Raw genomic sequence first — 113,155 nt, forward strand, 5'->3', positions numbered from 1 at the left:
ACGCGCTTGCGGGCGGGCTGGTAGCCTTTGCGGCGCGGGCCGGGGCGATCGTCTTCGGCTGGACGCTGCCCGCCTATCGCGCCCGCGCCGGACGCCCGACCGATCCGCGCTGAGCCCCGGCCAGTCGTGATACGAAAAGCCCGCCCCGATCACTCGGGACGGGCGCTGCGCGGGAAGGGACAGTCTCAGCGCAGCGTGGCTTCGGTCAGCGCCACCCAATAGGCGGCGCCGATCGGCAGGATCTCGGGGTCGAGCACATATTCGGGGTGATGCACGAATTTCGTGTCGCCATTGCCCAGGAAGCAATAGGTGCCCTTGCACTTTTGCAGCATGAAGGCGAAATCCTCGGAGCCGAGATAGGTCGGGCCTTTGTCGATCACATTGTCCGTGCCAAAGGCGGCGCGGGCGATGGCAGCGGCCTTGCGGGTTTCCTCGGGGTCGTTGGTCAGCACTGCCCCCGGCACGCCCTCGCGAATTTCGGCGCTGCAGCCGAAGGACTCGCACTGGCGCGCCACCAGACGCCGGACATTTCCCAAAACGACGGCCCGATCCTGCGGCGTGGTGGTGCGGATCGAGAGCCGCAGCACTGCGCTTTGCGCGATGACATTGCCCGCTTGCCCCGCCTGAAACGCCCCCACCGTGACGACAGCACTATGGGAGGGCGCCACATTGCGCGCCACCACCGTCTGCAACGCCATCACCAGCGACGCCCCCGCCACGACCGGATCGATCGCCAGTTCGGGAAAGGCGCCGTGGCCGCCCTTGCCGGTGATCTCCACCTCCCAGTTGTCGACCGCAGCCATCGTGTCGCCTTCGGTGAAGTAGAGCTTGCCCTTTTCGAGCCCCGGCATGTTGTGCATCCCGAAGACCGCATCGACCGGGAAGCGCTCGAACAGACCATCGGCGATCATCGCCGGGCCGCCCTGCATCGTCTCCTCGCCGGGTTGGAAGATCATCCGCACCGTGCCGTTGAAATTGCGCGTCTCGGACAGGTATTGCGCTGCGCCCAAGAGCATCGCGGTATGGCCGTCATGGCCGCACAGATGCGCCCGGCCGGGGATCTGCGATTTCCAGGGCAGGTCGTTCACCTCCTGGATCGGCAGGGCGTCGAAATCGGCGCGCAGCCCGATGGCCTTGCCGCCCTTGCCCGAGGTGATCGAGGCGACGATGCCGTGCCCGCCGACGCCGGTGACGACCTCGACGCCGGGAAAGCTGTGCAAGGTGTCGGCGATGAAGGCGGCGGTGCGCTCTTCCTGCATCGAGAGTTCGGGGGTGCGGTGCAGATGGGCGAACCAGGTTTCCATCAAGGATTTGTCCTGTTCGAGCCGGGTGATGATGGCGTTCATGTCACGCTCCTGTAAGGCGGTTTCGGGGTGCTCCCGCCAGCCGTCCGGCGGGGGCAAAGGCGGTCAGGCGGTTGCTTTCTTGCCCGCCGGGATCGTCAGCAGGATGCTGAGGATGGCGACGAGGACCAGCATCAGGTTGAACCCGAGCGCGACCAGCGCGGCTTCGCGGATGGCGACGTTGTCCTGCCGCCCGACGAAGGTGATCACGCCCTGCATCCACTGCACCGAGGCGTCATTGGCGCTGAGTGCGGTGAAGATCGCCGCCGAGATCGCCACACCGAAGGAGCCACCGAGCGACGAGGCCATCTTGTAGATGCCCGCCCCGGCCGCCGCCTGATCATCGGGCAGGTTCGACAGCGCCGCATCGGTCGAGGGGGTGGCGTAGAAGGCAAGACCAAGGCCAAGCAGGATGTAGGAAATCACGGCGAGGATGCGGTATTGGTCGAGCATCAGGTTCGTCGGCAGCAGCAGCGCGATCGACAGGCCCGAGATCAGGCAGGCCCAGAGCATCGGCTTGCGCGAACCGAAGCGTTGCAGAAGCTTTTCGCCGACCCGGATGAAGGCGACGATGGTGATCGCATAGCCGAGCGTCAGCATGCCCGCCGCCTGCGCCGTCAGCCCGCCACCGAGTTGCAGGAGCATCATCGAGACGATGATCATGCCCGCGATGCCATTGAGCAGGAAGTTGGAGATCGTCGCCCCGGTATAGATCCGGTTGGAAAACAGCTTGAAGTTGACGAAAGGCGCGTTCGAGCGGGTTTCCAGCAGGAAGAAGATCACGCCAAACACCACCGCGACAACAGCGAGGCCAAGCGTCAGCGGATCGGTCCAGCCGATTTTCGAGCCCTGCGTCGCGACGATCTGCAACGCGACCATGCTGATCAGGAAGGTGACCAAGCCCTTGAAGTCGAACTTGTAGCTGCCCTTGGCCTCGGCCTTGCACTCGGGGGTGCCGCGCACCATCAGCATGCCGACGAGCGAGACGACGGCCGAGATGATGAAGATCCAGCGCCAGCCGACGTTCGAGGCCATCAGCCCGCCAAAGAGCGCGGCAAAGCCTGATCCGCCCCAAGACCCCATCGACCACAGGCTGATCGCCCGCTGCCGCGCCGCGCCCTCCCAATAGGTTTTCACCAGCGCGAGGCTTGAAGACATGATGAAGGCCGCCGACAGCCCTTGGGCGATGCGGCCGAACATCAGGAAGGTGCTGCCCGAGGCGCCCGTGGGGGCAAAACCCACGAGGAGCGAGCCGAGGATCGACAGCACGAAGCCCCACATCACCATGCGGACGCGGCCGACCCGGTCGGCGAGGCCGCCGACGACGACGATGAAGATGCCGGAAAACAGCGCCGTGATCGACACGGCGATGTTCATCAGGCTTTGTTCGATCTGCAGATCGGCCGCCATCTGCGGCGCGATGTTGAGCGTGGTCTGGGCAAACAGCCAGAAGGCCAGAACGCCCATGATGATCCCGAACAGGAGCCTGTCGGTCCCCTGATAGGAGGATTTGGATGTGTCAGACATCTCGGTGGTCCTTTGGAAAGCGCGAGGGGCGCATGAACAAGGCGAGGTCTCGCGGCAGGGGCGGGAGGAACGACTCGGGTCACCTGCTTGCCTCTGCGCGCAATATACAATAGTTGCTTCTTGCAACAAGTGAAAAATGCAAGCGAAACTCGAGACCGTTGACCCGGGCAATGGTTGCAATTTCCGCCCTCCTCGCCCACCTTGAGGCCATCGGCACGACCTGCCCGGCGCCGCAGAAGGATCACGGACCATGGAAAAACCCTTTTCGCGCGAACGGCTGACGTTCCGGCTCGACATGCTGGCGAAGGAGTCGATCGATGCGAACGACGGGATCTTTCAGCATCAGCTGGGGCTGAGCATCCGCGAGGTCCGGGCGCTGCGGATCATTCACGACCACGCCGGGCTGACCTTCGTCGATCTGGTGCAGATGGCGGATCTGGAACGGACGCTGACCTCGCGGATCATCCAGAGCCTGATCAAGCAGGGGCTGGTGCGGCGCGAGAACGACGAAAACGATGCGCGCAAGTTCCGGCTCTATCCGACCGAGGCAGGCAGCCGCAAACGCGAGGCGGCCGGGCGACTGTCTGAGGCGCTCGAAAAGCTGCTGGTGGCGCCGCTGAGCCCCGAGGAACTGGTGCAGCTTGACGATCTTCTGGCGCGTCTGGCGGTCTGGGTCCGCGCCAGGGACTACCACGACCAGCTTGCCACGTTCAGCGAAACCGAAAGCTGACCCGACGCGCGCGCCGACCTGCCCGCCAGCCGACGCTGCGCGGTTGCCCCTGCGGCTGCGGCGGTTTCACGCGCGCAAACCGAGATAACCCTCTGCGCAGAAACACCCTCCGTCTCGGATCAGGCCTCCGCCAGCCGCGCCGGAGGGTGTGGTGAAACGCCGGGTTGAACTTCGATCTGCTGCGGACTTACGAGGGGGGGCGAACACAGCACAAGATCCCGGCAACGCGACCCGCGCTGCACACCCGCGCGTCTTTTCGTCGAAGACGCTGGTGCGAGGGACAGAGAGGAGACTGGCGTTTGGAACTGATTCATAACTTCTTCGAGTGGCTGAACGGGATCGTCTGGGGCGTTCCGATGATCGTCCTGATCATCGGCACAGGCTTTTACCTGCAGATCCGTCTGGGCTTCATGCCGATCCGCAAGCTGATCTACGGCTTCCGGATGATCTGGAAAAGCCGCACCCCCGGCGCGGAGTCGGAAGGGGAAATCACCCCCTATGCGGCGCTGATGACCGCGCTTTCGGCCACCATCGGCACCGGCAATATCGCGGGCGTCGCCACCGCCATTGCGGTCGGCGGCCCGGGGGCGCTCTTTTGGATGTGGGTCACCGCCTTTGTCGGCATGGCAACGAAATATGCCGAGGTCGTCGTCGCGGTGAAATACCGCGAGGTGGACGACAAGGGCGAGCACATCGGCGGTCCGATGTTCGCGATCAAGAACGGGCTGGGCAAGAACTGGGCCTGGCTCGCCACGGCCTTCGCCTTCTTCGGCGGGCTTGCGGGCTTTGGCATCGGCAACATGGTGCAGGCGAACGGCATCGCGAGCGCGGTGCAGAACTCCTTCGGCATTGCGCCCTGGATCTCGGGCATCGTGATGATGGCCCTCACCGGTCTCGTCGTTCTGGGCGGGATCAAGCGCATCGGCGCGGTGGCCGAAAAGGTCGTGCCCTTCATGGCGATCGTCTATCTGGTTTGCGTGGGCGTCGTGCTGGTGGTCTTTGCCGAAAATATCCCCTCGGCCTTTGCCACCGTGATCTCCGATGCCTTCACCGGCACGGCGGCGGCGGGCGGCTTCCTTGGCTCGACCATCCTGATGGCGATGCAAAAGGGTGTGGCGCGGGGCATCTTCTCGAACGAGGCGGGGCTGGGCACCGCGGGCATCGCGCAGGCCTCGGGCTCGACCTCGAACCCGGTGTTTTCGGGCGTGATCGGGATGATGGGAACCTTCATCGACACGATCATCATCTGCACGCTGACGGGTCTGGCGATCATGGTCACCGGCGTCTGGACGAATGGCGAGACCGGGGCGATGCTCTCCTCCTCGGCCTTCGAGGCGGCGATGCCGGGCTATGGCAAATATCTGCTGACGATCTGCCTTGCGCTCTTTGCCTTCACCACCATCCTTGGCTGGGCCTATTACGCCGAGAAATGCTGGGAATTCCTGCTCGGCACGATCAGCGAAAAGCCGTTCCGGGTGCTTTGGACCATCGCGGTCTTCTTCGGCGCGACGCTGAGCCTCGATTTCGCCTGGCTGGTCGCCGATACGCTCAACGCGCTGATGGCGATCCCGAACCTGATTGCGCTGCTTCTTCTCTCGCCGGTCATCGTCAAGCTGACGCGAGAGTACTTCGCCCCCGGCGGCGAAGGCGGGAACTGACACAACGTGCCGGGGCGTCCAGTCGGATGCCCCGGCCGACATTTCTGACGCGGCAGGCCCCACCTCGGGCAGGCGAGATCGCGCGGATGATGAGCCACACGGGCGGCTAGGCCAGCCTGCGCGCGGCGATCCAGCTTGCCGCCGCCATGGCGCCCGCGGTGGCAAGGCAAAGCGCCAGCCCGCCGATCTGGTAGCTCAGGCCCGACAAAAGCGTGCCGATGAGCCGCCCCGCCGCATTGGCCATGTAGTAAAAGCCGACATCGCGGGTGATCCGCCGCGCGTCGCCAAAGGCGAGGATCAGGTAGGAATGCACCGAGGAATTGATGGCGAAGACGAAGCCGAAGGCGAGAAGCCCGATGAGGATCGTTGCGGTCAACCACGGGGCGGGCGCGGGGGCGATCAGCACGGCGAGGGCAAGCACGAAGGGGATCGGAACGAGATAGCCCGCCCAAGCGATGGCTTTTGCGGTGATGGCGGGTTCTGGCTGGGATTTCGCGCCCAGAAGCCGGGGGGCAAAGGCCTGCACCGCGCCATAGGCGATGATCCAGAGCGCCATGATACCGCCGGTGAGAAAGAACGCCTCGCGTCGGCCCTCGGCCGTGCCATCGGACAGAACCGCTTGGAAATAGACCGGAAGGCCGACGACGAACCAGACATCGCGAGCGCCGAAGAGAAACATCCGGGCCAGCGAGAGCCGGTTCACCTGCGGGTTTTGCGATCGCCAGCCGCCCCAACTGTCTTCGGATTTCATCCGCCCCGGCAGGCCTGCGGGCAGAAAGGCCACGACCGCGATCAGGATCAGGGCCAGCAGAACCGCCATGCCCCAAATCGCCGGTTTGAAACCGACAAGCGCCAAGAGCGCGGCGCCCAGGAAGAATCCGAGCCCCTTCACCGCGTTCTTTGATCCGGTGAGCGCCGCGACCCAGCGGAACAACCCGCTCTCCCCCGTTGGCGCCAGCAGTTTCACCGCCGATTTTGACGACATCTTCGCCAGATCCTTGGCGACGCCCGAGACGCCCTGCACCGCCATCACGAACGTGACCGAGGCGGGGATCGACCAGCCCGGATCGAGTTGGGCAAGTGCCACGAGAGCCGCCACCTGCAGGCCGAGCCCGCCATACAGCGTCGCGGCAAGTCCGAAGCGCGCCGCCAGCCAGCCCGCACCAAGATTGGTGGCGATGCCCGCGACTTCATAGAGCAGGAAGAGCCAGGCAAGCTGCAAGGCGCTGAAGCCCAGCCCGTTGAACTGCAGAAGCACCAGCATCCTGAGCGCGCCATCGCTGAGCATGAAGGCCCAATAGGCGGCGGTGACGGCGGCATAGGCGCGGATCGGATTGGCGCTCACAGTGACCCCGCCACCATCCGGGCGATATCGGCCAGACGGCAGACATAGCCCCATTCGTTGTCATACCAGGCGTAAAGCTTCAGTTGCGTGCCGTTCACCACCATCGTCGACGGCCCGTCGATCACGGCCGAGCGCGGATCGTTGGTGAAATCCGACGATACCAGCGGCCGGGTCTCGAAGCCGAGAATGCCGCTCAGCGGCCCCTCGGCGGCGGTTTTGAGCAGGCCGTTCACCTCCTCAACCGTGGTCGCACGCTCAAGCTCGAAGACGCAATCGGTGAGCGAGGCGTTGAGCAGCGGCACCCGGACAGCGTGACCATTCAGCCGCCCCGTGAGCTCGGGATAGATCAGCGTGATCGCCGTGGCCGAACCGGTGGTGGTCGGGATCAGGTTCATCAGCGCAGACCGGGCGCGGCGCAGATCCTTGGCGGGGCGATCGACGATCGTCTGCGTGTTCGTCACATCATGCAGCGTGGTGATGGATCCGTGCTTGATCCCAAGGGCTTCGTGGATCACCTTGACCACCGGGGCAAGGCAGTTCGTGGTGCAGGACGCCGCCGTGATCAGCCGCTGGCTGCCATCGTAAAGCGTGTGATTGACGCCATAGACAAGGTTCAGTGCGCCCTCGTCCTTCACCGGGGCCGAGACGACGACCTTGCGCACACCTGCATCGAAATAGGGTTCAAGCTTTGCCGCGGTTTTGAAATGGCCGGTGCAGTCGAGCACCAGATCGACGCCCATTTCGGCCAGCGGCAGGGCCTCGAGCCTCTTTTCCCGTGTCAGGGGGATGCGGTGTCCATCGATCATCAGCGCGCCTTCGGAGGCCGCAGTGGGGGCCGACCAGCGGCCATGCACTGTGTCGAACTCGAGAAGCAGCGCATGGGTTTCCGCATCGCCCACGGCGTCGTTCAAGAGCACGATCTCGGCCGCGTGGCCCAGATCGACCAGCCGCCGCAGCACGAGTTTTCCCATCCGGCCGAGGCCGTTGATCGCAATCCTCGCCATGGTCATTCCTTTTCAAGCGCGATGCCGATCGCATCGACGCGGGTTTGCAGCGCAAGGCGGTCGAGCGTGCCGAAGGGCAGCGCGACAAAGGCGGCGATCCGGCGGCGCAGCGCGCCATAGGTTTGCGCGAAGACGAGCGCCCTTTCCGCCTCGGTGCCCACGGCCTTCACCGGGTCGGGCAGGCCCCAATGGCCGGTGATCGGCTGGCCGGGCCAGGGCGGGCACTCTTCGGCGGCGGCAGTGTCACAGACGGTGAAGACGAAATCCATCTGCGGCGCGGCGGGGCCCTGAAACTCCGACAGATGTTTGGCGCGCAGGCCCCCGGTGTCATGGCCGTTGCGGGCCAGAACCTCGAGCGCGACGGGGTTGATCGAGGTTCCGGGCCTTGTGCCAGCCGAATGGGCGATGAACTTGCCCGCCCCCAGATCGCAGAGCAGCGCCTCGGCAAAGATCGAGCGGGCGGAGTTGCCCGAACAGATGAAAAGCACGTTGAAGGCAGTGTCGGACATGAGATTTGCCTTGTCAGGAAGGGCTTTGGGCATCAGGTCGGGACGAGCCCGGCCCAGATCGAGCGCGAGATAACCGATCAGGGATTCGGTTTTCTGAAGGTCGACGGCATAGAACAGCGACCGCCCCTCGCGGCGCACCTGCACCAGCCCGCAAGCCATCAGGTCCGCCAGATGATGCGAGAGGGTGTTTTGCTTGATCCCCAGCGCGGCGGAAATCTCCGTCGGGCGCACGCCTTGCGGCGCAAAGCGCATGAGTAGCCGGAACACGGCAAGACGGCCGGGATGGCCAAGGCAGGCGAAGGCGGGGGCGGCTGATCTTTCCATAATTTATGAATTATGGATTGAATGAAGGATGTCCAGTGAAGCTTTGATGACAGCCCCGACTTGCAAGACCGTGGCCAAGCCAGCCTATCGCACCATCGATGCAGGCAATGGCACGCGCACGCCATTGCGGCGGCGGTTGGGATCTGGCTCTCGTATAGGCGCCGTTGTCACGGCAACGCGCGGCCAACCGCGCCGGTGGCGGCGGGCCACACCGCAGCGGATCTGCTCAGGGAGCAGACCCGCTGATTTCTTCTTGGCCCAAATACGCCCTGTCGCGGCCGGTCACTCGGCCCAGTCCCAGGGCACGGTGAACTGCCCCAGCACCTGGCCCAGCTTCGCCGCGTCGTGATCGCCCGTGGTCGCCAGCTGCGCCACCAGACCGCGCTTCTTGTCCTCGACCACCGCGACCACATGCACCGGCACCGCAGCCTCGGCCAGCGCGGCATCCAGCACCCGGACAATCGCCCGCTTGCGCAGCTCGGGCTTGAAGATCTTGCCCACCGCGGTTTTCGGCAGTTCGTCCAGCACCTCGATGTGCTTCGGCACCGCCGCGCGTTCGTGGATGTGGCGCTTGGCATGGGCCATCAGCTCGTCCGGGGTGATCGTCGCATCCTTGACCAGCTCGACATAGGCGCAGGGCAGCTCGCCCGCAAAGGCGTCGGGCTGGCCGATCGCGCCCGCAAAGGCGATGGCCGGATGAGCGAGCAGCGCCTCCTCGATTTCCGCGGGGTCGATGTTGTGGCCGCCGCGGATGATCAGATCCTTGGCGCGGCCGGTGATCCAGAGATAGCCGTCCGGGTCGATCCGGCCCAGATCGCCGGTGCGCAGGAAGCGTTCCTCGGCGAACAGGTCGTGGTTCTTGTCCACCTCGGTATAGGTCGAGCCCTCGAACACGCCCGGGTTGGCGACGCAGATCTCGCCCACCTCGTCGGCCGCACATTCAAGGAAACCGGCCTCGGTCTTGCGCAGGATGCGGACGTGGCTGTAGGGCAGCGGAATGCCCACCGAGCCGACTTTCTTCGGCCCGTCGACCGGGTTGATCGAGACAAGGCAGGTGGCTTCGGTCAGCCCGTAGCCCTCGCAGATCTCGACCCCGGTGGCGTCCTTGAAGCGGTTGTAAAGCTCGACCGGCAGGGGCGCAGAGCCCGAAATCGCCGTGCGCAGCGAGGAAATGTCGGCATCGACCTTGCGCTGCATCAGCGCGGCAATGGCGGTGGGCACGGTGATCAGGAAGGTGACCTGCCAGCGCTCGATCAGCTTCCAGAAATTGTCGAAGACCCCCTCGCCGCGATAGCCCGCAGGGGTCGGGAACACGACATGGGCGCCGGAATGGATCGCGGACATCAGGATCGGATAGGCGGCAAAGACGTGGAAGAGCGGCAAGGGGCAGATCATCACGTCGGTATGGCGGAACAGAAGCGTGCCGCCGAGCCAGCCGTTGTAGACCATGCCCGAATATTTGTGCTGCGCCACTTTCGGCATGCCCGTCGTGCCGCCGGTGTGGAAATAGGCCGCCACGCGGTCGGTCTTCGCATCCTCGAACACCAGCTTGTCGGCGGGCTGGCCGTCGCAGGCGGTGTTGAAATCATAGACATCGGCGTGATGGCGGAAATGCGTCTTCGGCCGGAGGAAGGGCACGATCCACGATTTCGGCGCGGTCAGGTAGCGGTTCAGATCGACCTCGAGGATCGTCTTGACGTTCGGCGCGTGCTTGACCGCCTCGGCCGCCTTTTGCGCGATGTCGGATTTCGGGAAACTTTTCAGCGTGACCAGCACCTTGGCCTTGGTCTCGCGCAGGATCGCGGCGATCTGCTCGGGCTCCAGCAGCGGGTTGATCGGGTTGACGATCCCCGCCGTCGTGCCCGCCAGCAGCACCACCGCGGTTTCAAGGCTGTTCGGCAGCAGGTAAGCCACCGTGTCCTTTTCGCCCACGCCCATGCGGCGCAAAAGGTTCGCGGCCTGCGTCACCCGGGCCAGAACCTGCTCCCAGGTCATGGTGACCGAATGATCCTTGGGCCCCGAGGTGATCTGGAACGTCAGCGCCGGACGGGCCCCGTGTTTCGCCGTCACCCGGGACAGGAAGTCATACATCGTGATCGCGCGGTCGCGGTCTTCCCAGGGCATCTGCCCTTCGACGCGGTCGCGGTCGGCCACGGTCGCATAGGTCTCGGTCATGGTGTCCTCCCCCGGCCCGTTCCTCCGCAGGCCTTGGGCGCAGAATGCGTCATAAAGCGGCACCCGGGCAAGGGCGGGATTGCCGCAAACGTCACGTCATGGCGGGCATGACGCAAGGACAAGCCGATTCAGGCGCTTGCGCCATCGGTGAATTGCAGCCGCGCCAGTTCGGCATAGAGCCCGCCTTCCGCGACCAGCGCCTCATGCGTGCCCTGCGCGACGATCTTGCCCTGATCGAAGACCACGATCCGGTCGGCTTTCTTCACCGTGGCAAGGCGATGCGCGACGATGATCGTGGTGCGGGTGGCGCGCAGATCATCGACCGCCGCCTGCACCGCGCGTTCCGAGGCCGCATCCAGCGCCGAGGTCGCCTCGTCCAGAAGCAGCACCGGCGCGTCGCGCAGGATCGCCCGGGCGATGGCGATGCGCTGCTTCTGCCCGCCCGAGAGCATGATGCCGCGCTCGCCCACATAGGTGTCGAAGCCCTGCGGCAGCGCCGACAGGAAGTCATGCGCGTAGGCTGCGCGGGCGGCGGCCTCGACCTCGGCATCGGTGGCTTCGGGGCGGCCAAAGCGGATGTTTTCCCGCGCCGTCGTCGCAAAGATCACCGGGTCTTGCGGCACCAGCGCCAGCGCGCGCCGGTAATCGGCCCGCGCGAGGTCACGCAGATCGACACCATCAAGGGTGATCCGCCCCGCTTCGGGGTCATAGAACCGCTCGATCAGCTGAATGATCGTGGTTTTTCCCGCGCCCGAGGGGCCGACCAGCGCCACGGTTTCCCCGGGCGCAATCGACAGGCTGACCGCGTTCAGGGCCGAGGTCTCGGGCCGCGAGGGGTAATGGAAGGTGACATTTTCAAAGGCAATCGCGCCTTTCACCGGGCTTGGCAGCGGCACCGGCCTGGCCGGATCGGTCACGGTGTCGCCCGCATGGAGCAGCTCCACCAGCCGCTCGGTCGCGCCCGCGGCCCGCTGCACCTCGCCCCAGATTTCCGTCAGCGCGCCGACAGCGGCCGAGACCATCACCGCATAGATGACGAATTGCACCAGCTGGCCGACCGTCATCAGCCCCTCGCGCACGTCGCGCGCACCGATCCAGAGCACGCCGACGATCCCGGCGAACACAAGGAAAATCACGATCATCGTCATGATGGCGCGGGTGGTGATGCGGGCATTGGCCGAGGCGAAGGCCTTTTCGGTGACCTCGGAAAAGGCGTTCCGGGTCAGCGCCTCATGGGTGAAGGCCTGCACCGTCTGCACCGAACTGAGCGCTTCCGACGCCGAACCCGAAGAAGAGGCGATCCAGTCCTGGTTCTCGCGGCTGAGCCGGCGCAGACGGCGCCCCATCACCACGATCGGCACGATGACCAAGGGGACGATCAACAGCACCAGCCCGGTCAGCTTCGCCGAGGTGAACAGCAGCATGGTGATGCCGCCGATCAGGATCAGGATGTTGCGCGCCGCGACCGAGATCGAGGAGCCGAGCAGCGACAGGATCAGCGTCGTGTCGGTGGTGATGCGCGAGATGATCTCGCCGGTCAGGATGCGCTCGTAGAAGGCGGGGGAAAGTTCGATCACCCTGCCGAAGACCGCCTTGCGGATATCGGCGACGACGCGCTCGCCAAAGCGGGTGACGAGCCAGTAGCGCAGCCCGGTGCCCACGGCCAGCAGCGCGGCGATGACATGGGCGGCCAGAAAATAGCTGTCGAGCAGCTCGCCGCCCTGCTGGAAGCCGTCGACCACGCGGCGTGCCGCGATGGGCAGGATCAGGGTCACCATCGCCGTCAGCACCAGCGCGCCCGAGGTGGCGAGGGCCAGACGGCGATAGGGGGTGATGAAGGGGGCAAGACCCCGGATCGCGCCCATGCGTTTCGGCTTCGGACGATCTTCCAGCGGGGTGGCAGGTCTGCGGGCCATCGGCTCTCCCTCTCGGTTTTGTCCGATCTATGGTTGCAAGGCCCTGACGGCAAGGTTCACGCCCAGAAAGAGGCTGGTACGGGCGACCGGACTCGAACCGGCATGGAGTTGCCTCCGAGGGAGTTTAAGTCCCATGCGTCTACCATTCCGCCACGCCCGCGGCCCGCCTTGGGTAGCGCGGGCGGGCGAGCGGGGCAAGGGCCTAGCGCCCGGTGAACTGCGGCGGGCGTTTTTCCAGAAAGGCCTGCACGCCCTCGCGGAAATCCGCGCTGCGGCCAAGCTCGCCCTGATAGCGGGCCTCGAGCGCGAGCTGCGCGCCAAGCGGGTTCGACAGCCCGATGTGGAAGGCCCGCTTCAGCGCCGCAAAGGCCGCCGTCGGCCCCTTCGCCAGATGCGTGGCCCGCGCCCGCCAGTGATGTTCGAAATCGACATCGGGCACGGCTTCCCAGATCAGCCCCATCCGCGCGGCCTCTTCGGCGCCGATCTTCTCGGCAAAAAGCGCCATGCCCATCGCGCGGGCCATGCCGACCTGCCGGGGCAGCCACCAGGTCCCGCCCGCATCCGGCATCAAGCCGATCCGGGTGAAGGCCTGCATGAACGCCGCCGACTGCGCCGCGATCACCACATCGGCCGCCAGCGCCAGATTGGCCCCCGCCCCCGCGGCCGCCCCGTTCACCGCCGCCAGAACCGGCAGCGGCGCACTGTAGATCGCCTGCAGCAGGGGTTCATATTCCTCGCGCAGCACGGTCTCGAGGTTCAGCCCCTCGGCTGCGCCATCGCCCAGATCCTGCCCCGAGCAGAAGGCCCGCCCCGATCCGGTCAAGACGATCGCCCGCGCCTCGCCGCGGGCGCGGTGCAGCGCCTCGGTCAGCTCGCGCCGCATCGCCGCATTCAGCGCATTCATCACTTCGGGCCGGTCGAGCGTGATCACCGCCAGCCCCTCGGAAATCTCGTAGCGGATCGTGTGATAGCTCATGGCCTGCCTCCTCTTTGCCCCAGCTTGCCGCGCGGGCAGCGAAAGGCAAAGCGAAACCGCACGTCACAAACAGCCCCCGGCCCCGGCTTTTCCTTGGCAAAATACGCAAAGCGGGGGCGCGGGGGGCGCAGCCCCCCGCGGGTCGCCTCGGGCTTGCCCGAGGCGAAAGCCCTCACTCCTTCAGCAACTCCGTCAGCCGCGCCTCTTCCTCGGCCGACAGCACAGTAGCCCCCGCCTCGTCCTCGCGCCGACGCCCGCGCAGCCACAGGAAGACCCCGCCCAAAGCCACCACCAGCACCGCAGGCCCGATCCAGTACAGGATCAGGTTCGCCCCCGTGCGTTCGGGCTCAAACAGCACATATTCGCCGAACCGCGACTTGACGTAGTCGATCACCTGCGCGTCGGTATCACCCGCCACCAGCCGCTCACGCACCGCAAGCCGCAGATCCCGCGAGACTTCGGCATTCGACTCGTCAATGTTTTCGCCCTGACAGACCGGGCAGCGCAGCACCTGCGAGATCTGGCGCGCCCGAGCCTCAAGCCCGGGATCGGACAGAACCTCGTCGGGCTGCACCGCATGGGCGGGCGTGGCGAGCAGCAACAACAGGGCAAGACGTTTCAGCATCACTCACTCCGCCGCGACAGCATTGGGGGCCACAGACCGGTGCGCGCCCGCCGCGCTGCGATAGCGCCGGTCGCTCAGGCTCAGGCCGCCGCCAAAGGCCATCATCAGACAACCCGCCCAGACCCAGTTCGCGAAGGGCTTGATATAGGTCCGCACCGCCCAGCCGCCGCCCTCCTGCGGGTCGCCGATCACCAGATAGACGTCGCGCCAGACCCCGTTGTCGATATCGGCCTCGGTCGTCGGCATCGCCTGCACCGGATAGATGCGCTTTTCGGGATGCAGCGTCGCGACGAGCTTGTCGCCTTGCCGCACCTCCATCGTCGCCGTCTTCGAGGTGAAGTTCGGCCCCGGCACCTCTTCGACGCCCTTGAGCGTGATCGTGTAGCCGCCGACGGTGAAACTTTCGCCCGCCTGCGCCACGCGGATATCCTCGATCTGACCGGCCATCAGCAGCCCGACACCGGCAAAGACGATGCCCAAGCCGCCATGCGCAAAGGCCTTGCCCCAATCGGCCCGCGGCAGCCGCAGGACGCGCCCCGGCGTCCGCCCAGCCCTCTGCCAGATCTCGGCCAAGGCGCCAAAGACGATCCAGGCGCCCAGCCCCGCCGCACCCAGCGCCAGCATCGGCCGCCCCGTCGCCATCACCCAGACGAGCGCCAGAACGGCCAGCGTCAGCGCGAGGGCGGGCAGAAGCGGGCGCGCCAGCGTGCCCAGGCGCGCGCGTTTCCACGGCATCATCGCACCGAGCGGCAGCAGCAGCGCCAGACCGATCATGAAGGGCGTGAAGGCCTTTTCGAAGAACGGCGCGCCGACCGAGAGCTTGCGCGCCCAGACCAGCTCCGCGACCAGCGGCCAGACCGTGCCGGTGAAGACGACAAGCGCCGCCACAGCCAAGAGCACGTTGTTCACGACGAGCGCCGATTCCCGGCTGACCATGGAGAACAGCCCCTTCGCCTGCATGTTCGAGGCCCGCGCCGCATAAAGCGTCAGCGCACCGCCGGTGAAGAAGGCGAGGATGAACAGGATGAACACGCCGCGTTTCGGGTCATTGGCAAAGCTGTGCACCGAGGAAATCACCCCCGAGCGCACCAGGAACGTCCCGATCAGCGAAAAGCCGAAGGCCATGATCGCCAAAAGGATCGTCCAGCTTTTCAGCGCCTCGCGCTTTTCCACGACGATCGCGGAATGCAGCAGCGCCGCCGCCAGCAACCAAGGCATCAGCGAGGCGTTTTCCACCGGGTCCCAGAACCAGAAGCCGCCCCAGCCGAGTTCGTAGTAAGCCCACCACGAGCCCAGCGCGATGCCGATGGTCAGGAAGATCCAGGCGGCAAGCGTCCAGGGCCGCACCCAGCGCGCCCAGGCGGCATCGACCCGCCCCTCGATCAGCGCGGCCACGGCGAAACTGAAGGCCATCGAAAGCCCGACATAGCCGAGATAGAGGAACGGCGGATGGAAGGCCAATCCGGGGTCCTGCAACAGCGGGTTCATGTCACGGCCGTTGAAGGGCACCTCTTCAAGCCGCAGGAACGGGTTCGAGGTGAAAAGCACGAAGACAAGGAAGGCGACGCCGATCGTCGCCTGCACCGACAGCACCCGCGCCCGCAGCCGCTCGGGCAAAGCGGCGCCAAAGGCTGCCGCCGCGGCGCCGAACATCGACAGGATCAGCACCCAGAGCAGCATCGAGCCCTCGTGGTTGCCCCAGACGCCGGTGACCTTGTACAGCATCGGCTTGTCGGTATGCGAGTTTTCGTAGACGAGCTTCAGCGAAAAGTCCGACACCACAAAGGCATAGGTCAGCGCGGCAAAGGCCGTGGCGATCAGCAGGAACTGCGCCAGCGCCGCGGGGGTGGCGACAGCCATCCAGCCCGACCAGCCCTTTTGCGCGCCCACCAGCGGGATGATCGCCTGCACCAGCGCCACGCAAAGGGCCAGGATCAGGGCGAAGTGACCGGTCTCGACGATCATGCGGGGTCCTCCTCAAGTCGCGGGCATCATAGAGACGCAGCCCCCCGGGGCCAAGGCAGATGCGCATCTGTCCCGCATCTTTCGCAAAAGCGTGAAGCAGTCATTTCCTTTGACTTTGCGTCAGCCCGCCGCTAAGCGAAGGGCATGATCACCCGGACCACCCTCTTTGCCCGTCCCCGACGTCGCGCGCCCCGCGCCTGACGTCTGATCTCCCGTGGCCTCTCGCCACACCCTTTCCACAAAACCGTCCCTGAAGGCCCCAGACCGTTGACAGCCGCCCCGCGCCTGTTGCACGCCTTGGCCTTCCATTTTCAGGAGCAGAAAATGATCGCTTCCGTGCTGCCGACCTACACCCGTGCCCCCCTCGCCTTCGTGCGCGGCGAGGGCTCCTGGCTCTGGACGGAGGATGGCAGCCGATACCTCGACCTTGGCGCGGGGATTGCGGTCAATGCGCTCGGCCATGCCGCGCCGGAACTGGTCGCGACGCTGACCGAACAGGCGGGCAAGCTCTGGCATGTCTCGAACCTCTACCGGATCCCGGAGCAGGAACGGCTCGCCGACATGCTGGTGGCCAACACCTTCGCCGACACCGTCTTCTTCACCAATTCGGGGACCGAGGCCTGCGAGTTGGCCGTGAAGATGGTGCGCAAGTATTTCTACGAAAAGGGCCAGCCCGAGCGCAGCGACATCCTGACCTTCTCGGGCGCCTTCCACGGCCGGTCCTCTGCCGCCATCGCCGCGGCGGGAACCGAGAAGATGGTCAAAGGCTTCGGCCCGCTGCTGCCCGGGTTCAAACACCTGCCGTGGGGCGATCTGGAGGCCGTCAAGGCCGCCGTCACCGACACCACCGCCGCGATCCTGATCGAACCCATTCAGGGTGAAGGCGGCATCCGCCCCGCGCCCGAGGGCTTCCTGAAAGCCTTGCGCGAGATCTGCGACGCCACCGGCACGCTTCTCGTCTTTGACGAGGTGCAATGCGGCGTCGCCCGCACCGGCCGGCTGTTCGCGCATGAATGGGCGGGCGTCACCCCCGATGTGATGATGGTCGCGAAGGGCATCGGCGGCGGCTTCCCGCTCGGCGCCGTGCTTGCCACCGCAAACGCCGCCTCGGGGATGACCGCGGGCACGCATGGCTCGACCTATGGCGGCAATCCGCTGGGCTGCGCGATCGGCGCGAAGATGATCGAGATCGTCACCGCCCCCGGTTTCCTGGAAGAGGTCAGCCGCAAGGCGGGCTTCCTGCGCCAACGGCTCGAAGGCCTCGTCGCCGCCCATCCCGACATCTTCGAGGAGGTGCGCGGTCAGGGCCTGATGCTCGGCCTGCGCTGCAAGCTGCCGCCCGGGGATGTGGTGAAGGCCGCTTATGCGCAGAACCTGCTGACCGTGCCGGCCGCCGACAACGTGCTGCGGCTCCTGCCGGCGCTGACCATCACCGAAGACGACATGGCCGAGGCCGTCCGCCGCCTTGAGGCCGCCGCCACCGCGCTCGAACAACAACCGGCCTGATTTATCTTGCCACAAATATCCCGGGGGGTCTGGGGGGCAGAGCCCCCCGGCCTTACGGAAAGGAAACCGGAATGACCCATTTTCTCGACATCCAATCCACCAGCCCCGCCGAATTGCGCGCGATGATCGACAGCGCCCGCGCGATGAAGACCGCGCGCATGGACCGCCCGAAAGGCGCGCCCGATGACGAGCAGCCGCTGGCGGGCTGCATGGTGGCGCTGATCTTCGAAAAACCCTCGACCCGGACCCGCGTCAGCTTCGATGTCGGCGTGCGGCAGATGGGCGGGCAGACGATGGTGCTGTCGGGCAAGGAGATGCAGCTCGGCCACGGCGAGACCATCGCCGACACCGCCCGGGTGCTCTCGCGCTATGTGGACCTGATCATGATCCGCACCTTCGAGGAAGCGACCCTGCTCGAAATGGCGGAATATGCCTCGGTTCCCGTGATCAACGGGCTGACGAACCGCACCCATCCCTGCCAGATCATGGCGGACATCATGACCTATGAAGAACACCGCGGCCCGATCGCCGGACGCAAGGTGGTCTGGTCGGGCGACGGCAACAACGTCTGCGCGTCCTTCCTGCAGGCGGCGGGGCAGTTCGGGTTCGATCTGACCTTCACCGGGCCGCAGACGCTCGACCCGGAACGCGAATGGATCGAATTTGCGCGGGCGAAAGGCGCGAATGTGGTGATCGAGCGCGACCCGGCCAAGGCGGTCGAAGGCGCCGATCTGGTCGTCACCGACACCTGGGTCAGCATGCACGATCCGGAATCGGCCAAGGAACGGCGGCACAACCAGCTGCGCGCCTATCAGGTGAACGAGGCGCTGATGGCCAAGGCGAAACCCGATGCCTTGTTCATGCATTGCCTGCCCGCGCATCGCAACGACGAGGCAACTTCGGCGGTGATGGACGGCCCGCATTCTGTTATCTTCGACGAGGCCGAGAACCGGCTGCATGCGCAAAAGGCGATCATGCGCTGGGCCTTGGGCAAGTGAAGGCAAGGCCGGGGGCGCTGCCCCCGGACCCCCGGGATATTTGTCGCAAGATAAAAGGAATTGCGATGGGCAAGACCGCGCTTCTGATCATCGACATGCAAAGGGAGATGCAGGCGCGGCTCGATGCGGGCCGCGCGGCGGTGAACCCCGAAGCCGGGGCGGCGATCGCGGCATTGGCTGCGGCCTGTCGGGAAAAAGGCGTGGCGGTGGTGCATGTGCGTCATCACGATGCAGATCCGGCTTCGCCCTTTCACCCGGATGCGCCGGGCGCGCAGCCGATGCCCTGTGCCGCGGCGCGGCCCGGTGAGGCGGTGTTTGTCAAATCCACCTCTTCGGTCTTTGCCTCGACCGATCTGGCGGCGCATCTGCGGGGCCAAGGGATCACCCGGCTGATCATCGTGGGCGCGGTGCTGGGCTTTTGCGTCACCTCGGCCGTGCGGGCGGCGGCGGATCTGGGCTTTGCGGTGATCTTGCCGCGCGATGCGGCCTTGGGCTTCGATCTGCCGATGATGGGGCTTTCGGCGGACGAGATCGCGAAAGTGACCTTTGGTCTGCTCGGCGCGGATTTCGCCACGCTCTCGACCAGCGCCGAAGTGATCGCCAGCCTTTAGGTGCCGCGCGGTTTTGCCCGCGTCGTCGGGTCGGCCTCGCGCGGGTTTTCCGGCCAAGGATGGCGCGGATAGCGGCCGCGCATGTCCTTGCGCACCTCGGCATAGGAACCGTCCCAAAAGCCGGGCAGGTCCATCGTCACCTGAATAGGCTTGCCTCCGGGCGAGAGAAGCTCGATCCGCAAGGGATGGCGCTTCGGCCCGACGCTCGGGTGAACAGTCACGCCATACATCTCGGGCAGTTTCACTTCGATCGTCGGCACCTCGGCGCCGTAATCGATCGGCACGCGGCGCCCTAAGGGCGTTTCGAAATGGCCGGGAACAAGCCGGTCCAGCTCGGCCATCTGCCCCCAATCGAGCTGCGCGCGGAACGCCTCGGTCAGGTCAAGATTGCGCAGATCGGCCTCGGTCCGGACTTTTTTCAACCACGGTAGCAGCAACTCCCCCGCCAGAAGCGCGGCATCCGAGAGGTCGGGCAGATCGACGCCATCGGCGCGCAGGATATTGACGCGGGCGCGAAACCGGGCGGCGCCGGGCGTCAGCGTCAGGCCGATCTGGCGCAGACCCTCAAGCGCGCCGCGCGCCATCGCCTCGGGCGGGGCCTCGGGCCAATGGCGGTCTTCCAACACCAACGCGCCGAAACGCTCCTGACGGCGGGCGACCACCCGGCCCTCGCGTTTCGACCATTCGCAGAGATCGACCCAAGTGATGCGGTCGCCATAAAGACGGCGCAGCTCGGCATCGGCGAGCGCCAGGCCCTGCCGGACGCGGGCCTCGCGCGGGTCGCCGTCAAGGTCCGAGGCCACCAGCAGCCGGTGCTTGCCCAGACCATCGGCCTCGTCGACCACCGCGCCCTTGCCGCCAGACAGCACATAGCGGGCGGCATCGCCCTTGCGGCGCAGACCGATGCGGTCGGGGTAGGCCAGCGCCAGCATCTCGGCCGAGGAATGGGCCGCCGCGACCGGCTCGACCATGCGGGCAAGGCGTTTGGCTTCGAGACGAATGCGCTCGATCGTGCCGCGGTGGAGTTGGCCGGGGTGGTCGGTCTCGTAGCGGCCCGGGTTGGCGATGGCCGCAAGGCGCAGGGTCAGATCGGCCGAGGCACCGCGGATCGGGTCACGTTCTTCCAGAAGCGCCGCCAAGGTCGCGGCCTCTGGCCCCGCGGTCACCAGCATATGGGCGAGGCGCGGATGCAGCGGCAGGGCGGCCAGCGCTTTACCGTGCGGGGTGATCCGGCCGCCCTCGAGCGCCCCCAACCCCTCCAGCAGCGCCCGAGCCTCGGCCAGCGCGGGCCCGGGCGGCGGGGTAAGAAAGGCAAGGTCCGCGCCGTCACTGCCCCATTGGGCGAGTTCGAGCGCAAGGCCCGACAGATCGGCCACAGCCATTTCCGGCGGGGCGAAGGCGGGCAGCGCGCCTTCCTCGCCCTTGGTCCAGAGCCGGTAGCAGATCCCCTCGGCCACCCGCCCGGCCCGGCCGCGGCGTTGCTCGGCCTCGGCCCGCGACACACGTTCGGTCACCAGACGCGCCATCCCCGAGGCGGGATCGAAGCGCAGCCGCCGCGCGCGGCCGGCATCGACCACCACGCGGATGTCCTGAATGGTGAGCGAGGTTTCCGCGATCGCGGTCGCAAGCACGACCTTGCGGCCGCTTTCGCAAGGCGCAATCGCGGCGCGTTGGGCGGCGAAGTCCATCGCGCCGAAGAGCGGGCGCAGATGGACGCCCGCGGGCAGACGGTCGCGCAGAAGCGATTCGGCGCGGCGGATCTCGGCCTCGCCGGGCAGGAAGACAAGGACACCGCCCGTGGTCTCGGCCACCGCCTCCTCGACCAGCCCGGCCACGGCGGGCTCAAGCCGCATGCCGGGCGCCAGCGAGCGGCCGAGCCAGCGGGTTTCAACCGGAAAGGCGCGGCCCTCCGAACGCAGGATCGGCGCATCATCGAGCAGCGCCGCCACCGGCTCGGCATCGAGCGTGGCCGACATCACCACAAGCCTCAGATCGGGGCGCAGGGCGGAGCGCGCCTCCCAGACCAGCGCGAGGCCCAGATCGGCATTCAGCGAGCGTTCGTGGAATTCGTCGAAGATCACGCAGCCGATGCCGGTCAGTTCCGGGTCGGACTGGATCATCCGGGTCAGGATGCCCTCGGTCACCACCTCGATCCGGGTCGCTTTCGAGAGCTTCGCCTCGCCGCGGATGCGGTAACCGACGCGCTGCCCCACGGCCTCGCCCAGCGTCTCCGCCATCCGCTCGGCCGCCGCGCGGGCGGCCAGACGGCGCGGCTCCAGCATCAGGATGCGGCCCGGCACCAGATCGAGCAGCGCCAGCGGCACGCGGGTGGTTTTCCCCGCGCCGGGCGGCGCCATCAGAACGGCGCGACCTGCGCGGCCAAGGGCGTCGCACAGGTCGGGAAGAATAGCGTCGATGGGAAGTGTCGCGGTCACTGCCGGATCAGGTGGCCTTGGCCGATGATCGTGTCGGTTGTGATGTCGACCACGCGCAACCGGGTGCCGTCGCCCGTGGGCGCATAGGTGAGGGTAAAGGGAAAGCGGGTCTTTTCCGCCATTTCCTTTTCCTTGAACCCGGCAATGCGGCGGTATTCGCCGGTGCAGGTCACGCCCTTTTCAGTCGGCTGCGGCGCCGACAGCGCCACTTGCGAGCGCCGGACGCCGTCGAACATCGTCACCTTGAGCGTGCAGGCCTCGTCCCGGTCGACATCGCGCAAGACCGCGTAAAGCGCGGTCAGGGGGTCGATCGTGCCACCCTGCTTGGCCGGATCGACATCGGTCGCACGCGGCGCGCGCGGCGGCTCGTGGCTGACCGAGGCGGGGGTGCCGTTCTTGTAGATCATCGTGTTCTTCGAGCTGTCATCGCCGCGCTGCGAGGCGACCTCGACCGCGCGGGGGGTGAAGCGGCCCTTCGCGAAGCTGCCCGAGGCGATGGCATCGTAACGGATCTTCTTGATCATGCCCGCCAGCCCCGTGGTCTTCACCACGCCATTGGCGGCATAGGAACCGCCTGCGATCTTGCCGTCGATCGCCAGCTCGCCCGCCTTGATCCCCTTGAGGACGACGTCGAAGACGATGCGATCGCTCTGATCGGCCAGTGCGGGCTGGGCCGCCAGCAGCGCAAGGCCGGTGGCGAAAGCGGAAAGGGTGCGGGTCGGTACTGCTGTCATGGGCCTGTCTCTGCGGATGCCTTCGGACTGGACATACACCGCCCGTTGAGGGCATGAAACCGAAACCGTTTCACGCTGGTTGACGTTTTCGTTCGATCGGCACCGTTTCGCACAGGCCCGCCATGACCGTTTCTTTCGACACTGCCGCCGATCTGGCCCCCCGTATCCTTGCCGGAGAACGCCGCGCGCTGGCGCGGGCGATCACGCTGGTGGAATCGGGCCGCGCCGATCACCGGGCGCAGGCGACGGCGCTGCTCGACCGGCTGGGCACCGAGAAAAAGGCGCTGCGGATCGGCCTTTCCGGCACGCCCGGGGTGGGCAAGTCGACCTTCATCGAAAGCTTCGGGATGATGCTGGTCGGGCTTGGGCTGCGGGTCGCGGTGCTGGCGGTCGATCCGTCCTCGGCGCGCTCGGGCGGCTCGATTCTCGGCGACAAGACCCGGATGGAGCGGCTCTCGCGCGAGCCTGCGGCCTTCATCCGCCCCTCGCCGTCGCAAGCGCAGCTCGGCGGCGTGGCAAGGCGCACCCGCGAGGCGGTGGCGCTGTGCGAGGCGGCGGGCTTCGATGTCGTGCTGATCGAGACCGTCGGCGTCGGCCAATCGGAAACGCTGGTGGCCGAGATGACCGATCTTTTCATCCTGCTGATGGCGCCCGCGGGCGGTGATGAGTTGCAGGGCGTCAAGCGCGGCATCATGGAAATGGCCGACATGATTCTGGTCAACAAGGCCGATGGCGATCTGAAACCGGCGGCTTTGCGCACGGTCTCGGATTACGCGGGCGCGCTGCGGCTGTTGCGCCGCCGCCCGCAAGACCCGGAGGGCTTCCCGAAAGCCGTGCCGGTCTCGGCGCTGGCCGAGGAAGGGCTGAAGCTGGCTTGGGAAGACATGCAGAGCCTCGCCGCCTGGCGGCGCGACAAGGGCCATTTCGACCGCCGCCGGGCCGAGCAGGCGCGGCACTGGTTCGAAACCGAAGTGCGCGAGGGGCTTCTGGCGCGGCTGACGCAGGACCCGGCGATTCGGGCGCGAATGCAGGCCTTGGGCACGGCCGTGGCCGAGGGCCAGGCCGCCCCGGCGGCCGCCGCGGCCGAGATGCTGGCGGAGTTGCAGCGCTGAAATGAAAAAACCCCGCCAAAGGCGGGGTTTTCTGATCCGGTGGATCAGCCGATCAAGCCGCGGCTTGCGCCTTGGCGATGGCTTTCTTGATTTTCAGCGCATTCGCCGAAAGTTCGTCATCCGAGGCTTTCGCAAGGAAAGCATCCAGACCACCGCGGTGATCGACGGTGCGCAGGCCAGCGGCCGACACGCGCAGCTGGAACGATTGCCCCAGCACGTCCGAGATCAGGGTGACTTCGTTCAGGTTCGGCAGAAAGCGGCGACGCGTCTTGTTGTTCGCGTGGCTGATGTTGTTGCCCGACATCGGGCCTTTGCCGGTCAGTTCGCAGACGCGCGACATGGCGTTGATCCTTCGTTTCCTCGGGCGACGCGGCCCACTTCCAATACTGCGGGACCCGCTGCACGCGGTGCCCGGAAATCCGTTCGCGGGGAATAAGGGCAATGCCGCCCCGCGTCAAGCGATTCATGCGGCGAGCATCTCGTCCACCCAGGCCGGAACCACCTGTGTCGCAGGACCATGCCGGGCCGCGTCGAACATCCGGGTGCCCTGCGACGGCTCGAGATTGAGTTCCAGCGTCGGCACGCCTGCATGCATCGCATCGGCTACGAAGCCCGCCGCCGGATAGACATTGCCCGAAGTGCCGATCGAAACGAAAAGATCCGCCGCCCGGAGCGCCGTCCAGATCTCCTCCATCCGATAGGGCATCTCGCCGAACCAGACGATATCGGGCCGCGTCGCGGGCTTGCCACAGGCCGGGCAGGACTGGGTCTTGCACATCTCGCTGGGCGCGGGCCAACGATGGCCGCAGGCGGCGCACAGCGCCCTGTTCAGCGTCCCGTGCATGTGGATCAGATTTTGCGACCCGGCGCGCTCGTGCAGATCATCGACGTTTTGCGTGACGATCAGCACCTGATGCGCCCCCGCGGCTTCAAGTCGCGCCAGCGCCCGATGCGCTGCATTGGGTTCGGCCGCCGCGGCCGCCGCCCGGCGCTCGTTGTAGAACCTGTGCACCAAGGCCGGATTGCGGGCAAAACCCTCGGGCGTTGCCACATCCTCGATCCGGTGCTCCTCCCACAGACCATCGCTGGCGCGGAAGGTGCGGATCCCGCTTTCGGCAGAAATTCCCGCACCTGTGAGAATCACGATTCTGGCCATCGGCGTTTCCCCTTGGTAAACACCCCTCATGCGTATCCTGTTTCTCTGCCTTGGCAACATCTGTCGCTCCCCCGCAGCTGAGGGGGTCTTCCGCACGCTCGCCGCGAACGAGGGCGTGCCCGTAACGCTCGACAGCGCCGGAACCGGTGGCTGGCATGCAGGCGAGCCGCCCTATGGCCCGATGCAGGCGGCGGCCAAGGCCCGCGGCCATGATCTGAGCAGCCTGCGGGCGCGACAGCTGAGCCCCGAGGATTTCCGCAGCTTCGATCTGATTCTGGCGATGGACCGGCAGAACTACCGCGATGCGCAGACGGTGCGGCCCGCGGATGCGACGGCGCGGCTGGAGATGTTCCTGCAAAGCGAACGCGGGGTCTCGGACGTGCCGGACCCCTATTACACGCGGGATTTCGAGGGCTGCCTCGACATCATCGAGGCTGGATCACGGGCCTTGCTGAAGCGGCTTCAGCGCGCGCAGTAAGTCTCGGCCGCTTGGGCAAAACCCTTGTAACGGGCCCAGAAGTCTTCGTCCGAAGCACGGTCGGACACGCGGGTTTCCTGCGCCTGATCGGGATCTTCGAAGAATTTCGCCGCGCGGCGCTGATCCGAGCGCGACAGGGTCTGGTCAGCCACCTGCTGGATGCAGCCACAGAGCGACGGATCGGCGGTACGGCCGGCGCGCATGCAGGCGTTGCCGATCGGACCCGCAAAGGCAGCCGATCCCACAAGAACAAATGCCGCAGAGAACGCGGCGGCGGTCAGGGTAAGTTTCATCATGCTCTGCTCTTCGGTTGCGGGTCGGGTTCGTGCCCAAATCCCATCAATTTGACGTTTCCTTTAGGGGATTCGGCAAGCAGGCACAATAGTTTCGGCAGCTTTCCGCCGATCAAAGGCCATCGCCGCCAGATTTGGCGGCAATGGCCTGATTTCTGCCGAAATCTTGGTCAGGCGATGACTTCGGCTTCGAAGCCCGCAGCCTTGAGCGCAGCCAGAACGGTTTCTTCGGGCAGGCCATTCACCTCGACCTCACGGTCTTCGAGGCTGACGAGGGCCTTTCCGCCCACTTCGGTGATGGCTGCTTCGACGCTGGCCTTGCAATGGCCGCAGGTCATGTTGGGGACGGACAGGATCATCGGGGGCCTCCGCAATTCGTCTTCATGATCTGGCGCGAACCGCAGGCGCCGTCAACCGGGATTGCACGGCGCATCGCCGATCCTGCCCCCCTGCCCCGGCTCAGAAAGCCAGCACCCCCTCGGCCAAAAGGATCCCGTCGCAGGTCACGCGATAGGGACGCTCGCCCGGCCGCAACTGGCCGAGCGAATATTCGACCGTGATCGGCTGCTCGACATTGGTGAAGATCCCCGGCCGCTGGCGCGTGCGCAACGACAGAAGCACGCCCGAGGTGGTCAGCGCCGCCTCGCCGACAATGCTCCAGCCCGCATCGGGCAGCACGCCCTTGAGCCGGATGAAGGTGACCAGACCGGCGCTGCGGGCGCTGACCGATTTGATCGTGAGCGGAGATTTCAGGGTGGCTTGCGTGTTCATGATCCGCCTCAGCCTCCGGTATCGTCATGCTGGGGCGCGGCAGTGCAATCGGGTCTCGACATCCTCTCTCTCCCTCCCTGGATGAGATTATCCGTTAGATCGTCTGCAAGGCGCCGGATCTCCGGCAAGATAACGCTACCATTCGCCTCAAGGTTGCGTCAACGGAATCGCTCTCTCGACTTTGGTGCAATTCGCCGTATCCCGGGGCGCGGCGCACTGCCCCCGCCGCGCCCCGCAATCCCCCTTCCCGCACCCTTGATTTGCTGTTATTTGCGCGCCCATGAAAAAGCTCGATCACATCCGCAACTTCTCCATCGTGGCGCATATCGACCACGGCAAATCCACCCTGGCCGACCGTCTGATCCAGATGACGGGCACGGTGGCCGCGCGCGACATGAAAGAGCAGATGCTCGACAGCATGGATATCGAGCGCGAGCGCGGCATCACCATCAAGGCGAACACCGTGCGGATCGAATATCCGGCACAGGATGGGCGGACCTACATCCTGAACCTGATCGACACCCCCGGCCACGTCGACTTCGCCTATGAGGTGAGCCGCTCGATGCGCGCCGTCGAGGGCTCGCTGCTCGTCGTCGACGCCTCGCAGGGCGTCGAGGCGCAGACGCTGGCGAACGTCTATCAGGCGATCGACGCGGGACACGACATCGTGCCGGTGCTGAACAAGATCGACCTGCCCGCCGCCGACCCGGATGCGGTGAAGAAGAACATCGAGGATGTGATCGGCCTCGATGCTTCCGACGCGATTCCGATTTCGGCGAAGACCGGCCTTGGCATTCCCGATGTGCTCGAAGCCATCGTGCACCGCCTGCCCGCGCCGGAGGGCGATGTGGATGCGCCCCTGAAAGCCATGCTCGTCGACAGCTGGTATGACCCCTACCTTGGCGTTGTGGTCATGATCCGCGTCATGGATGGCTTTGTCCGCAAGGGCGACCAGATCAAGATGATGCAGACGGGTGCGAGCTACCGCATCGACAAGCTCGCCGTGCTGAAGCCGCAGATGGTCGATATTGCGGAACTCGGGCCGGGCGAGATCGGCGTTCTGACCGCCTCGATCAAGCAGGTCCGCGACACCCGCGTGGGTGACACCATCACCCATGAACGCAAGCCCTGCGACGCCGCCTTGCCGGGCTTCAAACCGGCGCAACCGGTGGTGTTCTGCGGTCTGTTCCCGGTCGATGCGAACGACTTCGAGCCGCTGCGCGACGCAATCGAGAAACTGGCGCTGAACGACGCGAGCTTCACCTACGAGATGGAAACCTCGGCCGCGCTTGGCTTTGGCTTCCGCTGCGGTTTCCTCGGCCTTCTGCACCTTGAAGTCGTGCGCGACCGTCTGGAACGCGAATATGACCTCGATCTGATCACCACCGCGCCTTCGGTCGTGTTCAAGCTTTACATGAAGGACGGCGAAGTGCGCGACCTGCACAACCCCGCCGACCTGCCCGACCTGACCTATGTCGACCATATCGAGGAGCCGCGGATCAAGGCGACGATCATGGTTCCCGACGAATATCTGGGCGACGTGCTGAAGCTGTGCCAGGATCGCCGCGGCATCCAGATGGACCTGACCTACGCGGGCTCGCGCGCGATGGTGGTCTATGACCTGCCGCTGTCGGAAGTCGTCTTCGACTTCTACGACCGGCTGAAATCGGTGACGAAGGGCTACGCCAGCTTCGACTATCAGCTCGCCGAATACCGCGAGGATTTCCTGGTGAAGATGTCGATCCTCGTGAACGACGAGCCGGTGGATGCGCTCTCGATCATGGTGCACCGCGACCGCGCCGAAGGCCGCGGCCGGGCGATGGTGGAGAAGCTGAAGGAGCTGATCCCGCGGCACATGTTCAAGATCCCGATTCAGGCGGCGATCGGCGGCCGGGTGATTGCGCGCGAAACGCTGAGCGCGATGCGCAAGGACGTGACGGCGAAATGCTACGGCGGCGACGCGACGCGGAAGAAGAAGCTGCTGGAGAAGCAGAAAGCCGGGAAGAAGAAGATGCGCCAGTTCGGGAAGGTTGAAATTCCCCAGAGCGCGTTCATCGCGGCACTGAAGATGGATGAGTGAGCGGCGCCGGGGGCCTTGCCCCCGGGGGAACGCTCCGGTGGAGCGTTTTCAGCCGCGAACGCCCGAAGCGCAAGCGACCCCGCCCCGGCGGGGTCATTTCATTTCCGTGGAGCGATTTGAGCATCGAACGCCCGAGCCCGCTTGCGAGGGCCAGCGGCGCGAGCGAGAGACTTGAAAATTCGCCCCGCTATGCGATCCTCTTCGGAGGGATTTTGTCGGGGTTGATTGGATATGGACCATAACGGCTACGCACTTGGTCGCATTCACCGGATCGCAAACGATCGGAAGTTCTTTTGCCACTTCACGGGCTTTCTTGAGGGGGTCGCTGCAAGCGGCATGATCGAGCGCGGCGAGGTAGCTCCCCTGCTCGCTGAGTGCCGCGAGTTTGTTTCGAGAATTGCAGATGATGATGCGCACGAAATTCTTGAAGACTTCGAGGCGGAATTGCTGGAGCATGACACGATCACCCTGATGGTGGACGTGCGTGCGCGACAAATCGATCCTGAATGCCCCAAGAGCAGCCTCAACCGCTTTCTGGGTTATTGTCGCGGGATCGTCTGCGACAATGTGATTACGACGTCAGAGGCGCAAGGCATCCTTCAGATGATCGCCCATGCTCCGCAACTTCTGAGTGCAATCGGGGTCAAGGAAATTCAGAACACCTGCCTCGACGCGGTGCAGGACGAGATCGTCACACCGGATGAGTCCCTGACCGTCTGCGACGCTATCGGGAGAGTGGTCGGTGACTCCTATGGCGACACGGGCTTGTCGGATGTTTTTGGCGTGGCGAATTACGACGAATACCAGCTTTCTCGATTTCCCGAAGACCTTGACGGGGCTCAGGTCGTCTTGACGGGCACGTTCCAGACCGTCCCGCGAAGCCATTTCGAGGACGAACTTGCGGATCTGGGAGCGGTTATTGCGAAGTCCGTCAGTGGCAAGACAGATTATCTGATCGTCGGCGGCACGGCTTCGCGCGATTGGATCGAGGTGAACCGTGGCACGAAACTTCGCAAGGCGATGGAACTTTGCCTTGTGGGGAAAGGGCCCCGGTTTGTCTCCGAATGGCAATTGCTCAGATTGATGGGTAAGTGAAGCGGCGCGGGGAGATGATCCGCCCGATGCGTATCGCGCGCCCGGTCCATGTCGGGCGACGCACTAAATGATCTGAGCGCGGGCGCGACGAGCGGCTCACTGAGGGCCTTTGGGCCCCCGGCGGTCACGGGGCATCTCGCGCGCAGGGCCTCGGCGATGGCCTCGGCCATGCCCTCCCCCGCCATCGGACAACGCTCACGGACCTCTTCACCGTCCCTCACAATGCCGCGCGATTGGTGCGCAAATGCACATTGTCATCACCTTATTCGCCATTTTCAATATGATCGCACATCGCCATATTTCCCTCATGACGACGGAATGACACGCCGTCACCGCTCATCACATTGATAACCAAAGGAAATGGAGAACTTCCATGCGTAATGAACTCGTCTTCGCCGGTCTGGCCCTTGTCCTTGCGGCCGGTGCCGCGAATGCCACGGGCGTGACCCCGGGCCATCTGCAACTGGCGAACCAACTTGGTGTCGAGGCCGGGGCTTCCAGCGCCGGAGAGCTGGCGCAGATCGCCGATGCCCGCCGCGATAACGACCAAAGCACCGTCGCCTGGCTTCTCGCCCATGGCAACAGCCGTGCGAGCGCGGAAACCTCGGTCGGCAAGGCGCAGATCGCGGCGCAACTCGGGGTTGACGCGTCGGACTTCACCGCCGCCGAATTGACCCAGATCGCGGACGCGAAACGCGACGGCAACCTGCATGGCGTGCGCTTCATCCTGAAGCACGAAAACCGCAACGACTACTATTTCCCGCAACCCGCGGTCGGTCACGACAAGTAAGACTGTCGGCCCGCCGTGGCGGTGGGCTCTGACGTCAAGGGGCGGCTCCTTCGGGGCCGCCCTTTCCGCATCGCAAATGAAAAGCGGCCCCCGAAGGAGCCGCTTTCCGAAATCCCGTGCGCACAGGCTCAGGCGATGGCGAGGTTGATCGCCGATTCGCGGCCATCGCGGCCTTTTTCCAGATCGTAGTTGATCGCTTGGCCGTCGTTCAGGCCGCGCAGACCGGCGCGCTCGACCGCCGAGATGTGCACGAACACGTCCTTACCGCCGGTTTCCGGGGCGATAAAGCCGAAGCCTTTGGTTTGGTTGAACCATTTCACGGTGCCTTTGGCCATCCGTAGTCTCCTTCTATATGCCGCCCGCAGGATTGCGGCGGCCCGGCTCAGTCACGTCACGATCGAGAACTGTAGCCGCAGAGGGAGCAGGTCGTCGAAAAGGCGCGGTGCGCAGGGAAATGATATGGGGCCATCACTCCCGCATTGCAAGAAAATTGCGCGCGGGATGGCGCGGCAAAAAGCCTATTGCACGCGCCCCCAAAGATCGTAATCGGAGGCCTCCTCGACTTCGACCGTGACCATGTCGCCCGGCGCGAGCGACTCGAAATCCTCGTCGATGAACAAATTGCCATCGATTTCAGGGGCATCGGCGCGGGTGCGGCAGGTCGCGCCTTCGTCATCGACGCTATCGACCAGCACTTGCTGAATCGTGCCGACCTTGGCCGCAAGCTTCGCCTCGGAAATCGCCTGCGCGGTTTCCATGAAGCGTTCCCAGCGCTCCTGTTTCAACTCTGGGGCGATATGATCCGGCAAATCGTTCGACCGGGCGCCCTTGACGTTCTCATACTGGAAGCAGCCGACTCGGTCGAGCTGCGCTTCCTGCATCCAGTCGAGCAGATACTGGAACTCCGCCTCGGTCTCGCCGGGATAGCCGACGATGAAGGTCGAGCGCAGCACGATCTCGGGGCAATCCGCACGCCAGGCGGCGATCTCGTCGAGCGTCTTCGCCGAGGCCGCGGGCCGGGCCATGCGTTTCAGCGTCTCGGGGTGGGCATGCTGGAACGGAATGTCGAGATAGGGCAGCACGAGGCCGTCCGCCATCAGCGGGATCAGGTCACGCACATGCGGGTAGGGGTAGACGTAATGCAGCCGGACCCAGGCGCCCGAGGGCTGGGCGAGCTTGCCAAGTTCCCGCGTCAGGTCGGTGATATGCGCGCGCACCTCGCGCTCCTTCCACACCGTCGCCTCGTGCTTGCGGTCAAGCCCATAGGCGGAGGTGTCCTGCGAAATCACCAGCAACTCCCGCACCCCGGCCTCGAGCAGCTTTTCCGCCTCGCGCAGCACCGCATGGGCGGGGCGGCTGACCAGCTTGCCGCGCATGTCGGGGATGATGCAGAACTTGCAGGCGTGATTGCAGCCCTCGGAAATCTTCAGATAGCTGAAGTGGCGCGGCGTGAGCTTGATGCCGGTGGCGGGCAGCAGATCGACAAAGGGATCGGGCTTCGGCGGCACCGCACCGTGCACGGCATCCAGAACCTGCTCGTATTGCTCGGGGCCGGTCACGGCCAGCACCTTCGGATGCACGCCGGTGATGAACTCCGGTTCAGCGCCCAGACAGCCGGTGACGATCACCTTGCCATTCTCGCTCAGCGCCTCGCCGATGGCTTCCAGGCTTTCGGCCTTGGCACTGTCCAGAAACCCGCAGGTGTTCACAATCACCGCATCGGCGCCCTGATAGCTGGGCGAGATCGCATAGCCCTCGGCCCGCAGCCGGGTCAGGATGCGTTCGCTGTCGACGAGCGCCTTGGGGCAGCCGAGCGAGACCATACCGATCGTCGGCTGGCCCGGACGGGGGGCATCGGTCATCAGCGCCTTGGGGGCGAGGTCGGGGCGGAGGTTGGGCGGGTTCTGGCTCATGGGCAGGGCTTATACCGGCAAGCGCGCAAGGCGGGAAGGAGAGAAACGGAAAGGGCGCCCGCAGGCGCCCTGTTCTTTGTGCGATCCGTCGCCTTACCGCCGACGATCCCGGCACCGTTGCGTCTTGCCGGGCCGCGTCGCCTTACCGCCGACGATCCCGGCGGGCGCTCATCGGTTGGAACGCCACCGAGACATGCGCCTCGCAATAGGGTTTGCCCGCCTGGCTCGGCAGGCCGCAGAAATAGAAATGCTCCGTCGCCGGGTCGCCGATCGGCCATTTGCAGGTGCGCTCGGTCAGTTCCATCAGCGAGATCTTGCGCGAACGCTTTTCGACTTCGCGCACCGAGGCGAGCGTCTCGGGGCTGATTTCATTCAGCGAGGGTTGCGGCGGCAGCGGTTGGCCCGCGGGCACCAGCGCCGGTTTGCGCACGACGCCCGGCACCGAGGCGACCGGCGCCGCCGGTTGCGGCGCGGCGGGCGCGGGGCGCGGCGGCACGGCGGCAATCGTCGGACGCACGGGTTCGGGCTCGGGCTCGACACGCGGGGCCGCGGCGGCGGGCGCAGCGACCGGCTCGGGCGCGGCGGGTTTCGCAGCAGCGGCAGGCGCCGCGGCCGGGGCGGGCGCAGCAGGCGCCCCTTCGACCCGGTTCGACAGGCCCAGACGGTGCACCTTGCCGATCACGGCATTGCGCGTCACCCCGCCCAATTCCTTGGCGATCTGACTTGCCGATTGACCCTCGGTCCACATCTTCTTCAGAAGTTCGACACGTTCATCGGTCCAGGACATCGGCGCACCTTGTTTCTTCGCCCCTGAATGGGCGGCGTTCTTCACCCGATTGGGTATCACCCTGCGGGGCGGTCTTGACCCATTTTAGCCGGGACGGTGCGCAATACAAGCACCGTCCCGGAATTTCAAGGGCGACCGAGAAGCCCTGCGCTCAGAACCGCGCAGCCGGGCGGCGGGAGGACAGCTGGAGGTTGGTTTCCGTCCGCCCCACCCCCTCGACGCGACGGATCGAGAGGATCGTCTCGTCGAGTTCTTCAAGCGAGCGGGCCCCGATTTCGGCAATCAGGTCCCACTGCCCGTTCGTCGTATGCACGGCCTGCACCGGCGGCAGGCCGAGCAGGCGGGCGACCACCTTTTCGGTGGCGCGGCCGTCGATGCACAGCATCATCAGGCCCCGCACCGGCGCGGCAGAGACATCGGCGCGCGTCATCACGGTGAAGCCCGAGATTTCGCCGCGCGCCACCAGCCGCTCGATCCGCGCGCGCACGGTGGCGCGCGACAGACCGAGTTGCACGGCAAGGTCCGACACCGCGGCCCGACCGTCGCGGCGCAGTGCCGCGATCAGCCGTTGATCGGTGTCGTCCAGACGCTCGACCCCGCGTGCAGGCTCGCCCCACATCGCCTCAGCCCTTCGCGGCGAGGATCGAGGCGTCGAGGATGTCGAGCGCCTCGTCGAAGACCGCGTCCTGAATGGTCAGCGGCGCGAGGAAGCGGATGACGTTGCCATAGACGCCGCAGGTGAGCAGGATCAGGCCGCGCTTCAGCGCCTCTTCGCGGACGCGGTTGGTCATTTCCGGGTTCGGCGTATGCGTGCCCGCCACGTTGAACTCGACCGCGTTCATGAAGCCCGGGCCGCGGATGTCGATGATTTCCGGCACGCTGTCCTGCAGCGCGGCCAGACGCTGCTTCAGCCGCGCGCCCAGACGCTCGGCGCGGGCGCAGAGCTGTTCCTCCTCGATCACGTCGAGCACGGCATGCGCGGCGGCGACGGCAATCGGGCTGCCCGCATAGGTGCCACCCAGACCGCCCGGGTTCGGGCTGTCCATGATTTCCGCCTTGCCGGTCACTGCCGAGATCGGGAAACCGCCGCCAAGGCCCTTGGCCATCGTGGTCAGGTCGGCGGCAACGCCGTGATGTTCCATCGCAAAGAGCTTGCCGGTACGGGCAAAGCCGGTCTGCACTTCGTCGGCAATGAGCACGATGCCGTTCTTGTCGGCGATTTCGCGCAGCTTGCGCATGAAGCCTTCCGGCACCGGGTAGAAGCCGCCCTCGCCCTGCACGGGCTCGACGATGATCGCGGCAACGCGGGTCGGTTCGATGTCAGCCTTGAACAGGCGTTCCAGCGCCGCAACCGCTTCATCACCCGACACGCCATGCAGCGGGCAGGGGAAGGGCAGGTGCCAGACGTCGTTCATCATCGGGCCGAACCCGGCCTTGTAGGGCTGGACCTTGCCGGTCAGCGTCATGCCCATGAAGGTACGGCCGTGGAAGCCGCCCGCAAAGGCGACGACGCCAGCGCGGCCGGTGTAGTGACGCGCGATCTTGATCGCGTTTTCAACGGCTTCGGCGCCGGTGGTGGCGAAGATGGTTTTCTTGGCGAAATCGCCCGGAACGGCGGCGTTCAGACGCTCGGCCAGTTCGACGTAGTTTTCGTAGGGCACGACCTGATGGCAGGTGTGGGTGAAGGCATCAAGCTGCGCCTTGACCGCCTCGATCACGCGCGGATGGCGGTGGCCGGTGTTCACCACGGCGATGCCCGCGGCGAAGTCGATGTAGCGGGCGCCGTTCTTGTCCCAGATTTCCGCGTTCTCGGCGCGTTCGGCATAGATCTGCGTCGTCACGCCAACGCCTTTGGCGATGGCGGCGGTGCGGCGGGCGGAAAGGTCGGGCGAGGTTTGGACGGTCATGAGGGGCTCCGATTCGAGATGTGCCATCCTCTCACTTTACATTTTTTCTGCAAGAAAATTCTTGGCAAGGTCGGTAACAAAGGTCATCCTTGTCTTGTAAGGCAGGGAAGATGACCGAGTCGTTCGCAGACCCATCCGAGGAAGAACCGTTGTTTCGTGTGGCCGAGGCTGCGCGGGCGGCGGGCGTGGCCTCCTCGACGCTGCGGCTGTGGGAGACGCAGGGGCTGGTGGCACCGCAACGCCGGGCCTCGGGGCAGCGGCTTTATTCCGCCGCCGATGTGGCGCGATTGCAGCGCATCGCCTATCTGCGCCGCGAAGCCGGGCTGAACCCCGCCGCGATCCGCGCGACGCTGGAAGCCGAGAACGACGCCCCTGCGCCCCCCGCGATCACCAACGAACCCCTTGGCGCGGCGCTGCGGGCACTGCGGCAGAACCGGGGCGAGACGCTCGACACGGTGGCGCAGGCGATGGGGGTTTCGGCCTCGGCGCTGTCCACACTCGAACGCACCGGCGCGGGGGTCAGCTTCAAGACGCTGGCCGATCTGGCGCAATATTACGGCTCCACCGTCTCGCGCATATCGGGGCAAGACGAGATCGGCCAATCGGTCGTCCGCGCGGGCGCGGCGCGGGTCTGGCCGATGCCGGTCGAGGGCGTGCGGGTCGAAGTTCTGGCCGAGGGGCGGCGGCAGATGGATTGCCATCGCTTCATCCTTGCCCCCGGCGCGGCGTCGGAGGGCGGCTATGGCCACGAGGGCGAGGAATTCATCACCGTGCTGGAGGGCCGCTTCCGCATCACCCTCGACGGCGACGAGCTACACGAGTTGGGCGTCGGCGACAGCATCTATTTCGAAAGCCGCCGCCCGCATGCCTGGGCCAATGCCGCCGACGGCCGCACCGTGGTGATCTGGGTCAACACGCCGCCCACCTTCTGACACCTTTGCGTGAAGACCTTGCGGCCCCGCGCCCGCGGGGTCACTCTGGTGAAAACCCCGGAGGTCTCATGCGTGTCGCCGTTCTTGCCCTTGCCCTCGTCGCCCTTGCCGCCTGCAAGGAAGACGCCCCGAAGGCCCCGATCGACCCGCTCAGCCTGATGGGCAAGGATGTCGAATGGGTGGTCAGCGACATCGCGGGCGCCCCCGTGCCCGAAGGCGTCAGCGTCACCCTGCTCTCGCCCGAGACCGGGATGATCGCGGGCTCCTCCGGCTGCAACCGCTATTCGGGGCGCGTCGAGGTGCAGGAAGGCTTCCTGCATGTGGGCGCGCTGGCCGGAACGCGGATGATGTGCCCGCCCGCGCAGATGCAGGTCGAGCAGGCCTTCCATTCCACCGTCGGCACGGTGAAGAACCTGCGGCTGGCGGGCAAGGTGCTTGAATTCAGCGATGCAACTGGCAAGGTGGTGCTGCGCGCCAGCCGCTGAGGCTTGACGCAAAACCCGTCTTCGGGAAGGCTGATCCCATGTTCCCGATCCGCGATCATAACCCGTCGACCCGCACCCCCTGGGTGGTGCGCGGCCTGATCGTGCTGAACGTGCTCATCTACGTGCTGACGGCCGAATGGGGCGGGCGGATGATCGGGCTTTGGCAATGGGGCGCGCTTTACCCCGATGCGATCAGCCATGGCGCCTCTCTGCACGGGCTCTTCACCTACATGTTCCTGCATGCGGGGATCATGCACATCGCGGGCAACATGCTGTTCCTCTGGGTCTTTGGCGACAATCTCGAGGACCAGCTGGGCCATCTCGGCTTTCTGATCTTCTATCTGCTCGGCGGGCTGGCGGCGGCGGCGGCGCAGATTGCGGGCGCCCCCTACAGCGACGCGCCGATGGTCGGCGCTTCCGGCGCGATTGCCGCGGTGATGGGAGGCTATCTGCTGCTCTTCCCAAAGGCCCGCGTCGATATCCTGTTCATCTTCGTCATCCTCTACAAGATCTTCACCATCCGCGCCTGGATCGTGCTTGGCTTCTGGTTCGCGATCCAGCTGATGAATTCGCTTGGCGGCTCGGCCGATGGCGTCGCGTACTGGGCCCATGCGGGCGGCTTCCTCGCCGGGCTGGTGCTGGTGATGCCCGCTTTCCTGCGCCGGGGCGGACCGCAGTTCTGGCGCGCGCATGGCGGGCTGCCGCCGAACCCCTCGATCGACTATGTGGCGACCCGCGTCCCGGTGGTGAAACGGCGCCGCTAGCGGCCCCGGATCATCGCCCCCGGATCATCGCAGCAGCGCGTTCGGCGATCATGATCGTCGGCGCATTGGTATTGCCCCCGATCAGGCGCGGCATGACCGAGGCATCAACGACCCGCAGCCCGGCAATCCCCCGCACCCGCAATTCTGGATCGACCACCGCCATCGCATCGCTGCCCATCTTGCAGGTGCCGACCGGGTGATAGATCGTGTCGGCGCGCGCCCGGATGTCGGCCATCAGCCCGGCGTCCGAGCCGTCGTGCGGATAAAGCCGCGCGCCCCGCCAAGGCGCCAGAGCCTCGGCGCCCACGATCTGCTCCAGCATCCGCCCCGCCCGCAGCATCAGCGCCGCGTCGCGCGGATCGGCGAGAAACCCCGGATCGATGAGCGGCGCGCGGCGCGGGTTCTTCGAGGCAAGCCGCACCGTGCCGCGCGCATGGGGCCGCAGCACGCAGACATGCGCCGACCAGCCGTCCGAGGTATGCAGCTTGCGCATGTGCTGATCGACGATGCCGACAACGAAATGGATCTGCAGATCGGGCACCGTGACCTCGGGCGACGAACGCAGGAACGCCCCCCCCTCGGCCATGGGCGAAGCGAAAAGCCCCTCGCCATGCCGCATCCAGCCGCCCGCCGCCTTCATCAGCCGCATCAGCCCGCGCGGGTTCAGCCCCACCACATCGCGGCGCGGCGAAAAGTGAGAAATCGTGTAATCGAGATGATCTTGCAGATTGGCGCCAACCCCGGGCAGATCCTGCACCACCTCAATACCCATCTCGCGCAGATGCGCGCCCGGGCCCACTCCCGACAGCATCAGAAGCTGCGGCGAGCCAAAGGCCCCGGCGGAGACGATCACCTCCCGCGCCGCCTCGAGCCGCAGCCGCCTGCGGCCCTGCCGCACCAGCGCCCCGGTCGCCCGACCTTCGACGATCAGCACCTTCTCCGCCCGCGCCCCGGTCAGCACCGTCAGGTTCGGCCGGTCCAGCACCGGATGCAGATAGGCCGCCGCGGCCGAGCAGCGCTCGCCCTTCCTCAAGCCATCCCAGAATTGCGTGACCTGAAAGGGGGCCGCGCCTTCCTGCCTCTCGCCGTTGAAATCGTCGGTTTCCGGGCAGTGCACGGCCTCGCAGGCCCGCACGAAAGCCCGGGTGATCGGGCGCGGGCGGCGCTGATCGCCCACCTGCAACGGGCCCTCGGCCCCGTGATGCGCCGAGGCGCCGCGGATGTTGCGCTCGGATTTCAGGAACCACGGCTGACAGGCTGCCCAGTCCCAGCCCGTGGCGCCCTCGGCGGCCCAAGCGTCATAGTCCGACGGGTGGCCGCGCACATAAAGCATCGCATTGATCGCGGACGAGCCCCCGAGCCCCCTGCCCCGCGGTTGAAACCCCCGGCGCCCGTTCAGACCGGGCTGCGGCACCGTATGCAGCGCCCAGTTGTGGGCGTAAAGATAGCCGGGCACCAGCGCAGCGACCAGGGCGGGCGCGCGCACCAGAATATCCTTTGCCGCATCACCCGCCTCGACCAGACAGACGCGCGTGCCCGGATCTTCGCTCAGCCGCGCCGCCAGCACCGATCCGGCCGAGCCGCCGCCCAGAATGACATAGTCGAAATGCATCAGGCTCCCCCGTTTCCGAGAGAGCCTAACCGGTTTTTCAGTGCGACAAAGCGTGACCTGCCGTCACTTCCGCTGCACACCGCCGGTAGCCTTGGTGACCTTTTCCACGACCTTGGCCGAGACCGCTTCGATCTCGGCATCGGTCAGGGTCTTGTCGCGCGGCTGCAGCCGGACCGACAGCGCGATCGACTTCTTGCCCGCGCCCATCTGTTCCTCGGCCTTGGCGCCGGTGAACTGGTCGAAGACCGAGACCTGATCAATGAGCACCTTGTCGGCCCCGTAAGCCGCGTTCACCGCGGTCAGCGCCTCGACACCCGCATCGACGACGAAGGCGAAATCGCGCTCGACCGCGTGCAGATCCGAGAGCGCCAGCGCGGGCCGGGTCGGCGTTTTCGCTTTCGGGAAGGGCACTGCCTCGATCCAGACGGTGAAGGCGACCGCCGGCCCTTTCACGCCCATTTCGCGCAGCACTTTCGGATGCACCTCGCCAAAGCTCGCCAGCGCATTCGGCCCAAGCGCGATGGTGCCCGCGCGGCCCGGATGGAACCAGCCCGCCACCTTGCGGTTGACCTGCACCCGCGCGGGCGCGCCGATCGCGGCCAGCACCGCCTCGACATCGGCCTTGGCGTCGTAAAGATCGACCGGACGGCGCGAGGCCCAGGGGTCACGCGGCGCCGAAGCGCCCACCAGAAGCCCCGCCGCCTGCAACGCCTGATCGCCCGGTTCGCCACCGCTGAAGGCGGGGCCCACCTCGAAGAGCGCCAGATCGGCAAAGCCGCGCGACTGGTTGCGCGCCGCCGCCTGCAAGAGACCCGGCAGCAGGTCCGGGCGCAGGTGGGTCATCTCGGACGAGATCGGGTTTTCAATCCGCGTCGCATCCGCGCCACCGCCGAACAGCACCGCCGATTTCGCGTCGATGAAGCTGTAGGTCACGCATTCATTGTAGCCCAAGGCCGCAATCGTGCGCCGCGCGGTGCGTTCGCGGGTCTGGATCGGCGTCAGCACCGGACCGGGAACGCCGGTGGTTTCGCGCGCCATCGGACGGCCCACCAGCTTCGTGAGGGACGCAATCCGCGCCACTTCCTCGACCAGATCCGCCTCGCCCAACACATCGGGCCGCCACGAGGGCGCGGTGGCCATGTCGCCTTCAAAGGTGAAGCCAAGCGCCGTCAGCGTCGCGCGCTGCGTCGCCTCGGGAATGTCCATGCCGACAAGGCTGATGACGCGGGCCGGGTCGAGCTTGTAGGCGCGCTTGGTGTTCGGCACGGCGCCGTCCATCACCACGCTTGAGGCCTCGCCGCCGCACAGGTCGAGCACCATTTGCGTCGCCAGTTCCAGCCCCGGCAGGGTGAATTCCGGGTCCACGCCGCGCTCGAACCGATAGCGCGCGTCCGAGTTGATCTTCAGCGCGCGGCCGGTCGTGGCAATGGTGATCGGGTCCCAATAGGCGCTTTCAAGGAAGACATCGGTGGTCTCCTCGGTGCAGCCCGAAAGCTCGCCGCCCATGATCCCGGCAAGGCTTTCCGGTTCCTTGTCGTCGCAAATCACCATCTGACCGGGGCGCAGGGTGTAGGTCTTGCCATCGAGCGCCAGCAGCTCCTCGCCGCCCTTGGCAGGGACTATCCGCAGGTTCCCCGCCACCTTCGCCGCGTCGAACACGTGCAGCGGGCGGTTCAGGTCATAGGTGAAGAAGTTGGTGATATCGACCAGCGCCGAGATCGGGCGCAGCCCGATCGCCCGCAGCCGCGATTGCAGCCAGTCGGGGCTAGGCCCGTTTTTCACGCCGCGGATCAGACGGCCTGCAAAAAGCGGGCAGCCCTTTTCCTTGAGGCCCGGGTCGATTTCCACCTTGATCGGGCTTTCGAACCCGCCCGGCACGGCCTCGATTTCGAGCGGCTTGAGCCGCCCAAGACCGCGCGCCGCCAGATCGCGGGCGACGCCGCGCACGCCCAGCGCATCGGGGCGGTTCGGGGTGATCTTGATGTGGATCATCGGATCGACCGCCTCGGGGCGGTTTTCCGCCAGCCAGTCGATGAACTTGCAGCCGACCTCGGAATTCAGGCTGTCCTCGGGCAGCTCGATGATGCCGTTATGCTCGTCGGACAGTTCGAGTTCCCGTTCCGAGCACATCATGCCGTGGCTTTCGACGCCGCGGATCTTGCCGATGCCCAAAGTGGTGTCGATGCCCGGCACGTAATCGCCCGGTTTCGCCAGCACGACGGTGATCCCCGCCCGCGCATTCGGCGCGCCGCAGACGATGACCTTTTCGCCCTCGTCGGTCAGCACACGGCAGACCCGCAGCTTGTCGGCATCGGGGTGCTTTTCGGCGTGCAGCACCTTGGCGATGGTGAAGGGGGCGAGTTTCGCGCCCGGGTTCACCACCTCCTCGACCTCAAGGCCAAGGTCGGTGAGCGCATCGGCGATCTCGGTGACCGAGGCCTCGGTTTCGAGATGGTCTTTCAGCCAGGAGAGGGTGAATTTCATTTGGTCACACCTTTTTCCACATTTTTCCAAGGTCGGCGGCATAGCTAAAATACGGAACAGCGCCCCGCCGAGGATTTTCGCGCGCAACAAAATTGAAAGTTGAAACCCAGTAAGCAGTAAGAGCTTGGGCTGTTTCGTCACGCTCGGGCAGAAATCTTCTACGCGATGGATGAACCAATCCTTTGCCAAGAACGTAAACCATCTCGACGCCCTCATAGTCGCCGACACTATGCTCAGCTATCTTATCGCAGACGGTAGCGGGCCAATTATCACCCCATGCGACATCGTATGCGAAGAGAGTGTGAAAATAGCGCGCGTCCCCATCGATACCCACCATTCCACTCTTAGCTTGCTGCTTTTTGAATGGACGCAAAGAGCGCAACTTCGCCGCTGCGATTTGAGACTTCTTTATCTCCTCATCGTTCAGGAGTGACTTGACTTCTATAGAGGCGAGCAAAGCTTCGGCGGGTAGTACTGCCGTTGCTCCTGAATAAAACGGGAAGTTACGAGACGAGTCATAAATCATAACGTCGAGTTGGGGGCTAGTTCTCTTACCGAGATCTACGACTTCTCCTTTTATAGCCTTATAGACATTAGGCAATAGCCCGCCGATCAAGTTGGCGATGCTGTCCTCACGCTCATCTCCTTTTCCGCCCCGATGCTGCAAGTTTCGAGTTTCTTCAATTCGAACCTTCAGCTTTTTGATCTCCGTTCCGAACCTATCGATAAAAATCGGGACAGCGTGACCTTTATTTAGAGGATTCCGCTTCTTCACTTACTCAACCCCCCGAACACCGTCGGCAGGTCCAGCGCGGCAAAGCCGTAGTGCTTCAGCCAGCGCAGGTCGCTTTCAAAGAACGCGCGCAGATCCGGGATGCCGTATTTCAGCATCGCGATCCGGTCGATGCCGACGCCGAAGGCAAAGCCCTGATATTCGTTCGGATCGATGCCGCCCGCCGCCAGAACCTTCGGATGCACCATGCCCGAGCCGAGGATTTCCAGCCAGGAATTGCCCTCGCCGATCTTCAGCTGGCCGCCTTCCCAGGAACAGCGGATATCCACCTCGGCCGAGGGTTCGGTGAAGGGGAAGTGGCTGGCGCGGAAGCGCAATTCGACCGAGGGCACCTCGAAGAAGGTCTTGCAGAATTCCTCCAGCACCCATTTCAGGTTCGCCATCGAAATGTCGCGGCCAATGGCGAGGCCCTCGACCTGATGGAACATCGGCGCGTGGGTCTGGTCCATGTCCATGCGGTAGACGCGGCCCGGCGCGATCACGCGAATGGGCGCGCCCTTGGCCTGCATGGCGCGGATCTGCACCGGCGAGGTATGGGTGCGCAGCACATGCGGCGGGCGCGGGTCGGCGGCGTCGCGGGCCATGAAGAAGGTGTCGTGTTCTTGCCGCGCGGGGTGTTCGGGCGCGATGTTGAGCGCGTCGAAGTTGTACCAGTCGGATTCGACCTGCGGCCCCTCGGCCACGGCAAAGCCCATGTCGGCGAAGATCGCGGTGACTTCGTCCATCACCTGAGAAACCGGGTGGATCGTGCCCTGACGGCGCGGACGGCCGGGCAGCGTCACATCGAGCCATTCCGAGCGCAGACGCGCATCAAGGGCGGCATCGGCCAGAGCCTCTTTCTTGGCACGCAGGGCGGCGTCGATCTCGTCCTTCAGACGGTTCAGCGCGGCGCCAGTGGTGGTGCGTTCCTCGGGCGTCATCTGACCGAGTTCGCGCATCTTCAGCGAAATCTCGCCCTTCTTGCCAAGGGCGGCCAGACGGATCTCCTCAAGGCTCGCCTCATCCGCGGCTTGCGCGATGCCTTCGAGATATTTCGCCTTGAGCACATCAAGCGTGGTCATCCGGTCTCTCCTGCAAGTGGGTGCGTCTTGCTAGCCGCCCCCCGAAACGATTTCAAGCGCGGGAACGAAAAACCCCCGCGACGGCGGCTGCCGCGCGGGGGTTTTGTTTCCCGGTTGGGGGAAATTACGCAGCCACGGCGGCCTTGGCCTGAGCGACGATCGCCGCAAAGGCTTCGGGTTCGTGGATGGCGAGATCGGCCAGAACCTTGCGGTCCACTTCGATCCCGGCCAGAGCCAGACCGTTGATGAAGCGCGAGTAGGTCATTTCCAGATCGACGGCGCGGACGGCGGCGTTGATACGCTGGATCCACAGCGCGCGGAAGTTGCGCTTGCGCTGCTGGCGGTCGCGCGTGGCGTATTGCATCGCCTTGTCGACAGCCTGGGTGGCGGTGCGGAAGTTGCGCGAACGGGCCGAGTAGTAGCCTTTCGCCTTCTTCAGGACTTTCTTGTGCGAGGCGTGAGTGACCTTGCCGGATTTGACGCGGGACATTGTTCAGGCCTCCAGATCAGCGGTTGTAGGGCATGTATTTTTTGACGATCTTCGCGTCCGCATCGGACAGGATCATCGTGCCCGCGCTGTCGCGGATGAACTTGGTCGTGCGCTTGATCATGCCGTGGCGCTTGCCGGCCGGACCCGCGATGACCTTGCCGGTCGCCGTGAATTTGAACCGCTTTTTCGCAGCGGATTTGGTCTTCATCTTGGGCATTTTCATCTCCTTTTCGAGAGTGAACGCACGACTCGGCATGCCACTGTTGGCCGGCCGTGCGGGATAGATGCGGGCAGATAGACGCGCAGGCCGGGAATGGCAAGCGAAAACAGGCCTATCGGTTGAGGAATCGCGCGATGATGCGGGCGAAGACCTCGGGGATCTGGCCGGGCGTGTAACCGCCCGGTTTCGTATACATGGCCAGAAGGATCAGACCGCCCCCCACCAGCACCGCCATTGTCGCGGCGCGCGGCGGGCGGCTGTCGGCAAAGGCCGAGAGCACACCCGGAATCGCAAAGGCCGAAACGAGGATACCAAGCACGAGGAACAGATCGCTGTCGAGCATGGCACCCTCCGGCCCTGTATGCCGGGAAGGTTACTCCGGGTCGGTGCGATAGATCAATCTTTCGTCGCAGGGCGCCACGCGCAGGATGTTCGTCGTCCCCTGCACGTTGAAGGGCACCCCGGCGATGACGATGATCTGATGGCTTTCATCGGCGAAACCGTAATCGCGGGCGGCGCGGGCGGCGTTCACCACGGCCTCCTTGAAGCGGCTCACTTCCTCGCAGCGGACGGCATGGACGCCCCAGTTCAGACAGAGCTTGCGCAGGGTCTGGGTGATCGGCGACAGCGCGATCACCGGAACGCGGGGCCGTTCGCGGCAGACCAGAGCGACGGTCTTGCCCGATTGCGAATAGCAGCAGATCGCCGAGACATCGGTGGTTTCCGCGATCTCGCGCGCGGCGGCGACGATGCCGTCGGCGACGGTCTGACGTTTGGCGCTGCGCGAAGCCTCGATGATGTCGCGATAGGTCGGATCGCTTTCGACCGAGCGGGCGACGTTGTTCATCGTCTGCACCGCCTCGACCGGATAGCGCCCGGCGGCGGATTCGGCCGAGAGCATGATCGCATCGGCGCCCTCGTAGATCGCCGTCGCCACGTCCGAGATTTCGGCGCGCGTCGGCATCGGGCTTTCGATCATGCTTTCAAGCATCTGCGTCGCCACGATCACCGGCTTGGCGGCGGCCCGGCATTTGCGCACCAGCCGCTTCTGGATCGGCGGCACGGATTCGACCGGGAGTTCCACCCCCAGATCGCCGCGGGCGACCATGATCCCGTCCGAGACCTTGAGGATCTCGTCGAACGCGCGTTCGGCCGAGGGTTTCTCGATCTTCGAAAGCACCTGCGCGCGACCGCGGGCGAGGGTCTTCGCCTCGATCACATCCTCGGCGCGCTGCACGAAGCTGAGCGCGAGCCAGTCGGCCCCGAGTTCGCAGGCGAATTCCAGATCGGCGCGGTCCTTGTCGGACAGCGCCGCGAGCGGCAGCACCACATCGGGCACGTTCACGCCCTTGCGGTTGGAGATCGTGCCGCCGACGGTCACGACGCAATCGGCGAAGTCCGGGCCGCAGGCGGTGACGCGCAGGCGGATCTTGCCGTCGTTCACCAGCAGCCGGGCGCCGACTTCGAGCGCGGCGAAAATTTCCGGGTGCGGCAGGCAGACCCGGTGGCCGTCGCCCTCGGTCGGGTCGAGATCGAAGCGGAAGGGTTCACCCTCCTCCAGATCGGCGGCGCCGAAGGCAAAGGTGCCGACGCGCAGTTTCGGGCCTTGCAGGTCGGCCAGCACCGCGACCGGACGGCCGGTGTCGGCCTCGATCTGGCGGATGATGTCGTAGCGGACCTTGTGCTCGGCATGGGTGCCGTGGCTCATGTTCAGGCGGAACACGTCGGCGCCTGCCTCGAACAAAGCGCGGATGGTCTTGTAGTCGGAAGATGCGGGGCCAAGCGTAGCCACGATCTTGACGTTGCGAAGGCGTCTCATGCGTCCTCGGGCGTTGGTGTTGCTGTCATTTCGTGGGCCGATCCCAGCTATGGCGCAAATTGTCGCGCAGGGCAACTGGAACACCGGCTCCGAGTGACGTAAATCTGTTGTGAGCGACAAAGGCAAAGAAAGCATGACTGATCACGCCTTCCACATCCTTGGCGAAGACCGCCCCGGCCGCTGGCTGATCACCGTCGATCACGCCACGAACCGGGTGCCCGACTGGGTGGGCGGCGGCGATCTGGGCATCGCCCCCGAGGATATGGCGCGTCACATCGCCTATGACATCGGTGCGCTCGAGGTCGCGCGGCATCTGGCCGAGGCGCTCGACAGCCCGCTGATCTGGTCGGATTTCTCGCGGCTCGTCATCGACCCCAACCGCGGCGAGGACGACCCGACGCTGGTGATGCAGCTTTATGACGGCACGATCATTCCCGCCAACCGCCACATCTCGGCCCCAGCGATCGAGGAGCGTCTGGCCCGGCTGCACCGCCCCTATCACGACGCGCTGGCCCGGCTGGCAGCCCGGCGGACGGATACGGTGATCTGCGCGATCCATTCCTTCACCCCCTGCCTGCGCGGACGCAGCCCGCGGCCCTGGCAGGTGGGCGTTCTGCATTCGCATCTGGACGGTCGGCTGGCCCTGCCGCTGATCACGGGGCTGCGCGCAGCCGGGCTTTGCGTGGGCGACAACGAGCCCTATTCGGGCCATCTGCGCGGCGACAGCGTCGATCGCCACGCGCTCGACACCGGGCGGCAGAACGTGCTGGTCGAGCTGCGCAACGACCTGATCGCGCACGAATCGGGACAGGCGCATTGGGCCACGGTGCTTGCCCCGACACTGCGCGACTCCCTGAGAGTTTGCGAAACAACGACCGCCTGACTGCGGCATTGTTTCCGTCTACGCCCGCAATTCTATCGCAGGTTTAGCCCTTCATTGCCCAAAGTTGAGGGCAATGTTACTTTTTTCCAATAAATTTTCAGGAGTGAACTATGGAAGGTCTCATTTTGATGTCGCTTTTCCCGGCCCTTCTTGTGGGACTTGCGATCCATGCCTCCAACACCAATGACGGCGGGTCAGAGGATCACGGCGACGCGATGCGCGGCACCGACGGCGCCGATACGATCACCGGAACCGACGGCGACAATTACATCGATGCGGGCTTTTCCAATGACAGCGTGGATGGCGGCGCGGGCGACGACACGTTGCGCGGCAACCTTGGCGCCGATGTCCTGATCGATTCCGAAGGCGCGAACGAACTTTACGGCGGCTATGGTTACGATCACCTGGCGGCGCTCGATGCCGATGGCGGCGATGCGGACCTTCTGAATGGCGGCGGCAACGACGACATGTTGCTTGGCGACAGTGGCGATACGCTGGTGGGGGACACCGGCACCGACACCTTTCTGGCGCAATGGACAAGCGGCAGCACAGCCCTGACGCTGAGCGACTTCGACCCGGCCGCGGGCGAGACCTTCACCATCGAGACCGACAGCGAGATCACCGACACGACCGACTTCCATCTCGAACAGGCCGATGGCGGCGTGAACCTGCTGCTGGATGGCGAGAGCGTGGCCTGGTTCGAAGGCGGCGACATGCATGCCATCGCGGCCTCGGTGACGCTTTACGGCACGAACGGCGACACCGGCATCAACCCGATCATCCCCGACGAGACGATGACCGGCACCGCGGGCGATGACGACCTCGAGGGCTCCTCGTCTTCCGAGGTCTTCACGGGCTTGGCCGGGGATGACCGGATCGCGGGTCTGGGCGGCGATGACACGATCTCGGGCGGCACGGGCGATGACTTGGCCTATGCGGGCGAGGGCAATGACATCGCGCAGGGCGATGACGGCGATGATTCCCTTTCCGGCGACGATGGCGCGGATACGATCGAGGGCGATGCCGGGAATGACGTTCTCGCCGGGGGGGCGGGCCAGGACAGCCTGTCTGGTGGCGAGGGCAATGACAGCCTTGACGGCAATCCCGGGGTCGACACCGGCGATGCGGACACGCTCGACGGTGGCGCGGGCGATGACACGATCGAGGCCGCTTCGGGCGATCGGGTCACCGGCGGCGCGGGCGATGACAGCTATCAGATCACCTGGGCCCCGGGCGATGATGCGGTGACCGTCACCGATTACGGCAACACCACGGGCGCCGATGATGGCGCGACCGAATCCGTCGTGATCGTCGATGACACCTACACCGCGGACATGGAATTCCGGCTCGACACCGTCGAGGGCGGCGTGATCGCGATCGTCGGAAGCGACACCGTGGCACTGTTCGAAGGCGCCGACATCGCCGAGCTGCAGGCGAACCTGACGCTTCTGGGGGCGGACGGCACCAGCTACAGCCTCGGTCAGGACATTGCGGGCACCGATGCCGACGACAATCTGGCGGGCACCGCGGGCGATGACTCCATCAGCGCCCGTCTGGGCGACGACACGATCGATGCCGGAAGCGGTGACGATCAGGTCACGGGCGGCTATGGCGCCGACACGATGGCAGGCGGCGCGGGCGATGACACGCTCGACGGCGGCGCGCAGAACGACACGATCGACGGCGGCACCGGCTCGGATGAAGCGCTTGGTCAGGATGGCAACGACGTGCTGCGCGATACCGCGGGCCTTGACACGCTTCTGGGCGGCAACGGCAATGACGAGCTTTACGCCAATGACGGTCTGTCCGCGCAGATGCAGGGCCGTGCCTCTGACAGTCTCGATGGCGGGGCTGGCAACGATACGCTGTTTGGGGATTTCAGCGACACGCTGACGGGCGGCGCGGGGTCGGATGAATTTGCGACGCAGGTCCTCGTGGATCCGGACACCGCAGACACCACCTACAGTCAGGACGTGGTCGTGACCGATTTCGACGCCGCAACCGACACGCTGCGGCTCGACGAGGTGCCCGCCGATGCGGTGATCACCATCGTCGACTCGAGCGGCGGGGCCGCGGTGCAGGTGAATGGTGACACACTGCTGATCCTGCAGGGCGTTTCGGCGAATGACGTCACCCTCGACATGATCACGGTCAATTACGCGACGGCCGCCTGATCCGGCCTCGCGAGATGACCCGAAGGGCCCCGCCTTTGCGGGGCCTTTTCATCATCGGGTGCCGGGGCGAAACCAATGCCCACGCAGGCGAGGCATGGTTACCAAAGCGTTGACAATCGCGCCTTCATCGTGACGCGAATCCCTTGCCCGACCCGCGCCCCCTCGGCATGCTTTTCTTGAAACACTGGGGGTTTTTCGATGCTTGCGCTCTTCATCGCGGTTTCTTGCGCGCTGGCTCTGGTGGTCTGGGCCGAATGGCGTTCCCAGCGCATCCCGACGACGAAATCCGTGCCTCCGGTTGCACCCGATCACGCCATCGCAGCCACAGCGGCGCCGATGACACCCCCCGCCGCGCCTGCCCCGCCCCCTGCGACCAAGGACCAAGACGATCTGATCCTTGCACGGCTCGCGCAGATGCTGGCCGAGCCCGTGCTCGTGCCCCCGACCCCGGTTCCTGCGGCGCCGGTCGCGCCTCAGGCCCCCGCCCCCGCCCCCGTCGCGACGACCGTCGCCGAGGACCTGCCCCGGATCAGCGGGTTTCGCCCCGGCGACGTGATCGAGCTGGAAATCGAAGGTCCGCTGCCACGCCCCGAAGATCTGCGCTTCGAACAGGTCGGGCGCGATGCCCGGATGATCCTCGAAGGCCTGCCCGCGCTGATCTTCGAGGGCGTTCCGGCCCGCGCCCTGCGCCCCTCGCACATCCGTTTCCGCAGTCCGCAAGCGGCCTGACCGGCTGCACGGACGAAAAAGCCCCGGGCAGGGCTGGCCCGGGGCTTTTTATTTTACCGTCGCGAAGGGGCTCAGATCGCCGCCTTGCGCCCTTCTTCCAGATAGATCTCGCGCAGGCGCGTCGCCACCGGACCGACCTTGCCGCCATTCAGCGCCACGCCGTCCACTTCGACGACCGGCATCACGAAGGCCGAGGCCGAGGTGAAGAAGGCCTCGTCGGCGGCCTGAGCCTCGGCGATGGTGAAGGGGCGTTCCTCGATCTCCATCTGCGCTTCGGCGGCATATTTCAGCAGCGAGGCGCGGGTGATCCCGTGCAGGATGTCGTTCGACAGCTGCCGGGTGATGATCTTGCCGCCCTTGACGATATAGGTGTTGTTCGACGAGCCCTCGGTCACGAACCCGTCCTCGACGAACCAGGCGTCATGCTTGCCCGCGGCTTCGGCGGCCATCTTCGCCATCGACGGATAGAGCAGCTGCACCGTCTTGATGTCGCGGCGATGCCAGCGCAGATCCGGGATCGAGACCACCTTGATGCCGGTCTTCGCCTTCGGATCGTCCGCCAGACCCGGCTTCGACTGGGTGTAAAGCACGATCGTCGGCGGCGTGCCCGCGGGCGGATAGTGGAAATCGCGATCGCCCGCATTGCCGCGGCTGACCTGCAGATAGATCATCCCATCCACGAGATTGTTGCGCGCCACCAGCTGGCGGTGAATCTCCAGCCACTCGTCGCGGCCGAGGTTGCCGGTCATCTCCAGCTCTGCCATCGAGCGGGCCAGACGGACCATGTGGCCTTCGAATTCCAGGATCTTGCCATCCAGAACCGAGGTCACTTCGTAGACGGCATCGCCCATCACGAAACCACGGTCAAAAACCGAGACCTTGGCCTCTTCCTCGGGCAGATACTCGCCATTCAGGTAAACGATGCGGCTCATGCGCGTTCCTCCTCAACCCCAGAGCCCCGGCTCGGGGGGATAAACCATTCCGTCCGCATACTGCAGCGGGCTTTCGCGGTCTTGGGCCAGAAGCAGCGGCCCGTCAAGATCGACATAGGCCACACCCTGCGCCACAAGGGTCGCGGGCGCCATCGCAAGCGACGATCCGACCATGCAGCCAACCATCACGCCATAACCTTCGGCCAGTGCCGCTTGCCGCAGCGCAAGCGCCTCGGTCAGACCGCCAGTCTTGTCGAGCTTGATGTTCACAAGATCGTATTTGCCCTTCAGATGCGAAAGCGACTTGCGGTCATGGCAGCTTTCATCGGCGCAGACCGGCACCGGCCGGGCCATGCCAATGAGGGCCTCGTCGGCAATCGCCGGCAGGGGTTGCTCGACCATCGCCACGCCCAGACGGACCAGATGCGGCGCCAGATCGGCATAGACCTCGGCCGTCCAACCTTCGTTCGCATCGACGACGATCACCGATTTCGGCGCCCCCGCCCGCACGGCCTCAAGCCGCGGCATGTCATCGGGGGTGCCGAGCTTGATTTTCAGGATCGGCCGATGCGCATTCCTCGCCGCCGCGGCCCGCATCACCTCGGGCTCGGCCAAGGACAGCGTGTAACAAGTGACTTCCGGCCCGGGCGCGGCCAGCCCGGCCAGCTCCCAGACCCGCTTGCCCGCGGCTTTCGCCTCCAGATCCCAGAGCGCGCAATCGACGGCATTCCGCGCCGCCCCGGGCGGCAGGGCATCGTAAAGCGCCGCGCGGGTGATCCCCTCGGGCAGGCCTTCGATCTGCGCCGTGACACTTTCCAGACTTTCGCCGTAGCGCGCATAGGGCACGCATTCACCCCAGCCGGTCTGCCCGCCGCGGCTGATCCGCACCGTCAACACCTTCGCCTCGGTCCGCGAGCCGCGCGAGATGGTGAACACCTCGGCCAGCCGGAACGTGTCGGCCGTTACGGAAATCATGCTCCGCCCTTTCATCTTGCCTCAAATACCTCCGCCGGAGGCCTCGGCCCCCGGCACAGGCGCACGGTCTCAGATCGCGGCGAGCGCGTCCACCAGCTTCTCGGCCCCGAAGCGGAAGGGATCGGTGGTGGACAGACCCATCTCGGCCTCGACCGCGGCGATATAGGCGCGGGCCTCGGCTTCGGGCATGTTCTGCGTGTTGATCGAGATGCCGACGACCTTGCAGTCCGGGTTCGCAACCTTCGCCACCTGCAGCGCCAGATCGCGCAGGGCGTCGAGCCCGGGCAGCTTGTAGCCCGGCAGGCCACGCATATGGGCGCGGGTGGGCTCATGGCACAGAACCAGCGCATCGGGTTGCCCGCCATGCACCAGCGCCATCGTCACGCCCGAATAGCTGACGTGGAAGAGGCTGCCCTGCCCCTCGATCAGATCCCAGTGATCGGCGTCATTGTCCGGCGTCAGCCATTCCACGGCGCCCGCCATGAAATCGGCGATCACCGCATCGAGCGGCACGCCATCGCCGGTGATCAGGATCCCGGTCTGCCCGGTGGCGCGGAAGCTGGCCTTCAGCCCGCGCGCCCGCATCTCTTTCTCCATGCAAAGCGCCGTATACATCTTGCCGACCGAGCAATCGGTGCCGACAGCCAGCATCCGCTTGCCGCTGCGCTTCACGCCATTGGCGATCGGATAATCGACCTCCGGCACGCGCACATCATGCAGCTGCCGCCCGCAGGCCTTGGCGACGGCGACCAGGTCGTCTTCCTCGCGCAGCAGGTTATGCAGGCCCGAGGCCAGATCGAAGCCCTCTTCCAGCGCCATGATCAGCACTTTCTTCCAGGCCTGCGAAATCACGCCGCCGCGGTTCGCCACGCCGATCACCAGCGTCTTGCAGCCCGCGGCCTTGGCGGTGGCGAGGTTCATGTCCGGCAGACCCAGATCGGCGTTGCAGCCCTCCATCCGGTATTGGCCGACGGCATATTCCGGGCGCCAATCCTTGATGCCCTGCGCCACTTTCGCGGCCAGCTGGTCGGGCGCATCGCCAAGGAACAGAAGATAGGGGGTTTCGATCAGCGACATGGGAACCTCGGCGGGTTGGGAAGGGTTTCGCAAGGTATCGCGCGGACGGCCGCGGATTTTCTTGGAAAGATACGACGAAACCAAAGTTACTCGACACTTTTCTTGCGCATTATTGCATTTTCATCGAAGCTTCTTCCAAGTTTTCCGCGCGCTGCAAAATTCATCACCGTTTTTCGCCCGAATGCTGCATCCGCAGAAATTCCTTGCGCGCCGCAGCGCAACAATATATCGCAAACGCAACCAATCCCGTAACTTCCTTGCCGAGAGACCCGATGAGCTTCCGCACCCAGCCGCCCGCCCCCGCCCGCCTCAACCGCTGCCAGCTGTTCGGCCCGGGCTCGCGCCCGGCGATCTTTGAAAAGATGGCGCAATCGGCGGCCGATGTGATCAACCTCGACCTCGAGGATTCGGTCGCCCCCGATGACAAGCCGCAGGCGCGGCGCAACATCATCGAGGCCAGCCACACCATCGACTGGGGCAACAAATACCTGTCGGTGCGGATCAACGGCCTTGATACGCCGTTCTGGTATCGCGACGTGGTCGAGCTGCTCGAAGAGGGCTCGGAACGCATCGACCAGATCATGATCCCGAAAGTGGGCTGCGCCGCCGACGTTTACGCCGTCGATGCGCTGGTCACCGCGATCGAGGCCGCCAAGGGCCGCAAAAAGCGCATCTCGCTGGAAGTGATCATCGAATCGGCCGCGGGCATCGCCCATGTCGAGGAAATCGCGGCCTCGAGCCCCCGGCTGCAGGCGATGAGCCTTGGCGCGGCCGACTTCGCCGCCTCGATGGGCATGGCGACGACCGGCATCGGTGGCACGCAGGAAAACTACTACATGCTGCATGCGGGCGTGAAACACTGGTCGGACCCGTGGCACTGGGCGCAGGCCGCCATCGTCGCCGCCTGCCGCACCCATGGCATCCTGCCGGTCGACGGCCCGTTTGGCGACTTCTCGGATGACGAAGGTTTCCGCGCCCAGGCGCTGCGCTCGGCCACTTTGGGCATGGTCGGCAAGTGGGCGATCCACCCGAAACAGGTCGCTCTGGCGAACGAAGTCTTCACGCCTTCTGACGCTGCGGTTGCAGAAGCGCGCGAGATTCTGGCTGCGATGGAAAAGGCCAAAGCCGAGGGCGCGGGCGCCACTGTCTACAAGGGGCGGCTTGTCGATATTGCCTCGATCCGGCAGGCAGAAGTGATTGTCAGACAGGCGGAAATGACTAAGGTCTGAGCACCGTGTAAACGATTCGTGACCGAATCGATTCGGATCCCGGAGCAGCAGGGAGGGGAGGCCCGGCTGCATGAGGGAACAGGGACGCCCCGGACCTGCGCCGGGGCGTTTCCAATTTTACCCCGTCCCGCCCCGCGGCACTCTGCCCGCTTTTCCCTGCGTCAGTTGCAAATCCTGCCCCGCGCGGTCATATAGGCCACGACTGCGTTACGGAGGCTTCGATGACGACCTATCTCGAGTTCGAAAAGCCGCTCGCCGAGATCGAGGGCAAGGCTGAGGAACTGCGGGCGCTTGCGCGCGCGAATTCGGGGATGGATGTCGAAAAGGAAGCGGCCGCGCTCGACAAGAAAGCGGCGCAGATGCTGAGCGAGCTTTACAAGGATCTGACGCCCTGGCGGAAATGCCAGGTGGCGCGTCACCCGGACCGGCCGCATTGCCGCGACTACATCAACGAGCTGTTCACCGAATACACGCCGCTCGCGGGCGATCGCAACTTTGCCGACGATCACGCGGTGATGGGTGGGCTTGCGCGCTTTGACGATCAGCCGGTCGTGGTGATCGGCCATGAAAAGGGCCACGACACCGCGTCGCGGATCATCCACAATTTCGGCATGGCCCGCCCCGAGGGCTACCGCAAGGCGATCCGGCTGATGGACATGGCCGACCGCTTCGGCCTGCCGGTCGTGACCCTCGTCGACACCCCCGGCGCCTATCCGGGCAAGGGTGCCGAGGAACGCGGTCAGGCCGAGGCCATTGCGCGCTCGACCGAGAAATGCCTCTGCCTTGGCGTGCCGCTGATCTCGGTGATCATCGGCGAAGGCGGTTCGGGCGGGGCCGTGGCTTTCGCCACCGCCGACCGCATCGCGATGCTGGAACATTCGGTCTATTCGGTGATCTCCCCCGAGGGCTGCGCCTCGATCCTGTGGAAGGATGCCGAGAAGATGCGCGAAGCCGCCGAGGCGCTGCGGCTGACGGCGCAGGATCTGAAGAAACTGGGCGTCATCGACCGGATCATCGCCGAACCGCTGGGCGGGGCGCAGCGCGACCGCAAGAAGACGATCGCAAGCGTCGGCGCCGAGATCGGCAAGATGCTCGCCGATCTGAAGGGCAAGAAACGCGCCGATATCCTGGCCGCCCGGCGCAAGAAATTCATCGACATGGGCTCGAAGGGTCTGGCGGCGTAAGTCACGGACCTTACCCAAGAAAAAGGGCGGCTCAAGCCGCCCTTTCGCATTTCGGGAGTTGGGAAGGCTCAGCCGATCTTCAGCCCGGCCTCGGCCATCAGCTTGTCCGAGGCGGCCTCGATCTGTTCTTCAATCACCTTCATGTAGTCACCCATCGGCATCCCGGCGTCGATCGGCGGCAGGAATTCCACCACCGCCAGCCCCGGCTTGCGCAGGATCGCATGACGCGGCCAGAACACGCCCACATTCGTCGCCGCAGGCACGCAGGGCAGGCCGAGTTCGGCATAAAGCGCCCCGGCGCCAATCTTGTAGGGCTTCTTCGCCCCCGCCGCGACGCGGGTGCCCTGCGCGAAGATCACCAGCTGACCGCCCGCGAAGCGCGCATCCTTGGCCTGTTCCAGCATCCCCTTGATCGCCGCGCCGCGCTTGCCGCGATCGACCGGCACGCAGCCGATGAGATAGGCATACCAGCCGACGAAGGGGGTCCAGACCAGCTCTTTCTTCATGATGAACTTGCCCCGCGGGATCGCCGCGTAGATCATCAGAATGTCGAAGAAACTCTGGTGCTTCGCGGCGATCAGCACGTCGCCCTGCGGGATCTCGCCGCGGTATTCGGTCTTGATGCCGACGATCCAGCCCGCGCTCCAGCACACCCATTTGCAATAGCCGCGGCAGACATGGATGGCGGCAGACCGCCCGCCGATCAGCGCATAGGGCAGCCCGAACACGGCATAAACCGCCAGCATCACATACATCTGGATGATGAACACGACCGAGCGGATGTATTGCAGAACGATCATCAGCGAATTCCCCTGAGCATGCGCAGCGCCGCGGCGCGGGTGGCGCCGTAGGCCACTACCGCAGCCAGCACCGGCAATGCAAGCGGCCAAAGCCAGCCCCAGCCGGTGAAGCCAAGCCCGGTCAGGAAGCCGCCCGCCACATCGGGGGCGGGCAGCGCAGCCACCGCCGCCATCCCGAGCGCTGTGCCGATCCCTGCACCCGCCAAACCGCGCTTGGTGAAACGCCGCACGAAGGCGCCGGCGATGAAGGCATCCTGCGCCCCCACAAGGCGCAGCGTCCGGATCACCTGCCCGTTCGCCGCCAGAGCCGCCTGCGCCGCCAGCGTGATCATCCCCGCCATCGCGCCCCCGATCAGCACGAGCGAGAGCCAGCCCAGAAGCCGCAACCGCCCGGCCGCCGCGATCAGCGGCTTGCGCCAGCGCGTGTGATCGTCGAGCACCGCGCCGGGCGCCTCGGCCGCAAGACGCAGCCGCAGACCCTCGGCATCGATGCCCTGATCGGTCTCGGTCAGCTCGACGAGCTTTGGCAGCGGCAGCGTGTCGACCGGCAGGTCGGGGCCGAACCACGGGTCCAGAAGCTTGCGCATCTCGCCCTCGTCCATCGGGCGGTAGCTCGCCACCCCGGGCGTCGTCGCCAGCGCATCCAGCACCGCGCGCAGCTGCGTCTCCATCTGATCGGCGGGGGCCGAAATCCGGATCGTGGCCGAGCGCGCCAGCGCCTCGGACCAGCGATCGGCAAGCCGCCCGGAGGCCATCGACAGCGCCAGCGCGAAAACCGCCAGGAAGGCCATCGCCGCCGAGGTCAGCACGGTCAGATTGGCGGTGAAGCCGGTGGGCGGAACGACCCGATCCGCCGTCGAAAGGTCAGAGCTGAAAGGATTGAACCGCATCAGAGATCAGCCCCCGCCAGTTGCAGCCGCCGGTTCGCGATCCGCAGCACCCGCGCCGAAACCTGCGCCTTCGCCTGCCGGATCAGGTTCAGATCGTGCGTCGCAATCAGCACGGTCTTGCCGAGCTTGTTCAGCTCCATCAACAGCGACAGCAGCCGCAGCGACATTTCCCAGTCAAGGTTGCCGGTGGGCTCGTCGGCCAGAATCACCTCGGGCGAGGTGATGATCGCCCGCGCCAAGGCCGCCCGTTGCCGCTCGCCGCCCGAAAGTTGCGGCGGCAGCGCGTTCATCTGTGCCTTCAGCCCGACCCAGGCCAGAAGCTCGGCCAGTTCCACCCCGTCGATCGGCTTGCCCGCCACGGTCAGCGGCAGCGCGACGTTTTCCGCCACCGAGAGGTGATCGAGGAACTGGCAGTCCTGATGCACGACGCCGATGCGCTGGCGCATCCGGGCAATGTCGTCGCGCCCCATCGTGCGCGCATCCTGCCCGTAAAGCCCCATGAACCCCGACGAGGGCAGAAGCTCTGCATAACACAGCTTCAGGAACGTGGTCTTGCCCGCGCCCGAGGGCCCGGTCAGGAAGTGAAACGACCCCGGAACCAGCTTCAAGGTCATCTCTGCCAGAAGCTCGGTTCCGCCATAGCCGACGGCAACATCCTGCAACTCGATCACTGCGCGGCCCCTCCCCTGCTGCCCGGTTTTCGGGCGGCACCTGCGACACACTCAAACTATTGGAGTTTGTTTCTTTGCTTGCTACAACAAGCTTGTAGAAAAGGCCAGAATGGCGAGTGAGGGGCGAGGCTGGGAACCGAATGCGGCTGATCTGCCCAAGATGCGGTGCGCAATACGAGGTGGATGATGTCATCATTCCCACCGCGGGGCGCGATGTGCAATGCTCTGGCTGCGGCCAGACCTGGTTCCAACCCAGCCGTCAGATGCTTGATGCGGCGCAGGAAAAGGCCCGCGAGGCGCAGGACGGCCTTGACCAATGGGATGTGAGTGCCCCCGAGCCGGAGGCCGCGACCGAAGCCGCTGCGGAACCTGAAGCCGCTGCGGTGGCCGAGGAGGAAGACTGGCCCGAACCCTTGCCCGAGGACTGGCCGGACTTCGAGGCCGAGCCCGCACCGGACCCTGTCGCAGAGGCGGCCCCCGAAGCCGTGCCGGACCCCGAGGCCCCCGGCGCCGACGCCGGGGCCGAGATCCTCGACTGGGCCGTGCCTGCCACCCCGGCGCCCGCCGAGCCCGAACCGGCCGAGCTTGAAACGGCCGAGCTTGAAACGGATGTCTTGATCGCCATTTCCGAGCTGATGCGCTCGCATCCGCTGGCGCCCGCGGCCGAGCCGATCGAACCGGCGGCGACGACGCCCGAACCCGAGCCGCAGCAAGCAGAGCCGGAGGCCCCGGAGCCCGCGCCAGCCGTCGTCCCCCAGCCGATCGAGACTGCAGAAGTTGGCCCTGCGCCGCGCGTAGGCGCGATCCCGCGCCGGCCGCTCGACGAAAACCTGATGGCCATCCTGCGCGAAGAAGCCGAACGCGAAGCCGCGGCCCGCCGGGCCGAAGGCAGCGGGATCGAGACGCAGGAAGAAATGAACCTTGATCCGGTGCTGACCAGCCCGGTGATGCCGACGGTTGCACCGCCTCCGCCGCCCCCGATGACGCCGCCCCCGATGACGCCGCCCTCGGTCCAGCCGCAGCGCGTGGCGCCGACCTTGCGCGCCGAGCCGTCGCGGCGGATGCTGGATTTCAGCGACCTCAACTCCGACGACGCCAGCGAGGGCGACCGTCACGCCGATCTGACCGAAGGCCCCGAGCCGGAAGAGGCCGAAAGCGCTGACCGTTTCCTGCGGCGGCGGCGTCTGCCCGATATCGACGAAATCAATTCGAGCCTGCGCGCCAGCGCCGACCGCAATGGGGACATCGCGGCGATGGGGATGATTCAGGGTCGGGATGAAGATCGCTCGGGCTTCCGCTTCGGCTTTTCCTCGGTGCTGCTGCTCGCCGCGATTGCGGCGCTGCTTTATGCCTATGCGCCGAAACTGGCCGAGATGGTGCCCGCGGCGGGACCGCTGCTCGACAGCTATGTCGCGGCGGTGGATGCGGCGCGGATCTGGCTGGATGCGCAACTGCGTGCGGTGATCGCGCAGGTTCAGGCGGGCGCCCCACCGCAAAGCTGATCCGGGCGGCTATTGCCCCGCGAAACGGTCGAGCAGACGGCGCAGGTAGTCGCGTTCCGTCTCCGGCCGCTGCCGGTCGGCCGTGCGGCGGCGGATTTCATCGAGCAGATCGCGGGCGCGGCGATAGACGTCGTCCCCCTTCAGCAGATCGGAATCGGACCCGATCCGGCTGCCATCGCCGGTCGCCCGGCCGAGCGGATCACGCGGCAATTCACGCGCGCCATGTCCGCCCATCGCATCGCCGCGCCGCTCCATGCCTTCGGCGCCCTGACCGCTCTGGCCCTGCCCGTTTTCCTCGGCCATCGCCTCGCCCAGCTTGCGCATGCCCTCGCGCAGGGCTTCGATCGCATCGGCCTGCTTGTCGATGGCGCCGCCCAGATCGCCGTCCTTCAGCGCCTGTTCGGCGCCGTCCATCGCCTTGCCTGCGCCGTCCAGCGATCGTTCGGCCTCCTTGGCGGCGTCCCCGCCAAGACGCGGCATCAATCCGCGCTGGCGTTCCAGCTCCCGGCGCAGGGCCCGCTGACGCTCGGCAAGGCTCTTGCCCTGATCTTCCGCCGTGCCCTCCCCGGCTTGCGGCTGTCCGTCCGGTTGCGCTTGCGGCGCGCCCGGCCCCGGCTGTTCCAGCCCCGGATCGACGCCCTCGGGCTGCGGGCTGCGCTGCATCTGGCGGAAGGAATCGTCCGACAGCTTCTGCTGATCGCGCAACGTCTGGCCCAGATCCTTCATCGCCTTGCCGCCGGGCATGTCGCCGTCGCCGCCCTCGCCCTGCGTGACCTTCATGTTCTGCATCATCCGGGACAGCTGATCGAGCAGCTCCTGCGCCTCCGCCATCTTGCCTTCTTCCATCAGACGCTGGATTTCCTCCATCATCTTCTGGATCTGATCGCCGGTGATGCGCTGGCTGTCCTGCTTCTGCCCGAACTGCGGCCCCTGCTCCTGCTCGGTCGCGCGCTCGGCCAGCATTTGCAGATACCGATCGGTGGCCTCTTTCAGTTCCGCCATCAGCTTGGCGATCTCGTCCTTCGAGGCGCCGTTGCGGATCGCCTCGCTCAGCCGCTCCTGCGCCTGCTGCATCGCCGCCAGCGCATCGGCCAGACCGCCATCCTCGAGCAGTTTCGCCATGTCCCACAGGACCTTGGCGACCTCGTCACGGGCCTCGGGCGACAGCGGCCCGCCCTCGAGACGCTCGATCTGCGCATGCAGGGCCTCGGCCATCTGCGGGGCGGGAAAGACACCTTCGGGCCGGTTCAGGATCGCGCGCAAAAGCGCGGCCGTGCGGGGGGCATTCTCGCGCGACCACAGCAAATCACGCCGCATCTCGATCAGCGCCGCCGCCCGCGGATCAAAGAACCGCCGCCCGGGCAGATCGAATGTCTGTTCGCCGCTCGTGCCGGTCTGGCCAAGACCATCCTCGACCGAGAGCGAAAGCTTGACCGGCAGGTTCGCCCAAGGATGCTCGGACATGTCCTCGGCCAGCGTTTCGGTGAAATCGGCGCGCGAGCCGGTGATCGGCAGCGGCAGATCGAAGACCAGATCCGGGCGCGGCTCGGGGTCGATCGCGAGCCCGTAGCGGCGGTCGATCGCCGCAAGATCAAGGCTGACATGCGCCTGCCCCTTGGCGATGCCGTAATCGTCGGTGGCGTGGAAGGGTTGCGCCAGCTTGCCATCGGCGCGCCGTTCCGCCAGCCGGGGCAGTTCGACCGCGGGGGCGGCATCGGAGAGCAGCGTGACCTTGAAGCTGCGCCCCATGCGCCCGCCGATCTCGACCATGCCCGAACGCCGGGCAATCAGATCAAGGCTTTGCACCTCGGCGCCCTCTGCCTTTTCGGGCGTGGCGGCGGGGCTCGACACGGTTTCGCTGAAGGGAACAGAACCGGGTGCACCATAGAAGCGGAAACTGAGCTTCGTGCCCTCGGGCAGCGACAGCGCATCGCCGTCGACCCCGTTCAGATAAAGACCCGGCTTGCCGGTGTAGCGCGGCGGCTCGGCCCAGCCTTCCCAGGCGGGGCCCATCGCGGCCTCGGCGGCGCCGGGGGGTTGTGGATGCTCGGCTGGCTTGAAAATCGCGAGCGGCGCGCCAAAGATCAGCGCCACGGTGACGCCGGTCAGCGCGGAGATCCGCAGACCGTAGGGGTCACGCGGCGCCAGATCGGGCGTGGGCAAGGGCGCGCGGGCGGCAGCGGCGCGCTCGGCCATGCGACCGCGATGCAAAGCCCAAAGGGCGCGCGTCGCCGGATCGGTCTCGCCCAGCGCCAGACTGTCGGTCAGCGCGGCCAGCGGTCGACCGGGCAGGGTCGCATCCAGCCGGGCAATCGCCTCGGCCCGGGAGGGAAGACGAAACCGCCGGAACCCCGGTGCGGCCAAAACGACCGCAAGAAACCCAAGGCTTCCCGCCAGCACCGGCCACTGCCGCCCGCTCAGATAATCGGGCAGACGAAAGGCCAAAAGGGTGAAGGTGATCGCCGCAAGCGTCAGCAACGGCCAGAAGGCGCGCAGCAGCCGCTCGGCCGTCATCGCCGCCCGCGTCAGCGCGATCGGTCGGGCCAGCGGGGCGAGCGGGTCGCCCGGAAGGGGCGGCGGCGGCGGCATCGGTCCTTTCCGGCCCGGACTACGGGATCAGAGCCATTCCGGGATGCTATCGCGGGCCAGCATTTCCTCAAAGCTCGGTCTTTGCCGGATGACGGCGAAGTGATCCCCGGACACCAGCACCTCGGGGATCAGCGGACGGGAATTGTATTCAGACGCCATCACCGCGCCATAGGCGCCCGCCGAGCGGAAGGCGACCAGATCGCCCTCGGCCATCACGGGAAGCTCGCGCCCCTTGGCGAAAGTGTCGCCCGTCTCGCAGACCGGGCCGACCACATCGAAGGGCTGCGGCGCGATGCCCGGCGCGGGCTCGATCACCGGGACGATATCATGATGCGCCGAATACATCGCAGGCCGCACCAGATCGTTCATCGCCGCATCGACGATGAGGAAATCCCGCCCCTCGCCCTCCTTCAGATAGATGACCGAGGTCACCATCAGCCCGGCATTGCCGGAAATCAGCCGCCCCGGCTCGATCTCGATCTCGCAGCCGAGATCGCCCAGAACCCGCTGGATCATCGCGCCGTAATCGGTGGGCAAGGGCGGTGCCTCGTTCGAGCGCTGGTGATAGGGGATGCCCAAGCCGCCCCCCAGATCAAGGCGGCGGATGTTGTGGCCATCGGCGCGCAGGGCAAGGGTCAGGTCGCGGACCTTGGTGAAGGCTGCCTCGAACGGCGCCAGATCGGTCAGTTGGCTGCCGATATGCACATCGACACCGATCACGTCGATTCCAGGCAGTTTCGCGGCCTCGGCATAGACGGAGCGGGCCTTGGCGATCGGAATGCCGAACTTGTTCTCCGACTTGCCGGTGGCGATCTTTTCATGGGTCTTCGCATCGACATCGGGGTTCACCCGCAGCGCGATCGGCGCGGTGACGCCAAGGCCCGTCGCAATCTCGGAAATCGCCCGCAGCTCTGGCTCGCTTTCGACGTTGAACTGCCGGATGCCGCCGGTGAGCGCCAACGTGATTTCCTCGCGCGTCTTGCCGACGCCGGAAAAGACGATCCGCGCGCCCGGCACGCCCGCGGCCTTGGCCCGGCGGTATTCGCCGCCCGAGACCACATCCATCCCCGCGCCCAGATCGCCGAGCAGCTTCAGTACCGCAAGGTTCGAATTCGACTTGATCGCAAAGCAGACCAGGTGATCGGTCCCCGCCAGCGCCGCATCGAACAGCTTGAAATGCCGGGTCAGGGTCGCGGCGGAATAGACATAGAACGGGGTGCCGACACTGGCCGCGATCTCGGTCAGGGCCACGTCTTCGGCATGCAGCACGCCATTGCGGTAAAGAAAGTGATCCATCGCGGCCTCCGGTTGCTGAGGCGTTCTTAGCCGGTCGGACCCGTCAAGAAAAGCGGCCTCAGAAGCCCGCGCCCAGATGCAGCCAGCCAAGATGCGTGCCGACCGTGGCGCGCCCGCTGCTGTTCACGCCCAGCCGCATCGGGCCGACACCGGTCGAAACCCCGGCGCCCACCTGACCGCCGGGGCTGGCGCCCACATTCGCGCGCGGCCCGTCACAGGCCGCGAGCAGGAGCAGGAGCAGGGGCAAGGCGATCCTCACAGCGACCCCGTGACGCCCATGCGGGCTTCGCCGGTGATCGAAACGCCGGGGGCGGTGGTCGCTTTCGGCGGTTGCGGCGGGCCATCGACACCGCAGGCCGCGGCAAGGGTCAGAAGCGAGAAAGCAAGAAGGATACGCATGAAAACTCCCGTGTCAGGCGAAAAGCCCCTTCCAGCGCGCGACCTGGGCGCGGACCTGATCAGGAGCGGTGCCGCCGTAAGACTGGCGCGAGGCGACCGAATTGTGAACCCCAAGCACGGAATAGACCGCCTCGGTCAGCGCCGGATGGGCGGATTTCAGCTCTTCGAGGCTCAGATCGGGCAGATCGCAGCCCTTCTTTTCCGCCAGCGCGACGAGCGAGCCGGTGACATGGTGGGCATCCCGGAAGGGCAGACCGGCCTCACGCACGAGCCAGTCGGCCAGATCGGTCGCGGTCGAGAAGCCCGAGGAGGCCGCGGCTTCCAGCTTGCCCGTGTTCACCGTCAGATCCGACATCATCCCGGTCATCGCGGCCAAGGCCAGCATCAGCGTATCGGCGGCGTCGAAGACCTGTTCCTTGTCTTCCTGCATGTCTTTCGAATAGGCGAGCGGCAGGCCCTTCATCACGGTGAACAGCGCGACAGCCGCGCCCAGCACCCGGCCGATTTTCGCGCGGATCAGCTCGGCCGCATCGGGGTTGCGCTTTTGCGGCATGATGCTCGACCCGGTCGACCACTTGTCCGACATCGCAACAAAGCGGAATTGCGCCGAGGACCAGATCACCAGCTCCTCCGCCAGACGGCTCAGGTGCACCGAGCAGATCGCCGCCGAGGACAGGAATTCCAGCGCGAAATCGCGGTCCGACACGCCATCCAGGCTGTTCGCCATCGGCCGGTCGAAGCCGAGCGCCGCGGCGGTCATGTGCCGGTCGATCGGGAAACCGGTGCCCGCAAGTGCCGCCGAGCCGAGCGGGCATTCGTTCATCCGCTTGCGCGCATCCTCAAAGCGCGACCGATCGCGCGCGAACATCTCGACATAGGCCATCATGTGATGGCCCCAGGTCACCGGCTGCGCGGTCTGCAGATGGGTGAAGCCCGGCATCACCCAATCGGCGCCCTTCTCGGCCTGAGCGACCAACACCCGCATCAGAGCCGTCAGCGAAGTGATCGCCGCATCGGCCTGATCGCGGACCCAAAGCCGGAAATCGGTCGCCACCTGATCGTTGCGGCTCCGCGCCGTGTGCAGCCGCCCCGCCGGTTCGCCGATCAGCGCCTTCAGCCGCGCCTCGACGTTCATGTGAATGTCCTCGAGCGCGGTCGAAAACGGGAAATCGCCCGCCTCGATCTCTGACAAGACCGTGAGCAACCCTTCCCCGATCACCTCGGCATCGCTATTCGTCAAGATACCCGTCGCGGCCAGCATCGCCGCATGGGCCCGGCTGCCGCGGATATCCTGTGCGTAAAGCCGCTTGTCGAACGAGATCGAGGCGTTGATCGCCTCCATGATCGCGTCCGGACCGGCGGCGAAGCGCCCGCCCCACATGGCGTTCGAGGATTTCGTGTCGTCGGTCATCGTCAGGCCCTTCGTCGGAGGCATCATGCTGCGGTTGTTCGTCCTTTATACGGCCCTTGCCCTTAGCGCAAATGCCGCCACCGCCGCCGACCTTTCGGCGCTGAAACAGGGCGAGATGAAGAAACTCGCCGTCTTTTCCGAGCCGCTGCCGCTGCCGGAAATTCCCTTCGTCGATGAAACCGGGGCAAGCCATACGCTGGCCGACTATCACGGCAAGGTGGTGCTGTTGAACCTCTGGGCAACCTGGTGTGCGCCCTGCCGCAAGGAAATGCCCGATATCGAGGCGCTTCAGACCGAGATCGGCGGGGGGGATTTCACCGTGCTGACCGTGGCTTCCAGCAATCGCGACACCCAGGTGAAGGTGGCCGCGTTTTTCGAAAAGCAGGGGATCACCCACTTGCCGCGGATGATCGACAACACGGAACGGCTGCCGCGCGCCTTCGGTCTGCCCGGCCTGCCGGCCTCGATCCTGATCGACCGCAAGGGGCAGATCGTGGCTCAACTTCTTGGCCCGGCCGATTGGTCGAGCCCGGAAGCGAAAGCGGTCATCGCCGCCCTGCGCGCCGAATGATCAGCGCGATTCGCCGCGCAGGAACTGGTTCATCGACGAGCCGATCTCTTCCGAGAGCCGCATGATCGATTCGAGCCGGTTCTTGATGTCGGCATGGAAGATGTCGAGCTGATCGATCGTCGCCGAGAGCCCGCCGCCGGTATCGCGCATCCGACCGCATTCGACGCGGCCCAGAACCCGGATCGTGTCGAGCCCCAGCATCAGGCGGCGAATCTCGGCGCTTGAGCGGCTCAGCTCCTCCGCATGGCCGACGGCGCGTTCCATCGCCTGACGGGTGTCATGGCGCGACCGTTCCTCAAGTTCGCGCAGAAGCTTCCGTTCATGCGCCCAGTCGATCCCTTCGACGGGCACCGCATCGCGGAAATTCGCGTTCATCTCTTTCAGCACGCGGTTCGACCCAAGCAGGAACAAGGCCCGGGCCGCCTGCCGCGAGACGCGCTCGCACAGATTGTCCCGCCCGGCAACGAAGCTGCGCAGGCGTTCGGAAATCACCATCGACGAGGCTTTGTAATTCTCCGAAATCGCCGAAACCGGGCCGCCCGAAGGCTCCAGCCGTGAGGCGACGATGCGCATGTTGTTCGGGATCGATTGCAAGGCCTCGAAGCTGCGCAGCAGTTTCATCTGCTCCTGCGTGACCTTTTCAAGCGAGGTGTTCATGTCGATCAGGCGCAGCGTGCGCGGATCGGCCGGACGCCCCAGTTTCGCATCGCGGGCGGCCAATTCCTTGCCCAGCGCGAAGGCCATGTAGCTCGTGTAGGTCGAATAGCCTTCGGTGGACGCCATCGTCCGCAATTCGCCTGCGCTGACCTCGGGGTCGAGCCGCTCGGCCCGCTCCCGCGCGCTGAGCTTGATGTAATCTTCACGGATACGGTCGGACAGCGGCGACGAAGGCTTGAGCCGGACCGAAAGATAGCCATCTTCCGTGGGCATCAGCACGGCGAAAACCCAGTATTGGTCGCCATTCTTGGCCCGGTTCTTGACATAGGCCCCCATCGGATGCCCGGCGCCAAGCGCGTGCCAGAGAATGCGGAACACGCCGCGGGGCGTATCGGGGTGGCGCACGACCTTGTGCGGTGCGCCCAGAATGTCCTTCCATTCGAACCCGGAAACGCGGTGAAACACGTCATTCCCCGCGAGGATGACCCCGCGCTTGTCCGTCCGCGAGTAGAAGAGTTCGTCAAAGCCGAAGTAAGCTTCGCCTTCGACAGATTTGGAGAAATCAGCAGGTGCAGTCATCGGGGCGCTCGTTTCGACACTCGGAACCTTTGGAGCAAGTCTAAGTTGTGTTCGTTACCGAGGCATTTATGGATTCAGGCTTACCAGAAATTTTCGATATTAACCACGCGCCGGAGAAATTGCGCGTCTTTACCCGTTGTTAGCCGAAATCGCGGATTCTGGCATGGAATCTGATGGAGGGGCCGATGCCGAAAATTCCGCTGTCGCTGCGTGAGCCGCTCGATCCCGCCGATGCCAATCCGCTGAACTTTGCCGTTGCCCAGCGCGATCGCGAAACCCTCTCGATGGTGACGCGCGCCATTGAACGGCGCGACGTCGTGCTGGCGTTCCAACCCATCGTGCAGACGCTGCGCCCCGATCGCCCGGCCTTTTACGAGGGGCTGATCCGTGTGCTTGACGATACCGGGCGGGTGATTCCCGCGCAGGAATTCATCGGCGCGGCCGAAACCACCGAAATCGGTCGCAAGCTCGATTGCCTTGCGCTGGAAATGGGGCTGCTGTCGTTGGCCGAAGATCGTGAATTGCGGCTCTCCGTGAACATGTCCGCGCGCTCGATCGGGTATCCGGACTGGACCCGCATCCTCAACCGCGGTCTGGCGATGGACGAAACCGTGGGCGAGCGGCTGATTCTCGAAATCACCGAATCCTCGGCGATGGTGATGCCGGAACTCGTCTCGGTCTTCATGCAGGACATGCAGATGAAGGGCATCTCCTTCGCGCTCGATGATTTCGGCGCGGGCTACACTTCGTTCCGCTATCTGCGCGAATTCTACTTCGACATCCTGAAGATCGACGGCCAGTTCATAACCGGAATCGCGCGCAATCCCGACAACCAGATCCTCACCCAGGCGCTGATGTCGATCGCCAAGCATTTCGAGATGTTCACCGTTGCCGAAGCGGTCGAAACCGCCGAGGATGCGGCCTGGCTGACGCGTGCGGGGATCGACTGCATGCAGGGCTATTATTTCGGCGCGCCGACGATCATGCCGCCGTGGAAAGCGCCCACGACCCACAAGGCCGGGAACTGACGCCCGGGCCTCAGGGTTGATTTTTTCGCGCAACAAAATTGCGCGAATGGCGGCAAATATTGCCAAATCTGCTTGACCTCCTTCGCCCTTTCGGCATGCTGCACAGCGGCAATGGGTGCCTCTGCGCCCGAAATCCTGTGAGGAGGGAAATTCATGACCAATGTCGTCATCGTCTCGGCGGCCCGTACCGCCGTGGGCAGCTTCAACGGCGCTTTCGCCAACACGCCCGCGCATGATCTGGGCGCCGCGGTGATCGAGGCGGTTGTCGCGCGGGCGGGCATCGACAAGGCGGAGGTCTCGGAAACCATCCTCGGCCAGGTGCTGACCGCCGGTCAGGGCCAGAACCCGGCGCGTCAGGCGCATATCAAGGCCGGTCTGCCGATCGAATCGGCCGCCTGGGGCATCAACCAGGTTTGCGGCTCGGGCCTGCGCACGGTGGCGCTTGGCGCCCAGCACATCCAGCTTGGCGATGCGGCGATCGTCGTCGCGGGCGGTCAGGAAAGCATGTCGCTCTCGACCCATGTCGCGCATCTGCGCGCGGGCACGAAAATGGGCGACATGAAGATGATCGATTCGATGATCAAGGACGGTCTGTGGGACGCCTTCAACGGCTACCACATGGGCCAGACCGCCGAGAACGTCGCGAGCCAATGGGGCATCACCCGCGAAATGCAGGACGAATTCGCCCTCGCCTCGCAGAACAAGGCCGAGGCCGCGCAAAAGGCGGGCAAGTTCGTCGATGAAATCGTGCCCTTCACGATCAAGACCCGCAAGGGCGACATCGTGGTCGATGCCGATGAATACATCCGCCACGGCGCGACGCTCGATTCGCTGCAGAAGCTGAAACCGGCCTTCACCAAGGACGGCTCCGTCACCGCGGGCAACGCTTCGGGCATCAACGACGGCGCCGCGGTCGTGCTGCTGATGACCGAGGAAGAAGCGGCCAAGCGCGGTCTGACGCCGCTCGCCCGCATCGCCTCCTATGCCACCGCCGGGCTTGACCCGTCGATCATGGGTTGCGGCCCGATCCCGGCCTCGCGAAAGGCGCTGGAAAAGGCGGGCTGGAAAGCTGCCGATCTGGACCGGATCGAGGCGAACGAAGCGTTCGCGGCGCAGGCCTGCGCGGTGAACAAGGACATGGGCTGGGATGTGTCGAAGGTGAACGTCAACGGCGGCGCCATCGCCATCGGTCACCCGATCGGCGCCTCGGGCTGCCGGATCCTGAACACGCTCGTCTTCGAAATGAAACGTTCGGGCGCGAAAAAGGGCCTTGCGACGCTCTGCATCGGCGGCGGCATGGGCGTGGCCATGTGCCTCGAAGGGCTCTGAGGTCAGGCCTCACGCAGATTTTTTCTGCAAATGCGAAAAACGGGCGCGCAATAATATTGCGCGCCTTCCTTATTTTAGGTAACAGCATTTCAACAAGGATGATCTGAGGAGGAATCATGTCCAGAGTTGCACTCGTCACTGGTGGGTCGCGCGGCATTGGCGCCGCGATCTCGATGGCGCTGAAGGAGGCTGGCTACACCGTCGCCGCGAACTATGCCGGCAATGACGAAGCCGCCGCGAAATTCACCGCCGAGACCGGGATCAAGACCTACAAGTGGTCGGTCGCGGATTACGACGCCTGCGCCGCGGGCATCGCGCAGGTCGAGGCCGACCTCGGCCCGGTCGACGTTCTGGTGAACAACGCGGGCATCACCCGCGACGCGCCCTTCCACAAGATGACCCGCGAGCAGTGGGATCAGGTGATCGGCACCAACCTGAACGGCATCTTCAACATGACGCATCCGCTCTGGAACGGCATGCGCGACCGCAAGTTCGGCCGGATCATCAACATCTCGTCGATCAACGGCCAGAAGGGTCAATTCGCGCAGGCGAACTACTCGGCCGCGAAAGCGGGCGACATCGGCTTCACCAAGGCGCTGGCGCAAGAAGGCGCGCGCGCGGGCATCACCGTGAACGCGATCTGCCCGGGCTACATCGCCACCGAGATGGTGATGGCGGTTCCGGAAAAGGTGCGCGAGTCGATCATCGCGACGATCCCGGTCGGCCGTCTGGGCGACGTGACCGACATCGCGCGCTGCGTGGTGTTCCTTGCCGCGGACAGCGCGGGCTTCATCACCGGCGCGACGATCACCGCGAACGGCGGCCAGTACATGACCTGATTTGCCTCTTGGCAAATGGCGACGGGGCCCGCATCTTGCGGGCCTCTTTGCTTTCGGGGGGCAGATGTCGCGCAATCAGGCAACCGTGATCGGCTTTTCCGCCGTCGCACTCTGGGCGCTGCTCGCGCTGTTCACCGTCGCCTCGGCGCCGGTGCCGCCCCTGCAACTGAATGCGCTGTGCTTTGCCATCGGCGGCAGCATCGGGCTGATCTGGGTCGCCGCGACCGAGGGCTTTGCCGTGCTGCGACAGGTGTCGTGGAAAGTCTACGCTTTCGGCACGGCAGCCTTGTTCGGTTACCACCTGATCTATTTTTCCGCCCTGCGCCTTGCCCCTCCGGCCGAGGCGAGTCTGATCGCCTATCTCTGGCCGCTGCTCATCGTGGTCTTTTCCGGCCTGCTGCCGGGGGAGCGGCTGACTCGGTTGCATATTTTCGGGGCAATCCTCGCCTTTGCGGGGGCCGCCCTGATCGTCGCCCGCGGCGGCATCTCGGCCAGCGCCGAATCGCTGCCCGGCTATGGGCTGGCTTTCCTCTGCGCACTGACCTGGTCGGGCTATTCGCTGATCTCGCGCCGCATGGGGCAGGTGCCGACCGCCGCCGTCGCGGTCTATTGCCTGGCCACGGCGGTCTTGTCGGCTTTCGCGCATCTGGCGCTGGAAGAGACGCTCTGGCCCACCAGCACGACCGGCTGGGGCGCCATCATCGCCCTTGGCCTTGGTCCGGTGGGACTGGCGTTCTACACATGGGATGTGGGGGTGAAGAAGGGCGACATCCAGATGTTGGGGACGGCGTCCTATGCAGCGCCCCTTCTGTCAACGCTGGCGCTGATCGGGGCGGGGATCGCGGCAGCTTCCCCAGTTCTGGTACTGACCGCCGCGATGATTGCTGCAGGTGCCTTTCTGGCCGCCTTGGGCAGTCGGCAAGGCTAGCGGGTCGGCCCTACGGGGCCGAGCCGGAAATCAGAGCGCCACGCCTTCCAGCCGCGCGATTTCTTCCTTGAGCCGCAGTTTCTGTTTTTTCATCTCCGCGATTTGCAGGTCGTCAAAGCTGGGCGTGCGAAGCGCCACTTCGACTTCCTCGGACAGAGCCTGATGTTTCTTGCGAAGTTCAGCGATATGCGAACTCACGGACATGGCAGTCTCCTCTTTCCTTGTTCGGTAAGATGATTGCAGCACGTTTTCGAACGCTTGTCACGCGCTTGTCGTATTGCCGCGCGAAATTATGAGCGCGTTTTACAAAGTAATATTGCCACGGAATTAAGGCGTTAGCGGCAAGGCTTCGCCGCAGCGCAGCACTGCCTGCGCAGCATGGGTGAGGTCTTCGGCGTCCCCCTGATGCGCAGGCAGGGCATGCAGCACGAAAGGCGCGAGTAACCGCAACGGCGCCTTGCCGCCCTTGCGTGCCGAGACGATCACCCGCCCCGCCGCCCGGCCCTGCCGCGCCGCGATCGGCAGCACCGAGACCGAGCCCCCCTGCCCCGCCAGCGCCACGAGGATATCGCCGAGCCGGTCGGCATTCTGGATCATCGTCAGCCAGCCGCCCGGATGCAGCCGCCGCATCCCCGCGCGGACCCAATCGACCAGCGGCGTCGCCTCGCGTTGCGCCCGTTCGCGGCCGGCATCAGCCGCTGCCGTGCCCCCAGCCGCGGCGAAATAGGGCGGATTGGCGATCACATGATCGTAATTGCGCGCGCGAAGGGCGGCGGGCATCCGCGCCAGATCGCCCTCGAACACCTCGAGCGCGATGCCGTTTGCCGCCGCATTGCGCCGCGCCAGATCGGCATAGTCGGGCTGCAATTCGAGCCCGGCCTGCACCAGCCCCTTCACCCGCCAGCCAAGGCACAGGCTCGCCACGCCCCCCCCGCAGCCCAGTTCCAGCACCGATTGCCCCGGTTTTGCGGCGCAAGCCGCCGCCAGAAGCACCGGATCCATCGCAGCGCGGTAGCCTTGCCGCGGTTGCGCCACGGTCAGACGGCCATCCAGAAACCGGTCGAACGTGCAGTCTTCGGGCGGAAACATCACTCTTCCCACAGCCCGTTGTCGCGCAAGATTGCCTGCGCCAGGAACCAATCCGCATCGGCCACGGCCAATCTGCGCGGCAAAATGCCGAGGCTGCCGTCAAGAATGCTCATGTGGACGTCCCACTCAAAGGCCGTTATACCCTCGCCCTCAAGAAGGGCCATCGCCATGGCGATCCGAACCGGGTCGGTGGTGCGCAGAAGCTCTCTCATGCGCTCGACTTAAGGGCAGCTGTGCCGCCCTGTCGAGACGGGAAATTGGGCCGGGAAACTGGGAAGGAAGACCGATGAGCCTCGACGACAAGGCGACGAAACCGCACGACCGTCTGGCGCAGGCGCTGGCCGAGGACATGGCGGCGGTCAATGCGCTGATCCGCGAGCGGATGAGCTCGGAACATGCGCCCCGCATCCCCGAGGTTACGGCGCATCTGATCGAGGCGGGCGGCAAGCGGCTGCGGCCGATGTTGACGCTCGCCGCGGCGCGGCTGGTGGGCTATGGCGGCCCGTTCCATGTGCATCTGGCGGCGACGGTCGAGTTCATCCACACCGCGACGCTGCTGCATGATGACGTGGTCGATGAAAGCCGCCAGCGCCGCGGCCGTCCGACGGCGAACCTTTTGTGGGACAACAAATCCTCGGTTCTGGTCGGCGATTATCTTTTCGCGCGCTCGTTCCAGTTGATGACCGACACCGGCAACATGCGGGTGATGGAGATCCTCGCCAACGCTTCGGCGGTGATTGCCGAGGGGGAAGTGCTGCAGCTGACGGCGGCGCAGAATCTGGCGACGACCGAAGACATCTATCTGCGCGTGATCCGCGGCAAGACGGCGGCGCTGTTTTCGGCCGCGACCGAGGTGGGCGGCATCATCGGCGGTGCCCCCGAAGATCAGATCGAGGCGCTGTACGATTACGGCGATGCGCTCGGGATCGCGTTCCAGATCGTCGATGACCTGCTGGATTACGGCGGCAAGTCGGCCGAGATCGGCAAGAACACCGGCGACGATTTCCGCGAGCGCAAGCTGACGATGCCGGTGATCAAGGCCGTGGCGCTGGCCAATGACGAGGAACGCGCCTTCTGGAAGCGCGTGATCGAAAAGGGCGACCAGCAGGACGGCGACCTTGAACACGCCATGGCGCTGATGACCAAGCACGGCACGCTGGAAGCGACGCGGCTCGAAGCCATCGGCTGGACCGACACCGCCCGCAAGGCGCTGGCAAAGCTGCCCGAGCATCCGCTGCGCCGGATGCTGGACGATCTGGCCGATTACGTCGTCGAACGGGTGCGCTGAAGGCACCCGGTCTGGCCAAGGCCATCGCCTTGGCCCTGCGCTCCATGACCCCATGACCCCCGAGTGCCGAAAACACTCGGGCAGCGCCCGCCCCGCCCATGGCGGGCGCTTCTCGCCCGCCGGGACGGGCGCCGCCCTCTGTCGCGCTTGGGGAAACGGTCTTGTCACCACCGGCGCGAAACTGGCGGGGAAAGGCGGTGCCTTTCCTGTTCCGCCCGCACTCACGATCACGGGCGCTCGGGCCGCAGCAGGATGTAGGTCGCTGTCCGGCGTTCCTCGACCAGCCGCCAGCCCGCATCCGCAATCGCTTTCACGATCTCGTCGCGGCGGCTTTCCCCGGTCGGGCACAGCGGTACCAGCACATGATCGGCGGCCTCGATCCCGGGCGTGCCGCCATAATACCACGGTGCCGCACCCTTGACCGGCTCGAACGGTCCGAAGAGCCACAGCGCCGAGAACAGATCCGCCACCAGCACCCGCGAATGAGCATAGCCCGCCTGCACCAGATCCGTGGCGGCGGTCTCGAACCAGGCGTCATAGCCCATCGTCATTTCGCAGTCGGGCAGCGTCTCGCCATTCAGCAGCGCAGGCTTGCGCGGTTTCTCGGCGCTCTCGCCCTTCTTCGCGTAAGCTGCATAGGGCTGCCCCGGCGCATCCCCCGCCACCTGCTGCAGCACGCGGTAGACCCGGGGCGCCTCGACCAGCAGATCGGCATCCTGCGGCCGGGCCGACAGGAACGGCACCATGTCATCGGTCTTGGCGAAAGCATGGCGCAGGGGGCTCCAGACAAGGTTCGCCGCAGGCCCCGCAGCCAGCGCCAAAGCCACGACGCCAGTCACCAGAAGCGCCTCGCGCAGGCGCCAGCCAAGACCGTTCGAGATCAGACTGTCGGGGCGCAGGGTCAGCGCGAAGAGCCCGACCAGCACCAGCCATTGCGGATCATTGCCATAGTTCTGATAGGTCACATAGGCAAAGGCGGGCACGAGGAGCAGCAGCACCAGCCCCTCGGACATCCGCTCGGCCTGCCGCAGGAAGATCACCGTCATCAACAGCGCCAGCGTCCCGGCGAGGTTCTTCGGCGCGGCCATCACCCCGCCGAAAGTGTCGCCCGGCGCCGCGCGGCTGGCCGATCCCGCGACGGCCAGCAGATCGCGCAGATAGGCGATCCAGAAACCCACCCCCAGCACTGCCGTGACCGCGGCCAGAACCGCGACCCCAGCCAGAACCGCCACACCGAGGGTGCGGAAATCCCGCCGCACCAGCAGCGCCACCAGCACCGCGGGGGCAAAGGCCACGACATAGGTGACCTTGACCAGCGCCAACCCCGCCATCATCGCACCGATCAGCACGCCATCGATCCGCGGACGCTGGACCCCGAGCGGCTCCAGCACGGCCAGCGGCAGCGCCACATAGGCCATCGCCCAGGCCCAGCGGTTGTAATGCATCGACACCGAACTGGCCGGGTTCGTCTCGCCATGCACCAGCGCCAGAACCATGCCCAGGGCATAGATGCCGAACACCCACGCCAGCCCGCCCGGAAAGCGCGACTGCGCCACCCGCAGAATCGGCAGGAAGAGCAGCGCCGCCACCGCCGCCTGCGCGGCCAGGAAAGCATGGCCAAAGCCAAGCCCCAGCTTCGAAAACAGCGCAATTGGCCAGAGCCCGCCGATGCCCAGAGGCGTCATGAAATCGCGATGCGGCATCTGGCCCTTTTCGGCCATGCGCAACACCAGATCGGCCAGATGCAGCGTGTCGCCCTCGTGCTGGGTGACGTAAAGCCCCCCCGCCAGAAACGGCGCTGCCGCCAAAATCACGGCGAAAATCGCCAGCCCGCCTGCCAGCGGCAAAGCCGCTGCTGCCCTTGACCTGCCCGTCATCCCGGCCTCTCCGCATCTTTTCCCATTTTTGGCCACAATAGCCCGGCAGGATGCGCCTGTGAATCCCGTTGCAACGCGTAAAAAAAGACGAGCCGGAGCAGGACAGATGAACATGATCGCGTCGAATGTGATCGCCCCCACCCCGCCCCGGACCCTGACCGAGACCGGACTGAACACCGTTCTGATGCGGGACATCCTGCTCAAGACCATGTTTCGCACCAACATGGACACGGTTTCGGGTCTGTCGAAGCTGATCTGCCTGCCGATCTCGCTGACGCAGGAGCTGGTCGACATGGGCCGCGCCCAGCGCCTGATCGAGGCGATGGGGACGCTGCACGCCAATTCGGGCGGCGAGATGGGCTATCAGCTGACCGACGGCGGCAAGGCCCGCGCGCTCGATGCGCTGACGCAATCGGAATATTACGGCGCGATGCCGGTGCCGCTGGCCGATTACTCGGTGCAGATGAAGAAGCAGTCGATCCGCAACATCCAGCTGACCCGGCCGCAGCTGATGACGGCGATGGGGCATCTGGTGCTGCCGCCGACGCTGATCGACCAGCTGGGACCGGCGGTCTCCTCGGGGCGGTCGATCCTGATGTATGGCCCGCCCGGCAACGGGAAATCCTCGATCTCGAACGGCATCCGCGATGCGATCGGCGACCGGATCTACATTCCGCGCGCGGTCGAATATGCCGGTCAGGTGATCGTCGTCTATGACCCGATCGTGCATACCGCCGCGAGCGAGGATGCCGACGACCCGACGAGCCTGCGCAAATCCGGCAACCGCGTCGATAACCGCTATGTCTATTGCGACCGGCCGACGGTGATCACCGGGGGCGAGTTGTCGCTCGACATGCTCGATCTGACCTACAACCCGACCGCGCGGACCTATACGGCACCGCTGCAGATGAAGGCCTCGGGCGGGGTCTTCATCGTCGACGACCTTGGCCGTCAGGCCGAGCCGCCGCAGAAACTGGTCAACCGCTGGATCGTGCCGCTCGAGGAAAGCCGCGACATCCTTGCGCTGCAATCGGGTGAAAAGTTCGAAGTGCCCTTCGACACGCTGGTGATCTTTTCGACGAACTTCCACCCGAACCAGATCTTCGACAAGGCGGCGCTGCGGCGGATCTTCTTCAAGATCAAGATCGACGGGCCGAGCCAGTCGGATTACCTGAAGATCTTCTCGCTGGTGGCGAAAAAGCGCGGCATGCCGCTGTCCGAAGCCGCGCTTGTCCATCTGCTGAAGGTGAAATACCCGACGATCAACAACGTCTATGCGAACTATCAGCCGATCTTCCTGATCGACCAGATGATCGCGATCTGCGACTTCGAGGGCATTCCCTATCAGATGACGCCCGAGCTGATCGACCGCGCCTGGTCGAACATGTTCGTGCGCGAGGAAGAGATCCAGCACTGACCCCGTCAGGGTCTATTGCGCAGCAAGGGCCTGCGGCGCACCGCTGCCATTGTCGGCTTTGGGCAGGATCTCGGTCAGGCCAAGCGCCAGAACCGCGGGCGCGTTGCCCCGCGACACCGGAACCTGCGTGCCGTCCTTCAGCACCAGGCTGACCTTGCCCTGCGCCCGGCTCACGCCCCGGATCGCCTGCCGCGCCACCCAATGCGAGCGGTGCACCTGCAACCCTTCGACCCCTTCGGCGCCACAGATCGCATCGGCCATCCGCAAAAGCACGGTTTCCGAGCCCGCCTCGGTGAAGACCTCGACATAGTGGTCGCGCATCTGCAGCCGCACCAGCGGCGCCCTGTTTTGTTCAGAAAGCCGGGCCATCAACCGCGCCGCCGGTTCGCGCTCGGGCGGGGGGGCATCGGCCGGATCAAGGCCGAGCGGGGGCATCTCTGCACGTGCGCCGATGCCACTTGCAGCCACCGCATGGCGCAGGGTCGAGGTGATGATCGACATGATGAAGACGTAGCTCATCATCTCGGGGATCGAGGGCACATGCTGCGCCGGTCCTGCCACCGCCGAGGCCAGCGCCATGAAAAGCGGCGTCAGCCCGAGCGTTGCCAGCACGGCGATCAAGGGCGCCTCGGGCCAGAAGGCCCGCAGCCCCCAGTATTCGCGCACGATCACCCGCAAGATGCCGCCTGCCAGCACCCCAAGGCCGATGGTGATCGGCCAGAAGGCGAAGCGTCCGGTCAGGGGAAAGAGTTCAGTGCCGAAAGGACCGGCGACGATCCCGAAAATCGAGGTCGCGAGCCACACCACCGGAATAACCGGATGCAGCATCGCCCGCCGGTACTCCCGTGCGAATTTTATTGCCTTCTCAAAGAAGGGCATGGCCCTTTCGCCCCATTCCAAAAATAAAAACCGTGCAGGTGTGCTAGCCCCAGTCACAAAGCCTTGCAACCGTGAATCTCGTCACAGCAGGGTCTCATCCAGAGCATGGGAGAGCCATGCCTCAGGCTCAGGCGGTCAGGCCCTCGGGCTCGGCCAGCCCGTGCGCGCGGCAGCAGGCCGTCAGCGTATTGGCCAAGAGGCAGGCGATGGTCATCGGACCGACGCCGCCGGGAACCGGGGTGATCGCGCCCGCCACGGCCACGGCGCTTTCGAAATGGACGTCGCCCACCAGCTTGCCCTTGCCGTCGCGCTCGATGCGGTTGATGCCCACGTCGATCACGGTGGCACCCGGTTTCACCCAGTCGCCCGGGATCATTTCGGGGCGGCCCACGGCGGCAACGAGAATATCGGCGCGGCGGCAGACCTCGGCCAGATCCTTGGTGCGCGAATGCGCGATGGTGACGGTGCAGCTGTCGCCCAGCAAAAGCTGCGCCATCGGCTTGCCGACGATGTTCGAGCGGCCCACGACGACCGCATTCAGCCCCGAAAGCGAGCCCAGATGGTCGCGCAGCATCATCAGGCAGCCAAGCGGCGTGCAGGGCACCATCGCCTTCTGCCCGGTGCCCAGAAGCCCGACGTTCGAGATGTGGAACCCGTCCACATCCTTCGCCGGATCGATCGAATTGATCACCAGATCAGAATCGAGATGCTTCGGCAGCGGCAGCTGCACCAGAATGCCATGCACCGCCGGATCGGCGTTCAGTTTCGCGATCAGCGCCAGCAGATCGGCTTCCGAGGTCTCGGCCGACAGCTTGTGCTCATAGGAATTCATCCCGACTTCGCGGGTCTGGATGCCCTTGTTCTTGACGTAAACCTGGCTTGCCGGGTCTTCGCCCACCAGAACCACGGCCAGACCCGGGGTCAGTCCGTTCACCTCTTTCAGCCGCGCCACATGGGCCGCGACCTGCGCCCGCACATTGGCCGCGAAAGCCTTGCCGTCGATGATCTTCGCGCTCAAATTCCGTCTCCCTTGCCCAGGACCCGCTCTTCGCGGGCAATCGACCATTCCACCATCATCCGCCACATCGCCTCGATCAGCTCGGGGTCCATCCCCCGCGCCTCGGCGGCATTGCGCGCGTTGTTCACCACTTCCTCGACCCGCGCCCGGATGCGCGCAGGCATGCCCTCGGCGGGCTTGAGTTCGGCGGCACGGTCAATGAACCGCGCCCGATCGGCCAGCAGCGCCACGATGCGCAGATCCAGCGCATCGATCTCGGCCCGCAGTTCGGCCATCGAGGTGATTTCGGAGGGCTCTCTCATTCGGCAAGTTCCGCTTTTATGCCCCGCTCCTATCGCACCTTGTCGCCCGCTTCTCAACCCCGCCTCAAAACAACCCCGCGATCTCGCCTGCGGCATCAAGGCGGATCGTTTCCGCCGCCGGATGCCGGGGCAGGCCCGGCATCGTCATGATCTCGCCGCAGATCGCCACCACGAAGCCCGCGCCCGCCGAAAGCCGGACCTCGCGCAGCGGGATGGAATGCCCCGTGGGCGCCCCGCACAGCTCGGGATCGGCGGAAAAGGAATATTGCGTTTTCGCCATGCAGATCGGCAGGGCGCCATGCCCCGCCGCCTCCCAAGCGGAAAGCTGCGCCAGAACCGCCTTGTCCGCAATCACCCCCTCGGCATGATAGATGCGCTTCGCGATCGTCTCGATCTTCTCGAAGAGCCCCATCTCGTCGGGGTAAAGCGGGGCAAAGCGGCTCTCGGCGTCGCAAAGCGCAACGACCTTCTGGGCCAGCTCGGCGGCGCCCGGCCCACCCTCGGCCCAGTGCCGACAGCGAACGGCCGTGACGCCCAGACTGGCGGCATGCTCGGCAATCGCCGCGAGCTCGGCCGGGGTATCTGCGTCAAAGGTGTTGATCGCCACCACCACCGGCACGCCGAAGCCGCGGGTATTGGCGATGTGACGACCGAGATTGGCGCAGCCGCGCCGAACCGCCCCCACATCCTCGCGGCCCAGATCCTCGCGCGCGACGCCGCCATGCATCTTCATCGCCCGCACCGTGGCGACGATCACCGCCACCGCAGGCTGCAACCCGGCCTTGCGACACTTGATGTCGAAGAACTTTTCGGCCCCCAGATCGGCGCCAAAGCCTGCCTCGGTCACGACGTAATCGGCCAGCCTGAGCGCCGTCTTCGTCGCCACGACCGAGTTGCAGCCATGCGCGATATTGGCAAACGGCCCGCCATGCACGAAGGCCGGCGTATGCGCGATCGTCTGCACAAGGTTCGGTTGCAGCGCGTCTTTCAACAGCACCACCATCGCCCCGTCGGCGCCGATATCGCGGCAGGTCACCGCCGTCTTGTCGCGCCGCCAGGCAACGACGATCCGGCCCAGACGCTCCTGCAGATCGGCCAGATCTTCGGCCAGACACAGGCAGGCCATGACCTCCGAGGCCACGGTGATGTCGAACCCCGTCTCGCGCGGGAAACCGTTCGAGGCGCCGCCCAAACCCACCACGACCTCGCGAAGCGCCCGGTCGTTCATGTCCATCACGCGCCGCCAGACCACCCGGCGCGCGTCGATGCCAAGCGCATTGCCCCAGTAAAGATGGTTGTCGATCATCGCCGACAGCAGGTTGTGCGCCGCGGTGATGGCGTGGAAGTCGCCGGTGAAATGCAGGTTGATGTCTTCCATCGGCAGCACCTGCGAGAGCCCGCCCCCCGCCGCACCGCCCTTCATGCCGAAATTGGGCCCAAGCGAGGCCTCGCGCAGACAGATCGCGGTCTTCTTGCCGATATGGGCGAGCGCATCGCCCAGCCCCACCGTGGTCGTCGTCTTGCCCTCGCCCGCGGGCGTCGGGCTGACGGCGGTGACAAGAATGAGCTTGCCCATCGGCCGGTCGGTCAGCGACGCCAGGAAAGCGGCCTCGACCTTGGCCTTGTCGCGGCCATAGGGGATCAGCGCGGTCTCGGGAATGCCGAGCCCGGCACCGATCCGGGCGATGGGCCATTTCTCGGCCGCGCGGGCAATCTCGATATCGGTTCTGACGGCCATGCGATCCTCTCCTCCGTGGCTTCGCACGCGGCGTCCTGCCCTTTGGCGCAGGCTAGCCGCATCTTTCCCGGGCGCCGTCCGCATTTGCGACCCCGCAAAGGCCGAATCCGCCCCCTCCGGCGCCAGATTGCACCGAATTCCTTTGGCGACAAATGGCCGCAAACGTTACGCTGTGACCCGGGGAGGCGTGACGGACGTCACACTGCGGGAAAGCCCCGATTCGTTCAGTTCAGCTGGGGGCCAGAATGGCGAACAACATCTATTACGTCGAAGATCTCGTCAGCGGCGGCGCAACCAACACTCTCACCGATGACGGCAGCGGCCTCGATTGGCTGATTTTCCGCAACGCCAATTCCGGCAACAGCATCAGCCTCGCGTGGTGGGTCGACAACGGGATCTCGACGCAGGGCGAGGCGATCTATTTCATCGGCAACGTCGGCTCGCGGCTGATCGTGAACGGGCTGATCGAAAATGTCCGCGGCGGCACCAGCGATGACTGGATCACCGGCAACGAGGCGAACAACATCCTCTTTGGCGACGCTTTGGCCACGGGCGCCGGTGGCAACGACACGATCTCGGCCGGGGCGGGCAGCGACACGGTCTATGGCGGCGCCGGAAACGATGACATCGGCGGTGCCAACGACAATGATTCCCTGGCTGGAAACGCGGGCGACGACACGATTTCGGGCGGGGACGGCGCCGATACGCTGCAAGGTGGCGCGGGCGCCGACAGTCTCTCCGGCGGCGCGAACGAGGGGGATACGGTATCCTACAGCACCTCTGGCGCCGGGGTGCGGCTGTCCTTCACCTACGGCACGACGACCTTTGGCGCCGGAGGCGACGCGGCGGGCGATCATCTGAACGGGTTTCGCGACGCAATCGGCTCGAACTTCGGCGATGTGATCATCGACACCGTCGCTGGCGCGGTGGGCTTCGATTACAACGCCAACAAGTTCAACGGCGGGCTTGGCGGCGATCGGCTGACGCTGGGCGGCGGCAACGACACCGGCATCGGCGGCGGCGGCAACGACACGATCTTCGGCGGCCAGGGCGATGACACGATCGACGGCGGCGGCAATGACGACCTGATTCAGGGCAATGCCGGGGTGGACACGCTCTCCGGGGCGGCCGGCAGCGACAACCTTGATGGCGGCGACGGGACCGACACGCTGAGCGGCGGCGCCGGGAATGACACGGTGGCCGGGGGACTGGGCGCCGACATGCTGTCGGGGGACACCGGGGCCGATGTCTTCGTCTTCACGACGGTGCGCCACAGCAATACCGCTGGCGGGATCGACACGATCACCGACTTCAGCCATGCCCAGCACGACCGCATCGACCTGTCCGCGATCGACGCCAATGGCACGCTGGCCGGAGACGCCGCGTTCCACTTCCTCGGCACGGCCGCCTTTTCCGGCGCGGCGGCCGAGGTCCGGATCGTCGCGCTGTCGGATGGCTGGAAGGTGCTGGCTGACCTTGATGGCGACCGCAGCGCGGATTTCGTGCTGACCCTGACCGGCCCCACGATGCCGGCGCTTGTTGCGGCCGATTTCGTCCTCTGACACTCCGCCCCCACCTCCCCTGCGCCGGTCAGTCCGGCGCAGGGCTCGGTCGCGCGCCGCTCTTAAAACCGTTTCGATTTTGCTTGGCGCAGGATGGCCAGGGGGGTAACCCTTGGACCGCAACCGCAGATTGACGAACTTTCGCGGTATGTTTGAGCAGAAATGACAGGCAGAGGGCCAAAATGACGGACAATTATTATTTTGTCGAAGACCTCGCAAGCAACGGCAACACCATCACGGTGACAGATGACGGCACCGGCACCGACTGGCTGATCCTGCGAACCTCCCACGACAGCAATGCGATCAGTCTGAGCTGGTGGTCGGTGCGCGGCACCAGCACCGAGGCGGAATCGATCTATTTCGACGACGATGTTGCCTCCTCCCTGATCGTGATCGGCCATATCGAGAATGCCCGCGGCGCGGCGGGAGACGACTGGATCCGCGGCAATGAAACGGACAACATTCTTTACGGCGACGTGGTCGCCGAGGGATCTGCGGGAGGCGATGATACTCTGGACGGCGCCGAGGGCGACGACTCGATCTATGGGGGGGCGGGCAACGATGATGTGACCGGGGGGGCGGGCAATGATCTGCTCTTCGGCAATCTGGGCGATGACACGATCCTTGCGGGCGTCGGCGTCGACACTGTTGCGGGCGGGACCGGCGCCGATTCGCTGGACGGGGGCGGCAACCGCGGCGATCTGCTCAGCTACGCGCAGTCGTCCTCTGGCGTTCAGGTCTCCCTCTCCTATGGCGCGGTGACGACAGGCGTCGGCGGCGACGCCGAGGGGGACAAGATCACGGGCTTTTCCGATCTTCGCGGCAGCAGTTCGGACGATGTTCTCACCGATACGATCGCGGTCGCTCTTGGGGCGGGCCAGAATGCCAACCTGTTCGATGGCGGCGGCGGCAACGACATCCTGTCGATGGGCGGCGGCAATGACACCGCGCTGGGGGGCCGAGGCAATGACACGCTCTTTGGCGAGGCAGGCAATGACCTGCTCTCGGGGGGGATCGGCCGCGATACGATCTGGGGTGGCAGCGGCAATGACTCGGAAAGCGGCGGTCTTGGCACGGACATGATCCACGGCGATGCGGGCAATGACACGATTGATGGCGGCGACGGCAACGACACGCTTTTCGGCGATGCGGGCAAGGACGTGCTGATTTCGGGCCGTGGCAGCGACATTATGACCGGCGGGTATGGCGCGGATCGCTTTGTCTTCGCGAATGTGTTCGACAGCGGCGCCGGGGCGGGGTTCGATACGATCACCGACTTCAACGCCTCCGAGGGCGACACGATCGACCTCTCCGGTATCGACGCGAACCGCCATGCGGAGGGCGATGCCGCTTTCACCTTCCGCGGCACGGGCGCCTTTACCGGTGCCGGGGCAGAGCTGCGCGTCGTCCAGACCGCGGAAGGCTGGCTGGTTCAGGGCGATCTTGACGGCGACAAGACCGCCGATTTCGTGCTGACACTGACGGGCGAGACACTGCCGACGCTCGTCGCGAGCGACTTCGTGCTCTGAGCCCTGCCAGCACCCGAAACGAAAACGCGCGCCGGGCTCCGGCGCGCGTTTTGATGTCTACTCGGTCGATCGCCGATCAGGCGTTCGGCTCGGGCGCGATGCCCGGCTTCGGCGCGGGCTTCGTGCGCGGCAGCGAGGTCACGGTGGGCATGTTGCCCGAGGACCGGTCGTCATCGCCGCCCAGCTGCTCGCCCGCCATCACCTTGCGGATCTCGTCGCCGGTGAGCGTCTCGTATTCCAGAAGCCCCTGCGCCAGACGCTCCCATTCCTCGCGGTTTTCCTCGAGGATGCGACGCGCTTCGACATAACCGGTCTCGATCAGGTCACGCACCTCTTCCTCGATCAGCTCCTTGGTCTTGGTCGAGACCGAGAAGCCCGCGGTGTTGCCTTGATAGCCCTCATGCGCTTCGGAATAGTCGATGTTGCCGACCTTGTCCGACATGCCCCAGCGCATCACCATCGCCCGCGCAATCGCCGAGGCCTGCATGATGTCGCCCGCCGGACCGTTCGAGACGGCCTCTTCGCCCCATTTCAGGATCTCGGCCGCCTTGCCCGCCATCGTCATGGCGATCTTCTGCTTGGCCTCGTCCTTGTGGTAGTTCAGCCGGTCCATTTCCGGCAGGCTGACCACCATGCCAAGCGCCTGACCGCGCGGAATGATCGTCGCCTTGTAGACCGGATCGCATTTCGGCAGCTTCAGACCGACGACGGCGTGACCGGCCTCGTGATAGGCGGTCATTTCCTTCTGCTCGGGGGTCAGCACCATCGAGCGCCGCTCGACCCCCATCATCACCTTGTCCTTGGCCTGCTCGAAATCTTCCATCGTCACGAAGCGACGGCCGACGCGGGCTGCCATCAGCGCGGCCTCGTTCACGAGGTTCGCGAGATCGGCGCCCGAGAAGCCGGGGGTGCCGCGGGCAATCGTGCGCAGATCGACATCCGGCCCGCGCGGGATCTTGTTGGCATGCACCGACAGGATCTTTTCGCGGCCCTTGATGTCCGGGTTCGGCACATGGATCTGCCGGTCGAAGCGGCCGGGGCGCAGCAGCGCCGGATCGAGCACGTCCTTGCGGTTCGTCGCGGCGACGATGATGATGCCTTCATTCGCCTCGAACCCATCCATCTCGACGAGAAGCTGGTTCAGCGTCTGCTCGCGCTCGTCGTTGCCGCCGCCGATGCCCACGCCCCGGGCACGGCCCACAGCGTCGATCTCGTCGATGAAGACGATGCAGGGCGCGTTCTTCTTCGCCTGATCGAACATGTCGCGCACGCGGCTGGCGCCGACGCCCACGAACATCTCGACGAAATCCGAGCCCGAGATGGTGAAGAAGGGCACGCCCGCCTCGCCCGCAATCGCGCGGGCCAGCAGGGTCTTCCCGGTGCCGGGCGGGCCGACCAGCAGCGCGCCTTTCGGGATCTTGCCGCCAAGACGGCTGAATTTCTGCGGGTTGCGCAGGAATTCGACGATCTCTTCCAGCTCTTCCTTGGCCTCGTCGATACCGGCGACGTCGTCAAACGTCACGCGGCCATGCTTTTCGGTCAAAAGCTTGGCCTTCGACTTGCCAAAGCCCATCGCGCCGCCTTTGCCGCCGCCCTGCATCCGGTTCATGAAAAAGACCCAAAGGCCGATCATGACAAGGAACGGCAGCCAGACGCCGAGGATCGACATCAGCCCCGATTGCTGTTGCTTGACCACGTTCACCGCGACGCCCTTTTCGATCAGCTTGTCAGCGATCTGGTCGGACTGCGGTTTGACGGTCGAATAATTGTCGCCCTTGCCGTCCTGATAGCGCACATCCTCGCCATCAAGTTGAACCTGCTTCACGTCGCCCTTGTCCACGGCGGCGATGAAGTCGGAATAAGACACTTGCCGGGCATTGAGCGGCCCCTGCCCGCTGCCGAGCAGGTTGAACAGCACCAGGATGAGCACGAACAGCAGAGCCCAGAAGGCGATGTTGCGCAGATTGCCCAAGAGAAACCTCCGAAGAATGACAGGGCACCGCATTGGGTGCGGTGCCTTTGGTGTGAAAATAGGGATTAAGTGCGCAGGTTCAACGTCTGATTAATGCGACTGTGAAGCTTGGCCGCACCAAACGTGCCTGATAGCCGTTTTTCAGCCCTGCAAGCGGAGCCGAAATCAGCGTTTTTCCCTGCCAAAGCGCCGGGGAAGCCAGAAGCGTCGGACGTGGCAAAGATTTTTCGCGCCCCGCGCCCAGCTGCTTCCAGCCCTCGGACCCGAGCGCGGCGACCTCCAGCCCCGGCGCCTCCGGCCCCTCGATCTGCCAGCCATCCCAGATCTGCCCGAACGGCACCCGCAGATCGGCAACGGCACGCGCCTCGCGGGTGATGCGGATCACATCGTCGCCGACAAGGATGCGGCAGCCATGCAGCGTGCGGTCGCGCCGGATGCGCCAGCTCATCAGCACATCCATCACCTTGGCCGCGCGTGGCGGATACTCGGCCCCCGACACCCACATCAGCGCGGCATTGATCAGCCGACGGCTCGTTTCGGCGTCGAAAGCATTGCGAAAGCCGCGCGCGTCGATCACCACATCGCCCGCCTCGAGCCGCACATGCGCCTTTGCCAGATGCTCGAGCGACCAGAGCACCGATTGCTCGGCCATCGCCAGATGCCCCACCACCGTCGCCAGCGTGCCCGCGCTGATGCCCAGCGGCGAAAGCGCCGCCAACGCCTTGCGCGCCTTCACCCGGTCGAACCGCTCATTCGCATTCGACGGATCCTCGATCCAGCCGATCCCCTGCCGCTCCAGATGACCGCGCAACTCGGCCCGGGTCTGGCTCAGGAAGGGACGAAACCACAGCACCCCCTCGCTCTCGAAGCTTTCGCGCATGCCCGACAGCCCCTCGAGCCCGGCCTCGCGCGCAAGGCGCATCAGGAAGGTCTCGGCCTGATCGTCGGCGGTATGGCCAAGCGCCACCGCGCCGATGCCGCGCGCGCGCGCCCAGGCCCCGATCAGCCGCAGCCGCGCCAGCCGGGCCGCCTCCATCAGATTGCCCCTGGCCTGTCGGCCCTCCCAATGCAGGGTCGTGTGCGCAATGCCGCGCGCAGCACAGAAGCGGGCGACGAAGGCCGCCTCATCCGCCGCTTCCGGGCGCAGGCCGTGATCGAGCGTCACCGCCTCGACCGGATGCAGCGCGGAGAGAAGAACAAGGGCCGCCATGGAATCGGAGCCGCCCGAGACCGCCACCGCCAGTTTCGGCGCGGTCAGCATGGGCTGGAGGGTCTGAACCGCGGCATCCGCGGCCCAGAGCAGCATCCCGTCTTCAGGCGGAACATCGCCGCGCAACAGCGCCGCGCGCAGCGCCTCGGCGCTGCCCGCCGCCTCTGTCACGGACAGGAAAGCGACGCTTGCGCCGCAGCCACCTTGCCCGCCGCTTCCGAGGACGGGAACCGGGCCGGAACCTCGGCCAGCGTGGCACAGGCTTCGGTCTGCTGACCGAGCGAGCCAAGCGCCTTGCCAAGTTCCAGCAGATCGTCCGCCGCGCGCTTGCCCTCGGGCTCGGCCGAGAAGCCGTCAAGCCAGGCCCGGGCCGCGCCCGGAACATCGCCCGCCTTCATCAGCGCTTCGCCACGCAGATAGCCCGCGTCGCCGGTCAGTGGCCCACCCGGGTAGGTTTCGGTAAAGGTCTTAAAGAGGTCCGCAGCGGCACGAAAGTCACCTTGATCGAGCACCCCCTTGGCCCGATCGAAGTCCGCTTGTTCGTTCATTGCCAGAGTGCCGCCACCGCTCGAGGACGAGGACGACGACCCGCTCGATGCGACCGGCGCCGCAGCGGCCGGGGCCGCGCCGCCCAGCGGCTGCGCCTGCCCGACCGAGGACGGATCGCAGCCTTCTTCCAGTTCGCAGACCCGGAATTCCAGATCGCCGACCCGGTTCGTGCCGTCCTTGACGACCTTGTCCACCCGGTCCTTGAGCTGCTCGGTCATCGCGGTGAGGCGGGTCATCTCCGCCTCCATTGTGTCCATCCGCTCCAGCGCGGACGAGCCGCCCGCGGCCTGCATCCCCTTCGCGCCCGAAGCCACCAGCTCGGTGCGCAGGTCTTGCAGCTGCGCCGACAACTGCGCGAGTTCCGCGCGGATGTCGGCCAGCGTCTGTTTGTCGGCAGCAGCGGCGGGCGCGGCCAGCGCCAGAGCCAGTGCCGTGCCCAGCATCACCCGCCGCATCTGCATCAGCTCCCGGCGCCGACCGAGATCACGGTGACCGCGCGACGGTTCTGCGCGAAGCAGCTTTCCTCGGCGCAGGTCGCGATCGGGCGTTCCTTGCCGTAGGACACGGTGCGCAGACGGTTCGCGGGCACGCCCTGCGAGATCAGATATTGCTGCACCGAGCTGGCGCGACGGGCGCCAAGCGCGAGGTTGTATTCGCGCGTGCCCTGTTCGTCGGCATGGCCCTCGATGATCGCGGCATAGTTGCCGTGGCTCGACAGCCACTGCGCCTGACCCGACAGCGTCGCGCGGGCTTCGTCGGTCAGCGTCGACTGGTCGACGACGAAGTGGACCGTGTCACCGACCTTGCCCGAGAAATAGGCGGGCGAGTTCGGGTCGTTGATCGAGCCCTGCGACACGCCGCCCGCGTCGCCATAGGCGCCGCCCGGATCGACAACGCCGTTCGCGCCGTTCTTCGAGGGGTTGTTGCAAGCCGCGAGCGCCATCAGCGCAAGGCCCAGAACCGCTTTCGTTGCAAGATGCATGATGTACCGCCTTTTGTTGGTCGTGCCCGTTCGGGCACCGTATCAGGTTTGCCTGCGCTTGGGAATCAGGCCAGATCACTCAGGGAAGCAGCGGGCCCCAGGTCGGGTCCGAAGCCCCGCCCACGCCAGCCACCGCCTTCAGGTTGCGCCCGGTGATGTCCACGGTGAACATCTTCGCCGCGCCCGCGGCGCCGGGGCTTTCACGGGTGAACATGATCACGCGGCCGTTCGGCGACCAGGTCGGGCCTTCGTCCAGATACGAGGCCGTCAGGTCGCGTTCCTCCGAGCCGTCGGTGCGCATCACGCCGATGAAGAACCGCCCGCCCGATTGCTTGGTGAAGGCGATCAGATCACCGCGCGGCGACCAGACCGGCGTGCCGTAGCGGCCGTCGCCGTTCGAGATCCGCACCGGTTCGCCGCCGCTCGCCGACATCACATAGATCTGCTGCGAGCCCGAGCGGTCACTTTCGAACACGATCTGGCTGCCATCCGGGCTGTAGGAGGGCGCGGTTTCGATCGCGGGCGAATTGGTCAGCCGCTGCGAACCGCCGCCCGAAACCGACATGCTGTAAAGGTCGGTGTTGCCGTTCTGCTCGAGCGAATAGACGATCGAGCTGCCATCCGGCGAGAACCGCGGCGAGAAGGTCATCGTGCCGGGGGTTTCCGGCAGCAGCTTGCCCGAGGCATTGCCGACCGACATCATCTTGATCCGGGGGAAGCCGGTCTCGAAGGTGGTGTAAAGAATGCGATCCCCCTGCGGCGAGAACCGCGGCGCCAGCACGATCGCCGAGCTGTCGGTGAGGTAATTCACGTTCTCGCCGTCGTAATCCATGATGGCGAGACGCTTCTGGCGCTGATCCTTCGGACCGGATTCCGAAACATAGACGACGCGGCTGTCGAAATAGCCGGTTTCGCCGGTGATGCGCGAATAGATCACGTCGGCGACCTTGTGCGCGAGGCGGCGCCAGCTTTGCGACGAGGCCGCAAGCTGCTGGCCGTCGCCAAGCTGGGCGTTGCCGTAGACGTCGAACAGGCGGAATTTCACCACCACCTTGCCGCCCGACATGCCCACCGAGCCGACGATCAGCGCCTGCGCATTGATCGCCTGCCAGTCGGCATAGCTGACCGGGGTGTCGAAGCTGCCAAAGCGCTGGATATGCGCGCCCTCGGGGATTTCGCGGAAAAGCCCGGTGCCCGAGAGGTCATCGGCGATCACCCGGGTGATCTGGCTCGCCATGCTGCCCGCGCCCTCGTCCACGAAAGTGGGCAGCGCATAGGGCAAGGGCTCGATCACCCCCTCGTCGAGTTCGATATGCAGCGGCCCCTGCTGGGCCACAGCCATCCCCGTTGTCAGCATCATCGCCGCCGCCGCGGCCAAAATCCAACGCACCATGTTCCGTCCTCGTCCGGGCCTTGCGCCCTGTTCTATCCGTGTTTTCCGGGCGCCCGTCATCACAAGCGCCTGACCACCCGCGGTTTCCCGCTATTTCATCCGCATCTTCGAAGGATTGAAGACGATCTCGATCTGCTGCCACCAGCCGAATTTCTCGGCCGGAAGCGGGAAGCCATCCGAGCCACAGCGCACGATCGCGCGCCGGGCCGCTTCGAACGCCTGCCGGGCGGCCGCATCCGACCCGCCCGTGGCGCCGACCATCTTGATCGAGCTGACCACCGGCTTGCCGTTTTCCTGCATGTCGACCCGCACCGTCACCGTGGTCCGCATCGCCTCCGACGACAGCGCTCCGACGTTCCAGCACGCCTTCACATCGACGATCAGCGCCTCTTTCTCGCCCGCGGTCACCGGCGGCCCGTTCTTCGCGATGCCAAGCCCGCCCGTGCCGGTCTCTTCGCTGGCGGTATCGCCCCCCAGAGCTTCGGCCAGCGCATCGTTCACCGCATCAGAGCTGACCGGTTTCGACGAGGCAGGCTTGTCCGAGGCCTTCGAGGGCTTGTCGGATTTCGGTTTGTCAGACTTCGGCGTATCGGTCTTCGGCTTGTCGGCCGGTTTCTCGGCCGGCTTGTCTGCCGGTTTTTCTGCGGGCTTGTCAGCCGGTTTGTCCGCGACTTCGGCGGTCTGGGTCTCTTCCGGCGGCTTCACCGCGGGCTTGGCCGGTTTCTTCGGCGGCCGCGGCGAGGATTTCGGCGCCGAGGTGGTCTCTTCCTCGACGGGTTTCGTCTCCTCGGGCACGATCTCGGTGGAGGATTCCGGCGGCGCGGCCTCTTCCTTCGGCTTTTCGGGCTGCTCTTCGGGCTTTGCCGTTTCCGCGGGCTTCGTTTCCGGCTCGGCCAGATCCGACACCTGCGCATCGGGCGCGGGGGCGTCGGCCGGTTTCGGCGCGATGCGCTGCGCCGGTTTCGGCTGCGGCCGCGGCGAGAATTGCGGCGCCTCGGTGTCTTGCGGCTCTTCGACCGGCGGCATCATCGAGGGCGGAACCTCGGTCACCTCGGCGGGCGGCGTCGGCTCGGTCACGTCGGACATGTCCGGCGGCGGCTCGGGCTTGGCTTCGGGCGGCGTCGGCTGGTCTGGTTGCGGCTCCGGGGTCGGCGCCTCTTCGGCGGTCGGCTCCTCGGGTGCGGTCTCGGCGGGCGCCGCTTCGGGCTGCGCGGGCGCGGCAGAGCCCGCCTTCGGCGCGGCCGCCTGCATCGCCTCGAATTCCGCCTCGGAAATCATCCCGGCCGGTTTGATCTCGACCGGGTCGGTCGGCTCGGGCTTGAACCATGCCGTGCCGATGAGGGCCCAGAGGATCACCGCAAGGTGCAGTGCCGCCGAGACCCCCGTGCCGATCCGTTCCGCCCGATCCATGCGCATGGCGCGCCTCAGTTCCCTGTTTTCGCCGGGGTGCCCGTCTTCACCGACCCGCCGGTCAGCGTCGGCCCGCCCGGGTCGGTCACGAGGATGATGTTGGCAAAGCCACCGGCGTTCAGCGCGCCCATGACTTCGACGACACGCGAATAGGGGATGCCGCCATCGGCGCGCAGGAAGACCTTGTCACTGTCGCGCTCGGCCGAAATCGCCTTCAGCCGGTCGATCAGCTCCGGCTCGGGAACGGTCTCGTTCATCAGCGAGATCGTACCGTCGAGCTGCAGCGACACCGCGAGCGGCTCTTCCTGCTCGGTCGGCACCGCCTTGGCTGCGGTCTTCGGCAGTTCGAGCGGCACGCCCACGGTCATCATCGGCGCGGCCACCATGAAGATGATGAGCAGCACCAGCATCACGTCAACCATCGGCGTGACGTTGATTTCGGCCATCACGGCATGTTTGCCCTTGCCGCCCCGGCGCCGACGACCACCGCCGCCCGCCTTCTTCATCACCCCCGCGCCCATCGCTTACGCGTCCAGCTGGCGCGAGAGGATGGTCGAGAATTCGTCGGCAAAAGCCTCGTAGCCCGAGGAGATCTTGTCGGCGTCGGACGACAGCTTGTTGTAGAGCACGACGGCCGGGATAGCGGCGATCAGACCGATGGCGGTGGCGACGAGCGCCTCCGAGATCCCGGGGGCGACGACGGCCAGCGAGGTGTTTTGCGAAATCGCGATCTGCTCGAAGGCGACCTTGATCCCCCAGACCGTGCCGAAAAGCCCGATGAAGGGCGCGGTCGAGCCGACGGTGGCGAGGAAGGACAGACCCGAGTTCAGCGCTTCGCTTTCCTTGGCGATCGCCACATCCATCGAGCGCTCGATCCGGGCCTGCGCCCCGGCGATCAGCTCGCCGTCATGGCGATGGCTGCGCCGCCATTCCAGCATGCCCGCCGCAAAGATGCGCTGGCTTGCCCCGTCCGGGGCCGGTCCGATCTGGTCGAAAAGTTCGTCCAGCGGCTCGCCCGACCAGAAGGCGCGGTCGAAGGCATCGGCCTCGACGCGGGCGGCGCGGAACGAGATGAACTTGCGGACGATGATCGACCACGACCAGAAACTGGCCCCGATCAGGATGATCATCACGAATTTGACGGTCAGCGAGGCGCGCAGAAAAAGCGCAAGCAAGGAGAAATCCATCTCCTGCGCCATCGCAAGGGTTTGCTGGTCCATTGGTCACTGCTCTCATACGGGCCACGTTCTCGGGCCTCTTAACAGTGATTCTACCGGATATTGAGGGGTAACGCCATAACAACTGCGTCATTGTTGTGGCACAATTGCTGTCCTGCAGCGAAATCAATGCAGTTTCGGCGCGATCCTGGCCCGGATTTCGGCCGGAAGCCGCCCCGCAGCCCCGGTTTCGGTCAGACAGACCAGCGTTACCGTCGCGGTAAAAAGCTTGTCATCGCCGCGCCAGACCGCCTGTTCGACGACAATTCGCGCCCCGGTTTCGGTCAGAAGCTCGGTCGTCACCCGCAGCTCGTCATCGAATTTCGCCGGTTTCAGGTAATCCGCCTCGACCCGGCGCACGGCAAAGACGATGCCATGATTGCGTTTCAGCGCCACCTGATCCACGCCAAGGCTGCGCACCCATTCGGAGCGGCCGCGCTCGATGAACTTCAGGTAATTGGCGTAATAGACGATCCCGGCCAGATCGGTGTCTTCGTAATAGACGCGCAGTTTCAATTCGTGGCTCATGCCGCCCCTCCAAACCCGATCCGTGCCGAAAGCCGCAGCGCGTGACTTGCGTCCGTTGCCACCGCGGGCATCACCGGATCGTAGGCCGCCCGGATCACCGCCGCAATCTCGGGGCGGATCACCGCCACTCCCTTCGCCTCGGCCAGAGGCGGCTGGGCGGAAAAGGCGCGCTCGCCCCAGGTCAGGATCATCTGCACCGCCTGATTGAGCGCGATCGTCTCGGCGGGCACTTCATCGAGCGCCGCATCCATGCGGATGAAGCTGAAACAGGCGCGAATGGCGCCCGCATCGTCAAAGCGGAAAGTGCGGAACTGGTTCGCGCCCGCATCATCGAGCCGCGCGACGATGTCGGACAAGCCGTCGATCATCTGATCGAGGTTCGGCACCTCGAGCAGTTCCTGCCAGTCGCGGAAGAAGAAGATCATCAGATTGGCGCCGATCTCGGCATCGGTTTCGGCCATCTTCGCATTGGCGAGCACCACCACCGCCTCGGTCGCGCCCTTGACGATGGCGAGCGTCGCCGCATCGACACCAAAGACCACCGGCACGATCGGCCGCCCCCAGCGCGCAAAGCGGTAAGACCCGTCCGCCCGGGTGAAAAGCGCTGTGATCTCCTCGACTTTCGGCATCGTCGTCACATCGGTCATCAGCGCCCCCTCTTGCTGCCGTGCAGCAATCTAGGCGATCGGGCCGGGCTTGCAAAGCTCAGACCGCAAGCGCCGCCGCCACCGCGCGCTGCCAGCGCGCGCGTTTCGCCGCGCGGGTGGTCGCGTCCATCGCCGGGGTGAAGCGCCGATCCAGCGCCCAGCGCCGCGCGAAGATGTCGGGCGGCGGGCAGATCCCGGCCTGCAACCCGGCCAGATAGGCCGCGCCCAGCGCCGTCGTCTCGGCCACGACCGGACGATCGACCGGGGCGCCCAGAATGTCGGCCAGAAACTGCATCGTCCAGTCACTCGCCACCATGCCGCCGTCGACGCGCAGCACGCTGTCGCCCGCCGCCCCCCAATCGGCCCGCATCGCGTCGAGCAGATCGTTCGTCTGCAGCCCCACGCTTTCGAGCGCCGCCCGGGCGAATTCCGCAGGCCCCGAGTTGCGGGTCAGCCCGAAGATCGCGCCGCGGCAGTCCGGGCTCCAATAGGGCGCGCCGAGCCCGGTGAAGGCCGGCACCAGCACCAACCCCTGCGCGGGATCGGCGGCCTCGGCCAAGGCCTGCGTATCGGCGGCCCGCGCAATCAGGCCCAGCCCGTCGCGCAGCCATTGCACCACCGCCCCCGCAATGAAGATCGAGCCTTCGAGCGCATAGGTCGTCTCGCCGTTCAGCCGATAGGCGATGGTGGTGAGCAGCCGATTGCGCGAGACCACCCGTTCGGTCCCGGTGTTCAGAAGCGCGAAACAGCCGGTGCCATAGGTCGATTTCATCATCCCGGGCGCGAAACAGGCTTGGCCCACCGTCGCCGCCTGCTGATCGCCCGCGACCCCGGTGATCGGGATCGCGGCGCCGAACAGCGCGGGATCGGTCACACCGAAATCGGCCGCGCAATCCTTCACCCCGGGCAGCATCGTCCTCGGCACGCCGAGCGCGGCGCAGATCTCGGCATCCCAGTCATTGCGCCCGATATCGTAAAGCAGCGTCCGCGCCGCATTCGTCGCGTCGGTCGCGTGGACCTTGCCGCCCGTCAGCCGCCAGATCAGGAAGCTGTCGATGGTGCCGAAGGCGAGTTCGCCCCGTTCGGCCCGTTCCCGCGCGCCGGGAAGGGTGTCAAGCAACCACTTGACCTTGGTGCCCGAGAAATAGGGATCAAGCAGCAGCCCCGTGCGCTCGGTGATCCGCGCCTCCCAGCCCTCGGCCTTCAGGTGCGCGCAGATGTCGGCGGTGCGTCGATCCTGCCAGACGATCGCATTATGGATCGGCACGCCGGTGGCGCGGTCCCAGATCACCACCGTCTCGCGCTGGTTGGTGAGGCCCAGCGCCGCGACCGGCCCGGCCTGCGCCAGCGCCTCGCGGATCGTCGAGAGAACCGTGGCCCAGATCGCCTCGGGGTCATGTTCGACCCAGCCGGGCGCGGGGAAGATCTGCGGAAACTCGCGCTGCGCCGTCGCAAGCGGGCGCAGATCGGCATCAAAGACAATCGCCCGGGTCGAGGTCGTGCCCTGATCCAGCGCCAGAATCCGCGTCATCTGCCCGCCCTTTCCGCCATGAACACCTCCAGCGCCGCGATCTGATCGGCGCTCAGCCGCAGCCCCAGTTTCGTGCGCCGCCAGACCACATCCGCCGCGCGCCGCGCCCATTCGCGGTCCATCAGCCAGATCACCTCGGCCTCGCTCAGCCCGGCGCCGAAATCCCTGCCAAGATCGGCCTTGGACTTCGCCTCGCCCAGAACTGCAAAAGCCTCGGTGCCATAGGCGCGCGCCATCCGCCCCGCGCCCGCTTGACCGAGAAAAGGATAGCGCACCCGCAACCGCTCGATCAGCGCCTTCACCCCGGTTTCAAAGAAATCTCCCCCGGGCAGCGGCACCCGGGCGGTCCAGTCAGGGCCTAGACCAGGGTAATGGGGGGCCAGCTTCGCCAAGGCCGCCTCGGCGAGACGGCGATAGGTGGTGATCTTGCCGCCAAAGACATTGAGCAGCACCGGCCCGTCGGCCTTCAGATCGAGCACATAATCGCGGGAAGCCGCCGTGGCCGAACTCGCCCCGTCATCATAAAGCGGCCGCACCCCGGAATAGGACCAGACGACATCCTTGGCCGTCACCGGTTTCGCCAGATACTGCGAGACGAAGGCCAGAAGGTAATCGCGCTCGGCCTCGGAACAGGTCGCGGTTTCGGGGGTGGCGTCATGCGCGGCCTCGGTGGTGCCGATCAGCGAAAAATCCTGCTCATAGGGGATGATGAAGATGATCCGCCCGTCCGAGCCTTGCAGGAACAAGGCCCGGTCGTCGTCAAAGAGCTTGCGCGTCACGATATGACTGCCGCGCACCAGACGCACCTGCGCGGTCGATTTCGGCCCCTCGATCAGACCGAGCACCTCGCCCACCCAAGGCCCGGCGGCATTCACCAGCCCCCGCGCGTGGTGCGTGACCTTTCCATCTGGCCCCTCGGTCTCGATCCGCCAAAGGTCCCCGTCCCGCGCGGCACAGGTGACCCGGGTGCCCACAAGCACATTGGCCCCCCGCGCCGCGGCATCACGGGCATTCAGCACGACAAGCCGCGAATCCTCGACCCAGCAATCGGAATATTCCCACGCCAGATCAAAGCCCGGCTTCAAGGCCCGGCCGATCTTGTCCGTCGTCAGATCCAGCCGCCGCGTGCCCGGCAGGATCTTGCGCCCGCCCATGCTGTCGTAAAGAAAGAGCCCCAACCGCAACAGCCACGCCGGCCGCCTCCCCTTCATCCACGGGAACACAAGGTTCAACAGCCGACTGGTCGGCGTCGTCGTGTCGAACCTTATCCCTGCATGGACCGGCAGCACGAAGCGCAGCGGCCAAGAGATATGCGGCATCGCCACCAGAAGCGTCTCGCGCTCCTCCAAGGCCTCGCGCACCAAACGGAATTCGAAGAATTCAAGATAGCGCAGCCCGCCGTGAAAGAGCTTGGTCGAGGCCGAGGAGGTCCCCTGCGCCAGATCCCCCTGTTCGGCCAGCGTCACCGAAAGACCCCGCCCCGCCGCGTCGCGGGCGATGCCGCAGCCGTTCACCCCCCCGCCGATGATGAAGAGATCGACGACCCCGGGTTGATCGCTCACGACTGCCTCCTGCGCTTTTGACCCGATGATGGGCTTTTCGCGCGGTTTGGCAAGCGATGACGCAGCTTCCCGGGGGCCTTCGCGCTTGCCCGCCCCCATCCCCGCGCCTATAACGCCGCCATGACCGGGCTTTGCTTCATACATCGAATTACCGGCCCGGCGCTCTGACGCGTCAGGGTTGCCGGGAGACGTTGCAAAGCCCCGGGCACGGAGGTGCCCAGTTCAGATGCCGGGCGCGCAGGCGCCCCCCTCAGCCAGACATGGATGCATGATGAGCGCCGACACGCCCGAAACTACCGTCGATTACCGCGACACCGTCTTTCTGCCCGAAACCGACTTTCCGATGCGCGCGAACCTTCCGGGGCGCGAACCCGACTGGCTGGCCCGCTGGGCGCGGATCGGCGTCTATGACCGGCTGCGCGAGAAAACCGGCCGGGCGCCCTTCGTGCTGCATGACGGCCCTCCCTATGCGAACGGGCATTTGCACATCGGCCATGCGCTGAACAAGATCCTGAAAGACTTCATCGTCCGCAGCCAGCAGATGATGGGCCGCGATGCCCGCTATGTGCCGGGCTGGGATTGCCACGGCCTGCCGATCGAATGGAAGATCGAGGAACAATACCGCGCCAAGGGCCTGAACAAGGACGACGTGGATACCGTCGCCTTCCGTCAGGAGTGCCGCCGCTTCGCCGAGGGCTGGATCGACATCCAGCGCGAGGAATTCAAGCGTCTGGGCGTCACCGGCAAATGGGAACGCCCCTACCTGACGATGGATTTCCACGCCGAAGCCGTGATCGCCGAAGAGTTCATGAAACTCCTGATGAACGGCTCGCTTTATCAGGGCTCGAAGCCGGTGATGTGGTCGCCTGTTGAAAAGACGGCCCTCGCCGAGGCCGAGGTCGAATATCACGACCACACCAGCCATACGATCTGGGTGCGGTTCAAACCGGGGACCGGGCTTGATGGCGCCTCTGTGGTGATCTGGACCACGACGCCCTGGACGATCCCGCAAAACCGCGCCGTGGCCTATGGCCCGGGCATCGCCTACGGGCTTTACCGCGTCGACGCCGCGGCCGAGAACGCCACAGCAGTTGTGGGCGAAAAGCTGGTGCTTGCCGATGTGCTGGCACAGGGCGTGATGACTTCGGCCAAGGTCGAGGGCTTCACCCGTCTGCGCGACGTGGCAACCTCGGAATTCGAGGGCGTGATCCTGCGCCACCCCTATGCGGGCATCGAAAACGGCAACGGCGAATGGGATTACCCCGTGCCGATGCTGCCGGGCGATCACGTCACCGACGACGCCGGGACCGGCTTTGTCCATACGGCCCCCAGCCACGGCGATGACGACTATCAACTGGGCCTGAAATTCGGCCTGCCGATGACCTACAACGTCGAGCCGGACGGCAGCTATCGTGCCACCCTGCCCGTCTTCGGCGGCCAGCCGATCATCCTGCCCGACGGCAAGGAAGGCCCGGCGAATGTCAGCAACATCAAGGCGCTGCATGCGCAAGGGGCGCTGCTGGCCAAGGGCAAGCTCAAGCACTCCTACCCGCATTCGTGGCGCTCGAAGGCGCCCTTGATCTTCCGCAACACGCCGCAATGGTTTGCCGCCATCGACGTGACGCTGAAGGACGGCATGGGCACCTATGGCGACACGATCCGCGCCCGCGCGCTGAAATCCATCGATACGCTGGTGCAATGGACCCCGCCGACGGGCCGCAACCGGCTTTATTCGATGATCGAGGCGCGGCCCGACTGGGTGCTGTCGCGTCAACGCGCCTGGGGCGTGCCGCTCACTTGCTTCACCAAGAAAGGCGCGCAACCGACCGACCCGGATTTCCTGCTGCGCAACCCCGAGGTGAACGCCCGCATCTCGGCGGCCTTCGAGGCCGAGGGCGCCGATGTCTGGTATACCGAGGGCTTCAAGGAGAAGGTGCTGGCAGGCATCGTCAACCCCGAAGACTACACGCAGGTCTTCGACGTGCTCGACGTGTGGTTCGATAGCGGCTCGACCCATGCCTTCGTGCTGCGCGACCGCGAGGATGGCACGGCGGACGGCATCGCCGATCTTTACCTCGAGGGCACCGACCAGCACCGCGGCTGGTTCCATTCCTCGATGCTGCAGGCCTGCGCCACCAAGGGCCGCGCCCCCTATCGCGGCGTGCTGACCCACGGCTTCACGCTCGACGAAAAGGGCATGAAGATGTCGAAATCGCTCGGCAATACCGTGGCCCCGGCGGATGTGATCAAGGATTACGGCGCCGACATCCTGCGGCTCTGGGTGGCGCAATCGGATTACACCGTCGATCTGCGCATCGGGAAGGAAATCCTGAAAGGCACCGCCGACAGCTACCGCCGCCTGCGCAACACCCTGCGCTTCATGCTCGGCGCGCTTTCCGGCTTTGACGCCTCCGAGCGGGTCGAACCGGCCGAGATGCCGGAGCTTGAACGGTGGGTGCTGCACCGTCTGGCCGAACTCGACACCACCGTGCGCGAGGGCTATGCGGCTTACGACTTCCAAGGCGTGTTCCAGACCCTGTTCACCTTCTGCACGGTGGATCTCTCGGCCTTCTGGTTCGACATCCGCAAGGACGCGCTTTACTGCGACGCCCCCAGCAGCCTGCGCCGCCGCGCCGCGCGCACGGTGATGGATGACCTCTTCCAGCGCCTGACGAAATGGCTCGCGCCGATGCTGCCCTTCACGATGGAAGACGTCTGGCTGAGCCGCTTCCCGGGCGAGGCGAATTCGGTCCATCTGGAGGACTTCACCGCCACCCCGTCCGAGTGGCTGAACCCGGATCTGGCCGCGAAATGGGACGGCATCCGCAAGGCCCGTCGCGTCGTGACCGCCGCGCTCGAGGTGCAACGCACCGCCAAGGTGATCGGCGCCAGCCTCGAAGCCGCGCCGGTGGTGCATGTCGAAGACACCGCGCTCGAAGCCGCGCTGAAATCGGTCGACTTCGCCGATATCTGCATCACCTCGGACCTGAGCCTGAGCACCGACCCGGCCCCCGCCGAGGCGTTCCGCCTGCCCGAAGTGCCGGGCATCGCCGTTCTTTTCGAGGCGGCCGAAGGCGAGAAATGCGAGCGCTGCTGGAAGATCCTGCCCGATGTCGGCAGCCACAAGCACGCCTGCACCTGCGCGCGCTGCAATTCCGTGCTGGGCTGAGCCTCGACACCACCGATCCACAAATAGGGCGCCTTCGGGCGCCCTTTTCATCTCGCGCAAGGGCGTATTTGAGCCAAGGAAAAGCAGCCTCCCTTTATCTTGCCAAAAATATCTCGGGGGGAGTCCGCTTGCGGACGGGGGGCAGAGCCCCCCTTGCCCCGCCCTGAGCCCCTCGCTACCGATGGGCGGGGCGTGACCAAAGGGAGCCGCGATGAGCCTTTCCATTCTTCTCGCGGTGCTGGCCGCCGCCTTCCTGCATGCGCTCTGGAATGCGCTGCTGCGCTTTGGCGGATCAAAAATCCGCGCCATGGTGATGCTGAGTTACATGGAGGCCGCCGTCGGTCTGGCCATCGCGCTCTCGCGCCCCTGGCCCGAGGTGGCAGCATGGAAATGGGTCGCCGCGGCAAGCTGCGTACATTTCTTCTACAAGTATTTCCTCGCCCATGCCTATGAGCAGGGCGATCTGAGCCGGGTCTATCCGATCGCGCGCGGCACGGCGCCGATGATGGTGGCGATCGTCTCGGCGCTCTTCGCGCTCGATACGATCGCGCCGCTCGGCTATGTGGGCATCGGCGTGCTGGGGCTGGGCATCCTCTTCATGGCGCGGGGCGTTTTCACCGATGGCGAGAGCCGCCGGCTGCTGCCCTTTGCCTTCGGCTCGGCCTGCGCCACCGCGACCTATACGCTGACCGACGGGCTTGGCGCGCGCGTTGCGGGCGATGCGGCGGGCTATGTCGGCTGGCTGATGGTGGGGGGCGGGCTGCTCTTTGGTCTGGTGATGACCTTCAGTCGGCCGAAGGGCTTCATCACCATCGCGCCCCTGAAGGATTGGGGCATGGCGGCGGCGGGGGCGGCGGCCTCTTATGGCGCCTATGCGATCTCGATCTGGGCGATGACCAAGGCGCCGATCGCGCTGGTGGCGGCGACGCGCGAAACCGCGATCCTGTTTGCCGTGCTGATCGGATGGCTCGCCTTTGGCGAAAAGATGACGCGCTCGAAGGCCACGGCCGCGGTGCTGATCGTCGCGGGGGTCGCGCTGACCCGGCTTTAGTCGGGATGGCGCGAGGGGATGATCTGCTGGGCGATGCCCGCGAACATCAGATAAACCGAGGTCACGACCAGACCCCAATGCGCCCAGGAGCCTTCCTCGAAATTCACCCAGGCCGCGCGGGCCGCGAAGATCGTCCAGAGAAGCGCCATCGTCAGCGACAGCGGTCGCCAGCGCACCGTGCGGGTCGGGTGGATGAACTTCAGCGGGAAGAACATCGCCACGGCCAGCGCCAGAACCACGGCCAGGGTCACCCAATACGACGGCCAGATCGCGAACAGCACCAGCACCACCATGTTCCAGCAGGCGGGAAAGCCGGAAAACGAGCAGTCCTTCGTCTTCATCCGCGTATCGGCGAAATAGATCACCGAGGTGTAGATGATCGCGATGATCGCCAGCCACCCGGTCCAACCCGGAAGCAGCCCCGACTTGAACAAGGCATAGGCCGGAATGAAGACATAGGTCAGATAGTCGACGATCAGGTCCATCAGCACGCCGTCATGCGTCGGCCAGTTGTGCTTGGTGTCGAACTTCCGCGCCAGCGGCCCGTCGACGCCATCCACGATCAGCGCCACGACCAGCCACAGGAACATCAGCGCCCATTTTTCCTCGACCGCCGCGAGCATCGCCAACATCGACAACACCGCGCCGGTGGCGGTCAGCAGGTGAACGGAGAGGGCCTTGAAACGAATGTCCATACGCCCTTCCTGCCCTAATCCTGCAAGGGGTGCAAGACGGGCCGGGGGCATAAACCCGGCCCGCCCCGTGGTCACGATGTCGCTTGCGCGACCGCCTGCAAGAGCGACATGAACTGGTTCGCCGTGTCGCGGTTGATCGTCACCTGATCCGAGGAACTGCTTTCCGAGGTCATCGCCGCAAAGAGCGACTCGTAAAGCGATTGCACCGAGGAGGTCGAACTGCTCGTGGTGGTCGAGTCATCGTCGCTGTCCGAGCTGCTCTCCGAACCCGGCGGCGGACCCGAAGGCGGCGGGCCGGGGGGTGGCCCCGACATGCCCTGCGGCCCCCCCGCAGCGCCGGACGTCATCGAGTCTTCCGCCGCAGTCAGCTCGGTCTCGGTCAGCTTGCCGTCACCATCGGTGTCGATCGTGCTGAATTGCGACGACAGCAGATCGGACACCGGGCTCGCGTCGATTTCCGCCTGCGACAGGGTGCCGTCGCCGTCGGCATCGTCATTCGCGGCCAGCGCCTCGAACAGCGACCGGCTGTCTGCCCCACCCGAGGCCGAAGCCGGCGGCGGAGGGGGCGGGGGCGGCGAACCGCCGGTGGCAAAGCTCGACGAGGTCGATGAGGTCGTCTTCGAAGAGGAACTGCCCGACGCTTGTTGCAGCAATGCCAGCGCGGCAGTGCTCGAGTACCCGGACAGGGAGGTCACGCTCATCATACGATCCTTTCTGGATGACAACGTGCCCCGACGCTGCTCCCGGACGATGAACGAAGCCTTACTTACCCCCTAAACCTTCGCTTATAACCGCTTGGATTGTAACGGCTTCGCGGGGTTTATGGCTCAGGCGCGGGGGTGAGCCGCCTGATAGACCTGCATCAGACGCGCCTGATCGACGGCGGTGTAAACCTGAGTCGTCGCAAGGCTCGCATGGCCCAGCAATTCCTGGATCGCGCGCAGATCGCCGCCTTCGGCCAGAAGATGCGTGGCAAAACTGTGCCTGAGCGCATGCGGCGTCGCCGTGGCCGGCAGACCAAGACCCAGCCGCGCCCGTTCCATCGACTTCGCGACCAGCCGCGGATTGAGCGGACCGCCCCGCGCACCGCGGAACAGCGGCTCGTAGCGCGAGGTCGGGAACGGGCAGAGCCGCAGATAATCCTCGACCGCCTTGCGCGCCGCCGGAAGCACCGGCACCAGACGCTCCTTGTCGCCCTTGCCGCGGATCCGCAGCACCTCCGGCAAGGGCGCATCCGAGCCTTTCAGCGCCAGAGCCTCGGACACCCGGAGCCCGCAGCCATACATCAACGTCATCACCGCCGAGTCGCGGGCCGCGATCCAGGGCTCCTGCGCCTGCGATTCGACCTGCTCGATCACCTCGACCGCAGCCTCGACGCTGAGCGGGCGGGGCAGCTTGCGCTGATATTTCGGCGCCTTGGCCGACAGCACATGGGTGGCGTCGACGCCTTCGCGCGCCGCGAGCCAGCGGATGAAGTTCTTCACCGCCGAAAGCGCCCGCGCCAGCGAGCGGCTCGACAGGCCGCGCGTGCGTTCATGCGCCATCCAGGCCCGCATGTCGGACTGGCCAAGACCGGCCAGCTGGGCGACACCCAAGCTTTCGCCCCGATGCCGATGGACAAAGGCCAGAAATCCGGCCACGTCGGAACTGTAGGCCGTCAACGTGTGACTGGCCGCCCCGTCGATCGCCCGCAAGTGACTGATCCACAGGGCCATCGCCGTCCGTGCGGCGGGCGAGACCCCCATCGACATCAGTTCAGCCAGCGACGCATGCCGCGCTCGAACACGCCTGCGAAGAAGGCCAGCAGGTCGGTGCCCTGCGAGGGCTTGAATTGATGCGGGTCTTCGGCGCCCATCACCAGCATGCCGGGCAGACGCCCCTCGCCCAGATCCAGACGCATCAGCGCCTCGGAGCGGATCCAGCTCGCGGCCTCGCCATAGATCGCCTCGGAATGCGGCAGGGTCTGGCGCAGCACCACCGGGCGCACCTGCCCGCCACGACCGGCGCGCATGTATTCCTGGATGAAGCCGGGCTCGGCCACACAGAGCACGTCGCCCAGACGGCGCAGCGCCGGGTCATTCTCGTCCTGCAGCGTTTCCAGCACCAGCTTGACGCTGTCGACCCGCAGGATCTCGGCCACTTCGGAGCCGAGGTTTTTCAGGAAGCTCTCGAAATCCACCGGATCGAGCATGCGCAGCACGGCGCGGTGGATCTGGTTCGTCCCCGAGAGATTCTCGTAGGCCGCGGCGATCACCGAGCGGTGGGTGTCCTCGAGCCGGTCAAGGCGGCGTTCCAGCCGCTCCATCGCCACACCGCGCAGGTCGACGATATTGGCGCCCATGGCGCGTTCGTTCGCGGTGATCAGCGCCCGCATCAGATCGCGATCCTCAAGGATCACGTCGGGGTCGGAGATGATCTTGTCGCGCAGTTCAGGTGCAAAAGCCGTGTCGGTCATGCCAGCCTCTCGTAAGCGGGTTATGTGGAAATTGACACAGATTCTGGTTAAATGCAGGTTAAATTTGTTAACAATAATAAGAGACCCGCCGAAATCGGCGGGCCGTCGCCTTCAGATCACAGGTTTCAGACGATCGACTGACCGGTTTTCGCCCAGTCCTTCAGGAACTGCTCCAGCCCCTTGTCGGTCAGCGGGTGGTTCGCCATCGCCTTGATCACCGAGGGCGGCGCGGTGATGACATCGGCGCCGATCCGGGCCACGTCGGTGATATGGTTGACCGAGCGGATCGAGGCGGCGAGGATCTCGGTCTTGAAGCCGTAGTTGTCATAGATGGTGCGGATGTCCTCGATCAGCTGCACACCATCGAGGTTGATGTCGTCGAGCCGGCCGATGAAGGGCGAGATGAAGGTGGCGCCCGCCTTGGCCGCAAGGATCGCCTGCGCGGCCGAGAAGCACAGAGTGACGTTGACCATGTGGCCTTCCGATGCGAAAGCCTTGCAGGCGGTGAGGCCGGCCCAGGTCAGCGGCACCTTGATGGCGATGTTGGAGGCGATCTTGGCCAGTTTCAGCCCTTCGGCGATCATGTCCTTCGCTTCGGTCGCCACCACCTCGGCCGAGACCGGACCCGCAACCATGTCGCAGATTTCCTTCGTCACTTCGAGGATGTCGCGGCCCGATTTCAGGATCAGCGACGGGTTGGTGGTGACACCATCGACCATGCCGAGGTCGTTCAGCTCCTTGATGGCTGACACATCGGCGGTATCGACGAAGAATTTCATGAGGGGCCTCCTGCGTTCTGTCTGGCCGCGATTTAGCGCAAACAGCGGGCAATTGCGAGAGCGGAATCAGGGGCAAAGGGGGGCTTGCCGCCCCCCTCGGCCTGACGGCCTCTCCCCCCGCGCGTATTTGAACCAAGAAGAAGCCCTCCCGTTTCTTCTTGGCCCAAATACGCCCGCCGGAGGCGTTGCGGGGCGCGAGGCCGGGCATGTCTGAGCCGGGGTTCTTTCCCGAAGGCGCCCGGGTCTCGGTCCTGACCGCGGAACCGATCGGCAAGCCGCTCGACTATCTGGCGCCGGAGGGCGGCTGTTTTCCGGGTGCCTTCGTCGAGGTGCCACTCGGGCCGCGCCGGGTCGTCGGCGTCGTCTGGGGCGCGGGCGACGGGCGGTTCGAGGCGGGCAAGCTGCGGGCGGTGTCGCGCGTGCTGGACGTCCCGCCGATGCGGGCGGAGCTGCAGGAGTTCCTGATCCGCATGGGCAGCTACACGATGACCTCGCTCCCCGGGGTTTTGCGGCTGGCGACACGCACGCCGGGGCTGTTCGATCCGCCCGGCGCGCGGCGGATCTATCGGCTGGGCACGGCGGTACCGGGCAAGCTGACCGAGGCGCGGGAAAAGGTTCTGGCCGTGCTACGCGATCACGGCGGCGCGGGGTTTTATCTGACGGAACTCGCGCAGCTTGCAGGCGTCACGCCGCAGGTTGTGAAGGGGCTGGTGAAGCTTGGCGCCATCGAGGAGGCCGAACAGCCGCGCGATCTGCCCTTGCCGCGGCTCGATTTCACCCTGCCGGGCAAGGCGCTGTCCGAGGATCAGGCCACTGCGGCCGCGGCGCTGAAGGGCGAGGGCTTTGGCGTGACGCTGCTCAAGGGCGTCACCGGCTCGGGCAAGACCGAGGTTTATCTCGAAGCCGTCGCGGAGTGTCTGCGCCGGGGGCGGCAGGCTTTGGTGCTGCTGCCGGAAATCGCGCTGACCTCCGAATTTCTCTCGCGGGTCGAGGCGCGGTTTGGCGCCCGGCCCGGCGAATGGCATTCGGGCGTGACCGAGGCCGAACGGCGCAGGCTCTGGCGCATGGTGGCGACGGGCGGCGCGCAGATGGTCGTCGGCGCCCGCTCGGCGCTGTTCCTGCCGTTTCAGGATCTGGGCCTGATCGTCGTCGATGAGGAACACGACACCTCCTACAAGCAGGAGGAGGGTGCGCTTTACAATGCCCGCGACATGGCCGTGCTGCGGGCCTCGCTCGCCGGGTCGCAGGTGGTGCTGGCCTCGGCCACGCCCAGCCTTGAAAGCTGGGTCAATGCCGCCTCGGGCAAATACCGCCGCATCGATCTGGCCGCGCGCTTTGGCGCTTCGGAGCTGCCCGAGATGCGCAGCATCGACATGCGCGAGGAACGCATCGAATCGGTGCACTGGATCTCGCCCAGCCTTGTCGGCGCGGTGGTTTCGACGCTGTCGCGGGGCGAACAGGCGATGCTGTTCCTGAACCGGCGCGGCTATGCCCCGGTCACGCTCTGCCGCGCCTGCGGGCAACAGATCGGCTGCGATCACTGCGACGCGCGGATGGTCGAGCATCGCTTCCTCAAGCGCCTCGTCTGCCATCAATGCGGCGAGACGAAACCCATTCCCACCACCTGCCCCGCCTGCGGGGTCGAGGGCAAGCTGGCCCCCGTCGGCCCCGGTGTCGAGCGGCTGGCCGAGGAAGTGGCAGAACGCTTCCCCACGGCGCGGGTGGCGGTGCTGTCCTCGGACCTCTTCGGCTCGGCGCGGGCCCTGAAAGAGGCGGTGGAGAGCATTGCCAAAGGCGGCGCCGACATCATCATCGGCACGCAGATCGTCGCCAAGGGGCACAACTTTCCGCTGCTCACCTTGGTCGGGGTGATCGATGCAGACCTTGGCCTGCAAGGCTCGGACCTGCGTGCGGCGGAACGCACCTTTCAGCTGATGCGGCAGGTGGCAGGCCGGGCCGGGCGCGCGGAAAAGCCCGGGCTGGCGCTTTTGCAGACCTATCAACCCGAGCATCCGGTGATCCGCGCGATTCTGGGCGGCGACGAGGAAGCCTTCTGGAAGGCCGAGGCCGAGGGGCGCAAGGCAGCGGGTGTGCCGCCCTTTGGCCGGATGGCGGGGATCATCCTGTCAGGCGCCGAGATCGAGCCGCTTTTCGCCTATGGCAATGACCTCGCTCAGCATGACGGCCCGCTGCGCCGGATCGGCGCGCAACTTTTCGGCCCCGCCCCTGCGCCCATCGCGCGGGTTCGCGGCCGGCACCGGGTCCGCCTCTTGATCCGCGCCGACAAGACCGCGCCGCTGCAACAGGCGATCAGGGCCTGGCTGCGCGGCGTGAAGCAGCCCAATTCCGTGCGCCTTGCCATCGACATCGACCCGCAGAGCTTCCTCTAACCTTGTTTCGATTGACCCCCCGCCCCTTTCGCGCCATTGGGGGCGAAACCAACGGAGCCCGCCATGACCACCTTCACCGCCTTCGCCGTTCTGTCCGACCGCGACCTTGCCGATGATCTGGCCGAGCGGCTCGAAGACCTGGACCCCGGCCCCTATGGCGTCGGCGTCTTCGAGATCGAGGACGGCTCGGGCAATTTCGAGGTCGGCGCCTATTTCCTCGAGCGCCCGAATGAGATCGTGCTCGACCTGCTGGCGGCGGCCTATGGCGCCACCGGCTTCGTCGTCTCGGAACTGCCGGAAACCGACTGGGTGGCGCATGTGAAACGCGAACTGGCCCCGGTCGTCGCCGGGCGGTTCTTCGTCCATGGCAGCCATGATGCCGACAAGGTGCCCTCTGGAACGATCCCGCTGGTGATCGACGCGGCGATGGCCTTCGGCACCGGCCATCACGGCACGACGCTCGGCTGTCTGACCGCGCTCGACCGGCTGGCGGGCGAAGGCTTCCATCCGCGCAAGACCGTCGATATCGGCTGCGGCACCGCCGTGCTGGCGATGGCCGCCGCGAAACTCTGGCCCGAGACGGTGCTGGCCTCCGACATCGACCCGGTCGCGGTTGAAACCGCCGCCGCCAATGTCACCGGCAACGATCTGGCGGGCCGGGTGATCTGCTTGCAGGCGGCGGGGTTCAACCATCCGGACCTGCAAGCCGCCGCGCCCTTCGACCTTATTTTCGCCAATATTCTGAAAGGGCCGCTGATCACGCTCGCCCCCGACATGGGGCGGCTTTGCGCCGAATCGGGCCTTGTTATCTTGTCCGGAATCCTGATCGAGCAGGGCGACGAAGTGATCGCGGCCTATGAAGCCCAGAATTTCCGTCTCGTCTCTCGCAACAATTACGGCGACTGGACGACATTGGTTCTTTCAAGGAACTGATCCCCGGAAAGCTTTCTCGCCGGATCGCAGAAACTCGGGCATAGTTGTTAATCAGTCGTTAGGGATTTTTTCCCGCGACCGGTTTTCGATGTGGAGCCTGTCATGCGTAATTCGGTTCACTCTGACTTTGAACGCCGCCTGGCGCGGATTGACCGGATTCATGCCGCGGGGGGCGCTTTCGAAGCGACCGGGGCGCTTGGCCGCGCTTATTTCGACAGCCACCGCCCGAAGGGGCGCCGCCGCTTTCCGTGGCGCGCTGTGGCGATGGTCCTGCTGGGGATGCTGCTGTTCAAGGCGGCGATCCTCGCGCAGATCGGCCCGGAAACCTATGCCCATCGGGTCGAGACCCTGGCCGCGGGAACGACCGTGGAACGGGTCGGCTCTTGGGTGCTGCGCGCCGATGCGCCCACCCAATTCATCGCCGCGCAACTGCACGCCATTCTTTACTGAGACTTTCGCCCGGCACATTCGGACGGCGCTTATAATCAGGACGCATTTCAGACAGCAAAAAGCCGCGCAGCGCCCTGCGCGGCTTTTTTGTTTTGCGTCCCTGTCGGCTCAGCGGCCGATGCAGTCGATATCCGACCGCGTCAGGCCGATATCGTTCAGTTCCCGGTCGCTCAGCCGCGCAAGCGCCCGGCGCGTCAGCCGGGCGTCATTCCACAGCGTCATCGCGTCGAGAAGGCGTGCAAACATCCCGGCCCGGCCATGGCGGGCGGAGAGGGCGAGGGTGTCGAGGGCGGACATGATGCGGTTCCTTTATATTCTGCTGTTTTGCTGGGCGTTTCGCCGTTGATTGGGCAGTTAATCAAGGCAGAATGCGAAAACAAGCGCAGCACGATCAGCCCCGCCATGCAGTTTCTGCATGGCTTTTTCAGCCGCTGACGGCGTCGTGAGCGGCTTCGGCATTTTGCCGCCCGGCTTCGGCATTCTGCTGACGCATTCGGCTGCGAAGTGTCGCTTTGCGCCGTTTCGCAGCCGTTCCGACCTCAGGCGGTTACAGGACTGTAACGCTTTGCGCTTTCCGATGTTCTGCTTTTGTGCTAAATGCGGAAAAAATGCCACAGGCAAAAAGGGCAGTCACATGCGGGTGATCGGGATCGATCCGGGGTTACGCAACCTCGGTTGGGGGGTGATCGAGGTCGACGGGTCCCGTTTGCGCCACATCGCGAATGGAATCATCCACTCGGCCGGCGAGGATCTGGCGAAGCGCCTTGTCGTGCTGCACGCAGGCCTGACCGAGGTGATCGCGACACATCAGCCCGAGGCGGCGGCGGTCGAGCAGACCTTCGTCAACAAGGACGCGGTGGCGACGCTGAAACTAGGGCAGGCCCGCGGGATCGCGCTGCTGGTGCCTGCGCAGGCCGGGCTCGAGATCGGGGAATATGCCCCCAATGGGGTGAAAAAGGCGGTCGTCGGCGTCGGCCATGCCGATAAGGCGCAGGTGCAGCACATGGTCCGCCACCAGCTGCCCGGAGTCACCTTCGACGGCCCCGATGCCGCCGATGCGCTTGCCGTCGCGATCTGCCACGCGCATCACCTGCAATCCGCCCGCCGGGCCTCGGCGGCGATGCTGGGCCGCGGCGCGCTCGAAATCACCGCCGGACAGGCCCGGATCCGGAGGGCGGGCGCATGATCGGACGCATCGCCGGGGTGATCCTGCACCGCGCCATGGACCATGTGCTGATCGACGTGCGCGGCGTCGGCTATATCGTCCATGTCTCCTCCCGCACCGCAGCGAACCTGCCCCCGGTGGGCGAGGCCTGCGCGCTTTACACCGAACTTCTGGTGCGCGAAGACCTGCTGCAGCTCTTCGGCTTCCCGACGCTGATCGAAAAGGAATGGCACCGGCTGCTCACCTCGGTGCAGGGGATCGGCGCGAAGGCTGCGCTCGCGATCCTCGGCACGCTTGGCCCCGATGGCGTCTCCCGTGCCCTCGCCCTTGGCGACTGGAACGCGATCAAGGCCGCCCCCGGGGTCGGCCCGAAACTGGCGCAACGCGTGGTGATGGAGCTGAAGGACAAGGCGCCGACCGTGATGGCGATGGGCGGCACGCTGACGGTTGACACCGCCCCCTCGGACGAGGTGATCGAGACCGCGCCGAAGCCGGTAAAGCGCCCTGCCCCCGCCGCAACTCGGCAAGTGAACTTCACCGCCGAGGCGCTCTCGGCCCTGACGAACCTCGGCTATTCCCCCTCGGACGCCGCCACCGCCGTCGCCAAGGCCAGCGAAAACCCCGAGGCCACCGACACGGCAAAACTGATCCGCACCGCCCTGCGCCTCCTCGCCCCAAAGGACTAGCCTTTTCATCTTGCCTCAAATACCTCGGGGGTGTGGGGCAGCGCCCTCACCCTCGTTGAAAGCACCGCATGACCGAACCCGATCCGACCCTCCGCCCAGACCGCCTGCCCGAGGACGCCGACCGCGCGCTGCGGCCGCAGGTTCTGGACGATTTCGTCGGGCAAGCCGAGGCGCGGGCGAACCTGCGGGTCTTCATCGAAAGCGCGAAGATGCGCGGTCAGGCGATGGATCACACGCTGTTTCACGGCCCGCCCGGGCTTGGGAAAACCACGCTCGCGCAGATCATGGCCCGGGAACTGGGCGTGAATTTCAAGATGACCTCCGGCCCGGTTCTGGCGCGGGCGGGGGATCTGGCGGCAATCCTCACGAACCTCGAAAACCGCGACGTGCTTTTCATCGACGAGATCCACCGGATGAACCCGGCGGTCGAGGAGGTGCTTTACCCGGCGATGGAGGATTTCGAACTCGATCTGGTGATCGGCGAAGGTCCGGCCGCGCGCACCGTGCGGATCGAATTGCAGCCCTTCACCCTCGTCGGCGCCACCACACGCCTCGGCCTGCTCACCACGCCGTTGCGCGACCGTTTCGGGATCCCGACGCGGCTGCAATTCTACACCGAGGACGAACTCGATCTGATCGTCAGCCGCGGCGCCCGGCTTTTGGGCATTCCCGCCGACCCAGATGGCACCCGCGAGATCGCCAAACGCGCCCGCGGCACGCCGCGCATCGCCGGGCGCCTTCTGCGCCGGGTCGTCGATTTCGCGCTGGTCGAGGGCGACGGGCGGCTGACCCGCAAGCTGGCCGACAATGCGCTGACCCGGCTCGGCGTCGATCATCTGGGGCTCGATGGCGCCGACCGCCGCTACATGATGTTGATGGCCGAACATTACGGCGGCGGGCCGGTGGGGGTGGAAACGCTCTCGGCCGCGCTCTCGGAAAGCCGCGATGCGCTGGAAGAGGTGATCGAGCCTTACCTCTTGCAACAGGGTCTCATTCAGCGCACGCCGCGCGGGCGGATGCTGGGGCATCGGGCCTGGCGGCATCTGGGGCTTGAGGCGCCGGTGCAGCCGGTCGCGCAAACTCCGGTCCAGACCGACCTTTTCGACGCGGGCTGACTGGACGCGCCGCCCGAGCGGTGTATCCTTGGCCCATGTCCACTGCCCTGCCCCCCCGTTTCCCCGTCACCGAGGCCCAGATCGAGGCCGTGGTGGCCGAGTTCTATGCCCGCGTCCGCGCCCATCCCGAACTGGCGCCGATCTTTGCCGCGCATGTGAAAGACTGGGCGCATCACGAGGCGAAGATCGCCCGGTTCTGGAAAGGCTCGATCCTGCACATGCAGGGCTACGAGGGCAGCCCGATGATCTCGCACCGCCGCGCGGGCGATGTGGAGGGCGGGCATTTCCCGCTCTGGCTCGCCACCTTTGACGCGGTGCTGCACGACACGCTGGACCCGGTGGCGGCGGCGGGCTGGTCCGCCTTGGCGCATCGGATCGGCAAGGGGCTCAGGATGGGGGTCGAGGATGTCGGCCGCCCGCCGGATGCGGTGCCCAATCTGCGCTGAGGCGCCCCTGCCCCCGCGGGGAAAGGGCGTATTTGCGCCAAGAAGAAACGACAGGCTCAGTCTTCGTCCTTCGATCTGGTGAAGACGCCTTTCAGTGCGCCGCCGGTCAGTTGCGTGACTTTCGGGCGGGCGAGCGCGGTGAAGGGCATCGGGCGGCACACCTCCATCGCCGCGATGCCGACGCGGGCGGTCAGCGCGCCGTTGATCACGCCCTCGCCGAAGCGGCGCGAGATCTTGGCGGCCAGATGGCCCCCGGTCATCGTCTCGATCAGGTCATCGCCCGCCGAAACCGCCCCCGTCGCGATCACATGCGTCATCACCGTGCGGGCCAGCCGCAGCGCGCCGAGGCTGCCCGCGCGACCACCGTAAACCTCGGCGACGCCGCGGATCATCCGCAGGTTGGCGATCAGCGCCGTCGCCACATCGGCCAGCGCCAGCGGCACCAACGCCGTCACCGTCGCCACCGTGCGCGAGGCCGCCTCGATTTCGAGACGCGCGGCGGCATCAAGCGGCGCCATCAGTTCGGTTTCCGTGAGCCGCAGCAGGGTCTGGGTGTCGAGCTGCTCGGGTGCGCGTTCGCGCAGGCGGGCCAGCGACCATTTCATCTCGGGCCGCGCCGAATAGAGCTTCGCCATCCGATCGACCGCCTTGCGTGCGGCGCGCAGATCGTCGCGGTTCGCCGCGTCGATCACCTCCTGATGCAGCTTGTCGAGCCGACCGAGTTTCGCATAGGCGGTCAGTTCGCGCAGACCGACCAGCACGCAGGCGATCAGGAACAGGATCAGAAGGCCCGTCGCCACCCAGCCGAGGATCGGATTGGCAGCAAAGAGCCCGGTGACGAAATTCCAAAGGGCGACGGTGACAAGGAAGCTGACCAGCGCTCCTGTCGCCTGCCAGAAGAACCGCGTCAGCCGCGAGCGCGGCCGGGCGGCCAGTTTCGCCGCAATCTGCATGGCGCGGCCTTGCGGGGCCGCGTCGAAGGCGGGGGCGTCGATCACCGGCGGCGCCTCGGCGGGCGAGGCGGGCGGGGCGTCCAGTTCCAGAATGACAGGTCGTTTCACAGCTTGTCCCCGATCAGGAATTCGGCGGCGCGGTCGATGCGGATATGCGGCGGGCCCTCACCCGGACGCAAAACGCCCGGCGCAGGCGCAAAGTTCATCAGGCCGAAATCGGCATCGAGCCACTCCTCGGCACCGTCGCGGGCCGGGGTGAGCAGCTCGGCCGGGTCGGTCGGCAATTCGCCCGGGTAAAGCGCGACCGAGCGACCATCGGCCAGACGCCCCCGCACTGCGGGCAGGTCTTCACCGGAATGCGGGATGATATCCTCGGTCGTGGTGCGCAGCGAGGCCAGCGACATCGCCTCGGTCTCGGCACCCGCGAAACTGGCGCGGTCCTTGGCTTCGCGCAGAAGCGCCTCGGTGATCGCGGTCAGTTTCGCGTGCTGGATGTGATGCAGATGGTCGGCCTTGGTCGCGGCAAACAGGATCCGCTCGACCCGTTTCGCGCCCAGAAGCGTCAGCAGGAACCCGGGCACGCCGGGGCGGAAGGCCGAGAGGATCGCCGCCATCGACTGGCGCAGATCCTCCAGGGCGGCAGGCCCGGCGTGAATGGCGCCCAGCACATCGACCAGCACCACCTGCCGGTCGATGCGGGCAAAGTGATCGCGGAAGAAGGGCTTCACCACCTCGCGCTTGTAGGCGTCGAACCGGCGTTCCATCTCGCGCCCGAGCGAGTCGCGCGGATAGGTCGCGGGCGGGATCGGCGCGAAGGTCAAGACCGGCGAGCCCGCCATTTCCCCCGGCAACAGGAACCGCCCGGGCGAGCAATCGGAAAAGCCCGCCTCGCGCGAGGCGATCAGATGCGCGGTGAAGGAGTCCGACAGTGCCTTCGCCTCGGTTTCCGAAAACCGGGCGTAAAGGTCGATCTCGTCGAGCTTTTGCAGGAAGTCGTCCGAGCCGGGGCGGCCGGGCAGACGGTCAAGAACCCCCGCCGACCATTCCTCGAAGGTCTTTTCGATCAGGCCAAG

General features: G+C 65.8%; 108 protein-coding genes and 1 tRNA gene (1 of these 109 cut by a window edge). 38 read left to right on the plus strand and 71 right to left on the minus strand.

Annotated features, from left to right (window positions below):
• Positions 1–185: 185 nt before the first annotated feature.
• Positions 186–1,346, minus strand: coding sequence for an amidohydrolase (locus C8J30_RS11840; protein WP_110806066.1), 1,161 nt, complete (start codon positions 1,344–1,346; stop codon positions 186–188).
• A 63-nt stretch (positions 1,347–1,409) separates the two neighbouring features.
• The gene (locus tag C8J30_RS11845; RefSeq protein WP_110806067.1) at positions 1,410–2,870 is read right to left on the minus strand and encodes an MFS transporter; all 1,461 of its coding nucleotides are present in this window, start codon (positions 2,868–2,870) and stop codon (positions 1,410–1,412) included.
• Positions 2,871–3,120: 250 nt separating this feature from the next.
• On the opposite strand from C8J30_RS11845, the gene C8J30_RS11850 reads away from it, so the two are divergent.
• Together C8J30_RS11850 and C8J30_RS11855 are read left to right on the plus strand one after the other, a co-directional pair.
• Entirely contained in the window at positions 3,121–3,600 is a 480-nt protein-coding gene (locus tag C8J30_RS11850; RefSeq protein ID WP_110806068.1) for a MarR family winged helix-turn-helix transcriptional regulator, read from the plus strand.
• A gap of 299 nt (positions 3,601–3,899) precedes the next feature.
• Positions 3,900–5,258: an alanine/glycine:cation symporter family protein gene (locus C8J30_RS11855; protein WP_110806069.1), complete on the plus strand. Its 1,359-nt coding sequence runs from the start codon at positions 3,900–3,902 to the stop codon at positions 5,256–5,258.
• A 106-nt stretch (positions 5,259–5,364) separates the two neighbouring features.
• Here the strand turns inward: C8J30_RS11855 and arsJ are convergent, their stop codons facing one another.
• From arsJ to C8J30_RS11900, 9 genes are all read right to left on the minus strand, one after another.
• Positions 5,365–6,603, minus strand: coding sequence for an organoarsenical effux MFS transporter ArsJ (gene arsJ / locus C8J30_RS11860; protein ID WP_181420864.1), 1,239 nt, complete (start codon positions 6,601–6,603; stop codon positions 5,365–5,367).
• On the minus strand, positions 6,600–7,607 hold the full coding sequence (locus C8J30_RS11865) for an ArsJ-associated glyceraldehyde-3-phosphate dehydrogenase (protein ID WP_110806071.1): 1,008 nt from the start codon (positions 7,605–7,607) through the stop codon (positions 6,600–6,602). Before C8J30_RS11865 ends, arsJ begins: the two co-directional genes overlap by 4 nt.
• 2 nt (positions 7,608–7,609) lie before the next feature.
• Positions 7,610–8,440, minus strand: a complete 831-nt coding sequence (locus tag C8J30_RS11870) for a metalloregulator ArsR/SmtB family transcription factor (RefSeq protein WP_110806072.1) — start codon at positions 8,438–8,440, stop codon at positions 7,610–7,612.
• Positions 8,441–8,722: 282 nt separating this feature from the next.
• Positions 8,723–10,615 carry an acyl-CoA synthetase gene (locus tag C8J30_RS11875; RefSeq protein WP_110806073.1) on the minus strand — a complete coding sequence of 631 codons (1,893 nt, stop codon included), beginning with the start codon at positions 10,613–10,615 and terminating at the stop codon, positions 8,723–8,725.
• Between the two features lie 128 nt (positions 10,616–10,743).
• Positions 10,744–12,531, minus strand: a complete 1,788-nt coding sequence (locus C8J30_RS11880; RefSeq protein ID WP_110806074.1) for an ABC transporter transmembrane domain-containing protein — start codon at positions 12,529–12,531, stop codon at positions 10,744–10,746.
• Positions 12,532–12,605: 74 nt separating this feature from the next.
• A tRNA-Leu gene (locus tag C8J30_RS11885) sits at positions 12,606–12,691 on the minus strand.
• Positions 12,692–12,733: 42 nt separating this feature from the next.
• Positions 12,734–13,507, minus strand: coding sequence for an enoyl-CoA hydratase-related protein (locus C8J30_RS11890; protein ID WP_110806075.1), 774 nt, complete (start codon positions 13,505–13,507; stop codon positions 12,734–12,736).
• A 172-nt stretch (positions 13,508–13,679) separates the two neighbouring features.
• The gene (locus C8J30_RS11895; protein ID WP_110806076.1) at positions 13,680–14,132 is read right to left on the minus strand and encodes a cytochrome c-type biogenesis protein; all 453 of its coding nucleotides are present in this window, start codon (positions 14,130–14,132) and stop codon (positions 13,680–13,682) included.
• Positions 14,133–14,135: 3 nt separating this feature from the next.
• Complete coding sequence (locus C8J30_RS11900; RefSeq protein ID WP_110806077.1) at positions 14,136–16,097, minus strand: heme lyase CcmF/NrfE family subunit; 1,962 nt, start codon at positions 16,095–16,097, stop codon at positions 14,136–14,138.
• Between the two features lie 324 nt (positions 16,098–16,421).
• On the opposite strand from C8J30_RS11900, the gene C8J30_RS11905 reads away from it, so the two are divergent.
• The 3 genes from C8J30_RS11905 (at position 16,422) to C8J30_RS11915 (ending at position 19,212) form a co-directional block, all read left to right on the plus strand.
• Positions 16,422–17,603, plus strand: coding sequence for an aspartate aminotransferase family protein (locus tag C8J30_RS11905; protein ID WP_110806203.1), 1,182 nt, complete (start codon positions 16,422–16,424; stop codon positions 17,601–17,603).
• Between the two features lie 71 nt (positions 17,604–17,674).
• Positions 17,675–18,601, plus strand: coding sequence for an ornithine carbamoyltransferase (gene argF / locus C8J30_RS11910; RefSeq protein ID WP_110806078.1), 927 nt, complete (start codon positions 17,675–17,677; stop codon positions 18,599–18,601).
• Positions 18,602–18,666: 65 nt separating this feature from the next.
• On the plus strand, positions 18,667–19,212 hold the full coding sequence (locus C8J30_RS11915) for an isochorismatase family protein (RefSeq protein WP_110806079.1): 546 nt from the start codon (positions 18,667–18,669) through the stop codon (positions 19,210–19,212).
• On the opposite strand, the gene hrpB is transcribed toward C8J30_RS11915, so the two are convergent.
• The gene (gene hrpB, locus C8J30_RS11920) at positions 19,209–21,647 is read right to left on the minus strand and encodes an ATP-dependent helicase HrpB (RefSeq protein ID WP_110806080.1); all 2,439 of its coding nucleotides are present in this window, start codon (positions 21,645–21,647) and stop codon (positions 19,209–19,211) included. The two genes, C8J30_RS11915 and hrpB, sit on opposite strands and share 4 nt — an antisense overlap.
• Positions 21,644–22,381 (minus strand): DUF3108 domain-containing protein, encoded by a 738-nt coding sequence (locus tag C8J30_RS11925; protein WP_110806081.1) that lies wholly within the window; start codon positions 22,379–22,381, stop codon positions 21,644–21,646. Before C8J30_RS11925 ends, hrpB begins: the two co-directional genes overlap by 4 nt.
• A 122-nt stretch (positions 22,382–22,503) precedes the next feature.
• Here C8J30_RS11925 and meaB point away from each other — a divergent pair, with 122 nt between their 5' ends.
• On the plus strand, positions 22,504–23,493 hold the full coding sequence (gene meaB / locus C8J30_RS11930; protein ID WP_110806082.1) for a methylmalonyl Co-A mutase-associated GTPase MeaB: 990 nt from the start codon (positions 22,504–22,506) through the stop codon (positions 23,491–23,493).
• Positions 23,494–23,545: 52 nt separating this feature from the next.
• Here meaB and rpmB read toward each other — a convergent pair whose 3' ends face one another.
• Together rpmB and C8J30_RS11940 are read right to left on the minus strand one after the other, a co-directional pair.
• Positions 23,546–23,833, minus strand: coding sequence for a 50S ribosomal protein L28 (gene rpmB / locus C8J30_RS11935; RefSeq protein WP_013068826.1), 288 nt, complete (start codon positions 23,831–23,833; stop codon positions 23,546–23,548).
• A gap of 123 nt (positions 23,834–23,956) precedes the next feature.
• Entirely contained in the window at positions 23,957–24,649 is a 693-nt protein-coding gene (locus C8J30_RS11940) for an NAD-dependent deacylase (protein ID WP_110806083.1), read from the minus strand.
• 28 nt (positions 24,650–24,677) lie between these two features.
• Between C8J30_RS11940 and C8J30_RS11945 the strand changes: the two genes are divergently transcribed.
• Positions 24,678–25,127 carry a low molecular weight protein-tyrosine-phosphatase gene (locus C8J30_RS11945; protein ID WP_110806084.1) on the plus strand — a complete coding sequence of 150 codons (450 nt, stop codon included), beginning with the start codon at positions 24,678–24,680 and terminating at the stop codon, positions 25,125–25,127.
• On the opposite strand, the gene C8J30_RS11950 is transcribed toward C8J30_RS11945, so the two are convergent.
• From C8J30_RS11950 to C8J30_RS11960, 3 genes are all read right to left on the minus strand, one after another.
• Entirely contained in the window at positions 25,112–25,423 is a 312-nt protein-coding gene (locus C8J30_RS11950) for a hypothetical protein (RefSeq protein ID WP_110806085.1), read from the minus strand. The two genes, C8J30_RS11945 and C8J30_RS11950, sit on opposite strands and share 16 nt — an antisense overlap.
• Positions 25,424–25,590: 167 nt before the next feature.
• Positions 25,591–25,779: a copper chaperone CopZ gene (gene copZ / locus C8J30_RS11955; RefSeq protein ID WP_013068822.1), complete on the minus strand. Its 189-nt coding sequence runs from the start codon at positions 25,777–25,779 to the stop codon at positions 25,591–25,593.
• Positions 25,780–25,879: 100 nt separating this feature from the next.
• Entirely contained in the window at positions 25,880–26,191 is a 312-nt protein-coding gene (locus tag C8J30_RS11960; RefSeq protein ID WP_110806086.1) for a hypothetical protein, read from the minus strand.
• A 280-nt stretch (positions 26,192–26,471) separates the two neighbouring features.
• Between C8J30_RS11960 and lepA the strand changes: the two genes are divergently transcribed.
• From lepA to C8J30_RS11975, 3 genes are all read left to right on the plus strand, one after another.
• Positions 26,472–28,271, plus strand: a complete 1,800-nt coding sequence (lepA, locus tag C8J30_RS11965; RefSeq protein ID WP_110806087.1) for a translation elongation factor 4 — start codon at positions 26,472–26,474, stop codon at positions 28,269–28,271.
• A gap of 231 nt (positions 28,272–28,502) precedes the next feature.
• Positions 28,503–29,366 (plus strand): BRCT domain-containing protein, encoded by an 864-nt coding sequence (locus tag C8J30_RS11970; protein WP_110806088.1) that lies wholly within the window; start codon positions 28,503–28,505, stop codon positions 29,364–29,366.
• Positions 29,367–29,739: 373 nt separating this feature from the next.
• On the plus strand, positions 29,740–30,156 hold the full coding sequence (locus tag C8J30_RS11975) for a hypothetical protein (RefSeq protein WP_110806089.1): 417 nt from the start codon (positions 29,740–29,742) through the stop codon (positions 30,154–30,156).
• A 128-nt stretch (positions 30,157–30,284) separates the two neighbouring features.
• Here C8J30_RS11975 and C8J30_RS11980 read toward each other — a convergent pair whose 3' ends face one another.
• The 5 genes from C8J30_RS11980 to C8J30_RS12000 all read right to left on the minus strand — a co-directional run bounded on the left by C8J30_RS11980 (position 30,285) and on the right by C8J30_RS12000 (position 34,763).
• A complete protein-coding gene (locus tag C8J30_RS11980) occupies positions 30,285–30,491 on the minus strand; it encodes a cold-shock protein (RefSeq protein WP_110806090.1) in 207 nt (68 codons plus the stop codon).
• A 183-nt stretch (positions 30,492–30,674) separates the two neighbouring features.
• Entirely contained in the window at positions 30,675–32,069 is a 1,395-nt protein-coding gene (rimO, locus tag C8J30_RS11985; RefSeq protein WP_110806091.1) for a 30S ribosomal protein S12 methylthiotransferase RimO, read from the minus strand.
• Positions 32,070–32,211: 142 nt separating this feature from the next.
• On the minus strand, positions 32,212–32,856 hold the full coding sequence (locus tag C8J30_RS11990; RefSeq protein ID WP_110806092.1) for a GcrA family cell cycle regulator: 645 nt from the start codon (positions 32,854–32,856) through the stop codon (positions 32,212–32,214).
• A gap of 151 nt (positions 32,857–33,007) precedes the next feature.
• Positions 33,008–33,442 (minus strand): Lrp/AsnC family transcriptional regulator, encoded by a 435-nt coding sequence (locus C8J30_RS11995; RefSeq protein ID WP_110806204.1) that lies wholly within the window; start codon positions 33,440–33,442, stop codon positions 33,008–33,010.
• Positions 33,443–33,479: 37 nt separating this feature from the next.
• Positions 33,480–34,763 (minus strand): 4-aminobutyrate--2-oxoglutarate transaminase, encoded by a 1,284-nt coding sequence (locus C8J30_RS12000; protein WP_110806205.1) that lies wholly within the window; start codon positions 34,761–34,763, stop codon positions 33,480–33,482.
• 110 nt (positions 34,764–34,873) lie between these two features.
• On the opposite strand from C8J30_RS12000, the gene C8J30_RS12005 reads away from it, so the two are divergent.
• From C8J30_RS12005 to C8J30_RS12015, 3 genes are all read left to right on the plus strand, one after another.
• Positions 34,874–35,695, plus strand: a complete 822-nt coding sequence (locus tag C8J30_RS12005) for a MerR family transcriptional regulator (protein ID WP_110806093.1) — start codon at positions 34,874–34,876, stop codon at positions 35,693–35,695.
• 68 nt (positions 35,696–35,763) lie between these two features.
• Positions 35,764–36,180, plus strand: a complete 417-nt coding sequence (locus tag C8J30_RS12010; RefSeq protein WP_110806094.1) for an META domain-containing protein — start codon at positions 35,764–35,766, stop codon at positions 36,178–36,180.
• A 38-nt stretch (positions 36,181–36,218) separates the two neighbouring features.
• Positions 36,219–36,944 carry a rhomboid family intramembrane serine protease gene (locus C8J30_RS12015; RefSeq protein ID WP_110806095.1) on the plus strand — a complete coding sequence of 242 codons (726 nt, stop codon included), beginning with the start codon at positions 36,219–36,221 and terminating at the stop codon, positions 36,942–36,944.
• Between the two features lie 10 nt (positions 36,945–36,954).
• On the opposite strand, the gene C8J30_RS12020 is transcribed toward C8J30_RS12015, so the two are convergent.
• The 8 genes from C8J30_RS12020 to pyk all read right to left on the minus strand — a co-directional run bounded on the left by C8J30_RS12020 (position 36,955) and on the right by pyk (position 45,423).
• On the minus strand, positions 36,955–38,556 hold the full coding sequence (locus tag C8J30_RS12020; RefSeq protein ID WP_110806096.1) for a GMC family oxidoreductase: 1,602 nt from the start codon (positions 38,554–38,556) through the stop codon (positions 36,955–36,957).
• 63 nt (positions 38,557–38,619) lie between these two features.
• A complete protein-coding gene (gene pheT, locus C8J30_RS12025) occupies positions 38,620–41,040 on the minus strand; it encodes a phenylalanine--tRNA ligase subunit beta (protein ID WP_110806097.1) in 2,421 nt (806 codons plus the stop codon).
• Positions 41,041–41,044: 4 nt separating this feature from the next.
• On the minus strand, positions 41,045–41,815 hold the full coding sequence (locus tag C8J30_RS18335; protein ID WP_146227904.1) for a DUF6602 domain-containing protein: 771 nt from the start codon (positions 41,813–41,815) through the stop codon (positions 41,045–41,047).
• Positions 41,812–42,894 (minus strand): phenylalanine--tRNA ligase subunit alpha, encoded by a 1,083-nt coding sequence (gene pheS, locus C8J30_RS12035; RefSeq protein ID WP_110806099.1) that lies wholly within the window; start codon positions 42,892–42,894, stop codon positions 41,812–41,814. The genes C8J30_RS18335 and pheS overlap by 4 nt, the downstream gene beginning before the upstream one ends.
• A gap of 124 nt (positions 42,895–43,018) precedes the next feature.
• The gene (gene rplT / locus C8J30_RS12040) at positions 43,019–43,384 is read right to left on the minus strand and encodes a 50S ribosomal protein L20 (RefSeq protein ID WP_110806100.1); all 366 of its coding nucleotides are present in this window, start codon (positions 43,382–43,384) and stop codon (positions 43,019–43,021) included.
• 16 nt (positions 43,385–43,400) lie between these two features.
• The gene (gene rpmI, locus C8J30_RS12045) at positions 43,401–43,601 is read right to left on the minus strand and encodes a 50S ribosomal protein L35 (protein ID WP_097068479.1); all 201 of its coding nucleotides are present in this window, start codon (positions 43,599–43,601) and stop codon (positions 43,401–43,403) included.
• A 115-nt stretch (positions 43,602–43,716) separates the two neighbouring features.
• Complete coding sequence (locus tag C8J30_RS12050; protein WP_110806101.1) at positions 43,717–43,947, minus strand: hypothetical protein; 231 nt, start codon at positions 43,945–43,947, stop codon at positions 43,717–43,719.
• Positions 43,948–43,977: 30 nt separating this feature from the next.
• Positions 43,978–45,423, minus strand: coding sequence for a pyruvate kinase (gene pyk / locus C8J30_RS12055; RefSeq protein ID WP_110806102.1), 1,446 nt, complete (start codon positions 45,421–45,423; stop codon positions 43,978–43,980).
• Between the two features lie 133 nt (positions 45,424–45,556).
• Here pyk and C8J30_RS12060 point away from each other — a divergent pair, with 133 nt between their 5' ends.
• From C8J30_RS12060 to C8J30_RS18875, 3 genes are all read left to right on the plus strand, one after another.
• Positions 45,557–46,306, plus strand: coding sequence for an N-formylglutamate amidohydrolase (locus C8J30_RS12060; protein WP_110806206.1), 750 nt, complete (start codon positions 45,557–45,559; stop codon positions 46,304–46,306).
• Between the two features lie 110 nt (positions 46,307–46,416).
• On the plus strand, positions 46,417–48,480 hold the full coding sequence (locus C8J30_RS12065; RefSeq protein WP_110806103.1) for a calcium-binding protein: 2,064 nt from the start codon (positions 46,417–46,419) through the stop codon (positions 48,478–48,480).
• Between the two features lie 198 nt (positions 48,481–48,678).
• Entirely contained in the window at positions 48,679–49,209 is a 531-nt protein-coding gene (locus tag C8J30_RS18875; RefSeq protein WP_110806104.1) for a hypothetical protein, read from the plus strand.
• A gap of 71 nt (positions 49,210–49,280) precedes the next feature.
• Here the strand turns inward: C8J30_RS18875 and C8J30_RS12075 are convergent, their stop codons facing one another.
• The 3 genes from C8J30_RS12075 to dgcN form a co-directional block, all read right to left on the minus strand.
• The gene (locus tag C8J30_RS12075; protein WP_110806105.1) at positions 49,281–50,141 is read right to left on the minus strand and encodes a D-amino-acid transaminase; all 861 of its coding nucleotides are present in this window, start codon (positions 50,139–50,141) and stop codon (positions 49,281–49,283) included.
• 12 nt (positions 50,142–50,153) lie between these two features.
• Entirely contained in the window at positions 50,154–51,116 is a 963-nt protein-coding gene (gene dgcA / locus C8J30_RS12080; protein ID WP_110806106.1) for an N-acetyl-D-Glu racemase DgcA, read from the minus strand.
• A 69-nt stretch (positions 51,117–51,185) separates the two neighbouring features.
• Positions 51,186–52,187, minus strand: coding sequence for an N-acetyltransferase DgcN (gene dgcN / locus C8J30_RS12085; RefSeq protein WP_110806207.1), 1,002 nt, complete (start codon positions 52,185–52,187; stop codon positions 51,186–51,188).
• Positions 52,188–52,465: 278 nt separating this feature from the next.
• Here dgcN and C8J30_RS12090 point away from each other — a divergent pair, with 278 nt between their 5' ends.
• A complete protein-coding gene (locus C8J30_RS12090) occupies positions 52,466–53,422 on the plus strand; it encodes an L-malyl-CoA/beta-methylmalyl-CoA lyase (protein WP_110806107.1) in 957 nt (318 codons plus the stop codon).
• A gap of 221 nt (positions 53,423–53,643) precedes the next feature.
• Complete coding sequence (locus C8J30_RS12095) at positions 53,644–54,606, plus strand: acetyl-CoA carboxylase carboxyltransferase subunit alpha (protein WP_110806108.1); 963 nt, start codon at positions 53,644–53,646, stop codon at positions 54,604–54,606.
• A gap of 68 nt (positions 54,607–54,674) precedes the next feature.
• Here C8J30_RS12095 and C8J30_RS12100 read toward each other — a convergent pair whose 3' ends face one another.
• The 3 genes from C8J30_RS12100 to C8J30_RS12110 are packed head-to-tail and all read right to left on the minus strand — an operon-like array spanning position 54,675 to position 56,967.
• On the minus strand, positions 54,675–55,406 hold the full coding sequence (locus C8J30_RS12100; RefSeq protein WP_110806109.1) for a lysophospholipid acyltransferase family protein: 732 nt from the start codon (positions 55,404–55,406) through the stop codon (positions 54,675–54,677).
• The gene (locus C8J30_RS12105) at positions 55,406–56,296 is read right to left on the minus strand and encodes a cell division protein FtsX (protein ID WP_110806110.1); all 891 of its coding nucleotides are present in this window, start codon (positions 56,294–56,296) and stop codon (positions 55,406–55,408) included. The genes C8J30_RS12100 and C8J30_RS12105 overlap by 1 nt, the downstream gene beginning before the upstream one ends.
• Positions 56,296–56,967: a cell division ATP-binding protein FtsE gene (locus tag C8J30_RS12110; protein ID WP_110806111.1), complete on the minus strand. Its 672-nt coding sequence runs from the start codon at positions 56,965–56,967 to the stop codon at positions 56,296–56,298. Before C8J30_RS12110 ends, C8J30_RS12105 begins: the two co-directional genes overlap by 1 nt.
• Positions 56,968–57,107: 140 nt before the next feature.
• Between C8J30_RS12110 and C8J30_RS12115 the strand changes: the two genes are divergently transcribed.
• Positions 57,108–58,469 carry a zinc-ribbon domain-containing protein gene (locus tag C8J30_RS12115; RefSeq protein WP_110806112.1) on the plus strand — a complete coding sequence of 454 codons (1,362 nt, stop codon included), beginning with the start codon at positions 57,108–57,110 and terminating at the stop codon, positions 58,467–58,469.
• A gap of 9 nt (positions 58,470–58,478) precedes the next feature.
• Here the strand turns inward: C8J30_RS12115 and C8J30_RS12120 are convergent, their stop codons facing one another.
• Genes C8J30_RS12120 through argH form a run of 5 tightly spaced genes read right to left on the minus strand, consistent with a single transcriptional unit; the run spans position 58,479 to position 64,164 of the window.
• Complete coding sequence (locus C8J30_RS12120) at positions 58,479–61,058, minus strand: DUF4175 domain-containing protein (RefSeq protein ID WP_245909800.1); 2,580 nt, start codon at positions 61,056–61,058, stop codon at positions 58,479–58,481.
• Between the two features lie 27 nt (positions 61,059–61,085).
• Positions 61,086–62,354 (minus strand): diaminopimelate decarboxylase, encoded by a 1,269-nt coding sequence (lysA, locus tag C8J30_RS12125; RefSeq protein WP_110806113.1) that lies wholly within the window; start codon positions 62,352–62,354, stop codon positions 61,086–61,088.
• A gap of 58 nt (positions 62,355–62,412) precedes the next feature.
• A complete protein-coding gene (locus C8J30_RS12130) occupies positions 62,413–62,601 on the minus strand; it encodes a hypothetical protein (RefSeq protein ID WP_146227905.1) in 189 nt (62 codons plus the stop codon).
• 8 nt (positions 62,602–62,609) lie between these two features.
• On the minus strand, positions 62,610–62,753 hold the full coding sequence (locus tag C8J30_RS18660) for a hypothetical protein (RefSeq protein WP_181420866.1): 144 nt from the start codon (positions 62,751–62,753) through the stop codon (positions 62,610–62,612).
• 13 nt (positions 62,754–62,766) lie between these two features.
• On the minus strand, positions 62,767–64,164 hold the full coding sequence (gene argH / locus C8J30_RS12135) for an argininosuccinate lyase (protein ID WP_110806209.1): 1,398 nt from the start codon (positions 64,162–64,164) through the stop codon (positions 62,767–62,769).
• 25 nt (positions 64,165–64,189) lie between these two features.
• On the opposite strand from argH, the gene C8J30_RS12140 reads away from it, so the two are divergent.
• A complete protein-coding gene (locus C8J30_RS12140) occupies positions 64,190–64,735 on the plus strand; it encodes a TlpA family protein disulfide reductase (RefSeq protein ID WP_110806115.1) in 546 nt (181 codons plus the stop codon).
• Here C8J30_RS12140 and C8J30_RS12145 read toward each other — a convergent pair whose 3' ends face one another.
• Complete coding sequence (locus C8J30_RS12145) at positions 64,736–65,971, minus strand: PAS domain-containing protein (RefSeq protein WP_110806116.1); 1,236 nt, start codon at positions 65,969–65,971, stop codon at positions 64,736–64,738.
• 185 nt (positions 65,972–66,156) lie between these two features.
• Between C8J30_RS12145 and C8J30_RS12150 the strand changes: the two genes are divergently transcribed.
• From C8J30_RS12150 to yddG, 4 genes are all read left to right on the plus strand, one after another.
• On the plus strand, positions 66,157–66,999 hold the full coding sequence (locus C8J30_RS12150) for an EAL domain-containing protein (protein ID WP_110806210.1): 843 nt from the start codon (positions 66,157–66,159) through the stop codon (positions 66,997–66,999).
• A gap of 153 nt (positions 67,000–67,152) precedes the next feature.
• Positions 67,153–68,328, plus strand: coding sequence for an acetyl-CoA C-acetyltransferase (locus C8J30_RS12155; protein WP_110806117.1), 1,176 nt, complete (start codon positions 67,153–67,155; stop codon positions 68,326–68,328).
• Positions 68,329–68,444: 116 nt separating this feature from the next.
• A complete protein-coding gene (phbB, locus tag C8J30_RS12160) occupies positions 68,445–69,167 on the plus strand; it encodes an acetoacetyl-CoA reductase (protein WP_110806118.1) in 723 nt (240 codons plus the stop codon).
• Between the two features lie 64 nt (positions 69,168–69,231).
• The gene (yddG, locus tag C8J30_RS12165) at positions 69,232–70,095 is read left to right on the plus strand and encodes an aromatic amino acid exporter YddG (RefSeq protein ID WP_110806119.1); all 864 of its coding nucleotides are present in this window, start codon (positions 69,232–69,234) and stop codon (positions 70,093–70,095) included.
• A gap of 30 nt (positions 70,096–70,125) precedes the next feature.
• On the opposite strand, the gene C8J30_RS12170 is transcribed toward yddG, so the two are convergent.
• From C8J30_RS12170 to C8J30_RS12180, 3 genes are all read right to left on the minus strand, one after another.
• Positions 70,126–70,299: a YdcH family protein gene (locus C8J30_RS12170; RefSeq protein WP_110806120.1), complete on the minus strand. Its 174-nt coding sequence runs from the start codon at positions 70,297–70,299 to the stop codon at positions 70,126–70,128.
• Positions 70,300–70,422: 123 nt separating this feature from the next.
• Positions 70,423–71,184: a tRNA1(Val) (adenine(37)-N6)-methyltransferase gene (locus C8J30_RS12175; RefSeq protein WP_110806121.1), complete on the minus strand. Its 762-nt coding sequence runs from the start codon at positions 71,182–71,184 to the stop codon at positions 70,423–70,425.
• The gene (locus C8J30_RS12180) at positions 71,184–71,396 is read right to left on the minus strand and encodes a putative signal transducing protein (RefSeq protein ID WP_110806122.1); all 213 of its coding nucleotides are present in this window, start codon (positions 71,394–71,396) and stop codon (positions 71,184–71,186) included. Before C8J30_RS12180 ends, C8J30_RS12175 begins: the two co-directional genes overlap by 1 nt.
• Positions 71,397–71,470: 74 nt before the next feature.
• Here C8J30_RS12180 and C8J30_RS12185 point away from each other — a divergent pair, with 74 nt between their 5' ends.
• Positions 71,471–72,472, plus strand: coding sequence for a polyprenyl synthetase family protein (locus C8J30_RS12185; protein WP_110806123.1), 1,002 nt, complete (start codon positions 71,471–71,473; stop codon positions 72,470–72,472).
• Positions 72,473–72,699: 227 nt separating this feature from the next.
• On the opposite strand, the gene C8J30_RS12190 is transcribed toward C8J30_RS12185, so the two are convergent.
• A complete protein-coding gene (locus tag C8J30_RS12190) occupies positions 72,700–74,349 on the minus strand; it encodes a hypothetical protein (RefSeq protein WP_146227906.1) in 1,650 nt (549 codons plus the stop codon).
• 106 nt (positions 74,350–74,455) lie between these two features.
• On the opposite strand from C8J30_RS12190, the gene C8J30_RS12195 reads away from it, so the two are divergent.
• The gene (locus C8J30_RS12195; RefSeq protein WP_110806125.1) at positions 74,456–75,766 is read left to right on the plus strand and encodes an ATPase; all 1,311 of its coding nucleotides are present in this window, start codon (positions 74,456–74,458) and stop codon (positions 75,764–75,766) included.
• Positions 75,767–75,778: 12 nt separating this feature from the next.
• Here C8J30_RS12195 and C8J30_RS12200 read toward each other — a convergent pair whose 3' ends face one another.
• The 4 genes from C8J30_RS12200 to C8J30_RS12215 all read right to left on the minus strand — a co-directional run bounded on the left by C8J30_RS12200 (position 75,779) and on the right by C8J30_RS12215 (position 79,703).
• Complete coding sequence (locus C8J30_RS12200; RefSeq protein WP_181420867.1) at positions 75,779–76,594, minus strand: LytTR family DNA-binding domain-containing protein; 816 nt, start codon at positions 76,592–76,594, stop codon at positions 75,779–75,781.
• Positions 76,595–76,772: 178 nt separating this feature from the next.
• A complete protein-coding gene (folD, locus tag C8J30_RS12205) occupies positions 76,773–77,663 on the minus strand; it encodes a bifunctional methylenetetrahydrofolate dehydrogenase/methenyltetrahydrofolate cyclohydrolase FolD (RefSeq protein ID WP_110806127.1) in 891 nt (296 codons plus the stop codon).
• Complete coding sequence (locus tag C8J30_RS12210; protein WP_110806128.1) at positions 77,660–77,965, minus strand: chorismate mutase; 306 nt, start codon at positions 77,963–77,965, stop codon at positions 77,660–77,662. The genes folD and C8J30_RS12210 overlap by 4 nt, the downstream gene beginning before the upstream one ends.
• Before the next feature lie 64 nt (positions 77,966–78,029).
• Complete coding sequence (locus C8J30_RS12215) at positions 78,030–79,703, minus strand: formate--tetrahydrofolate ligase (RefSeq protein WP_110806129.1); 1,674 nt, start codon at positions 79,701–79,703, stop codon at positions 78,030–78,032.
• Between the two features lie 245 nt (positions 79,704–79,948).
• Between C8J30_RS12215 and C8J30_RS12220 the strand changes: the two genes are divergently transcribed.
• Together C8J30_RS12220 and C8J30_RS12225 are read left to right on the plus strand one after the other, a co-directional pair.
• Positions 79,949–81,265 carry a calcium-binding protein gene (locus C8J30_RS12220; protein WP_110806130.1) on the plus strand — a complete coding sequence of 439 codons (1,317 nt, stop codon included), beginning with the start codon at positions 79,949–79,951 and terminating at the stop codon, positions 81,263–81,265.
• Positions 81,266–81,447: 182 nt separating this feature from the next.
• The gene (locus C8J30_RS12225; protein WP_110806131.1) at positions 81,448–82,794 is read left to right on the plus strand and encodes a calcium-binding protein; all 1,347 of its coding nucleotides are present in this window, start codon (positions 81,448–81,450) and stop codon (positions 82,792–82,794) included.
• 76 nt (positions 82,795–82,870) lie between these two features.
• Here the strand turns inward: C8J30_RS12225 and ftsH are convergent, their stop codons facing one another.
• The 12 genes from ftsH to glpD all read right to left on the minus strand — a co-directional run bounded on the left by ftsH (position 82,871) and on the right by glpD (position 95,795).
• Positions 82,871–84,766, minus strand: a complete 1,896-nt coding sequence (gene ftsH / locus C8J30_RS12230) for an ATP-dependent zinc metalloprotease FtsH (protein WP_110806132.1) — start codon at positions 84,764–84,766, stop codon at positions 82,871–82,873.
• 79 nt (positions 84,767–84,845) lie between these two features.
• Positions 84,846–86,147 carry a tRNA lysidine(34) synthetase TilS gene (gene tilS / locus C8J30_RS12235; RefSeq protein WP_110806133.1) on the minus strand — a complete coding sequence of 434 codons (1,302 nt, stop codon included), beginning with the start codon at positions 86,145–86,147 and terminating at the stop codon, positions 84,846–84,848.
• On the minus strand, positions 86,144–86,980 hold the full coding sequence (ybgF, locus tag C8J30_RS12240; protein WP_110806211.1) for a tol-pal system protein YbgF: 837 nt from the start codon (positions 86,978–86,980) through the stop codon (positions 86,144–86,146). Before ybgF ends, tilS begins: the two co-directional genes overlap by 4 nt.
• A gap of 5 nt (positions 86,981–86,985) precedes the next feature.
• Positions 86,986–87,507: a peptidoglycan-associated lipoprotein Pal gene (pal, locus tag C8J30_RS12245; RefSeq protein ID WP_110806134.1), complete on the minus strand. Its 522-nt coding sequence runs from the start codon at positions 87,505–87,507 to the stop codon at positions 86,986–86,988.
• Between the two features lie 79 nt (positions 87,508–87,586).
• A complete protein-coding gene (gene tolB / locus C8J30_RS12250; RefSeq protein ID WP_110806135.1) occupies positions 87,587–88,900 on the minus strand; it encodes a Tol-Pal system beta propeller repeat protein TolB in 1,314 nt (437 codons plus the stop codon).
• 90 nt (positions 88,901–88,990) lie between these two features.
• Entirely contained in the window at positions 88,991–90,316 is a 1,326-nt protein-coding gene (locus C8J30_RS12255) for a cell envelope biogenesis protein TolA (protein WP_146227907.1), read from the minus strand.
• 8 nt (positions 90,317–90,324) lie between these two features.
• Positions 90,325–90,831, minus strand: coding sequence for an ExbD/TolR family protein (locus C8J30_RS12260; protein ID WP_110806137.1), 507 nt, complete (start codon positions 90,829–90,831; stop codon positions 90,325–90,327).
• A 3-nt stretch (positions 90,832–90,834) separates the two neighbouring features.
• Positions 90,835–91,530 carry a protein TolQ gene (gene tolQ, locus C8J30_RS12265; protein WP_110806138.1) on the minus strand — a complete coding sequence of 232 codons (696 nt, stop codon included), beginning with the start codon at positions 91,528–91,530 and terminating at the stop codon, positions 90,835–90,837.
• A gap of 123 nt (positions 91,531–91,653) precedes the next feature.
• The gene (ybgC, locus tag C8J30_RS12270; RefSeq protein WP_110806139.1) at positions 91,654–92,055 is read right to left on the minus strand and encodes a tol-pal system-associated acyl-CoA thioesterase; all 402 of its coding nucleotides are present in this window, start codon (positions 92,053–92,055) and stop codon (positions 91,654–91,656) included.
• A complete protein-coding gene (locus C8J30_RS12275) occupies positions 92,052–92,702 on the minus strand; it encodes a hypothetical protein (protein ID WP_245909802.1) in 651 nt (216 codons plus the stop codon). Before C8J30_RS12275 ends, ybgC begins: the two co-directional genes overlap by 4 nt.
• 58 nt (positions 92,703–92,760) lie before the next feature.
• Entirely contained in the window at positions 92,761–94,233 is a 1,473-nt protein-coding gene (gene glpK / locus C8J30_RS12280; RefSeq protein WP_110806140.1) for a glycerol kinase GlpK, read from the minus strand.
• Complete coding sequence (glpD, locus tag C8J30_RS12285; RefSeq protein ID WP_110806213.1) at positions 94,230–95,795, minus strand: glycerol-3-phosphate dehydrogenase; 1,566 nt, start codon at positions 95,793–95,795, stop codon at positions 94,230–94,232. The genes glpK and glpD overlap by 4 nt, the downstream gene beginning before the upstream one ends.
• Before the next feature lie 271 nt (positions 95,796–96,066).
• Between glpD and ileS the strand changes: the two genes are divergently transcribed.
• Together ileS and C8J30_RS12295 are read left to right on the plus strand one after the other, a co-directional pair.
• Complete coding sequence (ileS, locus tag C8J30_RS12290) at positions 96,067–98,964, plus strand: isoleucine--tRNA ligase (protein ID WP_110806214.1); 2,898 nt, start codon at positions 96,067–96,069, stop codon at positions 98,962–98,964.
• 211 nt (positions 98,965–99,175) lie between these two features.
• On the plus strand, positions 99,176–100,015 hold the full coding sequence (locus C8J30_RS12295; RefSeq protein ID WP_110806141.1) for a DMT family transporter: 840 nt from the start codon (positions 99,176–99,178) through the stop codon (positions 100,013–100,015).
• Here the strand turns inward: C8J30_RS12295 and C8J30_RS12300 are convergent.
• The 5 genes from C8J30_RS12300 to fsa all read right to left on the minus strand — a co-directional run bounded on the left by C8J30_RS12300 (position 100,012) and on the right by fsa (position 103,944).
• A complete protein-coding gene (locus C8J30_RS12300) occupies positions 100,012–100,710 on the minus strand; it encodes a CDP-alcohol phosphatidyltransferase family protein (RefSeq protein WP_110806142.1) in 699 nt (232 codons plus the stop codon). The two genes, C8J30_RS12295 and C8J30_RS12300, sit on opposite strands and share 4 nt — an antisense overlap.
• A 71-nt stretch (positions 100,711–100,781) precedes the next feature.
• The gene (locus C8J30_RS12305) at positions 100,782–101,411 is read right to left on the minus strand and encodes an EF-hand domain-containing protein (RefSeq protein WP_146227908.1); all 630 of its coding nucleotides are present in this window, start codon (positions 101,409–101,411) and stop codon (positions 100,782–100,784) included.
• A gap of 126 nt (positions 101,412–101,537) precedes the next feature.
• Positions 101,538–102,461, minus strand: coding sequence for a tyrosine recombinase XerC (locus C8J30_RS12310; protein WP_110806144.1), 924 nt, complete (start codon positions 102,459–102,461; stop codon positions 101,538–101,540).
• The gene (locus C8J30_RS12315; protein WP_110806145.1) at positions 102,461–103,165 is read right to left on the minus strand and encodes a DUF484 family protein; all 705 of its coding nucleotides are present in this window, start codon (positions 103,163–103,165) and stop codon (positions 102,461–102,463) included. Before C8J30_RS12315 ends, C8J30_RS12310 begins: the two co-directional genes overlap by 1 nt.
• Positions 103,166–103,290: 125 nt before the next feature.
• Positions 103,291–103,944: a fructose-6-phosphate aldolase gene (fsa, locus tag C8J30_RS12320; RefSeq protein WP_110806146.1), complete on the minus strand. Its 654-nt coding sequence runs from the start codon at positions 103,942–103,944 to the stop codon at positions 103,291–103,293.
• A gap of 206 nt (positions 103,945–104,150) precedes the next feature.
• Between fsa and C8J30_RS12325 the strand changes: the two genes are divergently transcribed.
• From C8J30_RS12325 to C8J30_RS12335, 3 genes are all read left to right on the plus strand, one after another.
• On the plus strand, positions 104,151–106,334 hold the full coding sequence (locus tag C8J30_RS12325; RefSeq protein WP_110806147.1) for a primosomal protein N': 2,184 nt from the start codon (positions 104,151–104,153) through the stop codon (positions 106,332–106,334).
• Between the two features lie 63 nt (positions 106,335–106,397).
• Positions 106,398–107,267 (plus strand): 50S ribosomal protein L11 methyltransferase, encoded by an 870-nt coding sequence (locus tag C8J30_RS12330; RefSeq protein WP_110806148.1) that lies wholly within the window; start codon positions 106,398–106,400, stop codon positions 107,265–107,267.
• 102 nt (positions 107,268–107,369) lie between these two features.
• The gene (locus C8J30_RS12335) at positions 107,370–107,717 is read left to right on the plus strand and encodes a hypothetical protein (protein WP_110806149.1); all 348 of its coding nucleotides are present in this window, start codon (positions 107,370–107,372) and stop codon (positions 107,715–107,717) included.
• Between the two features lie 108 nt (positions 107,718–107,825).
• Here C8J30_RS12335 and C8J30_RS12340 read toward each other — a convergent pair whose 3' ends face one another.
• The gene (locus C8J30_RS12340) at positions 107,826–107,963 is read right to left on the minus strand and encodes a DUF1127 domain-containing protein (protein ID WP_342767542.1); all 138 of its coding nucleotides are present in this window, start codon (positions 107,961–107,963) and stop codon (positions 107,826–107,828) included.
• Between the two features lie 12 nt (positions 107,964–107,975).
• Between C8J30_RS12340 and C8J30_RS18880 the strand changes: the two genes are divergently transcribed.
• From C8J30_RS18880 to C8J30_RS12360, 5 genes are all read left to right on the plus strand, one after another.
• The gene (locus C8J30_RS18880) at positions 107,976–108,152 is read left to right on the plus strand and encodes a hypothetical protein (RefSeq protein WP_220033723.1); all 177 of its coding nucleotides are present in this window, start codon (positions 107,976–107,978) and stop codon (positions 108,150–108,152) included.
• A gap of 199 nt (positions 108,153–108,351) precedes the next feature.
• The gene (gene ruvC, locus C8J30_RS12345; protein WP_110806151.1) at positions 108,352–108,903 is read left to right on the plus strand and encodes a crossover junction endodeoxyribonuclease RuvC; all 552 of its coding nucleotides are present in this window, start codon (positions 108,352–108,354) and stop codon (positions 108,901–108,903) included.
• The gene (gene ruvA, locus C8J30_RS12350; RefSeq protein WP_110806152.1) at positions 108,900–109,568 is read left to right on the plus strand and encodes a Holliday junction branch migration protein RuvA; all 669 of its coding nucleotides are present in this window, start codon (positions 108,900–108,902) and stop codon (positions 109,566–109,568) included. The genes ruvC and ruvA overlap by 4 nt, the downstream gene beginning before the upstream one ends.
• A 68-nt stretch (positions 109,569–109,636) precedes the next feature.
• Complete coding sequence (gene ruvB, locus C8J30_RS12355) at positions 109,637–110,683, plus strand: Holliday junction branch migration DNA helicase RuvB (protein WP_110806153.1); 1,047 nt, start codon at positions 109,637–109,639, stop codon at positions 110,681–110,683.
• A 35-nt stretch (positions 110,684–110,718) separates the two neighbouring features.
• Positions 110,719–111,129, plus strand: coding sequence for a group III truncated hemoglobin (locus C8J30_RS12360; RefSeq protein ID WP_110806154.1), 411 nt, complete (start codon positions 110,719–110,721; stop codon positions 111,127–111,129).
• A gap of 56 nt (positions 111,130–111,185) precedes the next feature.
• Here the strand turns inward: C8J30_RS12360 and C8J30_RS12365 are convergent, their stop codons facing one another.
• Both C8J30_RS12365 and C8J30_RS12370 read right to left on the minus strand, forming a co-directional pair.
• Positions 111,186–112,190, minus strand: coding sequence for a YcjF family protein (locus tag C8J30_RS12365; protein ID WP_110806155.1), 1,005 nt, complete (start codon positions 112,188–112,190; stop codon positions 111,186–111,188).
• Positions 112,187–113,155, minus strand: partial view of a YcjX family GTP-binding protein gene (locus tag C8J30_RS12370; protein WP_394341937.1) — the 3' portion only. The gene runs 456 nt beyond the window's last position; only the last 969 of its 1,425 coding nucleotides appear in the window; its start codon lies beyond the right edge, outside the window; its stop codon occupies positions 112,187–112,189. The genes C8J30_RS12365 and C8J30_RS12370 overlap by 4 nt, the downstream gene beginning before the upstream one ends.

This window comes from Rhodobacter viridis, from assembly GCF_003217355.1.
GTDB lineage: Bacteria > Pseudomonadota > Alphaproteobacteria > Rhodobacterales > Rhodobacteraceae > Rhodobacter > Rhodobacter viridis.

Coding starts and splice junctions, on each gene's coding strand:
- C8J30_RS11840 (WP_110806066.1), bottom strand. CDS start 1,346: ATGAACGCCATCATCACCCGGCTCGAACAGGACAAATCCTTGATGGAA.
- C8J30_RS11845 (WP_110806067.1), bottom strand. CDS start 2,870: ATGTCTGACACATCCAAATCCTCCTATCAGGGGACCGACAGGCTCCTG.
- C8J30_RS11850 (WP_110806068.1), top strand. CDS start 3,121: ATGGAAAAACCCTTTTCGCGCGAACGGCTGACGTTCCGGCTCGACATG.
- C8J30_RS11865 (WP_110806071.1), bottom strand. CDS start 7,607: ATGGCGAGGATTGCGATCAACGGCCTCGGCCGGATGGGAAAACTCGTG.
- C8J30_RS11870 (WP_110806072.1), bottom strand. CDS start 8,440: ATGGAAAGATCAGCCGCCCCCGCCTTCGCCTGCCTTGGCCATCCCGGC.
- C8J30_RS11875 (WP_110806073.1), bottom strand. CDS start 10,615: ATGACCGAGACCTATGCGACCGTGGCCGACCGCGACCGCGTCGAAGGG.
- C8J30_RS11880 (WP_110806074.1), bottom strand. CDS start 12,531: ATGGCCCGCAGACCTGCCACCCCGCTGGAAGATCGTCCGAAGCCGAAA.
- C8J30_RS11890 (WP_110806075.1), bottom strand. CDS start 13,507: ATGAGCTATCACACGATCCGCTACGAGATTTCCGAGGGGCTGGCGGTG.
- C8J30_RS11895 (WP_110806076.1), bottom strand. CDS start 14,132: ATGCTGAAACGTCTTGCCCTGTTGTTGCTGCTCGCCACGCCCGCCCAT.
- C8J30_RS11900 (WP_110806077.1), bottom strand. CDS start 16,097: ATGATCGTCGAGACCGGTCACTTCGCCCTGATCCTGGCCCTTTGCGTG.
- C8J30_RS11905 (WP_110806203.1), top strand. CDS start 16,422: ATGATCGCTTCCGTGCTGCCGACCTACACCCGTGCCCCCCTCGCCTTC.
- argF (WP_110806078.1), top strand. CDS start 17,675: ATGACCCATTTTCTCGACATCCAATCCACCAGCCCCGCCGAATTGCGC.
- C8J30_RS11915 (WP_110806079.1), top strand. CDS start 18,667: ATGGGCAAGACCGCGCTTCTGATCATCGACATGCAAAGGGAGATGCAG.
- C8J30_RS11925 (WP_110806081.1), bottom strand. CDS start 22,381: ATGACAGCAGTACCGACCCGCACCCTTTCCGCTTTCGCCACCGGCCTT.
- meaB (WP_110806082.1), top strand. CDS start 22,504: ATGACCGTTTCTTTCGACACTGCCGCCGATCTGGCCCCCCGTATCCTT.
- rpmB (WP_013068826.1), bottom strand. CDS start 23,833: ATGTCGCGCGTCTGCGAACTGACCGGCAAAGGCCCGATGTCGGGCAAC.
- C8J30_RS11940 (WP_110806083.1), bottom strand. CDS start 24,649: ATGGCCAGAATCGTGATTCTCACAGGTGCGGGAATTTCTGCCGAAAGC.
- C8J30_RS11945 (WP_110806084.1), top strand. CDS start 24,678: ATGCGTATCCTGTTTCTCTGCCTTGGCAACATCTGTCGCTCCCCCGCA.
- C8J30_RS11950 (WP_110806085.1), bottom strand. CDS start 25,423: ATGATGAAACTTACCCTGACCGCCGCCGCGTTCTCTGCGGCATTTGTT.
- copZ (WP_013068822.1), bottom strand. CDS start 25,779: ATGATCCTGTCCGTCCCCAACATGACCTGCGGCCATTGCAAGGCCAGC.
- C8J30_RS11960 (WP_110806086.1), bottom strand. CDS start 26,191: ATGAACACGCAAGCCACCCTGAAATCTCCGCTCACGATCAAATCGGTC.
- lepA (WP_110806087.1), top strand. CDS start 26,472: ATGAAAAAGCTCGATCACATCCGCAACTTCTCCATCGTGGCGCATATC.
- C8J30_RS11970 (WP_110806088.1), top strand. CDS start 28,503: ATGGACCATAACGGCTACGCACTTGGTCGCATTCACCGGATCGCAAAC.
- C8J30_RS11975 (WP_110806089.1), top strand. CDS start 29,740: ATGCGTAATGAACTCGTCTTCGCCGGTCTGGCCCTTGTCCTTGCGGCC.
- C8J30_RS11980 (WP_110806090.1), bottom strand. CDS start 30,491: ATGGCCAAAGGCACCGTGAAATGGTTCAACCAAACCAAAGGCTTCGGC.
- rimO (WP_110806091.1), bottom strand. CDS start 32,069: ATGAGCCAGAACCCGCCCAACCTCCGCCCCGACCTCGCCCCCAAGGCG.
- C8J30_RS11990 (WP_110806092.1), bottom strand. CDS start 32,856: ATGTCCTGGACCGATGAACGTGTCGAACTTCTGAAGAAGATGTGGACC.
- C8J30_RS12000 (WP_110806205.1), bottom strand. CDS start 34,763: ATGACCGTCCAAACCTCGCCCGACCTTTCCGCCCGCCGCACCGCCGCC.
- C8J30_RS12005 (WP_110806093.1), top strand. CDS start 34,874: ATGACCGAGTCGTTCGCAGACCCATCCGAGGAAGAACCGTTGTTTCGT.
- C8J30_RS12010 (WP_110806094.1), top strand. CDS start 35,764: ATGCGTGTCGCCGTTCTTGCCCTTGCCCTCGTCGCCCTTGCCGCCTGC.
- C8J30_RS12015 (WP_110806095.1), top strand. CDS start 36,219: ATGTTCCCGATCCGCGATCATAACCCGTCGACCCGCACCCCCTGGGTG.
- C8J30_RS12020 (WP_110806096.1), bottom strand. CDS start 38,556: ATGCATTTCGACTATGTCATTCTGGGCGGCGGCTCGGCCGGATCGGTG.
- pheT (WP_110806097.1), bottom strand. CDS start 41,040: ATGAAATTCACCCTCTCCTGGCTGAAAGACCATCTCGAAACCGAGGCC.
- pheS (WP_110806099.1), bottom strand. CDS start 42,894: ATGACCACGCTTGATGTGCTCAAGGCGAAATATCTCGAAGGCATCGCG.
- rplT (WP_110806100.1), bottom strand. CDS start 43,384: ATGTCCCGCGTCAAATCCGGCAAGGTCACTCACGCCTCGCACAAGAAA.
- rpmI (WP_097068479.1), bottom strand. CDS start 43,601: ATGCCCAAGATGAAGACCAAATCCGCTGCGAAAAAGCGGTTCAAATTC.
- C8J30_RS12050 (WP_110806101.1), bottom strand. CDS start 43,947: ATGCTCGACAGCGATCTGTTCCTCGTGCTTGGTATCCTCGTTTCGGCC.
- pyk (WP_110806102.1), bottom strand. CDS start 45,423: ATGAGACGCCTTCGCAACGTCAAGATCGTGGCTACGCTTGGCCCCGCA.
- C8J30_RS12060 (WP_110806206.1), top strand. CDS start 45,557: ATGACTGATCACGCCTTCCACATCCTTGGCGAAGACCGCCCCGGCCGC.
- C8J30_RS12065 (WP_110806103.1), top strand. CDS start 46,417: ATGGAAGGTCTCATTTTGATGTCGCTTTTCCCGGCCCTTCTTGTGGGA.
- C8J30_RS18875 (WP_110806104.1), top strand. CDS start 48,679: ATGCTTGCGCTCTTCATCGCGGTTTCTTGCGCGCTGGCTCTGGTGGTC.
- C8J30_RS12075 (WP_110806105.1), bottom strand. CDS start 50,141: ATGAGCCGCATCGTTTACCTGAATGGCGAGTATCTGCCCGAGGAAGAG.
- dgcA (WP_110806106.1), bottom strand. CDS start 51,116: ATGATTTCCGTAACGGCCGACACGTTCCGGCTGGCCGAGGTGTTCACC.
- C8J30_RS12090 (WP_110806107.1), top strand. CDS start 52,466: ATGAGCTTCCGCACCCAGCCGCCCGCCCCCGCCCGCCTCAACCGCTGC.
- C8J30_RS12095 (WP_110806108.1), top strand. CDS start 53,644: ATGACGACCTATCTCGAGTTCGAAAAGCCGCTCGCCGAGATCGAGGGC.
- C8J30_RS12100 (WP_110806109.1), bottom strand. CDS start 55,406: ATGATCGTTCTGCAATACATCCGCTCGGTCGTGTTCATCATCCAGATG.
- C8J30_RS12105 (WP_110806110.1), bottom strand. CDS start 56,296: ATGCGGTTCAATCCTTTCAGCTCTGACCTTTCGACGGCGGATCGGGTC.
- C8J30_RS12115 (WP_110806112.1), top strand. CDS start 57,108: ATGCGGCTGATCTGCCCAAGATGCGGTGCGCAATACGAGGTGGATGAT.
- C8J30_RS12120 (WP_245909800.1), bottom strand. CDS start 61,058: ATGCCGCCGCCGCCGCCCCTTCCGGGCGACCCGCTCGCCCCGCTGGCC.
- lysA (WP_110806113.1), bottom strand. CDS start 62,354: ATGGATCACTTTCTTTACCGCAATGGCGTGCTGCATGCCGAAGACGTG.
- C8J30_RS18660 (WP_181420866.1), bottom strand. CDS start 62,753: ATGCGTATCCTTCTTGCTTTCTCGCTTCTGACCCTTGCCGCGGCCTGC.
- argH (WP_110806209.1), bottom strand. CDS start 64,164: ATGACCGACGACACGAAATCCTCGAACGCCATGTGGGGCGGGCGCTTC.
- C8J30_RS12140 (WP_110806115.1), top strand. CDS start 64,190: ATGCTGCGGTTGTTCGTCCTTTATACGGCCCTTGCCCTTAGCGCAAAT.
- C8J30_RS12145 (WP_110806116.1), bottom strand. CDS start 65,971: ATGACTGCACCTGCTGATTTCTCCAAATCTGTCGAAGGCGAAGCTTAC.
- C8J30_RS12150 (WP_110806210.1), top strand. CDS start 66,157: ATGCCGAAAATTCCGCTGTCGCTGCGTGAGCCGCTCGATCCCGCCGAT.
- C8J30_RS12155 (WP_110806117.1), top strand. CDS start 67,153: ATGACCAATGTCGTCATCGTCTCGGCGGCCCGTACCGCCGTGGGCAGC.
- phbB (WP_110806118.1), top strand. CDS start 68,445: ATGTCCAGAGTTGCACTCGTCACTGGTGGGTCGCGCGGCATTGGCGCC.
- yddG (WP_110806119.1), top strand. CDS start 69,232: ATGTCGCGCAATCAGGCAACCGTGATCGGCTTTTCCGCCGTCGCACTC.
- C8J30_RS12170 (WP_110806120.1), bottom strand. CDS start 70,299: ATGTCCGTGAGTTCGCATATCGCTGAACTTCGCAAGAAACATCAGGCT.
- C8J30_RS12175 (WP_110806121.1), bottom strand. CDS start 71,184: ATGTTTCCGCCCGAAGACTGCACGTTCGACCGGTTTCTGGATGGCCGT.
- C8J30_RS12180 (WP_110806122.1), bottom strand. CDS start 71,396: ATGAGAGAGCTTCTGCGCACCACCGACCCGGTTCGGATCGCCATGGCG.
- C8J30_RS12185 (WP_110806123.1), top strand. CDS start 71,471: ATGAGCCTCGACGACAAGGCGACGAAACCGCACGACCGTCTGGCGCAG.
- C8J30_RS12190 (WP_146227906.1), bottom strand. CDS start 74,349: ATGACGGGCAGGTCAAGGGCAGCAGCGGCTTTGCCGCTGGCAGGCGGG.
- C8J30_RS12195 (WP_110806125.1), top strand. CDS start 74,456: ATGAACATGATCGCGTCGAATGTGATCGCCCCCACCCCGCCCCGGACC.
- C8J30_RS12200 (WP_181420867.1), bottom strand. CDS start 76,594: ATGCTGCATCCGGTTATTCCGGTGGTGTGGCTCGCGACCTCGATTTTC.
- C8J30_RS12210 (WP_110806128.1), bottom strand. CDS start 77,965: ATGAGAGAGCCCTCCGAAATCACCTCGATGGCCGAACTGCGGGCCGAG.
- C8J30_RS12215 (WP_110806129.1), bottom strand. CDS start 79,703: ATGGCCGTCAGAACCGATATCGAGATTGCCCGCGCGGCCGAGAAATGG.
- C8J30_RS12220 (WP_110806130.1), top strand. CDS start 79,949: ATGGCGAACAACATCTATTACGTCGAAGATCTCGTCAGCGGCGGCGCA.
- C8J30_RS12225 (WP_110806131.1), top strand. CDS start 81,448: ATGACGGACAATTATTATTTTGTCGAAGACCTCGCAAGCAACGGCAAC.
- ybgF (WP_110806211.1), bottom strand. CDS start 86,980: ATGCGGCGGGTGATGCTGGGCACGGCACTGGCTCTGGCGCTGGCCGCG.
- pal (WP_110806134.1), bottom strand. CDS start 87,507: ATGCATCTTGCAACGAAAGCGGTTCTGGGCCTTGCGCTGATGGCGCTC.
- tolB (WP_110806135.1), bottom strand. CDS start 88,900: ATGGTGCGTTGGATTTTGGCCGCGGCGGCGGCGATGATGCTGACAACG.
- C8J30_RS12255 (WP_146227907.1), bottom strand. CDS start 90,316: ATGCGCATGGATCGGGCGGAACGGATCGGCACGGGGGTCTCGGCGGCA.
- C8J30_RS12260 (WP_110806137.1), bottom strand. CDS start 90,831: ATGGGCGCGGGGGTGATGAAGAAGGCGGGCGGCGGTGGTCGTCGGCGC.
- tolQ (WP_110806138.1), bottom strand. CDS start 91,530: ATGGACCAGCAAACCCTTGCGATGGCGCAGGAGATGGATTTCTCCTTG.
- ybgC (WP_110806139.1), bottom strand. CDS start 92,055: ATGAGCCACGAATTGAAACTGCGCGTCTATTACGAAGACACCGATCTG.
- C8J30_RS12275 (WP_245909802.1), bottom strand. CDS start 92,702: ATGACCGATGTGACGACGATGCCGAAAGTCGAGGAGATCACAGCGCTT.
- glpK (WP_110806140.1), bottom strand. CDS start 94,233: ATGACGCGGATTCTGGCGCTGGATCAGGGCACGACCTCGACCCGGGCG.
- ileS (WP_110806214.1), top strand. CDS start 96,067: ATGAGCGCCGACACGCCCGAAACTACCGTCGATTACCGCGACACCGTC.
- C8J30_RS12295 (WP_110806141.1), top strand. CDS start 99,176: ATGAGCCTTTCCATTCTTCTCGCGGTGCTGGCCGCCGCCTTCCTGCAT.
- C8J30_RS12300 (WP_110806142.1), bottom strand. CDS start 100,710: ATGGACATTCGTTTCAAGGCCCTCTCCGTTCACCTGCTGACCGCCACC.
- C8J30_RS12305 (WP_146227908.1), bottom strand. CDS start 101,411: ATGAGCGTGACCTCCCTGTCCGGGTACTCGAGCACTGCCGCGCTGGCA.
- C8J30_RS12310 (WP_110806144.1), bottom strand. CDS start 102,461: ATGTCGATGGGGGTCTCGCCCGCCGCACGGACGGCGATGGCCCTGTGG.
- C8J30_RS12315 (WP_110806145.1), bottom strand. CDS start 103,165: ATGACCGACACGGCTTTTGCACCTGAACTGCGCGACAAGATCATCTCC.
- fsa (WP_110806146.1), bottom strand. CDS start 103,944: ATGAAATTCTTCGTCGATACCGCCGATGTGTCAGCCATCAAGGAGCTG.
- C8J30_RS12325 (WP_110806147.1), top strand. CDS start 104,151: ATGTCTGAGCCGGGGTTCTTTCCCGAAGGCGCCCGGGTCTCGGTCCTG.
- C8J30_RS12330 (WP_110806148.1), top strand. CDS start 106,398: ATGACCACCTTCACCGCCTTCGCCGTTCTGTCCGACCGCGACCTTGCC.
- C8J30_RS12335 (WP_110806149.1), top strand. CDS start 107,370: ATGCGTAATTCGGTTCACTCTGACTTTGAACGCCGCCTGGCGCGGATT.
- C8J30_RS12340 (WP_342767542.1), bottom strand. CDS start 107,963: ATGTTTGCACGCCTTCTCGACGCGATGACGCTGTGGAATGACGCCCGG.
- C8J30_RS18880 (WP_220033723.1), top strand. CDS start 107,976: ATGGCGGGCGGAGAGGGCGAGGGTGTCGAGGGCGGACATGATGCGGTT.
- ruvC (WP_110806151.1), top strand. CDS start 108,352: ATGCGGGTGATCGGGATCGATCCGGGGTTACGCAACCTCGGTTGGGGG.
- ruvA (WP_110806152.1), top strand. CDS start 108,900: ATGATCGGACGCATCGCCGGGGTGATCCTGCACCGCGCCATGGACCAT.
- ruvB (WP_110806153.1), top strand. CDS start 109,637: ATGACCGAACCCGATCCGACCCTCCGCCCAGACCGCCTGCCCGAGGAC.
- C8J30_RS12360 (WP_110806154.1), top strand. CDS start 110,719: ATGTCCACTGCCCTGCCCCCCCGTTTCCCCGTCACCGAGGCCCAGATC.